Origin of the sequence: Bacillus ndiopicus, assembly GCF_000612805.1 — a bacterium.
GTDB classification, from domain to species: Bacteria; Bacillota; Bacilli; order Bacillales_A; family Planococcaceae; genus Metasolibacillus; species Metasolibacillus ndiopicus.
Window position 1 is genome coordinate 413,663 of sequence record NZ_HG964405.1, and the last position, 115,343, is coordinate 529,005.

The 115,343-nt window shown below is 36.8% G+C and carries 97 protein-coding genes, 1 other RNA gene, 1 pseudogene and 2 riboswitches (2 of these 101 running past the window's edge); of the genes and pseudogenes, 80 read left to right on the forward strand and 19 right to left on the reverse strand.

Translation table 11 applies throughout. The annotated features are described in order from the left end of the window. From dinG to TY13_RS10320, 15 genes are all read left to right on the forward strand, one after another. Positions 1 to 1,825 carry the 3' portion of an ATP-dependent DNA helicase DinG gene (gene dinG / locus TY13_RS10255; RefSeq protein ID WP_042475155.1) on the forward strand. It extends 959 nt beyond the left edge of the window, so 1,825 of the gene's 2,784 nt are visible here — the last part of the coding sequence; the start codon falls outside the window, past its left edge; the stop codon is at positions 1,823 to 1,825. A 19-nt stretch (positions 1,826 to 1,844) separates the two neighbouring features. Beyond that, positions 1,845 to 2,015, forward strand: coding sequence for a YpmA family protein (locus TY13_RS20160; RefSeq protein ID WP_074432957.1), 171 nt, complete (start codon positions 1,845 to 1,847; stop codon positions 2,013 to 2,015). Between the two features lie 9 nt (positions 2,016 to 2,024). Next, positions 2,025 to 2,507, forward strand: a complete 483-nt coding sequence (locus TY13_RS10260; protein WP_042475157.1) for a cell wall elongation regulator TseB-like domain-containing protein — start codon at positions 2,025 to 2,027, stop codon at positions 2,505 to 2,507. Positions 2,508 to 2,522: 15 nt separating this feature from the next. After that, on the forward strand, positions 2,523 to 3,713 hold the full coding sequence (locus TY13_RS10265; protein WP_042475161.1) for a pyridoxal phosphate-dependent aminotransferase: 1,191 nt from the start codon (positions 2,523 to 2,525) through the stop codon (positions 3,711 to 3,713). Between the two features lie 27 nt (positions 3,714 to 3,740). Next, a complete protein-coding gene (gene asnS, locus TY13_RS10270) occupies positions 3,741 to 5,036 on the forward strand; it encodes an asparagine--tRNA ligase (RefSeq protein ID WP_042475163.1) in 1,296 nt (431 codons plus the stop codon). A 248-nt stretch (positions 5,037 to 5,284) separates the two neighbouring features. Then, positions 5,285 to 5,992, forward strand: a complete 708-nt coding sequence (locus TY13_RS10275; protein WP_042475165.1) for a DnaD domain-containing protein — start codon at positions 5,285 to 5,287, stop codon at positions 5,990 to 5,992. Positions 5,993 to 6,004: 12 nt separating this feature from the next. Further along, positions 6,005 to 6,664 carry an endonuclease III gene (gene nth / locus TY13_RS10280; RefSeq protein WP_042475168.1) on the forward strand — a complete coding sequence of 220 codons (660 nt, stop codon included), beginning with the start codon at positions 6,005 to 6,007 and terminating at the stop codon, positions 6,662 to 6,664. Further along, on the forward strand, positions 6,661 to 6,999 hold the full coding sequence (locus TY13_RS10285; protein WP_042475171.1) for a YpoC family protein: 339 nt from the start codon (positions 6,661 to 6,663) through the stop codon (positions 6,997 to 6,999). The genes nth and TY13_RS10285 overlap by 4 nt, the downstream gene beginning before the upstream one ends. A 277-nt stretch (positions 7,000 to 7,276) precedes the next feature. Then, positions 7,277 to 7,999 (forward strand): GntR family transcriptional regulator, encoded by a 723-nt coding sequence (locus TY13_RS10290; RefSeq protein ID WP_042475172.1) that lies wholly within the window; start codon positions 7,277 to 7,279, stop codon positions 7,997 to 7,999. A gap of 18 nt (positions 8,000 to 8,017) precedes the next feature. Further along, positions 8,018 to 9,196 carry a GNAT family N-acetyltransferase gene (locus TY13_RS10295; protein WP_154661581.1) on the forward strand — a complete coding sequence of 393 codons (1,179 nt, stop codon included), beginning with the start codon at positions 8,018 to 8,020 and terminating at the stop codon, positions 9,194 to 9,196. A gap of 254 nt (positions 9,197 to 9,450) precedes the next feature. Next, positions 9,451 to 9,762, forward strand: coding sequence for a PTS sugar transporter subunit IIB (locus TY13_RS10300; RefSeq protein ID WP_042475176.1), 312 nt, complete (start codon positions 9,451 to 9,453; stop codon positions 9,760 to 9,762). A 12-nt stretch (positions 9,763 to 9,774) separates the two neighbouring features. Beyond that, positions 9,775 to 10,095, forward strand: a complete 321-nt coding sequence (locus tag TY13_RS10305) for a PTS lactose/cellobiose transporter subunit IIA (protein WP_042475179.1) — start codon at positions 9,775 to 9,777, stop codon at positions 10,093 to 10,095. A 141-nt stretch (positions 10,096 to 10,236) separates the two neighbouring features. Further along, the gene (locus TY13_RS10310; RefSeq protein ID WP_042475182.1) at positions 10,237 to 11,505 is read left to right on the forward strand and encodes a PTS sugar transporter subunit IIC; all 1,269 of its coding nucleotides are present in this window, start codon (positions 10,237 to 10,239) and stop codon (positions 11,503 to 11,505) included. A gap of 15 nt (positions 11,506 to 11,520) precedes the next feature. Beyond that, a complete protein-coding gene (locus TY13_RS10315) occupies positions 11,521 to 12,603 on the forward strand; it encodes a DUF871 domain-containing protein (protein WP_042475185.1) in 1,083 nt (360 codons plus the stop codon). Positions 12,604 to 12,662: 59 nt separating this feature from the next. After that, entirely contained in the window at positions 12,663 to 13,637 is a 975-nt protein-coding gene (locus TY13_RS10320) for an N-acetylglucosamine kinase (protein ID WP_042475187.1), read from the forward strand. A gap of 377 nt (positions 13,638 to 14,014) precedes the next feature. Here TY13_RS10320 and TY13_RS10325 read toward each other — a convergent pair whose 3' ends face one another. Both TY13_RS10325 and recU read right to left on the reverse strand, forming a co-directional pair. Then, a complete protein-coding gene (locus tag TY13_RS10325) occupies positions 14,015 to 16,624 on the reverse strand; it encodes a PBP1A family penicillin-binding protein (RefSeq protein WP_042475190.1) in 2,610 nt (869 codons plus the stop codon). A 107-nt stretch (positions 16,625 to 16,731) separates the two neighbouring features. Continuing rightward, the gene (gene recU / locus TY13_RS10330; protein WP_042475852.1) at positions 16,732 to 17,349 is read right to left on the reverse strand and encodes a Holliday junction resolvase RecU; all 618 of its coding nucleotides are present in this window, start codon (positions 17,347 to 17,349) and stop codon (positions 16,732 to 16,734) included. 129 nt (positions 17,350 to 17,478) lie between these two features. Here recU and TY13_RS10335 point away from each other — a divergent pair, with 129 nt between their 5' ends. The 3 genes from TY13_RS10335 to TY13_RS10345 all read left to right on the forward strand — a co-directional run bounded on the left by TY13_RS10335 (position 17,479) and on the right by TY13_RS10345 (position 20,469). Then, on the forward strand, positions 17,479 to 17,727 hold the full coding sequence (locus tag TY13_RS10335; RefSeq protein WP_154661582.1) for a hypothetical protein: 249 nt from the start codon (positions 17,479 to 17,481) through the stop codon (positions 17,725 to 17,727). A 107-nt stretch (positions 17,728 to 17,834) separates the two neighbouring features. Continuing rightward, on the forward strand, positions 17,835 to 18,221 hold the full coding sequence (locus TY13_RS10340) for a YppE family protein (RefSeq protein ID WP_042475193.1): 387 nt from the start codon (positions 17,835 to 17,837) through the stop codon (positions 18,219 to 18,221). Then, complete coding sequence (locus TY13_RS10345; RefSeq protein ID WP_042475196.1) at positions 18,193 to 20,469, forward strand: DEAD/DEAH box helicase; 2,277 nt, start codon at positions 18,193 to 18,195, stop codon at positions 20,467 to 20,469. Before TY13_RS10340 ends, TY13_RS10345 begins: the two co-directional genes overlap by 29 nt. A 116-nt stretch (positions 20,470 to 20,585) precedes the next feature. On the opposite strand, the gene TY13_RS10350 is transcribed toward TY13_RS10345, so the two are convergent. Further along, complete coding sequence (locus TY13_RS10350) at positions 20,586 to 21,338, reverse strand: glucose 1-dehydrogenase (protein ID WP_042475199.1); 753 nt, start codon at positions 21,336 to 21,338, stop codon at positions 20,586 to 20,588. A gap of 199 nt (positions 21,339 to 21,537) precedes the next feature. Here TY13_RS10350 and TY13_RS10355 point away from each other — a divergent pair, with 199 nt between their 5' ends. The 8 genes from TY13_RS10355 (at position 21,538) to TY13_RS10385 (ending at position 46,014) form a co-directional block, all read left to right on the forward strand. Next, positions 21,538 to 22,149 (forward strand): TetR/AcrR family transcriptional regulator, encoded by a 612-nt coding sequence (locus TY13_RS10355; protein ID WP_042475204.1) that lies wholly within the window; start codon positions 21,538 to 21,540, stop codon positions 22,147 to 22,149. 231 nt (positions 22,150 to 22,380) lie between these two features. Further along, positions 22,381 to 22,548: a hypothetical protein gene (locus TY13_RS20710; RefSeq protein WP_154661583.1), complete on the forward strand. Its 168-nt coding sequence runs from the start codon at positions 22,381 to 22,383 to the stop codon at positions 22,546 to 22,548. A gap of 536 nt (positions 22,549 to 23,084) precedes the next feature. Further along, entirely contained in the window at positions 23,085 to 24,386 is a 1,302-nt protein-coding gene (locus TY13_RS10360) for an MFS transporter (RefSeq protein WP_042475208.1), read from the forward strand. A 434-nt stretch (positions 24,387 to 24,820) separates the two neighbouring features. Further along, entirely contained in the window at positions 24,821 to 32,644 is a 7,824-nt protein-coding gene (locus TY13_RS10365; RefSeq protein ID WP_042475209.1) for a non-ribosomal peptide synthetase, read from the forward strand. Further along, the gene (locus TY13_RS10370; protein ID WP_042475212.1) at positions 32,641 to 36,009 is read left to right on the forward strand and encodes a non-ribosomal peptide synthetase; all 3,369 of its coding nucleotides are present in this window, start codon (positions 32,641 to 32,643) and stop codon (positions 36,007 to 36,009) included. Before TY13_RS10365 ends, TY13_RS10370 begins: the two co-directional genes overlap by 4 nt. A gap of 26 nt (positions 36,010 to 36,035) precedes the next feature. Beyond that, the gene (locus tag TY13_RS10375) at positions 36,036 to 40,088 is read left to right on the forward strand and encodes a type I polyketide synthase (protein ID WP_042475215.1); all 4,053 of its coding nucleotides are present in this window, start codon (positions 36,036 to 36,038) and stop codon (positions 40,086 to 40,088) included. Positions 40,089 to 40,169: 81 nt separating this feature from the next. Continuing rightward, positions 40,170 to 45,080, forward strand: a complete 4,911-nt coding sequence (locus TY13_RS10380) for a non-ribosomal peptide synthetase (protein ID WP_042475218.1) — start codon at positions 40,170 to 40,172, stop codon at positions 45,078 to 45,080. 214 nt (positions 45,081 to 45,294) lie between these two features. Next, positions 45,295 to 46,014 carry a 4'-phosphopantetheinyl transferase family protein gene (locus tag TY13_RS10385; protein WP_052344300.1) on the forward strand — a complete coding sequence of 240 codons (720 nt, stop codon included), beginning with the start codon at positions 45,295 to 45,297 and terminating at the stop codon, positions 46,012 to 46,014. Between the two features lie 81 nt (positions 46,015 to 46,095). Here TY13_RS10385 and TY13_RS10390 read toward each other — a convergent pair whose 3' ends face one another. Then, complete coding sequence (locus TY13_RS10390) at positions 46,096 to 46,455, reverse strand: DUF3221 domain-containing protein (protein ID WP_042475221.1); 360 nt, start codon at positions 46,453 to 46,455, stop codon at positions 46,096 to 46,098. Positions 46,456 to 47,144: 689 nt separating this feature from the next. On the opposite strand from TY13_RS10390, the gene TY13_RS10395 reads away from it, so the two are divergent. The 18 genes from TY13_RS10395 to TY13_RS21305 all read left to right on the forward strand — a co-directional run bounded on the left by TY13_RS10395 (position 47,145) and on the right by TY13_RS21305 (position 65,388). Next, a complete protein-coding gene (locus TY13_RS10395) occupies positions 47,145 to 48,383 on the forward strand; it encodes a ribonuclease H-like domain-containing protein (protein WP_042475225.1) in 1,239 nt (412 codons plus the stop codon). A 213-nt stretch (positions 48,384 to 48,596) separates the two neighbouring features. After that, positions 48,597 to 48,890, forward strand: coding sequence for a cell division regulator GpsB (gene gpsB / locus TY13_RS10400; RefSeq protein ID WP_042475228.1), 294 nt, complete (start codon positions 48,597 to 48,599; stop codon positions 48,888 to 48,890). Between the two features lie 54 nt (positions 48,891 to 48,944). Continuing rightward, positions 48,945 to 49,323, forward strand: an RNA gene (gene rnpB / locus TY13_RS20165) — RNase P RNA component class B. 502 nt (positions 49,324 to 49,825) lie between these two features. Next, positions 49,826 to 51,562, forward strand: coding sequence for a GGDEF domain-containing phosphodiesterase (locus tag TY13_RS10405; protein WP_052344301.1), 1,737 nt, complete (start codon positions 49,826 to 49,828; stop codon positions 51,560 to 51,562). Positions 51,563 to 51,575: 13 nt separating this feature from the next. Further along, positions 51,576 to 52,712 (forward strand): THUMP domain-containing class I SAM-dependent RNA methyltransferase, encoded by a 1,137-nt coding sequence (locus TY13_RS10410; protein WP_042475230.1) that lies wholly within the window; start codon positions 51,576 to 51,578, stop codon positions 52,710 to 52,712. Positions 52,713 to 52,907: 195 nt separating this feature from the next. Then, complete coding sequence (locus TY13_RS10415; protein ID WP_042475233.1) at positions 52,908 to 54,815, forward strand: ATP-dependent DNA helicase; 1,908 nt, start codon at positions 52,908 to 52,910, stop codon at positions 54,813 to 54,815. 399 nt (positions 54,816 to 55,214) lie between these two features. Beyond that, on the forward strand, positions 55,215 to 55,937 hold the full coding sequence (locus tag TY13_RS10420) for an AAA family ATPase (protein WP_042475235.1): 723 nt from the start codon (positions 55,215 to 55,217) through the stop codon (positions 55,935 to 55,937). Between the two features lie 13 nt (positions 55,938 to 55,950). Beyond that, a complete protein-coding gene (locus TY13_RS10425; protein ID WP_042475238.1) occupies positions 55,951 to 56,343 on the forward strand; it encodes a hypothetical protein in 393 nt (130 codons plus the stop codon). A 15-nt stretch (positions 56,344 to 56,358) separates the two neighbouring features. Further along, entirely contained in the window at positions 56,359 to 56,961 is a 603-nt protein-coding gene (locus tag TY13_RS10430; RefSeq protein WP_042475241.1) for a LysE/ArgO family amino acid transporter, read from the forward strand. A 40-nt stretch (positions 56,962 to 57,001) separates the two neighbouring features. Continuing rightward, positions 57,002 to 58,021, forward strand: a complete 1,020-nt coding sequence (locus TY13_RS20425; RefSeq protein ID WP_052344302.1) for an ArsR/SmtB family transcription factor — start codon at positions 57,002 to 57,004, stop codon at positions 58,019 to 58,021. A 135-nt stretch (positions 58,022 to 58,156) separates the two neighbouring features. Then, the gene (locus TY13_RS10440; protein WP_042475243.1) at positions 58,157 to 58,603 is read left to right on the forward strand and encodes an HIT family protein; all 447 of its coding nucleotides are present in this window, start codon (positions 58,157 to 58,159) and stop codon (positions 58,601 to 58,603) included. Position 58,604: 1 nt separating this feature from the next. Further along, complete coding sequence (locus tag TY13_RS10445) at positions 58,605 to 59,411, forward strand: protein phosphatase 2C domain-containing protein (protein WP_042475246.1); 807 nt, start codon at positions 58,605 to 58,607, stop codon at positions 59,409 to 59,411. Positions 59,412 to 59,469: 58 nt separating this feature from the next. Beyond that, a complete protein-coding gene (locus tag TY13_RS10450; RefSeq protein WP_042475249.1) occupies positions 59,470 to 59,994 on the forward strand; it encodes an NUDIX hydrolase in 525 nt (174 codons plus the stop codon). Further along, positions 59,984 to 60,382 (forward strand): NUDIX hydrolase, encoded by a 399-nt coding sequence (locus tag TY13_RS10455; RefSeq protein ID WP_042475251.1) that lies wholly within the window; start codon positions 59,984 to 59,986, stop codon positions 60,380 to 60,382. Before TY13_RS10450 ends, TY13_RS10455 begins: the two co-directional genes overlap by 11 nt. A gap of 70 nt (positions 60,383 to 60,452) precedes the next feature. Continuing rightward, positions 60,453 to 60,603, forward strand: a riboswitch (cyclic di-AMP (ydaO/yuaA leader). A gap of 147 nt (positions 60,604 to 60,750) precedes the next feature. Further along, a complete protein-coding gene (locus TY13_RS10460) occupies positions 60,751 to 62,574 on the forward strand; it encodes an APC family permease (protein ID WP_042475253.1) in 1,824 nt (607 codons plus the stop codon). 330 nt (positions 62,575 to 62,904) lie between these two features. Then, a riboswitch (cyclic di-GMP riboswitch) is annotated at positions 62,905 to 62,991 on the forward strand. 114 nt (positions 62,992 to 63,105) lie between these two features. Further along, positions 63,106 to 63,474, forward strand: coding sequence for a hypothetical protein (locus TY13_RS10465; RefSeq protein ID WP_042475256.1), 369 nt, complete (start codon positions 63,106 to 63,108; stop codon positions 63,472 to 63,474). A 26-nt stretch (positions 63,475 to 63,500) separates the two neighbouring features. Beyond that, positions 63,501 to 64,211: a hypothetical protein gene (locus tag TY13_RS10470; protein ID WP_042475258.1), complete on the forward strand. Its 711-nt coding sequence runs from the start codon at positions 63,501 to 63,503 to the stop codon at positions 64,209 to 64,211. Between the two features lie 550 nt (positions 64,212 to 64,761). Further along, positions 64,762 to 65,388 carry a methyl-accepting chemotaxis protein gene (locus TY13_RS21305; RefSeq protein ID WP_407637725.1) on the forward strand — a complete coding sequence of 209 codons (627 nt, stop codon included), beginning with the start codon at positions 64,762 to 64,764 and terminating at the stop codon, positions 65,386 to 65,388. Between the two features lie 114 nt (positions 65,389 to 65,502). Here the strand turns inward: TY13_RS21305 and TY13_RS10480 are convergent, their stop codons facing one another. The 5 genes from TY13_RS10480 to TY13_RS10500 all read right to left on the reverse strand — a co-directional run bounded on the left by TY13_RS10480 (position 65,503) and on the right by TY13_RS10500 (position 71,570). Then, positions 65,503 to 66,267 carry an ABC transporter ATP-binding protein gene (locus TY13_RS10480; RefSeq protein ID WP_154661594.1) on the reverse strand — a complete coding sequence of 255 codons (765 nt, stop codon included), beginning with the start codon at positions 66,265 to 66,267 and terminating at the stop codon, positions 65,503 to 65,505. Continuing rightward, complete coding sequence (locus tag TY13_RS10485) at positions 66,264 to 68,606, reverse strand: ABC transporter permease (protein ID WP_042475266.1); 2,343 nt, start codon at positions 68,604 to 68,606, stop codon at positions 66,264 to 66,266. Before TY13_RS10485 ends, TY13_RS10480 begins: the two co-directional genes overlap by 4 nt. Then, positions 68,603 to 69,850 carry an MFS transporter gene (locus TY13_RS10490; RefSeq protein WP_042475268.1) on the reverse strand — a complete coding sequence of 416 codons (1,248 nt, stop codon included), beginning with the start codon at positions 69,848 to 69,850 and terminating at the stop codon, positions 68,603 to 68,605. The genes TY13_RS10485 and TY13_RS10490 overlap by 4 nt, the downstream gene beginning before the upstream one ends. Before the next feature lie 103 nt (positions 69,851 to 69,953). Next, positions 69,954 to 70,583 carry a TetR/AcrR family transcriptional regulator gene (locus TY13_RS10495; protein ID WP_042475270.1) on the reverse strand — a complete coding sequence of 210 codons (630 nt, stop codon included), beginning with the start codon at positions 70,581 to 70,583 and terminating at the stop codon, positions 69,954 to 69,956. Positions 70,584 to 70,697: 114 nt separating this feature from the next. Further along, the gene (locus TY13_RS10500; RefSeq protein ID WP_042475274.1) at positions 70,698 to 71,570 is read right to left on the reverse strand and encodes a LysR family transcriptional regulator; all 873 of its coding nucleotides are present in this window, start codon (positions 71,568 to 71,570) and stop codon (positions 70,698 to 70,700) included. Positions 71,571 to 71,685: 115 nt separating this feature from the next. On the opposite strand from TY13_RS10500, the gene TY13_RS10505 reads away from it, so the two are divergent. Then, positions 71,686 to 72,549: a DMT family transporter gene (locus TY13_RS10505; protein ID WP_042475276.1), complete on the forward strand. Its 864-nt coding sequence runs from the start codon at positions 71,686 to 71,688 to the stop codon at positions 72,547 to 72,549. A gap of 25 nt (positions 72,550 to 72,574) precedes the next feature. Here the strand turns inward: TY13_RS10505 and TY13_RS10510 are convergent, their stop codons facing one another. Beyond that, positions 72,575 to 73,621, reverse strand: a complete 1,047-nt coding sequence (locus TY13_RS10510; protein ID WP_052344303.1) for an AbrB family transcriptional regulator — start codon at positions 73,619 to 73,621, stop codon at positions 72,575 to 72,577. A 174-nt stretch (positions 73,622 to 73,795) separates the two neighbouring features. Here TY13_RS10510 and TY13_RS10515 point away from each other — a divergent pair, with 174 nt between their 5' ends. Both TY13_RS10515 and TY13_RS10520 read left to right on the forward strand, forming a co-directional pair. Beyond that, positions 73,796 to 74,365 (forward strand): GNAT family N-acetyltransferase, encoded by a 570-nt coding sequence (locus tag TY13_RS10515; protein ID WP_042475278.1) that lies wholly within the window; start codon positions 73,796 to 73,798, stop codon positions 74,363 to 74,365. A 158-nt stretch (positions 74,366 to 74,523) separates the two neighbouring features. Further along, positions 74,524 to 74,988, forward strand: a complete 465-nt coding sequence (locus TY13_RS10520; protein ID WP_052344304.1) for an 8-oxo-dGTP diphosphatase — start codon at positions 74,524 to 74,526, stop codon at positions 74,986 to 74,988. A 40-nt stretch (positions 74,989 to 75,028) separates the two neighbouring features. Here the strand turns inward: TY13_RS10520 and TY13_RS10525 are convergent, their stop codons facing one another. Together TY13_RS10525 and TY13_RS10530 are read right to left on the reverse strand one after the other, a co-directional pair. Beyond that, a complete protein-coding gene (locus TY13_RS10525; RefSeq protein WP_042475280.1) occupies positions 75,029 to 76,657 on the reverse strand; it encodes a hypothetical protein in 1,629 nt (542 codons plus the stop codon). Then, positions 76,654 to 77,442 carry an ABC transporter ATP-binding protein gene (locus TY13_RS10530; RefSeq protein WP_042475282.1) on the reverse strand — a complete coding sequence of 263 codons (789 nt, stop codon included), beginning with the start codon at positions 77,440 to 77,442 and terminating at the stop codon, positions 76,654 to 76,656. Before TY13_RS10530 ends, TY13_RS10525 begins: the two co-directional genes overlap by 4 nt. Positions 77,443 to 77,602: 160 nt before the next feature. Between TY13_RS10530 and TY13_RS10535 the strand changes: the two genes are divergently transcribed. Genes TY13_RS10535 through TY13_RS10545 form a run of 3 tightly spaced genes read left to right on the forward strand, consistent with a single transcriptional unit; the run spans position 77,603 to position 79,496 of the window. Then, the gene (locus TY13_RS10535; protein ID WP_042475284.1) at positions 77,603 to 78,040 is read left to right on the forward strand and encodes a helix-turn-helix domain-containing protein; all 438 of its coding nucleotides are present in this window, start codon (positions 77,603 to 77,605) and stop codon (positions 78,038 to 78,040) included. Continuing rightward, positions 78,037 to 78,765 carry an ABC transporter ATP-binding protein gene (locus TY13_RS10540; protein ID WP_042475286.1) on the forward strand — a complete coding sequence of 243 codons (729 nt, stop codon included), beginning with the start codon at positions 78,037 to 78,039 and terminating at the stop codon, positions 78,763 to 78,765. The genes TY13_RS10535 and TY13_RS10540 overlap by 4 nt, the downstream gene beginning before the upstream one ends. After that, positions 78,765 to 79,496 (forward strand): ABC transporter permease, encoded by a 732-nt coding sequence (locus TY13_RS10545; RefSeq protein ID WP_042475288.1) that lies wholly within the window; start codon positions 78,765 to 78,767, stop codon positions 79,494 to 79,496. Before TY13_RS10540 ends, TY13_RS10545 begins: the two co-directional genes overlap by 1 nt. A gap of 212 nt (positions 79,497 to 79,708) precedes the next feature. Here the strand turns inward: TY13_RS10545 and TY13_RS10550 are convergent, their stop codons facing one another. Beyond that, the gene (locus TY13_RS10550) at positions 79,709 to 80,149 is read right to left on the reverse strand and encodes a carboxymuconolactone decarboxylase family protein (protein WP_042475872.1); all 441 of its coding nucleotides are present in this window, start codon (positions 80,147 to 80,149) and stop codon (positions 79,709 to 79,711) included. Between the two features lie 276 nt (positions 80,150 to 80,425). Between TY13_RS10550 and TY13_RS10555 the strand changes: the two genes are divergently transcribed. Then, positions 80,426 to 80,980, forward strand: a complete 555-nt coding sequence (locus TY13_RS10555; RefSeq protein WP_052344305.1) for a TetR/AcrR family transcriptional regulator — start codon at positions 80,426 to 80,428, stop codon at positions 80,978 to 80,980. 47 nt (positions 80,981 to 81,027) lie between these two features. On the opposite strand, the gene yhfH is transcribed toward TY13_RS10555, so the two are convergent. The 3 genes and pseudogenes from yhfH to TY13_RS10560 all read right to left on the reverse strand — a co-directional run bounded on the left by yhfH (position 81,028) and on the right by TY13_RS10560 (position 81,768). After that, positions 81,028 to 81,153, reverse strand: coding sequence for a protein YhfH (gene yhfH, locus TY13_RS20175; RefSeq protein ID WP_074432958.1), 126 nt, complete (start codon positions 81,151 to 81,153; stop codon positions 81,028 to 81,030). A 142-nt stretch (positions 81,154 to 81,295) separates the two neighbouring features. Then, positions 81,296 to 81,436: pseudogene (locus tag TY13_RS21310) on the reverse strand (GNAT family N-acetyltransferase); the annotation flags it as partial. 50 nt (positions 81,437 to 81,486) lie between these two features. Beyond that, positions 81,487 to 81,768, reverse strand: coding sequence for a hypothetical protein (locus TY13_RS10560; RefSeq protein WP_042475290.1), 282 nt, complete (start codon positions 81,766 to 81,768; stop codon positions 81,487 to 81,489). 140 nt (positions 81,769 to 81,908) lie between these two features. Between TY13_RS10560 and TY13_RS10565 the strand changes: the two genes are divergently transcribed. Next, positions 81,909 to 82,421, forward strand: coding sequence for an RNA polymerase sigma factor (locus TY13_RS10565; RefSeq protein WP_042475291.1), 513 nt, complete (start codon positions 81,909 to 81,911; stop codon positions 82,419 to 82,421). Further along, positions 82,418 to 83,350 (forward strand): hypothetical protein, encoded by a 933-nt coding sequence (locus TY13_RS10570; RefSeq protein WP_042475293.1) that lies wholly within the window; start codon positions 82,418 to 82,420, stop codon positions 83,348 to 83,350. Before TY13_RS10565 ends, TY13_RS10570 begins: the two co-directional genes overlap by 4 nt. A gap of 51 nt (positions 83,351 to 83,401) precedes the next feature. Here TY13_RS10570 and TY13_RS10575 read toward each other — a convergent pair whose 3' ends face one another. Next, positions 83,402 to 83,680, reverse strand: coding sequence for a hypothetical protein (locus TY13_RS10575; RefSeq protein WP_042475294.1), 279 nt, complete (start codon positions 83,678 to 83,680; stop codon positions 83,402 to 83,404). Positions 83,681 to 83,939: 259 nt separating this feature from the next. Here TY13_RS10575 and nusB point away from each other — a divergent pair, with 259 nt between their 5' ends. The 13 genes from nusB to TY13_RS10640 all read left to right on the forward strand — a co-directional run bounded on the left by nusB (position 83,940) and on the right by TY13_RS10640 (position 98,234). Then, on the forward strand, positions 83,940 to 84,323 hold the full coding sequence (nusB, locus tag TY13_RS10580) for a transcription antitermination factor NusB (RefSeq protein ID WP_042475296.1): 384 nt from the start codon (positions 83,940 to 83,942) through the stop codon (positions 84,321 to 84,323). Positions 84,324 to 84,367: 44 nt separating this feature from the next. After that, on the forward strand, positions 84,368 to 85,216 hold the full coding sequence (folD, locus tag TY13_RS10585) for a bifunctional methylenetetrahydrofolate dehydrogenase/methenyltetrahydrofolate cyclohydrolase FolD (RefSeq protein ID WP_042475298.1): 849 nt from the start codon (positions 84,368 to 84,370) through the stop codon (positions 85,214 to 85,216). A gap of 165 nt (positions 85,217 to 85,381) precedes the next feature. After that, positions 85,382 to 86,731, forward strand: coding sequence for an exodeoxyribonuclease VII large subunit (gene xseA, locus TY13_RS10590; protein ID WP_042475300.1), 1,350 nt, complete (start codon positions 85,382 to 85,384; stop codon positions 86,729 to 86,731). A 3-nt stretch (positions 86,732 to 86,734) separates the two neighbouring features. After that, positions 86,735 to 86,962: an exodeoxyribonuclease VII small subunit gene (gene xseB / locus TY13_RS10595; protein WP_042475303.1), complete on the forward strand. Its 228-nt coding sequence runs from the start codon at positions 86,735 to 86,737 to the stop codon at positions 86,960 to 86,962. Then, the gene (locus tag TY13_RS10600) at positions 86,963 to 87,841 is read left to right on the forward strand and encodes a polyprenyl synthetase family protein (protein ID WP_081796963.1); all 879 of its coding nucleotides are present in this window, start codon (positions 86,963 to 86,965) and stop codon (positions 87,839 to 87,841) included. Between the two features lie 221 nt (positions 87,842 to 88,062). After that, positions 88,063 to 89,964 carry a 1-deoxy-D-xylulose-5-phosphate synthase gene (dxs, locus tag TY13_RS10605; RefSeq protein ID WP_042475305.1) on the forward strand — a complete coding sequence of 634 codons (1,902 nt, stop codon included), beginning with the start codon at positions 88,063 to 88,065 and terminating at the stop codon, positions 89,962 to 89,964. Further along, positions 89,961 to 90,785 (forward strand): TlyA family RNA methyltransferase, encoded by an 825-nt coding sequence (locus TY13_RS10610; RefSeq protein WP_042475307.1) that lies wholly within the window; start codon positions 89,961 to 89,963, stop codon positions 90,783 to 90,785. The genes dxs and TY13_RS10610 overlap by 4 nt, the downstream gene beginning before the upstream one ends. Before the next feature lie 260 nt (positions 90,786 to 91,045). After that, on the forward strand, positions 91,046 to 91,495 hold the full coding sequence (gene ahrC, locus TY13_RS10615; protein WP_042475309.1) for a transcriptional regulator AhrC/ArgR: 450 nt from the start codon (positions 91,046 to 91,048) through the stop codon (positions 91,493 to 91,495). Between the two features lie 13 nt (positions 91,496 to 91,508). Beyond that, positions 91,509 to 93,200, forward strand: a complete 1,692-nt coding sequence (recN, locus tag TY13_RS10620) for a DNA repair protein RecN (RefSeq protein ID WP_042475312.1) — start codon at positions 91,509 to 91,511, stop codon at positions 93,198 to 93,200. 180 nt (positions 93,201 to 93,380) lie between these two features. Beyond that, positions 93,381 to 94,313, forward strand: coding sequence for a SpoIVB peptidase S55 domain-containing protein (locus TY13_RS10625; RefSeq protein ID WP_154661585.1), 933 nt, complete (start codon positions 93,381 to 93,383; stop codon positions 94,311 to 94,313). Positions 94,314 to 94,629: 316 nt separating this feature from the next. Further along, complete coding sequence (gene spo0A / locus TY13_RS10630) at positions 94,630 to 95,427, forward strand: sporulation transcription factor Spo0A (protein ID WP_042475318.1); 798 nt, start codon at positions 94,630 to 94,632, stop codon at positions 95,425 to 95,427. 530 nt (positions 95,428 to 95,957) lie between these two features. Beyond that, entirely contained in the window at positions 95,958 to 97,529 is a 1,572-nt protein-coding gene (locus TY13_RS10635; RefSeq protein WP_042475322.1) for a FapA family protein, read from the forward strand. After that, positions 97,530 to 98,234: a glycerophosphodiester phosphodiesterase gene (locus tag TY13_RS10640; protein WP_042475327.1), complete on the forward strand. Its 705-nt coding sequence runs from the start codon at positions 97,530 to 97,532 to the stop codon at positions 98,232 to 98,234. It begins immediately after the preceding gene. A gap of 105 nt (positions 98,235 to 98,339) precedes the next feature. Here the strand turns inward: TY13_RS10640 and TY13_RS10645 are convergent, their stop codons facing one another. Beyond that, the gene (locus TY13_RS10645) at positions 98,340 to 98,573 is read right to left on the reverse strand and encodes a DUF2627 domain-containing protein (protein WP_042475330.1); all 234 of its coding nucleotides are present in this window, start codon (positions 98,571 to 98,573) and stop codon (positions 98,340 to 98,342) included. A 291-nt stretch (positions 98,574 to 98,864) separates the two neighbouring features. Here TY13_RS10645 and TY13_RS10650 point away from each other — a divergent pair, with 291 nt between their 5' ends. The 10 genes from TY13_RS10650 (at position 98,865) to TY13_RS10695 (ending at position 111,478) form a co-directional block, all read left to right on the forward strand. Next, a complete protein-coding gene (locus tag TY13_RS10650) occupies positions 98,865 to 99,959 on the forward strand; it encodes a Glu/Leu/Phe/Val family dehydrogenase (RefSeq protein ID WP_042475333.1) in 1,095 nt (364 codons plus the stop codon). A gap of 68 nt (positions 99,960 to 100,027) precedes the next feature. Then, positions 100,028 to 101,449 carry a dihydrolipoyl dehydrogenase gene (gene lpdA / locus TY13_RS10655; RefSeq protein ID WP_042475336.1) on the forward strand — a complete coding sequence of 474 codons (1,422 nt, stop codon included), beginning with the start codon at positions 100,028 to 100,030 and terminating at the stop codon, positions 101,447 to 101,449. A gap of 102 nt (positions 101,450 to 101,551) precedes the next feature. Beyond that, positions 101,552 to 102,550, forward strand: a complete 999-nt coding sequence (locus tag TY13_RS10660) for a thiamine pyrophosphate-dependent dehydrogenase E1 component subunit alpha (protein ID WP_042475881.1) — start codon at positions 101,552 to 101,554, stop codon at positions 102,548 to 102,550. Further along, a complete protein-coding gene (locus tag TY13_RS10665; RefSeq protein ID WP_042475338.1) occupies positions 102,550 to 103,533 on the forward strand; it encodes an alpha-ketoacid dehydrogenase subunit beta in 984 nt (327 codons plus the stop codon). The genes TY13_RS10660 and TY13_RS10665 overlap by 1 nt, the downstream gene beginning before the upstream one ends. Positions 103,534 to 103,545: 12 nt before the next feature. Beyond that, a complete protein-coding gene (locus TY13_RS10670) occupies positions 103,546 to 104,865 on the forward strand; it encodes a dihydrolipoamide acetyltransferase family protein (protein WP_042475341.1) in 1,320 nt (439 codons plus the stop codon). A gap of 119 nt (positions 104,866 to 104,984) precedes the next feature. Then, positions 104,985 to 106,670 carry a methylmalonyl-CoA mutase family protein gene (locus TY13_RS10675; protein WP_042475344.1) on the forward strand — a complete coding sequence of 562 codons (1,686 nt, stop codon included), beginning with the start codon at positions 104,985 to 104,987 and terminating at the stop codon, positions 106,668 to 106,670. Beyond that, positions 106,670 to 108,817 (forward strand): methylmalonyl-CoA mutase, encoded by a 2,148-nt coding sequence (scpA, locus tag TY13_RS10680; RefSeq protein WP_154661595.1) that lies wholly within the window; start codon positions 106,670 to 106,672, stop codon positions 108,815 to 108,817. Before TY13_RS10675 ends, scpA begins: the two co-directional genes overlap by 1 nt. After that, positions 108,817 to 109,896, forward strand: a complete 1,080-nt coding sequence (gene meaB, locus TY13_RS10685) for a methylmalonyl Co-A mutase-associated GTPase MeaB (RefSeq protein ID WP_042475350.1) — start codon at positions 108,817 to 108,819, stop codon at positions 109,894 to 109,896. The genes scpA and meaB overlap by 1 nt, the downstream gene beginning before the upstream one ends. Positions 109,897 to 109,978: 82 nt before the next feature. Next, entirely contained in the window at positions 109,979 to 110,419 is a 441-nt protein-coding gene (locus TY13_RS10690; protein ID WP_042475353.1) for a BrxA/BrxB family bacilliredoxin, read from the forward strand. Positions 110,420 to 110,518: 99 nt separating this feature from the next. Beyond that, positions 110,519 to 111,478 (forward strand): aromatic acid exporter family protein, encoded by a 960-nt coding sequence (locus TY13_RS10695; protein ID WP_042475357.1) that lies wholly within the window; start codon positions 110,519 to 110,521, stop codon positions 111,476 to 111,478. A 25-nt stretch (positions 111,479 to 111,503) separates the two neighbouring features. Here TY13_RS10695 and prli42 read toward each other — a convergent pair whose 3' ends face one another. Further along, positions 111,504 to 111,599, reverse strand: a complete 96-nt coding sequence (gene prli42, locus TY13_RS20715; protein ID WP_154661586.1) for a stressosome-associated protein Prli42 — start codon at positions 111,597 to 111,599, stop codon at positions 111,504 to 111,506. A gap of 91 nt (positions 111,600 to 111,690) precedes the next feature. Between prli42 and mce the strand changes: the two genes are divergently transcribed. The 4 genes from mce to TY13_RS10715 form a co-directional block, all read left to right on the forward strand. Continuing rightward, complete coding sequence (gene mce / locus TY13_RS10700; protein ID WP_042475361.1) at positions 111,691 to 112,101, forward strand: methylmalonyl-CoA epimerase; 411 nt, start codon at positions 111,691 to 111,693, stop codon at positions 112,099 to 112,101. A 14-nt stretch (positions 112,102 to 112,115) separates the two neighbouring features. Further along, positions 112,116 to 113,663, forward strand: coding sequence for an acyl-CoA carboxylase subunit beta (locus tag TY13_RS10705; RefSeq protein WP_042475884.1), 1,548 nt, complete (start codon positions 112,116 to 112,118; stop codon positions 113,661 to 113,663). Between the two features lie 290 nt (positions 113,664 to 113,953). Then, positions 113,954 to 114,928: a hypothetical protein gene (locus TY13_RS10710; protein WP_042475364.1), complete on the forward strand. Its 975-nt coding sequence runs from the start codon at positions 113,954 to 113,956 to the stop codon at positions 114,926 to 114,928. Between the two features lie 69 nt (positions 114,929 to 114,997). Beyond that, on the forward strand, positions 114,998 to 115,343 hold the 5' end (the start) of the coding sequence (locus tag TY13_RS10715; protein ID WP_042475365.1) for a M20/M25/M40 family metallo-hydrolase. It continues 767 nt past the right edge of the window; 346 of the gene's 1,113 nt are visible here — the first part of the coding sequence; the start codon lies at positions 114,998 to 115,000; its stop codon lies off the right edge, out of view.

Consider the following 115,343-nt stretch of genomic DNA (forward strand, 5'->3'; position numbering starts at 1 on the left):
GCTAATGTATGAAGAGATTGCAAAGTTAGAGCAGATTACAGGTGAGCGTGTGCAAGTCGCTTTATTAAAAGGCATGCAAAATTACATTGATATCGGGCGCTTTGCTCAAATTTTAAAGGTTGATGATGAATCATACGATGAAGCTTTGGCAATCGCACAAGTTATTACTTGGTTAGCAAAAACTGAAACGGGCGATTTAAGTGAGCTTAATATGTCAGGTGGCGGTCAGTTATTTTTAGAGAAAATTCGCAAGTTAAAATGGACCGCAGCGCAGCAATTTGATTTTTACAGCTACGCGATTGAACAAAGTAAGCATGCGGATATTATTATGACAAATCATGCTATGTTATTAGCAGATTTAGTGCGTCAAGAGCAGTTGTTTGATAATATTGGTGGCTGGATTATTGATGAAGCACATCAATTTATTCAGGCAGCTATTCAGCAAGATGAGAAAATCTTCTCTTATACAGCGTGGAAATATTTATTTGGACAAATCGGTATGTCAGGGGATAATCAGCTCTTTGATAAAATGCAGCAAATTGCTTTTGATACAGAGCGTATACCAAAGCAGCTATTAAAGCAGACTGAGCAAAATTTTAATCGACTAGTTATCATGTTCGATGATGTGATGCAAATTTTTATTGAGCAACTACAACGTATATTAAAACAAACACATCGCCAAGAAATGAAGCAAGTAGTTATGCTGTCAGAGCTTAATTTCGATGTACAACATTGTGCCAAAATGTCATTATTAATGCAAAATTGGATTGACAGCGCTGAGCAAATATTGCGTATGTTTTATGAGCATTGTGTAGAAATTTCTCCTGCTCAGCAATACATTATAGATGAATGGCAATATTGGATTTACGAATTCAAAATAAAAGTAGCTGAGTGGGATGAAATATTTGTCATGCGACAGGCGGATTATTTTGCATGGTTTGAATTGGATAAACGTAGCATACCAGGCAGCGTTCAATTATTGAAAAAACCTCTTCATGTGACAGCAAGCATTAAACAACTATTTGCACCAATACGACAAGAAGCTGCGATTATTTGGACATCAGGCACTTTAACTGTTCCAAATAATGAGCGCTTTATAGCAGATCAGCTTGGCATTGAGCAAAATGTCCCAATACATCGTTTACAAGCACCATCGAGCTATTATCAAGGTGCTCGCTGTTTTATCGTTACTGATATGCCAGATATTCAAACTGTATCACAAAATGAATACATTGAAGAAATGGCTTATGCGATAACGAGAATCGTGCGGACAACTGAGGGGCGTTGCTTTGTGTTATTTACTTCACAAGATATGCTGCGAAAAACGGTGCTCTTAATTCAAGAAAGTAAATTGCTAGATGATTATATGCTATTCGCACAAGGCGTTACAGTGGGAAGCCGCATGCGCCTATTAAAATCATTTCAAAAATTTAGTCACTCTGTTTTATTTGGTACAAACAGCTTTTGGGAGGGCGTCGATGTGCCAGGCGATGGGCTGGCTGCAGTTATTGTAGTACGTTTACCTTTCTCTGCACCAAATGAACCAGCATTTAAAGCAAAATCACAAATGTTGCAAGCAAACGGATACAATGCCTTTACACAACTTGCTTTACCTGAAGCTGTTTTGCGTTTTAAGCAAGGCTTTGGACGTTTAATCAGATCCTCGCAAGATAGTGGAGCATTTATTATTTTGGATCGCCGAATTGATTCTAAATCATATGGAAAAGAATTTCTTTCTGCATTACCACCAATATCTATTCAAAAACTATCGCTTGAACATATGGTACAAGCGCTTGGAAATTGGTATAATAACAGACATGAGTAAAGAAAGCAGGTTGACAATAATGGAAAGTAAAGTCGAAGTATTATCAGTTGTGAAAATAAACTATCAATCTGATCTGTATAAAGTTGTCGACACGCTCAATCGAACATTAAAAGAGCAAAATTTAATGTTTGGTTTAGCGCTCGACCGTGAAGATCAAGAAAAAGCGATTTTCACAATTTATCGCACTTAAGGTGATTCAATGAAAAAGTGGATAATTTTTAGTACAGTCTTTCTCGTCTCTTTGTCACTTGTAATCTCCATTTTAGTACTCTGGAAAGCCGATGCTCCATTTAATAAAATGGAGAAAAAGGCTGAGCAATTAGCGCTCACATCAAAATCGCTTGCGATTGTTTCGGACTCTTATGCCTATAATGGAAATAAGCCGTATATTACTGTATTCGGGGTAGACGAATATGGTAAGGAAAAAGCAATTTTTGTTCCAATCACTTTAGAAGAAAATGCGATTCAGGAAGTATTTTTGCAGGACGGAATTACGAAAGAACAAGCGCTAGCAGTGTTGCATGATGAAGCGACAGTAAAGAAGATACTTCATACAAAATTAGGCTATGAAGAGCAGGGTGCTGTGTGGGAAATTACCTATTTAAACGACACAGATCAGCTTAATTATGTTTATATTTTGTTTGAAGACGGTAAATGGTGGAAACGTATTTTGAATTTGTAGAGGAGTAGATTTCATTTGAAACAACTGTTAGCAAACCGTGTAAAAACTTTAACGCCTTCTTCGACTCTTGCGATTACAGCAAAGGCGAAGGAATTGAAGGAACAAGGTATTGATGTTATTGGACTCGGCGCAGGTGAGCCTGATTTTAACACGCCGCAAAATATTTTAGATGCTGCTACCAAATCAATGGAGCAAGGCTTAACAAAATATACGCCAGCAGGTGGTTTACCAGCTTTAAAACAGGCGATTATTGCGAAATTACAGCGCGATAATAACCTAGCTTATAAGGCAAACGAAATTATTGTTGGTGTTGGGGCGAAGCATGTGCTTTACACATTGTTCCAAGTTATTTTAAATGAAGGTGACGAGGTCATCATTCCAATTCCATACTGGGTGTCTTACCCTGAGCAAGTTAAACTAGCAGGGGGAGTACCAGTTTATATTGAAGGAACAAGCGCGCAGCAATATAAAATTACAGCACAGCAATTGGCTGCTGCAATTACAGAAAAAACAAAAGCTGTTATTATTAACTCGCCATCAAACCCTTCAGGAATGGTTTATAGCCCTGAAGAGCTAGAAGCATTAGCAGAGGTCGCTGAAAAGCATGATATTTTAATCGTATCAGATGAAATTTATGAGAAGCTTTTATACAATGGGAATAAGCATTTTTCTATTGCGCAAATTTCACCAGCGATTAAAGCGCGCACAATCGTAGTGAATGGCTTAGCAAAATCGCATTCGATGACAGGCTGGCGCATCGGCTATGCTGCGGGGAATGCAGAAATTATTAATGCGATGACAGATTTAGCATCTCACTCTACATCAAATGCTACGACGACTGCCCAATATGCAGCAATTGAAGCTTACAACGGTCCACAGGATGCTGTTGAAGAAATGCGTCAAGCATTTGAATCGCGTTTAGAAAAAATTTACCCGCAAATCGCGGCGATTCCAGGCTTTAAATTGTTAAAGCCAGAAGGTGCTTTTTACTTACTACCAGATGTAGCTGAAGCAATGGAGAGAACAGGTTATGATAATGTTGATGCATTTGCAGAAGGTTTATTAACAGAAGCAAATGTAGCTGTAATACCAGGCTCAGGCTTTGGTACGAATACGACAATTCGCTTATCTTATGCGATTTCTTATGATTTATTAGAAGAAGCAGTGCGTCGTATAGACAAATTTGTAAAATCAAAATGGCAATAAGTATTGCTTTTGTAGTTGGAGGATATTATGAAGAAAATTATGATTAAAGATATGCCACAGCATATTGGAGAAACAGTTAAATTAGGCGCATGGCTTGCAAATAAGCGCTCAAGTGGTAAAATTGCTTTTTTACAATTACGTGATGGCACAGGCTTCGTGCAAGGTGTCGTAGTAAAAGAAGAAGTGGGCGAAGAAATTTTTGCAACAGCAAAAGGCTTAACACAAGAGTCATCAATGTATATTATTGGCGAAGTGAAAGCTGACGAGCGCTCAACATTTGGCTGTGAAATTAATGTAACTGGTATTGAAGTAATTCATGAAGCAGTTGATTTCCCAATTACGCCAAAAGAGCATGGTACTGAATTTTTAATGGATAATCGTCATCTATGGTTACGTTCACGCAGACAGCATGCAATTATGAATGTCCGTAATGAGATTATTCGTTCAACTTATGAGTTTTTCAATAACAATGGCTTCACAAAAATGGACCCACCAATTTTAACTGGCTCTGCACCAGAGGGGACATCTGAGCTATTCGCAACAAAATATTTTGATGAAGATGCATACTTGTCACAATCAGGTCAGCTTTACATGGAAGCTGCAGCGATGGCGTTAGGACGCGTATTCTCATTCGGTCCAACATTCCGTGCTGAAAAATCAAAAACTCGTCGTCACTTAATCGAGTTCTGGATGATTGAGCCAGAGATGGCATTTGTAGAGTTTGAAGAAAACTTAGAAATCCAAGAGCAATATGTTGAGCATATCGTACAATCAGTACTGGCAAATTGTAAGCTTGACTTAGAGCGTCTTGGTCGCGATACATCGAAGCTTGAAAATATTAAAGCACCATTCCCACGCATTTCATATGATGATGCAATTAAGTTTTTACATGAACAAGGCTTTGACGATATTGAGTGGGGCGATGATTTCGGTGCACCACATGAAACTGCGATTGCCAACCATTATGATAAGCCTGTATTTATTACATGCTACCCAGTTGGTATTAAACCATTCTATATGCAGCCACACCCAGAGCGTGACGATGTAGTGCTTTGCGCAGACTTAATCGCACCAGAAGGCTACGGCGAAATTATCGGTGGCTCTGAGCGTATCCATGATTATGATTTATTAAAAGCTCGCTTAGAAGAGCATAATCTAGATATGGGTGCTTATGCTTGGTATTTAGAATTACGTAAATACGGTTCAGTACCACACTCAGGCTTCGGCTTAGGTTTAGAGCGTACAGTTGCATGGATTTCAGGCACGGAGCATATTCGTGAGACAATTCCATTCCCACGTTTATTAAACCGTCTATACCCTTAATTAAAAAGGGCTGTCAAAAAAGTAGGCTAGCGTGCCACTTTTTTGACAGCTACTTGTGATTTTGGAAACAAAGGATTTAAAGCCTTTTTAAATAAACAAGTGAGATTGAATTTTCATTGTTTGGAGGCAGTTTAAGATTTCTGAACAATTTCTAAAACAATGAATAAGTAAAACGTAGGCTGTTTGGAAGTGTATCTTGCTTTCTCGACAGCCTTCTCTTATGAATAAACTAGGAAAGGATGCTAATTATGACAAGCAATGAGCAACTACGCATATGGCTAGAACAAAAAAACGTTACAATACCGCAGCTTTTTTTCCAGTACTATAAAGAGCTTCAAATTAATGATGATGATGCAATGTTGCTTCTACATTTATTGGCATTCCATGATGAAGGTAATGACTTTCCAACACCAGATGATTTGATGGCTAGAACTTTTTTAGCAGCAAATGAAATTTCAATGAAAATACAGCGATTTTTGCAAAAAGGATTTATCGAAATTACACATAATGTAGATGCTGACGGGAAAATTTACGAAAAATATTCTCTGTATCCACTGTGGAAGCGAATTGTTATGCTACTAGAAGCAAATACAATTGCTACAAGTAATGAGCAGCAAAAAAAAGAAGAAGGTGCTATTTTTTCAATATTTGAGCAAGAATTTGGTCGCCTTTTATCGCCAATGGAGCTAGAAAATATTAATGCATGGCTCGATGTTGATAAGCATTCTCCAGAGTTAATACGAGCAGCTTTAAAGGAAGCTGTCTTAGCAGGAAAGCTTTCACTACGCTATATTGATCGTATATTATTTGAATGGAAAAAGAAAAATTTTACGACAGTGAAGCAAGTAGAGCAGCATGCGGAGCAATTCCGCAAACGTACGATTACACAGCCACAAGCACAGGCTGAAAAAAAGCCAAAACGAACATTTTATAATTGGCTTGAAGAAAAGGAATAGTGGGGTGGAAAGATGCTAACCAAAAAGCAATGGGCACATTTTTTAGACGAGATGGATACAATGTTTCCAGACGCACATTGTGAACTTGTACACGACAATCCATTTGAGCTAACAATCGCAACATTATTATCCGCACAATGTACGGATGTGCTTGTCAATAAAGTAACAAAAGATTTATTTCAAAAATATAAAACACCAGAAGACTATTTAGCTGTATCTATTGAAGAACTGCAAAATGATATTCGCTCCATCGGTCTTTATCGCAATAAAGCTAAAAATATTCAATTATTATGTGAGCGTTTAATTACTGAATATCATGGTGAAGTACCTGCAAACCGTGAGGAGCTTGTCACATTGCCAGGTGTTGGGCGTAAAACGGCAAACGTTGTATTATCAGTTGCGTTCGATATACCAGCAATGGCAGTCGATACACATGTAGAGCGTATTACAAAGCGCTTAGGTCTTTGTCGCTGGAAAGATAATGTGCTTGAAGTGGAACAAACAATTATGAAGAAAACACCGATTGAAAAATGGTCAAAAGCACATCATCAAATGATTTTCTTCGGCCGTTATCATTGTAAAGCACAAAATCCAAGCTGTCATACATGTCCATTATTAGATGATTGTCGAGAAGGGCAAAAGCGCTTGAAAAAAGGACTTGTTAAACAATGATTGCTGCCAAAAAGCAATATATTTCACAGGAAGCGGTTGATAACTGGTATACAAAATGGGACGAGCTACGATTGCAAATTCATGCGGCACATGCGGCTAGAAATGGGCAAGCAAAACAATGGATGTTACAAGGAATTGCACATTTTACTGAATTTTTAACAGCAGCATCTGATGTAAGTAGCTATGACGCACAAGCGAGCTATGAGCTACTACCGTTAAATGGTGCTGAGCGACTAGCCTTTGTCCAAGCAAATCCAGCACAATACGCTAGCTATCGGCAGTTAGATGAACTGTATAAAGAAACAAAAAAACGCTGTGCGAGATTGCGGGTGTGAAAGGGTGGTAGAGAAGGTTATGCTTTCACTACCACCTATTTGTTTGCTTTTCTAGGGGGAAAGCTTAGTTGTTTTGACTATACTCAAGCAATATATACAATTTGTGTATACCCCCAGTTTTTTCAAGCCACTCTAAACTGATTGAAGCAAAGCTGGCTCTTGCTTCATAAATTCTCCTTTTTATTTTCAGAACATTAGCATATAATTAGTATAGACAACTATACCTTATAAATTTGGCTGTCGTGTATTTTATAAATAAAGTAAGGGGGGGTAAAATTTGTTAGATAAAACTTCATATATACCAATCTATATACAAATCGAGGAAATTATTAAACAACGTATACTTTCGGAGGAGTACAAAATCGGTGATGCAATACCGTCTGAGAGGGAGCTTTCTGTCCAATTTGATGTTAGCCGTATGACTGTTAGGCAATCCATTACGAATTTAGTAAACGATGGCTTACTTTACCGTGAAAAAGGTAGAGGAACATTTGTAGCGAACCCAAAACTCGAGCAACCTCTTCAAGGGTTAACAAGCTTTACGGAAGATATGCGTGCAAGAAACATGGAACCAAGCAGTAAAGTAATGCGTTTTGAAAAGATTATTCCATCTGTTGATGTAGCAAGAGATTTGCAATTAGAGCTAGGTGAGGAAGTATTTTTTGTGATAAGAATCCGTAATGCTGATGGAACGCCTATGGCAATTGAGCGGACGTATATTCCGGTAAAAATTTACCCTGAACTAGATGCAAGTAAATTGACAGGCTCTTTGTACTCATTAATTGAAACCGCTTACCATCAAAAAATTGGTAACGCAATTCAACAAATGGAGGCTGCCATCGTCTCAAAAGAGGACAGTAAATTTTTGCAAATCAATCAAAGTGCACCAGTTCTTATTATTAAACGGATAAGTTATTTATCAAATGGTATGCCTTTTGAGCTTGTACGAAGTGTTTACCGAGCAGATCGTTATAAATTTATTAGTCAAATTACAAGATAAACGATTGGGGCTGAGAAAATGATACACATTCAAAATGTGCAAGAAAAAGACTATTGGCAAATTCATCGCTTAAGGGACTATTGTTTTCCTAATAAATATACAGAAGCGCGTAGGAAAGATTTTCATCATTGGGTTCGGCATAGTACAACTTTAGGGGCATATGATGGTAGTAAAGTCGTTGGTCAAGTGCTTGTTTTACCACTAAATATGACGATTCATAATAAAAACTATAAAATGGGCGGTATTGCCTTCGTCGCTTCTTATCCCGAATATCGTCAACAGGGAATTGTAAAAAAGCTAATGATTGAATCCCTTAATCAAATGAGAGCTAATGGGCAAACTGTTTCGGTTTTAGCACCTTTCTCAGTGTCATTTTATCGCTATTTTGGATGGGAACTGTTTTTTGAGAAGTTAAATTATACGATCCCACCTGAAAAATTTCCTGCACTAGGGAAGAAGCTGGATGTTATCAAGCGTATGAGCTTTGAATGGCTTGATGAAGAGCTATTTCAGCAGCTGAAAGCATTCCATAATGCAAGGGCTTTAGTGACAAATGGCAGTATGTTAAGAGAAGATGCTTGGTGGAATCGCTTAGCAAGTAGGCAGCCGAATAGTCATTTTGCAATGTATTATGAAGAGGACGAGGTTGCTGCATATATTCGTTATGAAATTGCGGGGACAACATTTTTAATTCATGATTTTGTTGCAAAAGATATTGCAGCTGAGCAGGCCATTTGGCGTTATGTGACAGCCCATGCAGCAAGCATTACTGAAATAAAAGGCGTAACAGCAAATCACACTCATTTTGGTTATTATTTCGGAGAACCGCAATTTGAGCGTGAGGTTGTGCAAGATGTGATGGTTCGAATCGTAGATGCACAGGCATTTATGCAGCAATATGCATGGAAAACAATCTCAAATTCATTATACGTTCGTCTGGAAGATCAATTTTGTGCATGGAATGAGCAAGTATTTGAGATTAATGGTAATGGGGAAGTTACAGTTGTAGAAAAAAACTCTATTGGTAATAACAAGATTCTTACATTACCTATTCATTTATTTTCAGCCATGATGGTCGGGTATTTATCTGTGCAGGATGCAGTAATTTTTGCTGGGCAATTTTTAGAGCAAGAAATTCTGGAGCAATGGAAGCAGGCACTGCCAATAGGGAAGCCTGCATTTTATGAGTATTTTTAGGAAAAAGGTGTGCCAAAAGTATTGGCGAGAAAATTTTTTTAAATTTTTTTCTGGACTATACCAGTACTTTGGATGCTAGATTGCTAGTGTGAATGGCATATAGTCCAGTATGTTTTCTCTATTTCGAAAAGAGAAAAAATTAAAAAAAGGGTATTGTGGTATATACCAATGGATGATATTCTTCTTTTTAAGAAAGCGATTTCAAAAGATGAAATAGCCAGAAAATACTTAATATAGTAAAAGGGGTGCTTATTATGAAAAATATAATGTTAGTATGTGTAGCGGGTATGAGTACTAGCTTGCTTGTATCAAAAATGAAGCAGGCCGCACAAGATCAAAATTTAGAGGCAGATATTTTCGCAATTGCTGAAGGTGAAGTAGATAAAGTATTGGCAGAAAAATCTGTGGATGTACTGTTACTTGGACCACAAGTACGTTACTTAAAAGGGTCATTTGAAGCGAAGTATAAGGATAAAAATCTTCCGATTGATGTTATTAATATGCAGGACTACGGCATGATGAACGGCGAAAATGTTTTAAAGCATGCGCTTGATTTAATAGGATAAGAGGTGCTAGAAATGGAACAAGAAGCTTTATTACAATCCATTATGGGATTAATTATGCATAGCGGAAATGCTAAAAGCGAATGTATGGAGGCAATCCAGTTTGCAAAAGTAGGAAATTTTGATGCAGCAAAAGACAAAATGATGCTAGCAAATGAGGCTATCATTGAGGCACATCATGCACAAACAGGTTTGTTACAACAGGAAGCACAAGGACAAAATGTTGAAGTTTCATTATTGCTAATTCACGCTCAAGATCATTTAATGAATGCTATTACATTCCGCGATTTAGCACAGGAAGTAGTAGAAATTCATGAGCAAATAAAGGGGAAATAACCTTACTTAAGTAAGGTGATGTATGATTGGTTTTTATTCAATGGGTGTGTGAGCGCCCATTGAATTAAGATAAAGCCTTTGGTAAATAAATGCCAAGGCGCAATTCACTACAAAGAACATAAAAAGGGGAGTGTATTAAAAATGTTCAAATTTTTAGAGGAGAAATTTGTTCCTGTCGCATCAAGAATAGGAAATCAACGTCATTTAGTTGCAATTCGTGATGGCTTCATTGCTATTATGCCATTAATAATTTTTGGATCATTAGCCGTTTTAGTAAACAATTTACCAATTAACGCGTACAAAAATTTCATGAATTCGATTTTCGGTGAGGGGATTTGGACACAGTGGGGGGGGAATGTATGGGGTGCTACATTCGCCATTGTATCGCTATTAATTTCGTTTACAATCGCCTACAATTTGACGAAAAGTTACGGTAAAGATGCGTTAGCAGGAGGGGTGATTGGTCTTGCGAGTTATATGACATTCGCAACTTATGGCGACGGAGGTTTAACTGGTTTAACGACAGGAACAGGCGGTATCTTTTTAGCTATTATTTTAAGTCTTGTATCCGCAGAAATGTTTTCTCGTTTATCTGGCAATCCGAAGTTATTAATCAAAATGCCAGCAGGTGTACCAGATGCAGTAGCGAAATCGTTCGCATCATTATTCCCAGCGATTATTACAGTTGGCCTTTTAGCGTTAATCCGTACATTAATTTCAGTATTATTTGACGCACCAGATGTTATTGGGCAATTCTATACATTAGTTCAAGAGCCGTTCATGGGCTTAACAAATTCTTGGACAGCAGCGCTTATTATAGCCTTTGTTCCAGCATTCGTTTGGACATTCGGTATTCATGGGGCAAACATCATTGAACCATTCATGCAAACAATTAACTTAGACGCAATCGCGAAAAATGTAGAAGCACTTGAAGCAGGTCAAGTAGCACCATACATCATTAACAAACCATTCTTTGATGCATTCGTTAATATGGGTGGATCAGGTACAACAATCGCATTAATTATCGCAATTTTCATTGTTTCGCGTAAAAACAAACAATACAGCACAGTTGGTAAATTATCGGCTGCGCCAGGTTTATTCAATATTAATGAGCCGTTAATATTTGGTTTACCAATCGTATTAAATCCAATTTTATTCTTCCCGTTCATTTTAACGCCAATGGTCAACGTATCAATCGCGTATTTCGTAACAAAAGCAGGATGGGTACCAGCAGCAACAGTAGCAGCGCCATGGACGACACCACCAATTATCAATGGTTGGTTAGTTACACAATCGTTTTCAGGGGCAATCCTAAGTATCGTTTTAATTGTTGTAGCTGTTCTGATTTACACGCCATTCTTACTTGCAGCAAATCGAGCTGCGGCGAAGCAAGCGGGGCAACAAAAGTAATAGGAGGTATGAAATTTGAGAAGACTAGGTATTTCACTATATCCCGGACATAGTAGTCTGGAAGAAATGAAGCAATATGTGCAGTTAGCTCATGACAATGGCTTTGATCGTATCTTTACATGTTTAATGTCTTTAAACAATGAGCAAGAACGTGAAAAGCTAAAACAAATTAACGCTTTTGCGAAAGGCTTAGGCTTCGATATTTCAGCCGATATTGCACCAAATATTTTTGAAGAATTAAACTTAACGTATCGTGATATTGGCTTTTTAAAGGAACAATATCATTTAGCAGCACTGCGCTTAGATATGGGCTTTTCAGGTCAAGAGGAAGCCTTTATGTCACTTGATGCGAGCAATTTAAAGGTTGAACTAAATATGAGTAATGGCACAAAATATGTCGACAATATTTTGTCCTATCAGGCAAATAAAGCCAATATTATCGGCTGCCATAACTTTTATCCAAGACGCTATACAGGCTTATCGCGTCAACATTTTTTAAAGACATCACAGCAATTTAAAGATCATCATATTCGCACCGCTGCGATGATTTCGTCGCAGCACGGCAAATTTGGTCCGTGGGAACAAACTGAATATGGGCTACCAACCCTAGAAGAACATAGATTTTTGCCGATTACAGTGCAAGCAAAAGATATGTGGAGCACAGGTCTTATCGACGATTGTATAATCGGTAACATGTATGCGTCAGAGGAGGAGCTTCGCGCGTTAGGGCAATTAAATCGCTACAAGCTTGAATTGCAAGTGGAGTTTTTACCTGAAACGACCGCTTTAGAGGAAAAAATCGTATTAGGGGAGCCCCATTTTAATCGCGGAGATGTATCTGATTATGTTATTCGCAGTACGCAATCTCGTGTAAAATATAAGGCAGAGAATTTTCCTGAGCATAATACAGAACCTTTAGCATTAGGAGATGTTACAATTGATAATAATCTCGATGTACGCTATAAAGGGGAGCTACAAATTGTGCTGCAAAATATTCCAAATGCAGGCTCAAGCAATGTTGTGGCACGTGTTAAGGAAGAAGAACGCTTTTTATTAAAGCATATCCAGCCTTGGGCGTCATTCGGTTTTACAAAATAAGAATTTGAGGGTTAGGCGCAAGCTTAACCCTCTTTTCGCATAAAGAAAGGGGTAAAGATATGTATGTTTTAGCAATCGATGGTGGTGGCACAAAAACTTCTGCCGTTATTTGTGATGAAATGGGGCAAATTTATGCAAAGGTGATTACAACACGTAGCAACCCAACTGCTATGAATGCACAATTTTTTGAAATGACATTACATGAGTTAATGCAACAATTACGACTACAAAATGAACAAATCTTTCAAGAAGTAAGCAGCTGCTTTGTTGGGATGGCTGGTGTAATGGAGCTACAGGCTGAGCCTATCGTAGAAAAAATTATTCGTCAATATGTTCAGCAAACAGCGCTAATTACAATCGAAAATGACGCACTTGTCGCTTTATATTCAGGAACACTTGGGCAACCTGGAATTGTCCAAATTGCTGGTACAGGTGCTATTACAATGGGATATGATGAAAAAGCGATATTACATAGAGTTGGTGGATGGGGCTATTTATTCGATGATAAGGGGAGCGGCTATTATTTAGGCATGAAAGCTTTAGAAGCTGTGTTTCAATGCTATGACGGTCGAATGCAGGATACTTCATTGACAGCGCCAATACTAAAGCATTTTATGGTAGACGATGTGGAAAAACTTATTGCATGTATATATAATGATGAGCATCCCCGTACAAACATTGCCCCACTAAGTAAATATGTGATGCAAGCAGCAGAAAATGGAGATGAAGTGGCAACTCGTATTATGAAAGAGGCTTGTGAGGATTTTTATAAGGCGATCAAAGTATGCTTTTATAAAATGGCTTGGAGTAAACAGACGATACCAGTAGTGCTAGCAGGGGGAGTTTTCACAAATGTTGACTACTTCATTAAACATCTGCAAAAACTAGTAAGTAACGAATCAGTAACTTTTGAATTTAGCAAAGCAGCCCTAGAACCGATTGGTGGAGCAGTTGTAGGAGCGTTTAAGCAGATGGATATTCAGCTTGATGAAGATTTTATACAATCATTTAATCGTTATTGGAAAGTATTATAGAGATTTTAAGTATGAGATGATAGGCTAGTGTGAGGGGAAATACACACAATATTTTGATTTAAAAAGCGCATGAAATCAAGATTTTTAATTTGATTTCATGCGCTTTATTTGCTTGGTAGGGAACGCCTATAGAGCTACTAAAAATAAGATAGGGCCGTTGGAAAATTGTTTTCCCGACAGCCCTGTCTTGTTATTTATCCCGTATTAACAGGCTGTACTTTTGCGACGAGTTACCGCAAGAGCACCAGACCCTCTACTTCAAAACATATAGTGAAACGAAGATATTTAAGTGGGGATCAACAGCCTGTAAAAACCCGATTGGTGAAACTACCAATCAGTGGGGGATAAGGAAAACCCCCACTAATTGAAGGTTCACTTTATTCCCCATTTTGAATTTCTTCTTCATCTGTACCAGGTTCCGTTGGATTTGTTGGATCCGTCGGGTTCGTAGGAGGTTCTACTTGTTCGTTGTCATTGTCCTCACCTGTATTATCACCTGTACTATCATCTGGATTTGTCGGATCTACTGGTTCGGTAGGTTCCTCAGTTCCAGAGTCAATTTCGTTATTTTCCTCAGGCTCCTCTGGTAAGCCCTCAATATAAATTGAAACTGAGCCCGGTTCACTACGCACTTCATCTGATAGGGCCGTTACTGTAAATACATAGTTATGCCCTACTTCAATTGATGGGATTGTTACATAGTTTGCTCCTGATACCGAAATTATTGAAGGCTCAGCATCATCAATCGACATTGTTACTTCAAAGGAAATCGGTACAGCATTTGGATCGAAATCTTCTTCCAATGCACCAGGCGCTTGATGCTCCCAAGTCAAATCAATTGAGTTTGAGGCTTCGTTGTAGTTAGCTTGTAAATTAAACGGTGCATCTAACTCAATTTGCTCAAATGTATCAGATACTTCCTGCGGCTCTGTTCCTTTCACAAATAGCTCTGTCATACGTAAATTATCAGGTGTAAATTCACTTGCTAATTTTAGCGGTGATGTACCTACTTCGACCGTTGCTGATACGACGGAGCCTGGCTGTGTAAAGCGAGCTGTTTCGATAGATGCTGACAGCTGTGACATGATTGCTTTAAATAAATTTTGTGGTAAGCGGCGTTCCTCCCAAGTTGTAATTGCATCAGAACGTAGTCTATAACCACTCCAAACGGCAATTGAATAATTCGTTGTATAGCCTGCAAACCATGAATCAGGTACAGCCGAGCTTGGTAAATTATATTTTGAAAACTCTTCAGCTGAATAGTTTGTTGTTCCTGTTTTACCTGCAATATCAAGACCTGGTACGTTGGCCGCAGTACCTGATGCGTTTGGTTTGTTCCCAACAACATCGCGTAGCATATCTGTTACCATATAGGCTGTGTAATCGCTCATTGCAATTGTTTCTTCAGGTTTATATTCTTTAGATGTTGTTCCATCGCGATAAACAATTTTCGTGATAGAGTGTGGTGCTATATAAACGCCATTATTCCCGAATGCCGCATAAGCGCCTGCCATTTGGACAGGGGAAATATTAATGCGTCCACCACCAATTGCATCTGATTCAACAACATAGTCTACGTCAATACCTAAGCGCGAAACAAAGTTTTTTGCTTTATCTAATCCAACTGCTTGTAATGTTTTAACAGCAGGAATATTACGTGATGTGTATAGAGCTTGACGAGCTGTCATTGTCCCTAAATATTTATTATCCCAGTTTGTAATCGTTTGATTTGTACCAGAATATTTCATTGGTTCATCCACTAATGTTTCACCAGTCGACCATTTTAAATATTCGATAGCAGGTGCGTAATCAATGATTGGTTTCATCGTTGAGCCAGGTGCTCGCGTTACTAAATCGTAGGCGAAGTTATAGCCACGCTCTACGCCGTAATCACGTCCACCACCGATTGCTCGAATTTCCCCTGTTTTTGTATCAATGACAGATACACCTGATTCAATTTTTTCTGTCATAAAGTTAGCATCGTTGTTCATTACTGATTCAACAATTTTTTGTGCATTTGGATCAAGAGTCGTATAAACTTTTATACCTTCTGCTAATGCATCGTTGTCACCGTTACGCTCTAGCTCTGATAAGACAACATCCAAAAATGCAGGGTAGTTTGTAACAGTTGCAGGTTTACGCTCATCCTCTGGCAATACGCGGTCTGCAACAGTTAGTTTTTTCGCTTCATCAGCTTGTGCTTGTGTAATTTTTTTATGCTGAACCATCAAGCCTAATACAGTATTACGTCTTTTTTCTGCAAGCTCTGGGTTTTTAAATGGATTATAATTATTCGGACTTTGTGGCATACCAGCAAGTGTAGCCATTTGGTCTAATGATAATTCATTTAATGGCTTGCCATAAAAATATTCCGATGCTTGCCCAAAGCCATATACACGGCCAGACATTAAAATTTTATTAAAGTACATTTCAAAAATTTCTTCTTTAGAATATTGGCGTTCAAGCTGTATAGAAAGCCAAGCTTCCTGCGCTTTTCGCTTTAGCTTTTTATCATTTTTTAAAAATGAATTTTTCACAACCTGCTGTGTAATAGTACTACCACCTTGTGAGCCAAAGCCATGTTTGAAGTTTGCAATAACTGCACCACCAAGTCGCCATAAATCGATACCGAAATGATCAAAGAAGCGTGCATCCTCTGTTGCTAAAATTGCGGAAACCATATCATCTGGAATATCCTCGAATTTTACATATTTCCGACTTTCTTGGCCTAGCGTTGCAAACACTTCTCCATTAATATCATAAAACTCTGATGAAACAGGATATTTTAATAGCTCTTCATCTAAATCTGGTGCGGTACTTGCATAATAGGCAAATAATCCAGCGCCGCCTAAAAAGCCTAGCACGCCAAGTAAAACGATTGTTAAAACAATGCGCTTTAACCAAATTTTAAATGGGGTCTGCTTTTTTTTCTTTTGTTGTTGACGCTGCTTTTTTATATCTTCGCGTGTTAATTTACGTTCAGTCACGTTCTATCTCCTCACTTTGAGTGTTTTCCATAGTAATGAAGCTTATGAATTCCATTTAATCAGCTTTCATTAATCGGACATTAATAGGCATTTATTTGACTTGCCTGTTAATGTAGAACCAATTGCTGTACAGCCTGTAAATAATCAATACGTGGCTGATAGCTTGGTTTAATTTCAATTGTCTTTGCTTCAAATTGCTGAAGTGGTATCGATTTGCGCCCACCTTGCTCCATTTGCTGCCAGGCGTTTTCGACAACAGAAAAGGGCGTAATAAAATAGCGATTTAATGATGAAAAACGAATAATAAAAAAGGCAATGCCTTTTTGCAGTATAACATTTTTCATATGCTCTATTTGATGTGCGTGAATATTTTTTAAAGGAAAGGATGTTTTATTTTCTGTTTCCTTCGCTTCAAAATCTAAATAATAGCCATTCCATACGCCATTGTAATCTGTTGTAGAAGGCGTGCGAAAGTAAGCCTCCCTGATAACAGCTGCACTTCTCGATGGGTACTCTACTTTGACGATTTGAATTGGAACAGGTTTCTTATGAATATTGGCAATTTGTCTCTGCAAATAATAAGCATTTGTTTCGTTTAAATCATCTTCTAATGTTTTTCCACGATTACCAAAATTAACATCTTTTATCGCTTGCTGTTTTTTAGGCTTTTGCACTTCTTCTGTACCCGTTTTATAAGGCTTCCCATTTGGATAGCGAATCATCATTTTCACCCTTTCGAAATGCACCTTTTTGTATTTTAACACAACTTTTATCATTTACTGTCTAGTTTTGCGATTGACAAGGATTTTCTTAGGTCTTCTTGAAAAAGTATCAATAGCAATGAGAGGAGGCATATGATGACAAGACTTCAATCGCTTATTTTAAGTATTGAACAGGTAACGCAATTATTAGATGCCGCATTAGAGCAGCAACGCGCTGCGCTCACTCTACAATTTTCACAAAAAATCACAGTAGCCTATCAAAAAGTAAGCTTAGCAGAAAAACGAATACAAGTAAAGAATACACGTTCCCATAGTGAGGCGACCAACAAACAGGCTAGCACACCACTTGTTCGCCACCCAATTGATTTTAGATTGGAGTGATAGCCTTTTAGAAAAAAGGTTACTTTTTTTAAAAAGAGGTAGCTGTCGCGCAATTGGTGAAAAGATTTGGTACACTGTATTTAATAAAGTGAAACTTGAGGTGTACCATGCAATTAATTGAACTAACAACCTATTTAATAGCGCAATGTGAGGAAGCGAAAACACGCTTCTTTCACATGCGTGAATTTGATTTGCAGCCTGACTTTTTTTCGGAGGTCAAGCCACATGCTGACCATATACATGAACAATTGCTCGTATGGCGTCAGCTCACTAAGGAATGGCGCGTAAGCTATCAGCCAAAATATATGCACAATCAACAGATCGACCAAGTAGTGGATGCAATGGAGCAATTTATCGTTCAATCTTTTTACAAGGAAACGAGCAAAAAGAGATTTTTACAATCTATACATTCAGTTCATTATACACTTTCCACATTACTGCGCTATTTAGAGGAGGGAGAAGCGAATGTACAGCAAAAAGAAGACGATTTCTGAATTATTACAAGCATGGCAATATGATGAAGAATTAAAGGAAAATATAACCCATTGGCATACATTGGAGGCACAGCCCCCTCGCTACGCAGATTTTCCAGCGGCGCTTCACCCTTCAATAAAAAAAGCGCTACATGCAAGGGGAATCAAGCAGCTTTATACACACCAGCGTGAAGCCTTTGATTTCGCTATGCAGGGGCAGTCTTTCACAGCCATTACACCAACTGCTTCAGGTAAATCATATTGCTACCATCTACCAGTATTGCAAACGATTTTACATAATAAATCAGCACGAGCCATTTATTTATTCCCGACAAAAGCTTTGGCGCAAGATCAAAAATCCGATTTAAATGAGCTTATCGAGCTGATGGGAGAGGAGATTTTAAGCTACACGTATGACGGTGATACGGCTCCAGGTATTCGCCAAAAAATTCGTAAAGCTGGGCATATTGTTATGACAAATCCAGATATGCTGCATTCAGGAATCTTGCCGCATCATACGAAGTGGGTATCCCTTTTTGAAAACCTACAATATATCGTCATTGATGAGTTGCATACCTATAAAGGCGTATTTGGTAGCCATGTAGCGCATGTAATTCGCCGTTTGCAACGAATTTGTGCCTTCTATGGAAGCAATCCTATTATTATTTGTACATCCGCAACAATTCGCAATCCGCGTGAGCTAGCGGAAAATTTAACGAATACAAAGCATGCACTTATTGAAAAATCTGGTGCACCTGTTGGTAAAAAGACATTTATTTTTTATAATCCACCGATTATTCATCCAACATTCGGTGTACGTAGGAGCTCTGTGTTAGAGGTGCGCGATTTATCAACCCGGCTGTTTGAAGCAGGCATTCAAACGATTATCTTTGCCAAATCAAGAGTGCGTGTAGAAATGCTCGTTACCTATTTAAAATCATTGACGGCGAAAAAAATCGCTGACCATTCAATTCAAGGCTATCGAGGCGGCTATTTGCCGAGTGAGCGTAGGCAAATAGAAAAGGGCTTGCGCGACGGCTCAATTCAAATGGTCGTAAGCACGAATGCGTTAGAGCTCGGTGTAGACATTGGACAGCTACAGGCATGTATTATGACGGGCTATCCTGGTAATATTGCGAGCGCATGGCAGCAAGCAGGTCGCGCGGGTAGAAGACAGGATGAGGCATTAATCATTTACGTCGCACAGTCAACCGCGCTAGACCAATATGTTGTCAATCATCCGACTTATTTATTAGGTAGTGAGCCTGAGCAAGCAAATATAAATCCAGAAAATATTTTAATATTAATGTCACATTTGAAATGTGCAGCATTTGAGCTACCATTCTCAATAAACGATACATACGGCGAATTTGAAGTGCAAGAATTGCTAGCATATTTAGCGGAGGAGGGCGTACTCGTTCAAACTTCAACACAATGGCATTGGATGAGCGACCGCTTTCCAGCACATGATATTAGCTTACGTTCAGCAGCACAGGAAAATGTCGTTATTATCGATAAAACAGTCCCTACCCAAACAAGAGTTATCGGTGAAATGGATACATACAGCGCTATGACCTTGCTACATGAGGAAGCAATTTATATTCATCAAGGTACACAATTCCAAGTAGAGGAGCTTGATTGGGAAGAGAAAAAAGCCTATGTAACAGAAGTCGATGTCGATTATTTTACAGATGCCAATTTAGCGGTGGAGTTGAAGGTGTTAGAGGAAGATAAAGTGGCTAATTTAGGTGAAGCGACAGTTAGCTATGGTGATGTTAGTCTGCTAGCTATTCCGACGATTTTTAAGAAAATCCGCTTCGGCACCCACGACAACATAGGCTCAGGACCTATAACATTACCCCCAATGGAAATGCATACAAATGCAACATGGATGTCCTTTGATTTACCTAAAGATTGGTCAGAGGAAATGATGACAGATGCTTTGAATGGTGTTGCGTATGCAATGCATTCCTTTATATCACTCTTTATCCAATGCGATCGCAGTGATGTATCTGTTGTACCGCAGGTGAAAGCAGTGCATAACGAGCGCCCAACAATATTTATTTATGATAGTTACCCAGGGGGGATTGGGCTAAGTGAAAAAGTTTATGATTTAATTTTACCACTCCTTGAACGTACTATTGAACATGTAGAAAGCTGTCCATGCAAAGCGGGCTGTCCATCCTGCATTGGGGCACAAGACAACTTAAACGACGGCAAGAAGCGTGTGTTAAAAGTATTGGAAATTTTATGCGCAGAAATGATGTAAAGTTGCTTTTGTATGACAAAATAGGCAATACACACTGAACTTCAAATTAAGATAAACGAAGCAACCATCTGACACCAACGTCAAATGGTTGCTTCGTTTTTATAACAATTTTTCAATTAAATAGCTGTCCAACCGCCATCGATTACTAGCTCAGCGCCTGTCATAAAGCGAGACTCATCAGATGCTAGGAAGACAACTCCGTAGGCAACATCTTCAGGCTCACCGAAGTATGGCAATTGCGTATATGTTTGATAATAAGGCAATGCGCCACCTTCTTGCATCGTTGGTGCTGTCATTGGTGTGACAATAATTCCTGGGTGAACTGAATTCACACGAATTTTATCTTTGCCATATTCGATGGCAGCAGATTTAGATAGCACACGAAGCGCTCCTTTTGCTGCTGTATATGGGCTAGTACCAGCCATCCCAACAATACCACCGATAGAAGAAATGTTGATAATAGAACCGCCACCAGCCCTTTGCATTTCAGGGATTACATATTTCATGCCAATAATGCAACCATTAAGGTTGATATCCATAATTTTATTCCATTCATCCATTTCCATGTTGGCGATTGTTTTTGGTGATGAAACGCCGGCATTATTTACAAGGATATCTACTTTACCATATGCTTTTACAGCTTCCGCAATCACTGATTTCCACGCATCTTCAGATGTTACATCGTGTTGGATACCAATAATATCTCCGCCGTTTTCTTTAATTTCTTTGACTAAGTTAGTTAATGACTCAATTTGTACATCAGTTGCAATAACTTTTGCGCCTTCTTGGGCAAATAGTTTTGCTTCAGATGCCCCCATACCCATTGCTGCACCAGTAATAATTGCTACTTTCCCATTTAAACGACCCATATTAAAACTTCCCTTCAATATAAATGAATAATCTATGAACAGATTAACAACTAGTTGTATTATCGACACTGTGTCGTTAATATAATTATAAATCTTCTACTTAAAAAGACAAACGACAATTATGTCGATTGTGCTGTTTTGACAACATTCTTCGTTAGTATGTTGTCAAAGTGATGAATTTAATACAAGGAGCTTGAAAATGTCGAAAAAATTGGACCCCCGGGTAATAAGAACACGCCAACTATTAAGAGATGCGCTTGTAGAATTAATTGATGAGCAAGGTTATGAGAAAATCACTGTACAAGATATTACACAGCGTGCGACCTTGAACCGTGCTACTTTTTATTTACACTATCGCGATAAGTTAGATTTGCTTTATCAAAGCTCAGAGGAAATTTTACATGAGCTAGTAAGCAGTATTCGTCCGCCATTTAAAGAGAAGACGGATTTTGATTTATTACGAAGCTATGATCAACCTCATAGGGAATTTGTCTATTTATTTGATCAAGTTGCTATTAATAGTAAGTTGTACAAGGTATACCTTACGGAAAAGAATATTCCTTATTTTGCAACAGGCTTGAAAAAAATAATTATAGATTTTGTCTCAAGTGGCATTCATTTTATGGAACCTGATGATGGGAAGCTGACAGTGCCACGTGATATGGCTATCCGTTTTTATGCGGCAGCCTTTCTTGAAGTGATTGTCTGGTGGTTGGAAAATGATATGCCCTATACGTCCAAATTTATGGCGACTCAATTAATGCGTATTACCATTAAAGGGCCGTATATCGATAATCCATTTTTTAAATAATGGAAAGCAAATCTATGAATTCATGATTATAGCCTTTACAAGATATGAAGTATATTAATTTTAAATATTCAACAAAAATCAAAGAAGATTAATAAAATGATTGATAAAAAGGGTATTTTTTATGATATCTATATAGATTAAATATAAAAATAAAAAGTATTTTAATTTTTTGATTGTTTGGATATTTTGCATATGGTAATATATTCTTAATCTACGTAAGGGGGTATTTTTATGAAAAAGAAGAAAAGATTATGGTCAATGGTTACTGCGGCTGTGCTGCTAACAAGTCTATCTTTTGGTTCAGGTGCAAGTGCTGCGAATGATCAAGGAGCTGGCGGAGGTGTTGGTTTCCCACCACCTAAGTGTACTCCTACAAATCAATGCCCAATACAGAGTTAAATCGAATACAAAAATCATCATAAGAGCCAGTTGCATCTCAACATGGCTTTTTTCATTATTTAACTTGATTCAGAAAAATTTTACTGCTGGGAAGACATAGTGACAGCAACAATATATTTTTTGGACAAAAACAACGCGACAGGTAAAAAAACGCCCGCCTTCATAGGCGGGAAGGCGCATTTTAGTTCCACCGAATCAGAGGAACTTAGCCTAAGAGCACAATCTCCTTGTAAAAACTTCAGAGCGATTAATATTTAAACTTCCAAAAAAACCAGTTGATGTCATGGATTTTGAAGAGGGTCTGCGCGATGTCGGTTAGTGAATGTTGGTGCGCATAGAAACAGTTTTATGTTAATTTACGCTAGCTAGCACAAAGAAATCTAGACTAGAGTAGGCTTTGGCATAAGCTATATTTAGCATTTTATTCAAAATAATCTATTTTCTTGTCGGATGATGTCGGAAAAAAATGTAACATTTTACATAAAATTTGTGATATAGTAAAAATGTGACGATTAATTATTTTTGAGGGGATAACTATGAAACTAGTATATGGATATTTTGTTGACGTTTTTAAAGAAAAGATTAATCGACAAATTATTGTTGGAGCACTTACTTCACGAATAGGTACCTTGGCATTCACGGCAGCACTCTCTTTATATGTTCTTAAATTAACAGGAAGTCCAAGTGCCCTTGGATTAACATTACTTATGGGTACACTTCCTTACTTTGTTTTAGGAATTTTAACTGGTATTATTTGTGACCGTTTTGACAAAAAGAAAATAATAGTTATATGTGATGGTGCCAGAGTAATTATCGGAGCCCTATTCCTTTTAAGTTTATTTATTGTTGAGCCAGAGTATCAGATAAATATTATTTATGCTGTTGTAATACTATTTGCTATCTTTGAATCTTTTTTATCAACTAGTTTTTCGAGTATTCTACCTGAGTTGGTGGAAAAAGATAAGTTAGTAGATTTAAATACTTCACTGAGTGGGTTGGGGGAGGTTGCAAGATTAATTGGCCCTATATTAGGAACCGTACTTTATTCGTTTTTCGGTATATACATTGTGGCGGTATTTATTGTTCTATGTTTTGCCATTTCGATTTTATATGAGATTGGTATACCATACCAAATGAAAAAGAAGGAATCAGAATTAAAGGGATTAGGAAATATTATTAAGACAGAATTAATTGGATTTAAAGACTTGTTTACTGTAGACATGAGAATTACTTCTCTTTTTGTAAATGGATTTACTACACATCTTTTTCTACTACCATTTATTTTAATTGGTACACCATATTTAATAAATACTGTTTTAGGTGGACATCCCACAGAGTATGGTGTTGTAGAAATGGTTGCCTCTATTGGTGGTCTGGTTTCAGTGTTATTTGTTCCTTATTTTAAAAAGCTAGGTGTGGCAAAAAACTTGTTGGTTGGAATGATCGGGATGATCATGGGGGCACTCTTATTTTCGTTCTTATTAAGCGCTAATACCTTATCGATTCTAGAAAACCACTCACTTTTAAGAGTCGGGTTCTTTGCTAGCTGTATGTTTATAATCTACTTATGTTTTGGCTATTATGGCGTTTATTTCAGCAGCTTCTTACAACAGAATATTAGTACAAGTAATATGAGTAAGGGGATGTCAATGGTAATGATGTTTAATAGTTTAGGCAGAATGCTGGGATTTTCGCTATTCGGCTATCTTTTTAATAGTTCTATAACCCTAGCGGTTTTAACACTTATTGGCGGAATGATATTAAAGGTAATTATTCACATTCCTTTCTTAATTGTTGATAAGGCAAAGATACAAGAAGTTAATTCTTTAAAGACATAATATTTTTTGGAGGACTAACTAAATGAAAAATCTTTCTAAACCAATCGTTCAAGATAATTGTGTAACAAAAAGCCTCAGAAGGATAAAGCTTTAAGTAACCTATGGGTTTAATAATATCTGTGATGTGATAAAACATAGCAAAACCTTCTTTCGAAGAGATAGGATTGGTTGCAACCCTACAAAAAAGTATCGCTAGCTTTTTTAGATACAGCGGGCAAATTATAAAGTTTTCACATTCGTAAACAACTAAATAGGGAGAGGTTCTAGTTTTCGGCTACAAGCTTAGAAACTAAAGAAGAAAACGTCACAACCTCTCCCGTTATTTATCCAAGTATCTTAAAATATTTGAGTTAATACCAATAGGTTTATAAGGTAATCCTACAAAAAATCGGAAGATAAAAACCTTAAATGTAATATATAAGGAGAATCATTAAGTGGATTACATTAAAGACTTTATTAATGATTTAGAAAATAAAGGCGTATACCTTTTTACTTCTGAAGGTAGACTGAAAACCTATTCAAAAGCCTATAAACTTTCGGAAAATGAGCGGTCTTTTATCAAGTCCAATAAGCTAAAAATAATCGCTTCTATATTTAAGGGGCATCAAAAAATTGAAGCACCTGAAGCGAATAATACCAATATTCCGCTTTCCTTCCAGCAAGAGAGGCTTTGGCTTGCTGATAAAATTTCTAGTGCTGGTCAAGAGTACAATTCCGTTGCCATTTTCCACTTTCAAGGTTTACTTAACATAGAAGCATTTCAGGAGAGTTTTAAAAAAGTATTAATTCGTCATGAAGTTTTGAGAACTATTTATAAGGAAGATTCTAATGGTATTAGCCAAATTGTACTCGATAATTTAGAAGGCGAACTTCCTATAATTCATTTTGAGGGAAATGACACTGAAGGATTTGTAAGAAAGGAAGCCCAAAAGGAAGGTACTTGGAAATTTGATTTGTCATCAGAAATTCCAGTACGTGCAACTTTAATAAAAGGAGTAAAAGAAAACTACTATTTTATATTAAATGTACATCATATCGTATGGGACGGCTGGTCTATTGGTGTCTTCATGGCTGATTTAGGTGAATATTATAATGCGACAATTGAAGGTAGAAAAACCACTCTAAAACCTTTGAATCTTCAATATAAAGAATATTCAAAATGGCAAAGAGATTTTATCTCAAATGATGTACTGGAATCTTTATTAAATTACTGGGAAGAGTATTTAGAAAATATTCCTACACATCACAGCCTACCATTTGATTATGATGATACACATAAAGATTCTAAAGAATGTGACTCAATATCATTTAGAATTCCTTCAGAAAAGGTAAATAAATTTAAAGAACTTTGCTATAAACATGGCACCACTCCCTTTGTAGGTCTACACACCATTTTAGCTGTTCTCTGGCATAAATTATCAAGTGAAGAGGATATAGTGATTGGTAGCCCAGTTGCAAACAGAGAGCAAGAAGAGATTGCAAATTTAGTAGGCTTTTTTGTAAATATGATTACTGTTAGATCCTCAATTGAAAACAATGCAACGCTTGAAGAATTACTTGGGCAGATGAAGCAAAATGTGAATTCTTGTTTAGAATATCAGCAAGCTCCTTTTGAAAAAATTGTTGAAAAGCTTGCACCTGAAAGAAAAAAATCTGTTAATCCTCTATTCCAGACGGTACTTGCATATCAAAATAACTCAGGACCAGATCCAAAGCTTAAAAATATTCAAAGTACATTAATGTATGAAGGTCAACCTTTTGGGAGATTTGAAATTGAAATCCATGTTTTTGAAGGAACCGACTTCAATATTGAATGGATATATTCTCTTAATCATTTTGAACGATTAACAATGGAATTGTGGATAGCCTATTTTGAAAAAATCTTGGATTATTTCTTGCTAAATATTAATACAAAAATATGCGATTTACAACTTACATCTGAAAAATTAGTGATTGGTGATTTTAAAGAACCGGAATTAACTGATTTTTCCGTTAACGATATTTGTTCATATATAGGTAAGCTAGCTATAAATAATAAGCATATAGCTGTTGAAAAAGGAGAAGAAACATTAAGCTACGACACTCTCATTCGAGATTCAAGAGACCTTGCTGAGCGGTTGAGGGGACTTATCCTAGAAAAAGAAGCAACTATTGCTATTAATTATCCAATCTCAAGTGATGCAGTAATTGCAATGATGGCAGTATTAACTGCAGGCTTTACTTATACATTTATAGATGGGGATATTCCAATGCCTCGTTTAAAACATATGCTCCATTCAGCAAATGTTACATGGTTATTGACACCAACTTCTATAGAAGGTCTTCAAGATATGGGAATCAAACAAGCTTCTTTGGTTGAATTATTCTCAATTTTAAAAACAGATGTAGTACTTCCTGAACCTAATCCAGAGTCCATTGCGTATGTTATGTTTACTTCTGGAACAACAGGGCTTCCAAAAGGAGTAAAAATTAGTAGAAAAAATATTTCACATTACGTTTCTACATTAATAAATAAGCATTCACTTAAAAATGGAATGAGATTTTCTTGGCATTCTAACATGCTTACTGACTTTGTAAATACAACTCTTTATTTATCTCTTTGCACAGGTGGAACTTTGGTCATCCCTAATGATGATTATGTAAAACTAGATAAGATTTCTTTTTCGTCCTTTTTATCGGACAAGCAAATTGACTTCCTAAAGATTACTCCAAGCCATTTTAGAGCACTTATTGAAGACTATTCAGTGGAACCATTACTGCCAAAAAGTTTACTTGTTTTTGGCGGAGAGAAACTGGAAAAAGATTTATTAAAACAAGTTCAGCAAAGTTGTAAATCGAATGGAGTTAGGTTAATCAATCATTACGGACCTACTGAGGTCACTATTGGTTGTTTATCTATTGACATAACTGAACACAATTCGAAGTTTCCGGTCCCAATAGGGTCACCTTTTGCTGGACACAAATACTTTGTTCTTGATAACAATAAAAAAATTGTTCCACCAAGTGTTTTTGGTGAACTCCATATTGCAGGTAATCAGGTTGCGAGTGGCTATCTAAATGAAGATTCTAAAAATCGTGATAGATTTGGGACTATTAAAGTTTTAGAAGAAGAGTATAGAGTCTATAATACTGGTGATTTAGTTCGTTGGACAAATAAAGGATATTTTGAATACAAAGGAAGGAAGGATAACCAGGTTAAAGTTAGAGGTTTCCGTATTGAATTAGGTGAAATTGAAACACACACAAATTCATTACCATTTATTTCGGATTCAAGGGCTCTGATTAACTCTATGTCTACAACAGATGAACTGATTCTATTTTATACCAAAATCCAAAATGATGAGCAGCAGGGTGATGGCCAAGAATTTGTACAGCTATGGAAAGATTTCTATAACTATAGCTATACCGAAAAAGCAGAGCTTTCCACATTTAATATAAGTGGATGGTTAAGTTCATATGATGGGAAACAAATTCCACAAACTGAAATGAAGTCTTGGTTAAATGATATTGTTGATATTATTATGTCAAATAATCCCTCTTCTATTTTAGAAATTGGTTGTGGGTTTGGCATTTTTGCTTTTACTTTAAATGAGTTATGTGACAAATATATTGGAATTGATTTCTCAGAAAAAATTATCGAACATAACAACGAAATTAAAAATCATTTTGGTTTCAATAATTTAAAATTCTTATGTGAGGAAGCGGATGGAATATCCAAGCATATGGATTTGTTTGAAGCAGAAAATGTCGACACAGTTGTAATTAATTCGGTTATTCAGTACTTTCCTTCTATGGAGTACCTAGAGCGAGTTATTTCAAGTATTTTAGAAATTAAGACTGTTAAACAAATCATTATTGGTGATGTCAGAAATTACGACTTAATAGAAGCATTCCATACTTCTGTTGAATTGCATCGATTAAATGAGATGCAAGATCAATTGAGTGAGGAAGATTTATTTTTACTAACTGAAAAAGTAAAGGCTAGGATTAAGGGAGAAAACGAACTTTTACTTTCACCTCAGGTATTTTTTGTATTAAAAAATAAATTTTCACAAATAGCGAACATCGAGATAATCCCTAGAAAGAGTATGTATTCAAACGAGCTAGTGAGATTCAGATATGATGTTAAGATTTCATTGAATACGGATAAAGATTTTTTAAGCGATCATACAGTACATGATGGAGAAATAAATACCTTAACATATGAAGACTATAAAGCTGAGTTTGGATTATTAACTGATTTTAATATGTTTGAACATTTTTTGACTACATTATCAAAAGTTACAGTAATACAGAAAATTCCCTATTTAAAAGAATCATGGATTTATGAAAAACTTAATAATCATCAGTTTGGTCAGGCACTTACCTTTATTGAGAGTAAAAATGTGCTTGAAACTTCAGATATTTATATGATTAATTCTTTTGCAGAGCAGCATGGATTCAATTTAATGATTCAGCACGATACGGAAGACAAAAAGTTTATTGAATTAATCATTGTCAATAGAGATGAAGATAAAGCATTAATAGATAGTTACCTTAGAAGTAAGACTACAAAAAATTATGAACAAAAAGCGTTAAAGGAATTTGCTAATAATCCTCTTCTTGAAAAAGGAGAAGGTTCTCTATCTGATACAAGCTTTATTCAAAAGCATTTGAATACAATTTTACCTGAACATATGATACCAACAAAATACATTCAGGTTGAAAATTTCCCCTTAAATAGTACGGGGAAACTTGATACAAAAAAATTACTTGCCCTATCTATGAATCAAGAATCTTCTGAGATTAACTTACCAGAAGGTCCTACTGAAATAGCGTTATCAAAACTTTTCTCTAAAGTTATTGGGAAAGAAGCTGCCATTGATCGTAATATTAGTTTTTTTGAAATCGGTGGAAATTCCTTAATGGCAACTAGACTTTCTTATCTCATTAAGAAAGAAATCTCCGTTGATATAAATGTTGGAGATATTTTTGATGCTCCCTCCATTAAAGAGTTAGCAAAAGTTATAGATGGTAGCTCTAAGAGCATCAGCCATCAAACTAACGATATTATTGAAAAACGAGCTGTAACAACGCCTGTTCTTGCTTCCTGGTCACAGGAAAGGCTATGGATTTTAGAGCAGATAATTGTAGATTCAAATCCTTATAATATTGGACATTTATTTAGGTTAGAAGGGTCCTTTGATTTAATAAGCTTTAAACAATCAATTCAATATTTAATAAATCGTCACGAAATACTAAGAACGAGTTTCTACTTGTCTAATTCACAAGTTTTTCAAGATATCAAAGATGAGGTGGAGCTAACTATAAATGAGTTATTCATTGCGGAAAATCATGAGGATAAAGATTTAAAAGAACTAATTTATGAGCATTATAACCATCCATTTGATTTAAGTAGAAATTGTTTTAGAGTAACAATTGTTCATGTTGAGAATAGTAGTACTTATTACTTGCTATTTACATTCCATCACATCATCTTTGATGGTTCATCAGAATCTATTTTCTTTAATGAATTATCAGAGGTATATAATAAGTTGAGTAATGGCTTAGAAGTGAATTTAGAACCACTTTCAATTCAATTTGCAGATTATGCACTATGGGATCGTTCTCAAGCGGCACAAAAAAGTCTTACTGATTCCAAGGAATATTGGAATCAGCAATTAAGTGGAATATCTGAACTTCACAAGCTCCCACTTGATTTTCAAAGACCAGACATCCCTAGTTATCAAGGTGGATATATTACAAAGTCAATTAGTAAGACCAAAATTGATGATTTTAAGGGAATTTGTAATGAACATCGAATTTCTTTATTTATGGGGCTTCACGCAATATTTACTCTGCTAGTTGCGAGAAAAAGTAATCAAAATGATGTATCGGTAGGGACACCGACAGCCGGTAGGTATACGCCACAGTTGGACATGCTTATTGGATTTTTTGTAAATACACTTGTACTTCGTACCAAGCTTAATAATGAATTTACTTTCAAAGATCTTTTTAAACATGTCAAAGAAACTGATATTGCTGCTTTCTCTAACCAAGCAGTAGGCTTTGATTATCTGGTAAATAAGTATGCTCCAAATAGAAATTTAAGTTATTCTCCATTATTTCAACTTATGTTCATCCTGCAGAATACGGATGAATCAACGTTTATGCTAGAAGGAAGCACAGTTGATCCAATGCCATTATGGTATGATTCAGCGAAGTTTGATATAACGTTAAACAGCAAAGAAATTGATGGAGAATTGCACATGATCTGGGAATATGCAACTGACCTATTTAAACCAGAAACAATTCAGAATCTAGCAGATTCTTTTGAAACCTTATTAGATGAGTGCATAAAAGATATTTCTAAAAATATTTTTGAAGTACCACTAGAAAGGTATGAGATTAAAAACAAAGGGAATGAGTGCGAAATGACGAATAGTACCAAATTAATTAATCAATTACCACTAATTAATAAAGTGGAAGAGAGTATTCAAAATATTTCCATGAATAATGCTCTATTATTTAAAGACGAGCAAGTTACCTTTGATGAACTTAATCGATTAGCATCAAAAGTTGCTTTTGCCATGCTACAAAAAGGCGTACAAGAGAATTCTTTAGTTGCTATAAATCTAGATATTTCGATAAAACAAATTGTAAGCGTTTTGGCGACATTAAAATTAGGGGCTTCATTTGTACCACTTGACTCGGAATATTTAAAGATGCGTTCAAAGGAAACATTTGAGGATACAAAGATTGATTTAATTGTTGGGGATAGTATCGATTTCAGCTTATCTTCAACTTTGCAAATAACTAATACGGAGCTAGATGAAATTTTTGCTGGAAAAGGGCCAAGCATTTCAGGATATGTTCCAAGTATGGATAATATCGCATATATAATCTTTACTTCAGGTACAACGGGAAAACCAAAAGGAGTTCAAATTTCTCAGCGGGCATTACTCAATTATTTAGAATGGTGTAAGGATGTTTATATGCAAAATGACTTTGAAATAGCAGTAATGCATAGTCCATTGTCCTTTGATGCGACTATAACTTCTTCACTTTTCCCTTTATTTATAGGGAAGCCAATAATTATTATTCCTAGAGAAGACACACTAGGAAACCTTGAAGAGCTTATTAAGACAAGTGATAAGAGATTGCTTATTAAAATTACACCTGCTCATTTAGATGCACTACACACACTAGGATGTACAGAAAAAGTTAGTAATGTAAAACATACCTTTGTAATAGGTGGGGATGCATTAACTAGTAAGACTTTAGCACCCTGGATGGAGGCATTTCCTAACTCTTTATTCTTTAACGAATATGGACCAACTGAAGCAACAGTAGGCTGCTGTGTGAAGCAAGTTTGCGCTAATGATCTCAAGAAAACGAATATCTCCATAGGAACACCAATTTACAATATTGAGTTATTTATAATGGATAATGATTGCTTGCTAACAGGTGATGCAACAGGAGAACTCTGTATCGCTGGGGAGAGCTTAAGTGAAGGTTATGTTAACTCTATTGAAGAAACAAATCAAAAATTTATTAAAATAGGCCCTGAAAATAAACGAATTTATAAAACTGGGGATATAGTGACTAGAGATTCAGAGGGATTCACATATGTTGGACGTATGGTTGACGAGTTCAAAATAAATGGTTATAGGATAAATACAGGTGAAATTGAGGAAGCACTAAATCAGGATGACAGAATAGAAAATACTTTAGTACTAATTGATAAAAAACAATCGAAAATAATAGGTTTTGTTACTGGTGAGGAGTCTTTGAAATTAAAGGAAACACAAGATGATTTAATTAGTAAGCTTTCACAAAAATTTCCTAACTATATGATGCCTAATAGAATAGCCTGGGTGGAATCGTTCCCGCTCACTTCAAATGGGAAAATAGATAAAAAAATATTACTGTCTCAAAGCGATACTTTCACTCAGATTGAGCCTGGCAAGGATACAAGAACACTTAATCCTACGGAAGCCATTGTATATGAAATATGGAGCGATATTTTGGAACTGAAAAATATACCGAAAGATACTGATACATTTTTCTCAATGGGTGGCTCCTCTATGCTTGCAACCCAAGTTGTTAGTGATCTTGCATCGCAATATAGAATTAAAATTAAGATTCGTGATGTTTTTGTCCATAGTAGCTTTAAACAATTCACTGAATTTATTGATAACAATTTTAAGACAGAAATTTTACTATCAAGTATTTATAAAAATAATCAGGATGAGATTGCAGAGGAGGAAACTGTATGAGCCTTACAATCTTGCTTGAAAAACTAAAAAGTAATAGTATGTTTCTGGAAATTCAACATGGTCAATTAAAGTTGAAAAGCAAGGACAAAATACCTGCTGATATTCTCAGTGAAGTTAGGGCAAATAAAGAGGCCCTAATGGAACTATTACAAGAGGGGACACAACGCTCAGAAATAGTGAACAATGAGGAGGCGACCGGGTTGATTCCGGTTACCTCTGCTCAAAGTAGAATGTGTTTGATGGATAGTTTTGGTGAAAACCAAAATCTATACAATTTAGGATCGGTATACAAGTTACACGGGAAAATTGAGCCGCAAATATTAAAACAGGCATTTGAACTACTCGTAAATCGACATGAAGCTTTTAGAACAAATTTTGTAGAAAAAGATAATGAATTTTATCAGAAGATTCATAATCAAGTCAAAGTTAATTTTGAGATTGTATACAAAGAGAATATGCAAGAAGTAAATCAATATTTATTAAAATCATATAAGGCTACATTTGATATTTTTCAGGATTCTTTATTAAGAATTCGCTTAGTAAAACATACAGATACTATCTCATTTCTTTTAATATCACTTCATCATATTATTTTTGATGGCTGGTCTGAAAACATCCTTATGAAAGAGCTTATAGAAGCATATAATGGTCTGAAAAAAAATCATGACTTCACTTTTTTAAGCCCTGCTACTCAGTATTCGAAATACGCAAAAATTGAGTATGAATCTATCCATCGAGGAGAATTTGACAAATATAAAAATTACTGGATAAACAAGCTTGGAGGGATACCATTTTATCATAATCTCCCAGAGAATAATTGCCGAAAGTCTATACCAACATATAAAGGTGGAGTTGTTGAATCAGAGATTGAAGGTCGTTTATTAAAAAATTTCGAGACTTTCTGTAGAAATCGTGGTGCAACATTACTGCAAGGTGTTTATTCAGCATTCTCTGCGTTATTAATAAGGTATAGTGGCGAAGAAGATGTGGTTATTGGGGTACCAGTCATGAATCGTGATGATGCTGAATTTTTAAATTGTATTGGATTGTTTGTAAATACTTTAGTATTAAGAACTAAAGTGGATGAGCAAACAACATTTGAAGATTTATTTTATCAGTGTCGTCAAAATTTCATAGAAGCAATAGAGCATCAAGCATATCCGTTTGAAAAGTTAGTAGAAGCATTAAATCCCCCTAGAGATTCGTCACGTAATCCTATTTTTCAAGTTATGTTATCTGTTCAAAATGAAACAGACTTCGAACATGGCTTTGAAAATGTGAGTATAGAAAGATACTCACTCGAACACAATACATCTAAATTTGACTTAACATTAAATTGCTATATAAGTAAGTCGGGAATAAAACTTTATTGGGAATACAGTGAAGATATTTTTTCAAAAGAGTTCATTGAAAGAATGGCAACGGCCTTTCAAACAATTTTATGGAATCTAGTTGAGTTACCACAAGCGAATGTATTAAGTTTCTCGTTTCCATTGAAGACAACCAATTTAGTAACAGACTCGATTGTACCAATTGATTTTTTAAGCAGGTTTCGAGATAAAATAAGAAACAATCCAGAACAGCCCGCGCTGGAAATGGATGGACTAAGAATAACCTATGCTGAATTAGATTTAAAATCAGAACAATACGTAATCGCTTTAAAGGAAATAGGGGCAGGAAAAGGATCTGTTATAGCCCTATTGCTTAATAAGGGACCAAATCTATTTTCACTATTAATTGCAATAATGAAAATAGAGGCCTGCTTTGTCACTCTTGACCCAAATTATCCAGAAAATCGATTGGGTCATATGATTGAAGATTCAGGTGCATCTGTTTTAATTATGGATTCAGAGAATTTCCTATTAGAAAAATCTAAAAAATTAATACAACTAAGAATATTTTCCGATGGACAACTCCGCCTAGTAAACAAGGGGTCTTATCTCGCTGAAAAACTTGCGGGGGTCTCATATATTATGTATACATCTGGATCTACTGGTAATCCAAAAGGTGTAAAAATCACTAAAGAAGCACTTTCATCATATGCAAGTGAAATTGAGGTCGCTTATAAATTGGATAAACCTGCTCGTATACTCAGTTTCTCTAATATTTCCTTTGACATTTTTATTGAAGAACTAATTTCCTGGCTGATTACTGGTTCCACAATGGTTATAATGCCTGAACATCTAAAAGCAGATCCAGACCGCTTTATCAATTTTTTGAATGAACAAAAAATAAGCTTCGTTACCTTACCCACAGCATTTTGGCACTTTATTGTTACGGAAGCTTCTATTAACTTGTTAGAGACACTGAATTTTCTCGAAATGATTGTAATAGGAGGAGAAGACTATAGATTAGATATTCTGAATAAGTGGCAAACAAATACTCGTGAGGGTATTAGGTTACTAAATACTTATGGACCTACAGAAAATTGTCCAGTTTCTACTTATAAAGATATCAGTCATGTTAAGGTCCAGTCTAATATTGGTAAGCCACTAGTTAATATTGATATTGAAATAGTCAATAATTATGGAGGACAAGTTCCAGCAGGTGCAATAGGGGAATTAGTGTTAAAAGGACCTCAATTATTTAGTGGCTATCGAGGAGCTAGTGTGGAATTATCCAAATATCGTACAGGTGACTTGGTTCGTGAAACGGTTGAGGGAGATCTCCAATACATCGGAAGAAAAGATAGTCAAGTTAAAATAAGTGGATTTCGTGTTGAACCAAAAGAATATGAAAATATATTAAGAAAAATTTCTGGCATTGAAAACTATTGTTTATTATCCAAAAAAGATTTTAGTAACTCTATAGAAGAGCTTCATTGTAGTGCGTATGACTTTTTTATCTTCATTGTTCCTGAGACTGAAGAAGAGATAGATTTAATAAATGATGAAATCAAACGTTTATTTTTATCAGAACTACCCCCTTTTATGAGACGGGTAGCCGTGAAGTATATTCATAAGATTCCGATGAATAATAACGGGAAAATTGACAAAAATAATCTTTTTAATTACGAAATTAATAGAAGTAAGAATGAAAAAAGTATGACAAGTAATCCAGTGGCAAATGCTGTTTATACAGTATGGGAGGAAATTCTTGGTCATTCGAATTTTGATAACGATACAAATTTCTTTGATGCAGGTGGTTCGTCGTTAGCGGTTCTAAGCCTTTCAAAGAAGATTGAATTGCAATTTGGAAAGAAATTAACAGTGATTGACCTCTACAGATTTACAACTGTTAATGAAATCGTATCATTTTTACAAAACAATACATCTAATGATAAAAAAAGTGATGACCATAAAAAAAGGGTTAGAAAAAATATTATGAGAGACATTAAAAGTAAAAAAATAAGCGAGATTCATTAAACCTTTAAGAAATCGAGGGGATACTAATGCCAATTAGAAAAGAATCCGACGTTGCCATTATAGGAATGTCTTTAAGATTACCAAATAATGTTTCATCACCTGATGAACTTTGGGAAAATTTAATTAATGGAAAAGACTTTTTTGTACGAAGGGAAAAAGATGATAATTATTTAAATGTTTATTCAAAACTTGAAAATATAGATCAATTTGCTGCTTCTTATTTTGGAATACCAAGGGCAGAGGCTGAATTAATGGATCCGCAGCAAAGGATTTTGCTTGAGCTTGCAAAAGAATGTCTAGATAATTCAGGGGTTGAAATGGATTCTGACAATAGAGTTGGTGTATTCACATCATCCTCTATTTCGAGTTATCTATTAGAAATTTTATCTAGCAATACTGCGTTGTTTGAACAGTCTAGTAATCAAATTATGAATGGCAATCAACCTGATAATATACCAACACGTATATCTTATAAGCTCGGCTTACATGGTCCTTCTATGCATATTGGCTCTGGTTGCTCCTCATCACTTTCAGCTGTTGTACAAGGTGTTCAATCATTGTTAAGTTATCAAACAGATTTAGTTCTTGTTGGTGGAGTCAGTGTGAGATCCCCTCAGGAACAAGGTTACTTCTATACAGAGGGGGGAATTAATAGTCGTGATGGTTTCTGTAGACCATATTCTAATGATGCATCAGGAACAACGCCTGGTGAAGGGGCAGGTATGGTTTTACTAAAACGGCTTGATGAAGCCATTAAAGACGGTGACCATATATACTCAGTTATTTCGGCTAGTGCTATGAATAATGATGGTAGCAGAAAGGCAGGCTTTTCTACTCCAAGTATTGAAGGACAAAAAGAAGTCCTAAAAGAAGCCTATGACACATTTGAAATCGACCCTAATAAAATTCAATATATAGAGGGGCATGGAACAGGAACTTTAGTTGGAGATCCGATTGAACTGGTTGCTTTATCCGAAGTGCTTAGTAGCTATAATCAAAATACTAATCAACCAGTATATATTGGCTCAATAAAATCAAATATTGGGCATACTGATAGTGCTGCAGGTATTCTTGGATTAATTAAAGCAGCCTTATCAACATATTACGGCATTATTCCACCTTCTATTAACTTTTCCTCTGAAAATGAAAGATTTGATTGGAAGAATTCACGTTTATGTGTAAATACAAATTCAAAACCTTGGAATCCTAATTTGTGGTATGCAGGTATAACTTCTTTAGGTGTAGGTGGAACGAATGTTCATGTTGTTTTAAGAAGACCTTTTGAAATGCTAAATAAAAAAGGGAGAGTAACTGCTGAAAATACGGCGATTAATGTCATACCTGTAAGCTCTAAGGAACCTGAAAAAGTTTCCTTGTGCATCAAAGACTTAATTAAAAGAATTGAAGCTAGTGGTTATTCACATGAAAAAATAAATGACCTTGCAATAACATACAGAACAATAGGCAAACATGAACATTATAGAGGTTGTTTAATTGTTTCACAGGATCAGCAAAGAGGGGTTATTAAGGATTTTTCTGAGCTGAGAGGTAGAAAGCCAGTTTTCATTTTTTCAGGTCAAGGAAAAGTACCTAATATTTCCGACTTATACTATTCGAACCCTTTATATCAAAATGAAATAGATAGGTTGCTCGGTAAACTTGAAGCTCTTAATAATAATACAGCTATTTTAGTGCGTAAGGCAATGTTTGAAGAGGGGAAAAATACGAATAATACTCAAATAGATCAATTAGCTATTTTTATTTCTGAGCTAGCATATGGTAATATTTTGATTTCACTTTCTGTCGAACCACAAGCTATTATTGGTCATAGTTTAGGTGAAATAGTTGGTGCTACTTTAGCGCAAGTTTTTAATGAAGAAGATGCAATTAAACTGGTGTTTTTACGTGGAAAGGCCATGCAAGAATTAGCGCCAACAGGAAAAATGGTGGCTATTAGAGCCGAATTTTCAACTATTGAACACTTGGCACAAAAGTTTAAAGTATCGATGGCCTCCCTAAATTCACCAGTGGATATTGTGGTGAGTGGAAATGATCAAAATATAGATGATTTAATGATTTACCTAAAACAAAACGAAATACAGTTTACACAACTCAATACTAATCGTGCTTTTCATTCTTCTGATATGGAAAAGGCAGCATTAGAGTTTGAACAGAGTATATCAGATATTTCATGTAGCAAACCACGCTTCAAATTGTACTCATGTGTAACGGGAAAGTTACATGATGAAACAGCTATTATTGGAAAAGACTACTGGAGAAAACATATCATAGAACCAGTTTTATTCTATAAATGCTTGGAAGAAGTGATTAATAATCAGTCTATTGCATTACTAGAATTAGGGTACCCTATAATAACATCAACAGTTACTAATAAACATAAAGAAATCAAAACGGGGCTAGTACGAGGAAGTTCAAATGGTAATTTCACTCAACAATCCTATATGGCTGTTGTCAGTTCTTTATGGTCAATAAATGAAATAGAGTGGAGTCAAATCTATCAAGATCCAATGCTTGGAAAATTGGAAGGTCTTTGTTTCGAAAGGCTAGAAAAACAGTCTTACTGGTATCCATCTAATACCACACCAGTTTTTAAAAGAACCTCCAAAATAGCCATGCAGGAGCAATCAGTACCTAAGCAAGAGTTTAGTGACCCTAAAGAAATAATCGGCTCTATCTTTAGTAAATATGTTGTTGATCAAGGTCTATTAGAACAAGGTAATTACTTTGAGCTAGGCGGGGATTCATTAAATTTAATATCGTTGGTTGCTGATTTAAACAAAGAATTTGGAAATTTCATTACTATTAGAGATTTCTTAAAAGATCCATCTATTATTGGGGTGCTTTCTTATCTAAATAAAGAAGAATCTATATCTCCATTTGAAACTACAAATAATCTGATTCAGGGCATCCTTAAAGATGCTGAAAGAATTGGGAAAGAATGGCCTACCTTACGAAAAACTGAGGAATTTAGGAGAGTTAAATCAGTATTTTTAACCGGTTCTACTGGGTTTTTAGGTGCCCATCTATTAAAATCTTTGATAGATAAGGGGATGTATGTATATTGCCTAGTACGAAATGGTGGCAAGGACAGAATAGTTGAAGTATTAAAGCATTATTCTTTATGGGATGTGAGCCTAAGCGAATACTTTGAAGCAATTGATGGAGATTTAGCCAAAGAAAACTTCGGATTATCAGACCATAATTTTGATCAACTTTCTAGCACAGTAGATATGGTCATACATTCAGGTGCTAGAGTAAATCATGCTTACCCGTTAGAACAACTTGTTGACATTAATACCTATTCAATAAAGACGCTAATAAATTTAGCCTTTAAGAATAAATTGTCTTCGTTGAATTTTATATCTACAACAGATGTCTACACTTTGGAGAATCACGAAAATGAAGGGAAATTATTGAGCCTTCCTTCTCCAGAAAACGGATATGGAATGTCAAAGAGTCTTGCTGAACAATACCTATATCCATTGATGGAAAAAGGGTATCCTATCAATATTCTTCGTCCAGGGAATATTGGAGGAAGTATGGAGTCATATATAAATAATAAGAAAGATGCTTTGTGGAATTGGATTAAGGCTGTAATTTTAACAAATAAATATCCAAAAAGTTTTGTTGAGAGCATTGTACCACTCTATTATATAACCCCTGTTGATGAGCTAGTTCAAGCTATGCTTCATATTGCTATCTATACACCTAATAGACAGGAGATTGCAAATTTAGTACCAGACAGACCCTTTACATCTAGAGAACTGTTAAAAGCATTAGATTATGCTGGTTATACTAATTTAACTCCTATTGATGATGAAGCGTGGTTTGTAGAAGCAAACAAGTATAGAGAACAAGGTATTTGGGTTGTTGATAATATGAAATTAAGTAATGATACACAAAGCAGTACGCAGGAGTCGGAGTTTTTATGGTTGCCAAACAAGCAACATAAGCTTTTACTTGCAGAAAACGCCTATTTACCGTCTTGTGATGAGATGATGTTCTCAAAATATATCAAAAAATTTGATGGTATGAATTATTTTGCTTTGCAACCTTAGTACTAATTGACAATCTATAAACTAACAAAAGAGGGTCTTTAACTAATGACCCTCTTTTGAGAGATATAAGGTGGAGGGAATATGGAAAAGTTCGATTTATTTAAAAAATTATCCGAGGCTAACCCTAGTAATGTTGCCATAGAGCATGATGGAATAAAATATACCTATAAAGAGCTCCATCAGAAGGTTGAGCTATTAGCGAATAGATTAAAGGCAAACGGTGTTACTAATGGTAGTTTGGTAGGGGTATTCTTAGACCGCTCTGTCTACACGATTGTGTCTATTTTGTCTATTTGGAAAGCTGGTGGAGTCTATGTGCCATTAAATAAATTACTTCCAGAAAAACATAACAGAAATATCATAGATGATTCTGGAATTGAATTTCTTTTAGTAAATAAAGAAGTTCCATATCACTTAAACAATGGATTAATTTCTATTATTAATATTGGAATAGATAAAGAGGAAGAGGTAGAACAACAACTATTTACTAATTCAATAAGCAAAGAAGTTATTGGGGAACAGCCTGCCTATATTATTCATACTTCAGGAACTACTGGCAAACCCAAGGGGATAATGGTTTCTCATAATAATATAAGTAATTACTTAGAATGGTGCTATGAATACTTTCAACCAAATGAACTAAACAGATGCTTATTTTCGGGCGCAGTTTCGTTTGATATATCATTAATGGAAATGCTTGCAACATTATATCATCATGGCACATTAGTCATAGTAGAATCAGTTTTAGATGTTATAAATACAGACGAGCATTCGCCTACTTCCATGTTCGTAACTCCAAGTGGATTTGGAGAATTATTGTTACAAGATCGAGTACCTTCTAGTTTGCAGACACTTATCTTAGGAGGAGAGATTTTACCAAAAAACATGGCAGCCAGGATAATAGATAAAGGTATTCGCCTTATTAATGCCTATGGTCCATCTGAAACAACTATATTGGCAACCTCTCATATCGTTACAAGTGACTCTTTGAAAGAAAAAAGTATACCAATAGGTACACCAATCTCCAATACGTCCATAAAGATTTTTAATCAGGAAAATGAATTATGCCAAAATGAAGAAATAGGAGAGCTTGTTATTTATGGCAAAAGTGTATCACTAGGATATATAAATGCAGAAAGTAATAACAATCCATTTGGCTATGATAAAACAACTGGTCAACCGTTTTACAGAAGTGGGGATTTGGGCTTCTATAATAAAAATGGGTTAATTGAGATATGTGGTAGGAAAGATACGCAGGTTAAATTAAGGGGATTTCGAATTGATTTACATGGGCTAGAAGCCATTTTAGAAAAGCAAGAAGCTGTTGAAAAATGCTGCTTTTTAATAGATAAAAATGAAAAAGTAGATGTTTTACATGCATTTATCCAAATAAAACATAACATAAATGTAAATAAAGAAGAAATTTTAAAAACTTATAAAGATGAGGTACCAGGATATTGTGTACCAAATCAAATTCATATAGTTGACTCGTTTCCACTGAATCATAATGGCAAACTGGATACGGGTTATTTATTATCGAAAATGCGTCAAACGCTTTCTGAAGAACATATAGAAAAAGATTTAGATGAGAATAACCTTAATGATTTTATTGTGTTATTTTTAAGAAATGAGCTTAATAACCCAACCGTAAAAGAGGATGACAATTTCTATTATGTAGGTTGCAATTCCCTTCTTGGAATGAGATTGTCTATGGAAATTCAAAAAAGATTTGGTTGCTTTATTCCTTCAACGGATTTACTTGAGTTAAAAACACCAAAAAATGTTGCTGCTGAATATAATCAAAATCGATGGAATAAAACGATTGAAAAAATAGGTAGCGATATTAAATATGATGAAATGCAGCTCTGTTCCTCTAATCAAAATCGACTTCTATATTTGAATCAAAAATTAAATTCAAATGATTCATTCTTTAATGAATATTATATATTTGAGATTAAAGGCTCATTTTTATTAGAAAAACTAGAAGAAGCATTACGGATTGTCATAAGAAGACATATCCCATTAAATATTAAATATTCAATTGTAAATGGGGATTTATATCAAGAATATATAGAGAATGATAATTTTGAAATTAATGTAGAAGAGCTTACAGACCCTCTAGCTCTAGATACACGTATTATTTCTGAAATCAATAAAGGCTTTAATTTATTAGAGGAGCGATCCATTCGATGTACAGTGTTTAAGCAGCAAGCTACTTATACATGCATAATTAACATACACCATATTGCTTTTGATGGTATTTCAGAAGACATTTTCTTCTCGGAGCTAAATGTGGCATATCAGAGTCTCTTGCTAAACAGACCTCCTACATTGGAGCCATTGCCAACTTCCTTTTACAATTATTGTGATTCTGAGAAAAATTGGATTAATACACCTGAGTATCAGACTAGTCTCGAATATTGGAAAAAAGCTTTAGATATAGCTCCTCATGTTCATTCCATTCCTTTGGATTTTAGACGTGAGAAGATTTCGAAATTTTCAGGATTAAGATATAGTTCTAAATTGTCATTAGAGTCAGTTTCAAGGCTGAATGCTATTTGTCAAGAAAATAATACTACTTTATTTTCGGGATTATACTCTATTTTATGTTTAGCAATTGAAAAGTATAGCTTTGAGAAAGAAATTTGTATTGGAACACCCGTGGCGAATCGAAATACTGCTGAATTTAGTAATTTGATAGGCTTTTTTGTCAATACAGTGCCTTTGTTTGTAGATTTAAACCAAACAAAAACATTTCAAGATGTCCTTGAAAAATGTTCAAATATAGTTATAGGCGCCCTTAAACATCAACGTATGCCGTTAACTGATATCATAGATGCACTTGATGTCGATAGGGATACTTCCTATTCCCCTCTTCTCCAAATTTTGTTAGTTTATGAAGATGAAAAAGAAGAATTGCTTGAAATTCCTGGATGTACTATTGTTAGAAAAGATTACTATAATAATAAAACGCAATTTGATTTGACATTTATAATCAGACAAAAAAAGAATGAAGTGGAATTGGTTATCGAATACGATGATAGTATTTTTGATGAATCAACAATAACGGCGCTGAGCTCACTATACACACTAATCCTAGATTATTTCTCTTTATCACCAGCAGAGCCGGCATTTGATGTGCCACTTTTAAAATCAGTAAAACTTCCTGAATTAGAAGTGACACAACAAAATAACTTACAGTTTTCTACAGTTACAGAATGGTTTGAGGAAATTGCTGCAAGGCAACCAAATGCAATTGCTTTAAGTAAAGGCAATGTTTATTTGACCTATCGTGAACTTAATGAAAAAGCGAATAAACTCTCACATTATTTATCTAAAATTGGTATTAAGCGAGGAATGGTCGTATGTGTATTATTTGATAGGTCAGTCAACGCAATTATTTCCATCCTTGCAGTGATGAAAATAGGTGCAGCATATTTACCGCTTGAAAATAATGTTCCAAAGAAAAGACTAGAATATATCATTAACACAACTAAATTAGAGTTTATATTAACGGATGGTAATCTTGAAGAAATAAATGAGAAGTTTCAAACAATAAATCTAAATGCTGCTTTTATAGAAGAAGAAATAAATAAATGTCCAAGTACAAACTTGCAAAAAGTACATCAAACTGATTTAGCGTACGTACTTTTTACATCAGGGACTACTGGTCAACCAAAAGGTGCGAAAATATCGCATCAAGCTATAGTGTCACATCTGCAATCAGCTCATCACCAATACAAGATGAATTCTTTAACCGTAACATTACAGTATTCATCTCTTAATTTCGATGTAGCATCAAGTGATATTCTTTGCAGTTTGACATGTGGTGGAAGGCTTCATTTAATTGATAAGGAGATTTTATATTCATCAAAAAGGCTAAGTGATGAAATAGAAAAAGAAGAGATTACACATATAAACATCGCTTCTTCCTCATTATCAACAATTGAAATAAGAAAAAACTATTCACTCAAGACAATCAATATTGGTGGCGAAGTTTGTCCTGAAGACCTAATAGAAAAATGGAAAGGTAATTGTGAAATTTATATTTCCTATGGGCCTACAGAATGTGCTGTATGCTCAAGCTCTATTTCTATACAGGATCGAAAAGAAAAAAACTCTATTGGAAAGCCCATTGGAGAAAATGTTTACTTAGTTTGTGACTCATATGGGAATATAGTTCCGAATGGTGTTCCTGGATATTTGTATATTGCAGGTCCTCAAGTAATGGATGGTTATGTAGATAGTAGAAATGGTGGAATCTCATATTTAACATATGGTTCCAATTCAATTAAAGCCTATAACTCAAATGATATAGTTAGAAAAATGCCAAGCGGTGAGTATCAATTCTTAGGGAGGAAAGATGGCTTAGTCAAAATTAATGGTCATCGAATATCCTTGTCCGAAATATCTAATGCTGCAGGTAAAAAGGAATATATCAGAAATGCAACGGTAATGGTTCATAATCTGGGGAACCTGTCTTCTATAATTGTATTGTTTGTTCAGATGGAAACAAATGTGGATGAAAAAGAGCAAATCCATATTCTAAAAAATGATCTTGCAGACGAATTGCCTACGTATATGATTCCATCTAGAATTATACCAATTAACGAGATGCCAATTACAGATAATGGGAAAATGGATTTTAATAAGCTTAAAAGCATCTTAGAAAGTAGTAGTGAACATATTGAACCTATGTTTGTCGAATCTTTCACAGAGCTTGAATCTGGAGTTTTAGATTTATGGATTGAATTATTAGGTGAGGGAATTCCTAAAGAGATTGATCGAAGTTTCTTTTCTGTTGGGGGGAACTCATTATTATATATAAAGCTCTTAAATAATATTCGAGTGACTTATGGTAGAGATTTCACTCTTGAAGAGATGGGTCACCTACAAACAGTGAGAGAAATGGCCAAAGAAATTGAACATAAAAAACAACTTATACCTTCAGACTTTAATATTAAAGATGAATCTTTTGTTGAGGAATGGTAGTGACGAAAAGTACTCACTCTCCAAAAAACAAAGGCTTATCTACACAAATTGTTTCGTTAGTTAGTATAGAGTTGGTAGTTGCTGATAATTAAGGTAGGACAAGAAATAAGTTAGTAAGTTAAAAGCGTATCAAGCTTTTAACTTACTAATGGGCTTATCCAGTAGATTGAGCTTGTTTCAATTGAAACAAATAAGAATATGGAGGGAGTTTGGTTTGAAAACGTCAACTAGCCAAATAGAAATTATTGCAATTCAACATAAAAATAAGTTAAATCCAATAACGAAACAACATCTATTACTTACTCTAACACCTCAGGAACTTCAAAAAAATGAGCGGTTTATTCGATGGCAAGATTGCGAAAACCACCTGTTGGGACGGGTAATTATCAGGAGTATGATCCTTGAACGTTTTGATATAAAGCCAAACGATATTTATTTTTCCGCAGATAAGTATGGAAAACCTTATGCAGAGGGACTTAAAGATTTTCATTTTAATATCACACACTCAAACGAATGGGTGGTAGTAGTTTGTAATAATAGCCCTATTGGGATTGATATTGAGGAAATTCGGGAAATAGATTTGGAGATTGCTAAACAATTCTTTTCTACGAAAGAAAATGAGTTATTAGTAAAGCTACCTTTAATTCAAAGGAAAACTTTTTTTTATGATTTATGGACACTTAAAGAAAGTTTTATCAAAGCAGATGGGCGTGGATTATATATTCCATTAAATTCGTTCTCAATAGTAAATATCGACAACAATTTTCACGTTATCGGATCTCAAGAAAACTACCATTTTAAACAATATAGTATAGATAAGAGTTATAAATTATCTGTTTGTGCCCTAACAAATGAATTCCCAGAAAGAGTACGTGTAATGGAAGTTCAACCTTTTATAAAAAAGTATTTAACTCAGTTAAATGAAAATACATAAATCTTTAATAAAAGCAGGCTAGGGGGTAAACCCCTAACCTGCTTTTGAATGAGGACAGATAAACTCATCCTCACTCTCGCTTTATTTTTTAATTTTAATAGACTTTACCTCAGCAATAATAGGTGGAGATGAAGTAAAAAGTAGCCCTGTATGTTTAACTACTAATTGATCTCCCAATACAACCTTTTCATACATATTTTTATCAGTTGGAACCCAATATATTCCTTTTTGTTCTATTATTTCTGATAAATCATTCACATCTAATTGGTGAAGATTTTGATTTGGTAGCTGTGTACTTAGCAAAATCCGATTATCATCCATGTTTTGTTTTGAAATAACATATCCCTCTAATGTAATAAGGTTTGATTGATTCATGTTCATAATAAATAATATGCAGAGAATACATATTATAAGAAACCCAATAACAAATTTTTTTTTCATTAATAATCCTCCTCGTTGATATGATATTTGAATAGATATAACAGGTGTGTTGATTAACTAAAATTATACAGCGTTTAACTGATTCAGCTCTCAGTGAAATGCAAGTCTTGTTTTTGGCACGAAAGTGAAGCAGCAAAGCACTTTAACTGTTGCAAAAGCGTTAGCGCCAACAACATGTACTATTTCGTCAACTAGTAGTAGTTTGAGCCCCACCAAATAGATGAAACGGAGCCTCCTTGTATGGTACACTCGTACAAAAGAAATAATAAGAGGGGCATATCGAAAAGAATCCTATACATATCCCCTGATCCTATTATTAATTGTATAACTATAGGTACTTTAGGGAAAAGGTTAAACGTTAGCAGAATGATTTACAATGCCTGTCTAGGGAAAGTTTGGTGCAAATATTATTACATCTCGAGTGTCTCAAAGTACTATGCTATCTGAATGAAGAAAACACAACTCATACGTAACATTTGAAAGCGCAAAAGGGTGTTCAGGCATGTAGCCTCAGTAAGTAAAGGGACGTAATTTTAAACAACATATCGACTCACAAATGATCCAAAGCATTGTCAAGCGAGCATTTGCAGTTAAAAAGGATGTAATGTACATAAATGGTGAAAGATACATTTTGGTCCGTTTGTACATTTCATTCATTGGAACGATTTTGAACAAATGAGGTGACCAACATGTCCTACGAAAATAAAATATTACAAATGAAAAAAATGCTAGGGAAAAAAACGGAGGAGCGCGCGGAGCAGCCGAAATTTGTGAAGCCAGAAGTACCTTTTTACACAGAAGAGTGGCAGCAGGCAGGTTTAACGCTTGTCAACAATGATTTTGGTGTTTTGTTTCAGCGTGAAGTTCGCTATCCCTTCGATTATAAGCATGGGCATTACAGAGTAGGAGAGCTCCAAACAGCGATTGATGCATGGGAAAATGCAAATGTAGAGCACCCGTATGCACTGACTTCGGAGAACCGCATCATTTTTTGGGATACCGAAACAACAGGCTTAAAGGGTACAGGCACGCATATTTTTTTACTCGGCTTTTTACAGCAGGAGGAAGATGAATTTGTGCTCACACAATATGTGTTAGCAGATCCAGCAAACGAGGCGGCACTATTATTTGAATCAAAGCTTTGGCAGCAAAGTGCTACACTTGTTTCTTATAACGGCAAGAGCTTTGACTGGCCACAGCTTGAAACGCGTTGGACATTGAATCGTCAAACGATGCCACCATTAAAAATGCAAAAGCATATCGATTTACTACATAGTGCGAAACGCTTATGGAAAAATGATTTAGAAAAGATGAAGCTTGTGCAAGTCGAGGAAGAGAAGCTTGGCTTTAAAAGGCAAGGTGATATCCCAGGCCATTTGGCACCAATCATTTACTTTGATGCGGTGAAAAGCGGGCGAGCTGATACCTTAATGAAGGTGCTTCAACATAACGAGTGGGATTTACTATCGCTTATCACGCTGTATATTCATCAAACAAAGCTACTCTTTACAAGCGAGCAGGAATCAGCCATTACATATACAAATATAGGGAAATGGTATGGAGACTTAAAACAGCAAGTGGCAAGCGAATATGTTTTAACAAATGTAACAGAAAATTATCGTGATAATGAAGCTGCGTTAGCGCATTTTTATTTAGCGTTTCAGCATAAACGGAGCGCACGCTACCATGAAGCGATTCAATCTTTTGAAGCAGCTATTGTTAGTATCCCACATAGACAAAAGCTGCAAGCCTATGAGCAGTTATCAATGTTACATGAGCATCAACTCAAAGAATATAATCAAGCGCTTTTTTATGCAGAAAAAGGGCTTGAGCTCGTTGCTAAAAGCCAGCTTACGTTAGAGCAAAAAGAAAAGCAAATATTTAAATGGCAAAAACGTCGCGAACGTCTTCAAAATAAACAACAATAGCCGATGATACTCGTATAGTAGGCGTGTCATATGCTATAATGAACATGTCGAATTATCAATTACGCCGTGGTTAACTCTAACTTAGATTTTTGGGGGAAGTTAATCTAAAAACGAGCGTCTATTACAATGTAATATAGTGGGAAGGAGAACGTTATTAGAAAACTTGTGTGGTTAAAATTTTTTAAAGAGCGTTTTCTATAGCGGACGATACGAATGATTAAATTAAACACAAAAATTATTTTAGAAAAAGAATTTAAAAAGAGCATGAAAGGCTACAGTATTGAACAGGTTGACCAATTTTTAGATCAAATTATGGAAGACTATGATGTTTTTGAGAAGCAGTTAAATGAGCTACGTGCAGAAAATGAGCGTTTAAAAGCTGAGCTAGAAAATAGTACGCGCAGACAGCCAACTGTACAAACAGCTACACCGAATACAAACTTTGATATTTTGAAACGTTTGTCTAATTTAGAAAAGCATGTTTTCGGTAGTAAGCTATCTGAATAGAAGAAGCAGTTGCTTTTCTTAAACGTGTCAAGTATAATATAGTTCGACATCAAGAAATTCGAGTAATCGCTGCATCTCTCAGATGTAGAGGAAAGTCCATGCTCACACGGCTCTGAGATGACCGTAGTGTTCGTGCTTACCGAAAAAATAAGGTAAGGCAAGCATTTGCTTGACGGCGAAAGGAATACCTAAGTCTTTATGATATGGTAGAAACTTTCTGAAGGTGCCACAGTGACGGAGCTTGCTTGGAAACATGCAAGGTGGAACGAGGTAAACCCCGCGAGTGAGAAACCCAAATTATGGTAGGGGCACTCTCCAAAAGGAAATGAACCGATGGAGGGACAGGTGAATACCTGTAGATAGATGATTACTACCTGAGAGTACGAGGCTTTTAGCCGTTTGAGTACGCAGGAACAAAACATGGCTTACGGAATAGTATTGATGCAATTTTTTAGATTTTTGCTGCCCTAATTTACGAGGCAGCGTAATATTTCAAATACTCTACATCATGAGGCGTTCGGTTTAATTGCTGTACCTTTCGATGCAGATGGAGCTGTCACAATTTTTGGTGGACGGCTCCTTTTCTTTGACAACAATTACGCCTTGGCTAACTCTAGTCCAGATTTTTTAGAGCTGAGAGGAAGTTAACCTAAAACCGTCACATTCTGCGACAACGGTTAACTGACCTGCGTCATGCAGGCCTCCCTTCAAAAATCTGTGACATCCGCCGGGGCATTTATCTTGATTCAGTGAGTGTTTGTGCACCCGCTGAATCAGAGAAAAACAAAATAGACATTCATCTCACTGCCTTTAGAGGTGGGAATTTTCTGTATTTGTTGTCTCGCTTTTGATGCAAAAGCAAATTGCTCCTGCGAATATACATCGCAGTAAAACACTACTGAATCAAGATAAATATTATTAAGGGTGGAATAAAAATGAGTAATAAAGACTTTACTCACAATAACATGAGTATTGAACATTCTTCCGCTTACGAAACTAGCTTAGTAAAAGTCATTTTTGAAAATGTAGAGGAAGGTATTATGGTTACAAACGAGAAAAAGCGTATTACCGCAGTAAACCCTACTTTTGAGTTTGTAACAGGCTATGCAAGCGGAGAAGTTATAGGGCAAACACCAGCAATTTTACAATCCGGCATGCATGATACTTTGTTTTATAAAAAAATGTGGGCAAAAATTGAAAAAGATGGCATGTGGCAAGGGGAAATTTGGAATCGCCGCAAAACGGGTGATATTTATCCAGAATGGTTAATGGTTATCGCTGTTAAAGATGAAAATAATGATATTGTTAACTATTGCGGTATTTTTACAGATTTGTCTGAACGCAAAAGTGTTGAAAGTGAATTGAAAAAGCGTACGCTGACAGACTTATTAACAAAAGCAAACAATCGCTTTGCTTACTTAGAGAGAATGAAGGCGTTGCTTTTAACAAGCTCTGCTGCAACTACACCGATGCGACATGCCGTATATTTTTTAGATATTGATCGATTTAAGCAAGTAAATGAAGTGTTTGGTCATGTAGTTGGTGATAAGCTGCTAATTGCAGCAGCAAAACGTATTCGAAAACTATTAAAGAATAAAGATATTTTAGCACGCTATGGAGATGATGAGTTTGCAATTACGTTAACAAACATTGTACATCCTCGCGAGGCTGCAAAATTTGCTCAGCAAGTAATACATGTCATGGAGCAACCTTTTATAATAGATAATCAAGAAATTTTTGTTTCTGCAAGTATTGGGATTAGTTTATATCCGTTAGACGGAACAACAACGGATGAATTAGTGCAGCGCGCAGATAAGGCAATGTACTTTTCTAGACAAACGGGTCCAGGCAATTTTGCCTTTTTTATAGATGATTTAGAAATTGATGCGAAGCGTGTTTCATTATTAGATACAGAGCTGCGTAGAGCGATAGAGAACAATGATTTTCAATTATATTTTCAACCTAAAATATCTTTAAAAACAAAGCAAGTAATTGGGGTAGAAGCATTAGTACGCTGGACAAATGAAAAGCTTGGCCAAGTATCGCCGGGTGAATTTATTCCGTATTCAGAAGAAACAGGTTTAATAATCCCATTAAGTGAAATGATTATAGAAATGGCATGTGATACTGTCCATGTCTTACAGGCTAACGGCTATGCAAATGTGCCAATTGCTTTAAACATATCAAGCATCCATTTCCAACAACCAAATTTCTTAGAAACAATCCAAAGAATATTGGAAAAAAATAATACTTCAGCGCATAATTTTGAAATCGAGGTAACGGAGCGAACGGTGTTAGATAACTCCTTGGAGGCAATCACTAAATTTGATCGTTTAAAGCAGCTAGGTTTTACGCTTTCTATCGATGATTTCGGCACAGGATATTCGTCGTTAAGCTATTTAATACGCTTTCCATTTGATGTGTTAAAAATAGATCGCAGCTTTGTGCAACATATATGCTCATCAGAGGAAAAGCAAGGTGTTGTCGATGCAATTATTCAAATGGCACATCGCTTAAAGATGCAAGTTGTAGCAGAAGGCGTTGAAAGTACACAGCAAGTAGAATTATTACAAGAAATCGACTGTGATTTCGCACAGGGCTTCCATTATGGCAAGCCGATGCCATTAGGTGAATTGCTACAGTTTTTAGCCTATTGGGAGCATATACAGTGAGGAAGGTAAAAGTATGACAAAATTTCAATTAGTTGCAACAGCAGCAATGGGCTTAGAAGCAATCGTTGCGCAGGAAGTACAAGATTTAGGATACGAAACGCGTGTTGATAATGGCAAAGTATATTTTGAAGGGGACGAGACAGCTATCGCGCGCTGTAATTTGTGGTTGCGTGTAGCAGACCGTGTAAAAATCGTGGTAGGCCAATTTCCAGCGCATACATTCGATCAATTATTTGAATCGACTAAGGCGCTTGATTGGGAGCGTTATTTATCTGTAGACGCAGCATTTCCTGTGTCAGGAAAATCAGTAAAATCAAAGCTGTTTAGCGTACCAGATTGCCAAGCGATTGTTAAAAAGGCGATTGTTGAGCGAATGAAATCACATTATAAACGACTAGGATTTTTAGACGAATCAGGTGCTACATTTAAAATAGAAGTGTCCATTTTAAAGGATGTAGCAACATTAACAATTGATACATCAGGTGCAGGGCTTCATAAGCGTGGTTATCGCCAAGTACAAGGGGAAGCGCCATTAAAAGAAACATTAGCAGCAGCACTAGTTAAAATTTCAAAGTGGAATCCAAATCGCCCATTTGTTGATTTGTTCTGCGGCTCTGGCACAATTCCTTTAGAAGCAGCAATGATTGGCCAAAATATTGCACCAGGCTATAACCGTGAATTTATTTCAGAAGAATGGTCTTGGATGAAGGCGAAGATTTGGGATGAAGTACGTGACGAGGCTGAATCGCTTGCCAACTACGACCAACCATTACAAATTATCGGCTCTGATATTGACCACCGTATGGTAAGCATTGCACAGGAAAATGCTTTAGAGGCTGGTTTTGGTGAGCTTTTAACATTTAAACAAATGCAGGCAACAGACTTTACGACACGTTTAACAGATGGTGTTATTATTTCCAATCCACCATACGGTGAGCGTATTGGTGATAAAGAAGCAATTGAAGGTGTTGTAAAATCGCTAGGTGAAGTGATGAAAAATTACCCAACTTGGTCAGTTTATATGTTATCTTCAATGGAAAACTTTGAACAATGCTATGGTCGTCAAGCAACGAAAAAACGCAAGCTATTCAATGGTTTTATTCGTACAGACCTTTACCAATACTGGGGCCAAAAATCAAAGCGTGATTAATGCGCTTTGTTTCAAATTTCATTTAAGCCCTTTATTTCAATGTTTTGAGATCTTCGGCAATAATGTGCAAGTTTTTTGAGATCACGTAACGATTGATAAAATAGCTAAAGGGCTGTAGGAATATTGGATTTTCATCCAATATTCCTGGCAGCCCCTTCATTGTCTACATACTTACATATTTAGAGGAGAATTTATATGAGACAATCATTACCGTTTGAATTATCTAAAGAAAAATCCTTCTTTGATTCGCTTGGCGATTGGATGGGAGACGTTTTATACGACGAGTTGCCGGAAAAAGGATTTGAATGTCGTGATGAACAAATTTTTATGGCATATCAAATTGAGCAAGCGTTAAAAGAGAAAAATGTCCTTTTTGCAGAGGCCGGTGTTGGTACAGGAAAAACAATTGCTTATTTATTACCTGCTGTTTCTTATGCACGTTATACAGGTAAGCCAGCATTAATTGCTTGTGCTGACGAAACATTAATCGACCAGCTTGTGAAAGAGGGCGGTGATGTGCACAAACTACGCGACCATTTAGGCTTGAACATCGATGTTCGATTAGCGAAATCTCGTGATCAATATTTATGTATCAAACGCTTTGAAGAGGCAGATAGACAGCTAGAGGCTGAGTGGATTGAAGAAATTGCCGATTCAATTCCAGATGGTGTATATGCCCATGGCTCAATGATTGCATTACAGCCATATGGCGAACGCAGTGATTATCCAATGGTGAGCGATGATGAATGGCAAATGGTGAATTACAATGCACTTATGCAATGCGCAGTTTGTGATGTGCGCAACCGCTGCGGGCAAACATTACACCGAGCACATTATCGCAAATCAACAGATTTAATTATTTGTTCACAAGATTTTTTAATGGAACATTTAGCAACGAAGGAATCACGTGAACGTGAAGGTCAGCTTCCTTTATTACCAGAAGTATCGATGATTGTACTTGATGAAGGGCATTTATTAGAATATGCTGCGCAAAAAGCGATGACATATAAAATACAGGCACATACGATTGTTGATTTATTAGAGCGCTTAATGGTCGATGGTGTTCGTGAGCGTACACTATACGCAATGGAAAGATTACAGGATGACCATGAGCTATTTTTTGATCAGCTACGCGATGATTTAGTACCATCAGAGGAAGATCGTAAACGTATTGAAAAATCGGAACGCTTACTAGCACTTGGCAAGCGCCTAGTTGCAGATGTAGAGCAACTGTTAGAAGAATTCGTATTTGAATCAGAGCTTTATATGATTCCAGAATATGAACTTAATATGGCAGAGGAATTTTTAGAGCATTATGCAGCATCTTTACGCATTTTTGTTGCACAAGGTGACGCAGTGGACTGGCTTGAGGAAACAGATGGTGAGGAAACGCTCGTTATTATGCCACGTTTAATTACTGAAGTGCTTGAAGAAACGCTATTTTCTAAAAAAACACCGATTGTCTTTTCTTCTGCAACATTATCAGTAAAAAAGGACTTCTCTTATATTGCATCAAGCTTAGGTATTAATAAATATCAATCATTTAGTGTGCCATCCCCGTTCGATTATGAGGATGTAATGAAAATCTATGTGCACGAGCTAGAACAAAATGATAAAGTAACGAAGGTAGAAGAGCTCTTGCGTGATGGTGAGAAAACATTAATTTTATTCAAATCGAAGCAAGCGATGAATGCCTTTAAATCGAAGCTTGGCATGATGGCTCGTTTGAAGATTGCCTTTGAAGGCGATCGTGAGCTTTCGGCAATTGTTCGCGATTTCCAAGAGGGTACAGTGCAAACATTCTGCTCATACCATTTGTGGGAGGGTCTTGATTTACCAGAGGAAGCATTGACACGTGTCATTATTTTCGATTTACCATTCCCGCCACACGATCCATTATTTGATGCAAAACGTGCCTTTGCTACGGATGCTTTTGCAGAAGTAGAGCTACCATTTATGCTATTACGTCTACAACAAGGGATGGGGCGCCTAATCCGTACATCCAATGATTACGGCGATATTCATATTCTTGTAAATGAAAAAGAAAGCCAAATGCAAAAGCATTTTGAGGATATTTTAGCTGTTGAGCCGATTGTAGGCTAAAGTAGTGTGTTTTATTGGGGAAATTAAGAGGAACGCAGATAAGTCGTGAGAAAACGCAGATAAATTCCAAAAAGCGCAGATAAGTCATGAGAAAACGCAGATAAATCTCAAAAAGCGCAGATAAGTTGTAAGAATCCGCAGATAACATATAAATTGTGGTTAATAACTCGAAAATTAGCAGCTCCTTTCAAACTAAGGGGCTGCTAATTTTTACTTAGAATCCTAACTAATAGTTTTTCTTACTATTTTATTTTGATTGTAGTAGATGCATATTAGACTGCAAAGTTATTTATACGAAATAATAGACTTATGAAAATGCAATTTTCAAGTAGGAAGTTGTTTGACGGCTATTTTGCTATTTCTTCAGCCATTCGTTACAATAAAATAGGGGTGAGGACGATGTATTTAAAAACGGTACGTTATTTACAGGAACAAGTACCTTCTAAACAAGAATACCCATTCAATATCTCTGCATTCCAGCATTTAGATGAGCTTCATTTACCAACAAATATTACATTTTTTGTTGGGGAAAACGGTTCGGGTAAATCGACATTGTTAGAGGCAATTGCTTATGAATGTGGCTTTCATACAGCGGGTGGCAGTCGCAATCATTTGTACGATGTGCATGAATCTCATTCTGCACTTGGAGAATACATACGATTAATTTGGTCGCGGAAAGTGACGCGCGGCTTTTTCCTGCGTGCCGAAACCTTTTACCAATTTGCTAGTCATCTTGATTTAATGTTTGACCCAGAAGGTAAGAAATATGACTCCTATGGTGGAAAATCATTGCATCATCAATCACATGGTGAGTCCTTTTTGTCATTGTTTAAAAATGCTTTTGGGAATAAATCCATTTACTTACTGGATGAACCGGAGGCTGCGCTCTCTCCTACACGACAGCTTAGTTTAATGCGTATTATAAAAGAACTAGAACACGATGCACAATTTATTATTGCGACGCATTCACCGATTTTACTTGGTTATCCAAATGCGACGATTTATGATTTTGATCAGCAAGTAAGCAAAGTACGATATGAAGAAACGTTGCATTATATTTTAACGAAACGCTTTTTAGATGCGAAAGATAAAGTTTTAGATGAGTTATTTTTAGATTTATAAAAGAGGTGAAACCATGAATGCATACTTATACGAAATTCGAATTCATGAGCAGCAACAAGGTGATAAAACAAGCTATAGCATTACTTTTCATGGCGAAAAAAGCTTGTTGGAAAAAATGATTGAGCTTGCTGCAAAAGATACAGCCTTTCTTGTTTATAAAGAAGCAACAAAATGGAAAAAACTTTTGTTTCGACAAGAGTATTTGTTCTCTATACAGGAAGTTCCTTCAAATGATAGTCTATATCCAGATTGGAACTTAGCCAAAGTGTTAAAGGGGCAGGAAGTTGTAGAAATACCGAAAAATATAAATACAGATAATACAGCAAAGATATTGCAAGAGGAATTAATGGGCTTTGCAGCAAAAACTGCATCGAGGCAAGGGAGCTTGTTTAGAGAGAAAAAATAGAATAGGGGAAAATGTGTGCAAGCGATAATTCATGGATTAATTTTAGCCTTTGGTCTTATTTTGCCTTTAGGGGTACAAAATGTTTTCGTTTTCTCACAAGGAGCGATGCAGCCAACGAGATTACGAGCACTGCCAGCCGTATTAACAGCGGCACTATGTGATACGTTGTTAATTTTACTTGCCGTGCTTGGTTTGTCAGTTATTGTTTATCAATTTGAATGGCTACGTCTCGGTTTAATTATTGGTGGTATTTTGTTTTTAATTTATATGGGGAAAGTACTTTGGACAACGAAGGTAGAAGCCACACAGCAAGGGGAGGCGCTGCCAGCAAAAAAGCAAATCTTGTTCGCTTTATCAGTTTCTCTACTAAACCCACACGCTATTTTAGATACAGTTGGTGTTATTGGAACGAGCGCATTAAATTATGTTGACACAGATAAAATGTTATTCACTGTTACGTGTATTGTTGTGTCATGGCTATGGTTTATTAGCTTAATGTTCGCGGGTTCTATGTTGAAAAAAATAGATGCCTCAGGCAAAGTAATGTACATATTTAATAAATGCTCGGCTGTTTTTATATGGGGTACAGCTCTTTATTTATTAATCGGTTTATTTTAAATTATAATGTTAGATATTTATCTTATAAGGAGGTGGAAACATGGGGCGTGAATTAGAGCTAGATGAACAGCCATTAGAGCAAGTGATTTATATGTCTTCACCAGTCGTGGAAGGACTTGCTGTCATCTGTGCTATGACAACAGGAAAACAGAATTATTTCACAATAGAGCTACCCTATTTTCAACAGCTCTTCCCTGACCATTTAGTTATAAAGCAGCTTCAGCAATTTCAAAATGATTCAGTCTACGATCTATTTAACCTGTTAATTCCGATACCATATTTAGATTCTGTAGAGCAGTTTACTGAAAAGCTTCAGCATATGAAACTTGATTATTTTTTATATTATTTTTGGGGCGAGGAAGTAGCATTTGATATAGTGCAACGATTATTACAGGATCCTACAACAATTTTTAGTATGGAGGACAACTATTACTGGCAAACAGAAGCTGAGCGGCAATTATATGCTGAGTGGCTGTCACAGCTAGCAACATTTAAAGAGGAATTTACTCAACTTTTACTAAATATTGCACAAACCTCTATATTCGAAACGATGCTCACAAACAAGGGGCCATTGATGCAAGAGTCGATTGAATCGCTGCAACAATTATCTTTAGAGCCACTTGCATTAGCGCAATATGTGATGGGCAAGACATTTAGACGAGTTAGCTTATATAAATTGTATTATTTTATTCCAAGCTATAGCCTATCGCCTACGAGAATGCGAATTTTTAATGAAACTGTATGTTTTGTACTTTATGGCTGTGCGAATCCATTATCAGATGAGCGTGAAAAAAGTGAACAATTATCTCAGCAACTGAAGGCAATCGCAGACCCCAATCGTCTCTTAATGCTACGAATGCTGACAACTAAAAAGGAATATGGTGCAAAGCTAGCAGAGTATTTAGGTATTACGACAGCAACCGTGTCACATCATTTAGAGATTTTGAAAAAAGCGGGTCTTGTTACAGAAGAAAAGATTGGTACAAGTAAATATTTTTCAGTCGACAGATCCGAAATAACGAAGATGCTAGCATCATTGCAGCGATTTACAAAAGCTTAATCAATTGATTAAGCTTTTTTATTTGTTCAAATAGTTGAAATTATTATTTTTTATAATATAATCATAATATTAGATAATTGTCTAATATAAGGGGATTCGTGTGAGCAACCAAGTATTCAACAAAGGAGAATATTGATGAGTGAAAAATGTTTTATTTGTGATAAGCATAGAGGCAAAATTAATACATCGGGAATCACGATTTATGAAGATGATTATGTATATGTAGGGCATATTGATAGCAACGACCAATTGAAATATATAGGTCATATTATGATTGATTTGAAGAGACATGTTCCAACACTAGGAGATATGACGATGGAGGAAGCAAGTGCATTTGGCATAATCATGGCTAAAATTAGTGCGGCTTTGATGAAATTAGACGGAGTGGAACATGTCTATGCACTCGTTTCAGGTAACTCGGTCCCGCACCTTCATATGCATTTAGTAGCACGCTACATCAACACGCCGAAAAAGTACTGGGGACCAATGGCAGTTTACGATTGGGAAGATGCTCCAAGGGGAGATGAAAATGAAGTGATTGAGCTATGTAATCGTCTGAAAATATATTTGGAGGGTCACTAGGATGGGGAATTTTGTGAATGAGTTTAGTTGGTGTGGTGACCAAGAAAATTTTGTAGATAACATAAATATAAAGCGCATTGGTTATATACAAATAGGTCGATTTGGTGGAAATTCATCGGCAGGACAATATAAAAATGAAGATGGTTGTTTAGTCTGGGTAGATAAAGAAAAGAATTGGGAATTTGCAGTTATTTTAGATGCACACAATTCTGCTGAAAGTGTTCATGTAATTTTAAAACATTTTTCAATGAAGAAAACTGAGTTGCACAATCTATTTTATTTAACGTGTGAACAAGTATTCGAAAAAATAGAAGAAACAATATTAAGCCTGTTCAAGGATGAAAGCTTTCTTGCGGATTGTCGAAATATCCAAGGAGAAACGGCTTGCTTAATTATTTTTAGAAAAGACAAATATATTTGGTGGTTTTCGGTAGGCGATTGCCTGTCATTTCTATTTCACTCGGAGCTAGCACAGCTTACCCAATATCAACTCAATCAAAGGCAATTTTACGAATGGATTGGTCAAGTGAATACATTTGAGCAAACAGTTCCGTGCTATAGCAGTGGTAGAAGAGAGCTAAGAGTGGGCGTAAATCGCATATTTTTAACAACGGATGGACTGATTGAATGCCCTAATAAAACATTCTCTGCTCAAGAAATTTATACTATCATGACAAGCAATGCAATGGAAAAAGGCATCGAAATATTGCTGCAAACCATTAAAGAAAACAATGTAAGAGATAGCACAACAATTATTTCTTGGGATGTGGATGTATCAAAAGCGGTGACAAGGCCAAGCAATGAATAAATGTCCAACTAACCAATACTTAATAGAAAAATCATTTTGTTAAAACGGAGGAATCGGAATGCGAAGTATCTACGAAAATTGGGGCGATAGCGTTGTTAAATTAACTTGGATACCTAAAATGAATTTAGATGATATAAGAGCAAAGATTACGAGTGTACACAGTGTATGCGTTCAAAATAATAAAATACTATTAAGCTTAATTGACAAAAGAGGATTTAGCATACCTGGTGGTCATATTGATGAAGGAGAATCAGTTGAAGATGCCATGCACAGAGAGGCTTTAGAAGAGGCTTATGTAAAAGGGGAGATAACTTATCTTGGGTGTATAGAAGTTAGTCATGAAGAAAATCCAAACTTCAATCCTAATGGGAAGTATCCCAAGATTGGTTATCAAGCTTTTTTTAGAATGGATATTCACGAATGCTTGCCCTTTGCGAGAGAATATGAATCGAAGACTCGAATTTGGGTAGAGCCTTCAGAAATTATCTATGTTATTGATGATCATGAATTGATTATAGACATCGTGAGGGAAGCTTTTCGGTCAATGTATAAGAATGAAAGGCATGAGCTAAATGAACTATAAAATTTGGAATGGTGCCGCAGCAATTATAATTAAAGATGAGAAAATATTGATGGTTCGGGCGAAAAATACAAATAGTTGGAGTGTCCCTTCAGGTGAAATTGAGGATGGTGAGACATCAAAGGAAGCATGTATTCGCGAAGTGTGGGAAGAAACCGGCTATTATATAGCGATATTGAAGGAATTACATAAGAAAAAAATAATTATTGAAGACTATAAAGTAACAACTACTTATTTCTTGGGCAAAGTTATTGGTGGCCAGATGAGCTATCATGACCCCGACGATAATATTGAAGAAATTTCTTGGAAGACGAGAGACGAGGTATTAGGTTTAATACATAATTACCCAGAGGATAAACAAATGATTGAAGGCTTACTGCTAGGTCAGTAAAGAAATAAAAAAATTTCCCTTTACTTTTTTTTGAAGTAGGCGTAATATGACATCATTATAAAAGTTTCAAATTTCTAAATCGCTGAAGCAACTAGACGCGGGGGACCCAAAGATAGTGGATTGTCTAAGCAATCCTTGGGGTGAATCTCTTCTTAAATGAAGGGTAGGGCTACTCAGGCCCGAATCCGACAGCTAACCTCGTAAGCGTTAAGAGCAGAAACATTGAAGCTTGCAGACAAATGGATGTCTACAAGTCGTATTTGGTGATGACTTGTAGACATTTTTTATTTATCTAAAGAGCCAATTGCTTTGGAGCGATAGAATTAGAAAGGTGAAACACATTCTAAGAAAATAGAAGGTGTCATAAAATGAAATCCTCATTAAAACGTTATCTTATTGGAAAGCCGCTAAAATCAGATGCATTAGGGGAACAAAAATTAAGTAAAACAAAGGCACTTGCTATTTTATCATCTGATGCCTTGTCCTCAGTAGCATATGGACCTGAGCAAATATTGCTTGTACTGATAACGGTTAGCACTGTGGCATTGTGGTACTCCTTGCCAATTGCAGTAGGGGTTATTGTGCTGCTTGTTGCGTTGATTTTATCGTATCGACAAGTTATTTTTGCTTACCCACATGGTGGGGGAGCGTATGTTGTATCGAGGGAAAATTTAGGTGTCAATGCGGGGCTTGTTGCAGGTGGGTCCTTACTTGTTGATTATATTTTAACAGTTGCTGTAAGTGTATCTGCTGGAACGGATGCAATTACATCTGCCTTTCCAAGTTTGCATTCGTATAACGTGATGATTGCCATATTTTTTGTTATTTGTTTGACACTATTAAATTTGCGTGGTGTTACAGAATCAGCATCGATTTTAGCGTATCCAGTATATTTATTTGTAGTAGTTATGCTAGTGTTAATAGGAGTAGGTGTTTATAACATTATCACAGGGCAAGTACCAGAAACACTACACTCGCCAGTCGGTACTCCTGTTGCAGGTATTAGCTTATTTATTTTATTAAAGGCTTTTGCATCAGGGAGCTCGGCTTTAACAGGGGTAGAGGCAATTTCCAATGCCATCCCAAACTTCAAAGATCCAGCGCCGAAAAATGCTGCTAAAACATTGCTGGCAATGGGCGTCATTTTAGCTGCTTTATTTGTAGGTATCATAATTCTAGCTTACTTTTATGGTATAGTACCGAATAATCATGCGACAGTTGTATCGCAAATTGCGGAGGCAAGTGTAGGTCGTAATGTTTTTTATTATATTGTGCAAGGCACAACGGCAATGATTTTAGTGTTAGCTGCTAATACAGGTTATTCTGCTTTCCCATTGCTAGCGGTCAATTTATCGAAGGATGGCTTTATACCAAGAATATTTCAAATTAGAGGGGACCGTCTTGGTTATTCCAACGGTATTGTAATGTTAGGTGTCGCAGCTATTGTATTAATTATTTTATTTGAGGGGGCTACAGAACATTTAATTCCACTTTATGCGGTAGGTGTTTTTATTCCTTTTACACTTGCGCAAGTTGGAATGGTGCGGAAATGGTTGCGTGAGAAATCAAGTGGCTGGATAGGGAAATTGATAATAAATGCGATAGGTGCTGTTATTTCCTTTGTTGTGGCGATGATGTTCCTAGTGACAAAATTACCACAAGTATGGCCTGTGTTTATTTTTTTACCAATGATTATTGTTGTATTCCATCGTATTAAGCAGCATTATCAAGATGTTGGAGAACAGCTCCGATTAGAGGAACGAGAATTACCGAATATTGAAGGGAATATTTTTATTATCCCAGTGGCAGGTATGACAAAAGTTGTTGAAAATTCTTTACATTATGTAAAATCATTAAACGTCGAAAAAATTGTCGCATTTTATGTTGCCTTTGATCAAGCAGATGCTAAAGCCTTTGAAGAGAAGTGGCATAAATGGCAGCCAAATATAAGACTAGTGACATACTATTCACCATATAGAAGTGTTACACAGCCATTGATGAAATTTATTGATAAGGTTGAGCATCAATATGGTAAATCAGGCTATCAAATAACTGTTGTAATTCCGCAGTTTCTACCAAAAAGGGGCTGGCATCATGCATTGCACAATCAATCGAGTATATTAATTCGTGCAGCACTTCTATTTCATAAAAATGTTATCATCATGACAGTGCCATACCATTTAAAAAAATAGCGAGTAGCTTCTGTAATGGTTTAGAGCTTCAGTTAAAAAGCTAATGAGTTTTTATCGATGGACCAAAATGAATTGATTATAGGAATACTTTTAAATCCATTGCTGGGAATATAGCAATGGATTTAATTTGTTTAGATAAAAAAAGAAAAATTTATTGCAATATAATATTTTGTCCTTATTAAGCTAATCAATAACATCATCTAGAAAAAAATAATTTATTCGATAGTCCTATATGGTGATTAAATATAGAGATAAAAATACTAGTTCGACAAATCAAAAAATGTGATTTATACTATACGATAGTAATGTGAGGTTGTGAAATTAGTTCTGAAATTGTAAAGGCAAACTTATCGAAAGGTAAGGACGCAAAGCTACGAGTCTAAAATCCTTTTGGATAATGATAGTCGGGTTTCCAATTATACAATTAAGAGGTTATTTGGCTATCCCTAATTATACTTGGATAGCTTTTTTGAGTTTAGATAAATGAAGCAATGCCATATTATGAACTATTAAGTAAAAAGGAGCTCAAATATGATAGTCGTAGATAAGAAGAAATATAAAATGGCGATTAATCAAGGATCGAAGGAAGTTCATGTGCAAGTAAATGGACTAATTAGAGCGGAAGATGCAGAAGGTTATTTGATAGATTTGCAGGATACGATTAATAAAATATCAAAACGTGATTATACATTTGTTATTGATGCGACTCACCAAACACCTACCCCGTCAAAAGTTGTACCACAGATGGAGCAAACGATGCTCTTTTATTCTTCTTTAGGCTTTAAGGATATTATCGTAGTAAAACCTTCATCAAAAATTGCCCAAGTACAAATTAGAAATGTACTTGAAAGAATTGAATTCCCAGGTACATTTATCGATAGCGTCAATCACGCTATGTAATTAAAAATTTGAAAGGAAGTTAACAAGTGAACACAACAGTAGAATTATATACATTTGAAATTATTACTGAGGAGCAAACCAATTTAATTCAAAAAGCAGCTGAATGCTTGGCACGTACATTTGTTGGAGTAGATGTTGCTGGAAAATGGGTACAGGAGCCAATGGTAGGTCAACTGAATTTAAATTATGAGGAATTCAGTGAATTTACCAAAGACTATTTGCATTCAATAGTAGGACAAGGCTATTGTGCAGTTGCCTTAGATGAAAATAACAATGTCGTGGGCGTGCTTGCTGGTGATACAAATGCGCCAGAGGTTATAGGAGAAGATTTATTTTCAGGACCTCTTGCTGATATGAATGTCATTATGCGTGTTTTGGATGATGTGACAGGTCGATTTATTGCTGATTACGAAGAGCGTAAAGGAAAAAAGGTCCAAGACGGACAGCTGCTACATTTATTCATGCTAGGAGTAATTGCTGAACATAACCGTCAGGAAGTGGTTCAGCAACTAGGTGAGAAGTTGTTAATGAAGGCTGCATTACAAGGTATCGAAGCTGTTGTTGGTGAAGCAACAAACCCAAAATCTATGCGTCTTTTAGAAAAGTTTTATGATATGAAAAAATATGAGAATTTAGATGGAAATTATATTTGTCATAAATATCAAAATAACGAGAGACTAAAAGGGATTCCGTTAAGTATAGCTGCTGGAACATATATCGTTGTAAGAGAATTTTGAGATTATTAGATAACCAACTAAATAGGAAGGAGTATTTATTGTGGAAATTATATTGCTAAGTATAATTGTTATTTTAATAGGAATATCTGCATATTTTGCCTATCGCTATTTTTCATTAAAACATCATTTTCATGTAAATAAAGAAATAATAAAAGGGATAGAAGAATTATCCAAAGGCCATATAACGAGCAAAATAGAGGAGACAAGCGCAAATCACACTGCATACAATCAGTTAATTGATTACTTTAGTCGTGTCAAGGACGGTTTTCTTTCTTTTTCTACAAACGTTCATCATATTGGCGGAAGCCTTACTGAAAATGGTGAAATGTCCTCTGAAAAAGCAGATATTGTAAGGGCGGCTATTGATGAAGTGGGAAGAGGTTTACAGAAACAACTAGTAGCGATTGAAGAAAGTACGGTGTCAATGGAAGATATGGCACATGCGATTGACGATTTATCTCAAAGATCCAATCAAATTTCTGAGCAATCAACAAGCACGTTAGATTTAACAAAAGAAGGAAATGAAAAGCTCAAGAACTCTTTAGAGAAAATGGAGAAGTTTAGCCATACTATTAATGCAACGCTAGAAGCGATTAATAAGCTTGGAGAAAAATCTCATGAAATTGGCTCTATTGTACAAGTAATTACAGGCATTACGGAACAAATCAATTTATTAGCATTGAATGCGGCTATTGAAGCAGCTCGTGCAGGTGAGCATGGTAAAGGATTCGCGGTTGTTGCGGATGAGGTACGAAAACTGGCCGAGCAATCACGCCTGTCTTCCTCTGAAGTATCAGATATTGTGAAAAATATTCAAGAAGAAACAGGAAATGTTGTAAAATCCATAAAGCAAGGTACAGATGAATTTACAGATGCGAATTTAACGATAGTTGCAGCTGGTAGCATGTTTGAACAAATTCTATCTACTACAGAAGTTATTGCTGAAAATAATATAAATTCTTCAGCGAGTGCAGAGGAATTGTCTTCTAGCTCTCAGCAAATCATGTCAACAATTAATCAAATTGCCCTTATTTCTCGTGAATCTGTTGAGATGTTTGAGGAGCTAGTAGAAATTAGTGACGACGAGCTAAATACAATACAAAAGCTAGTAGAAGAAGCTAAAAATCTTGTTTTGTTAAAAGAAGATGTAGAAAAATTGCTATCAAAATATGCATAAGCAAGGAAAAGCCCATTTTCGTCAAATAGACAGGAGGGGCTTTTCTTATTTCAAGCTACCAAAATAATTATCAATGGGGCTTAGGCACTTTTTAAACAAAAAGTGCCTAATATACTAAAACCCCAACCCAGCAAGCCAATGATTTAGCTGTTGCTCACGTTCCAATAAATCGTTATTTGTAGCAGTGTATTTCCCTAAAGTAGTTTCGGCGATAATCTCGCCATCGAGCATAAATAATACACGCTCAGTTTGGGCGGCAACTTTCGCATCATGGGTGGCTAGTAAAATCGTTGTGCCTTCCTGGTTAATCGTTGCTAATACATCCATGACCTCTGCGGTAGCGGCTGTATTTAAAGCACCTGTTGGTTCATCCCCGAATAAAATTGTTGGCTTATTAATCAGTGCGCGGCAAATAGCAATTCTTTGTAATTGCCCCCCCGATGCCTGTGTGATGTCGTGCTTAGCTAATTCAGCAACACCCATTTTAACCATTAATTGTGTGGCGCGCATATTGATTTTTTGTCGGCTTTCTTTTTTGGCTAAATAAGCAGATAAAATGACATTATCAAATAAATTTAAGTTTTTTAATAAATGATGCTGCTGAAAAATAAAGCCCATTGCTTCAAGGCGTAATTTGGCAAGCTGTGGTTCAGACATTGCTTGCATATTTTGCTGTAGGAAGGTGATCTGACCTGATGTTGCCTGATCCATGCCGCTCACTGTATAAAGTAAAGTAGATTTACCACTTCCTGACGGTCCCATAATCGAGACAAATTGTCCTTCCTTAATGGATAGCTGAATATTTTTCAATACATGCTGCTCAGTATTGCCAACAATGTAGGCTTTCTGTAAATCCTTTACTTCTAAAATTGTCATTATTCGTTTCCTCCCAACTTTGTCATAGAGGACTGCTGTTGAAGCTTTACTGTCGCTAGTAAAACAGTCCATGTAACTGCGCAAATAAATAGTAATGGATAGAAGAAATATGTCTGTAAAGGATGACTAGTAAACGTAATATGTGATGCCCCAATAAGTGTAGCAAGCTGGTTAATTAAATATTGACCTAGAGTATTTGCTAAAATTGTGCCTATTACGATAGCTATAATTAAAATCGTTATCGCACGTGTTATATACTGTGTACGAATCGCTTGCATTGAAAAGCCTAAACTTTGCAAAATCGCTATTTGTCTCGCATCTTTAGCAAGCAGCATATTCATAAACATAGCTGTAATACATATTGCAATCGATAATGACATGATGATAGCAAGCAGTGTTACCTTTTTAAGCTGTTCAATGTTTGAACCAAGTGTTTGGGTAATATAATGTGCCAAATTAGTAATTTTGGCTGTTTCAAAAATGCTACGATATGCTTCAATTTTTGGTTCAATGGCAACCCCATCAGCGACATCTAAACTAATAACGTGCCAAAGAATCGGTGTAGTTGAGCCAACTAGTAGCTGTGCCTTTGCTGTTTTCCCGCCGTTCGTAATATCTTGATAAATACCTGAAACCGTTAATTGCTTTGGTCCCTTACTTGTGATAACAGTCAATAAATCACCTATATCAACTACGAGTTCACGTGCCTGTAAAACAGAAAGTGCAATAGAGTTTTTTTGTGTTGGGGCTGTTCCTTCTACATAACGTAATGGAAATATTGTAAAATCACCAATCTCAATCTGTAAGCTTTTATATTGTCCGTCTTTTGTTTCCACCATAAATTTCGCCGTTGTTAATGTCGAATATTTTTCTATTTCTTTATCCTGCGAAAGGGTAGATTGAATATGCTTCAAGTGCTTGGCGGCATTGTCGTTATAAGGAAGGTCAATCCGTATATCGCTTTTGCCAGCCCCCATATACGTAATAAAGTCGGGGGATTTAATTGTTTGTAGCAAATTTAATGGAACAAGCATCATAAAGCAGGCAATAATAAAGACAGCGCCAATTAGTCGATACATAGGAAAGCGTGCCATAATATCTTTTATGCCAAGTAATAAATTGATAGATGGTAATTTACTGCTAGCAATTGTTATCCTTCCTTTGTTCTCTACAATACCTTGTCGTAAAGCTTCTACAACGGAAATGCGTTCATATCTTTTTAATATCAGTTGGCAATATAAAATGACCAATAAATAAACAAACATGACGCTTCCAAACGAAAGTATATAGTGGGATGGTGTCATTTGTAATTTCCCCATATAACGTGCAATATTTGCTGTAAATTTTTGTATAAGAATAAATGATAGTAAGTAACCAGTTGTGCAAGCAAGCATCGTAATCGCCATATATTTCCCTAAATAAAGCTGACGAATCTGCTTATTGGCAATGCCAATTCCTTTCATTACGGCAATTTCACGTATATCCTCCTCCAATGTTGTCAGAGCTGTTAAACGAATACAGAGCATAGCAATGGTCATTAAGAGGACGCTAATAAAGAGTAGTATAAGCACATTCAGACCATCCGTTAGCATATTTAACATCTTGAAAAGTGGGTACGTAATCGCAGGTCCTTGTTGTGGTAAATCGGATGCTTGATATAATTGCTCCAGCTGCGCTATTTGTTTCTGTTGCGTCACTAAAAATTCAATTAAATATTCATGCTGTGCTATAGATTGGGCTAAAGTATCCCAATCCTTCTTATGAATAACAAAGCGCTTAGAGCTGACAATCGATGGATTCATTTGCACATCATGTGTAAATGAAGAAATTGTAAATTCCATCTCGAGTTGCTCTTTTATAAACCAGATTTGGTCACCAATCCGTAAATTGTATTTTTCCATGTAATAAATAGGTATAGCGATTTCACCTTGTGCAACTTGTAGAGGTTGATTTGCTTCGTCTAGTAGAAAATCGAACAGCTGATTTTGAGTGACAAAGCTTATATCCATAACACTGCCATTCTTCGCTTCACTATTTGTGCGACTTTCAAGAAAAAGCTCTGTTTGGTCAATTGTTAGCATATCAACTGTTTGCTGAGCTTTAATAAAAGGATGCTCTTTGACAAATGCATCAATTTGCTGCTGATTGATTGGACCTGCATGCATTTGAACAAAGTGTGGCGCTTTTGCCTGTTGGAAAAATTGTTCTACAGATGTAAATAAGTGCACAATCATAGTTGTAGCGCTCGCCATTAAAATAGAAGATAACAAAATAAAGGCGGCTAAAGTTAATGTCATTATACGATTGCGCGCAATATCTCGTTTTATAATACGAAAAATCATAGAGCTTCCTCACTTTCTGCATGTTGCCACATTTTTTTTGCTAAAAAGGCTAACAATAATACTGCTAAGCTCATAAGTAATACAGACCAATACATAGTATTCTGCGTTGCTTCAAAGATAATGCCATATAAAATTTGACCAAAGGGTGCGATGCATTGTGCACTAGCAGTAATAATAGCCATCACTTTTCCAAGATGTTCATTTGGTGTTTGCTTTTGTACAGCCGTTATTACGAAAATTGAAAGTACCGTAATAAGCATAGCAATCGCGATACTACAGCCTGTAAAAATTAAAAACGATAGAGTAAAACTTTGCTGCAACACAAAAGGAGTTACTGTAAAAGCAATTGGAAGAGCAAATAGGGCAATAACGAGTAGCCATTTATAAAGAAGATTCATTCGTAAGCGCTTTGCAAAAAGGCCAATGGACAATGCTCCAATAATTGTTGCTAAATCAATAACTCCCATCGCAATTCCATAGAGGACATCACTAGTTTGCATTGCCATTCGCAAAATAATGGGTACGCCGATAATAAAGAATGGTGTTAATAAAAAATTTAAGCTTGCTGCGAGTACAATGCTCTTTAAAATAAATGTATGCTGTCCAACATACTGAAAGCCTACTTGTAAATCTTTTATGATGGGCTGTTGTTGAGCTTGCTTTTCAAAAGGAATGGTGATAAACATTTCTAATATTGCTGAGCAGAAAAATAAAATTGCACTGACAATAACAAGTGTTTTTAAAGGAAGCATACTGTAGAGCACACCACCTAACACTGGGGCAGCTACTTGTGATAATGCCTGTATGCCTTGGACGATGCCATTCGCTTGTTCTAGCTTACTGTCTATTACTAGAAGAGGAATGCTTGCAAGTACAGCCGGTGTATACAACGCACTAATTAGCGCTAATAAAGTCATCGCAACACCGATTACAATAATAGAAGGCTCTTGAATAGATAGGAACAAAAATAAGCAGCTTATTACTAATCCACTGATAATATCAAATAGCACCATCAAATTCCTTCGGTTAAAGCGATCAGCAAGCGCTCCTCCTATAGGAGATAAAAGGAGGGGAATACTTGATACAGCGAGTAGCCCTGCAAATAAGTCAGCTCTCCCAGTTAGATCTAATACATAAAGCGATAAAGCAAAGCGCAATAAAGCTGCCCCTAGAATGGAAATAATTTGCCCCAATACAACAAGTACAAAATCTTTTGAAAAAGTAGACTGTTGAATAGATTTCATAATCGTCCTCCTTATAGACCGACTGTCGGTCTAATGTATTGAAAAATAGAAAGCGAATCATTATTTGAGTCGCTTTACATATAGATATTGCGCTAGATTAAGATTACTTTAATAAAATATCTTGCATTTTTTTGAAGCTTCCTGCTTTAGCACCTAATGCACGTTCCATTAATTGGACAAAGGCTGTGGCTCTTTGCAGCATTTCCTCTGGTTGCCATTGAAAGAAGCCATCGTCGAAAATAACCTGTGCAGAAACGAGCAAAAACTCCACTGTTTCCTGTGGGTAGTCTGTTTGAAAAATGTTTTCCTCAATGCCTTGTTGAATGACCTCTGTTAGAATAGGGGATAAATGAATAACTGCTTGCACTAAGCTTTTTTGATGCATTTCTGCATTGTCTGGCTGATGGAAATGTTCAATTAGCTGCTCCTTGTGATCACCTTGTTGTGGTGCTTGTGCTAGTAATATAGCAAATAATTTCTCCATTGCTGACATTTTGGGATCTGAGGCAATATGCTGAGCTTTTGCCACATCGGTTTGTATAATACGCTCAATAATAGCATCTAGTACTTCCTCTTTTGATTTGAAATAATGATAAAAAGTACCCTTAGCAATGCCGATTGCACGTAAAATATCATTGATTGTTGTTTTCGTATAGCCCTTTGTTACGAAAAGTGTTTGTGCCGTATTTAATATTTCATTGCGTCGTTCCTCATGCTCTTTTACAATCCTCATTATAAATGCCTCCCGATAAAGACCGACTGTCGGTCTATTTGTATTATATGCATGCTTTTTTTAAAAATGCAAGATATATTTCTTCTATTCCCTATAAATCCACAAGAAACGTTGTTACTCTTTTTTCTTTCTAAAGGATAAATATTTTAAAAAACTACTAGCTGCAAGTGAAAGTGATTTTTGATTTCGCATGGCAATGCCAATGTTTCGAAAGGCGGGAACTTCAAGCTCTTTTGCAATAACCTTGTAGGGAATACGTTGTAAAATCAATTCTGGCAATATGCTGATACCTAGACCGTTTTCTACCATAGACATAATGGCATAGTCATCCCATGTTGTAAAATTAACTACAGGTGAAATTTGATGCTTCTCGAAAATTTCGGAGATTTCTGCTTTTGCCCCTTTTTCTAAAAGCATAAATGGATTATTGCATAATTCGCTAATTGGAAATTTATCGCAATCCGTGAAAGGGTGATCCTGAGGAATAACAACTAATAGTCGATCCAATTCTAAAAAAATCGTTTCCATTTCTGTTTTTGTTGGAAGTCGTAAAAAGCCAAAATCAACTCTTCCTTCCATTATCCAGTTTTCAATTTCTGTATAGTCACCTAATAGCAATTCAAAATCAATATGAGGGTAATCCTTTTTAAAAAATTTAATCATATTCGGCAGCCAGTGAGTGGCTACACTTGAAAATGTGCCAATACGAATTATGCCAGATTGTAATCCATGTAGCTCATCGATTTGTGACAGCAATATTTCATGCTCATTGCAGATTCGCTGTAATTGGGGCAATAATTTTAATCCATCAGAGGTTAAACTGATACCGGCACGTCCTCTTTCAAAAAGAGAAATTCCCCATTCTGCTTCCAAATCCTGAATCATACGGCTAATACCAGATTGAGTATAATTTAATGCATCTGCAGCTTTTGTAAAGCTCCCATATTCCGCTGATTTGACAAATGCCATATATTTTTGAATATTCATAGTCTGGCCTCCAATACATTCCTTTTTATCATGTAAGGTATGATAAACATTCAATTCTGTAATACATATTAGTATGCTATGCTACAGCTATCGAAAAATCAAGTGGGGGATGAAAATGAAAAATGCCTATACTAAATATGTGCTTGCATTGCTGCTCTTTGGCTCTAATGGAATTGTGGCAAGCTACATTATAATGAATAGCTATGAAATCGTTTATTTGCGAACTTTAATAGGTAGTGTATTCTTGATTATTGTATTTGTATTGTCCAAGCAGAAGCTGCAGTTTTGGAAAAATAAAGCGCACTTTTTTTATTTAGTCGTTTCGGGTATAGCAATGGGAACAAGCTGGATATTTTTATTTGAGGCGTATGCACAAATCGGTGTAAGCATAGCCGTTCTTGCCTATTACTGCGGTCCAGTAATCGTTATGATGCTCTCGCCATTTATATTTAAAGAGAAAATGACAAGTGCTAAATTTATTGGATTTTTGGCTGTCATTATTGGAATGCTCTGTGTTAATGGTCAAGCTTTTACAGAAGGGCGAATATCTTTAGGATTGATTTTTGGAATATTATCTGCCATCACATATGCAGTTATGGTTATTTTCAATAAAATGGCTTCAAGTATAAAGGGCCTTGAAAATGCCATGTGTCAACTAGTTATTAGCTTTATAACAGTAGCTATTTTTGTCAGTTTGAAGCAAGGCTTTATCGTGCATATTAAAGAGGGAAGTTTACTGCCTATTCTACTATTGGGTGTTGTCAATACGGGAATGGGCTGCTACTTCTATTTTTCTTCTATTGGTCGTTTACCTGTTCAATCTGTTTCAATTCTTGGCTATTTAGAACCTCTCTCTGCATTAATTTTTTCAGTAGTTATTTTAAAGGAAATGTTAAGCCCGTTACAAATGCTAGGTGCTCTATTGATTTTAGGTGGCGCAGCATATGGGGAATTGTTTCGAGCAAAACGAATGGTATGAATAAACGGCTTGCCCCTAATTATATTTAGGGTTCAAGCCGTTTCGCGTCCACTGAAGCACTATATTTTTTCAATAACGGAATAATAATGAAGGATAAAAAGAGCATGCGTGCAAGCTGAAAAACAGTGACGATATCTGCATCAGCATGGATGGATGTTGCGATTAGTGCCATTTGATCCATACCACCGGGTGCAGTGCTTAAAAAGCTTGTTGCAAATGTATAATTTAGCATCGCCATCACAAGTCTGGCACATAAAAAGCTAACAAACATAAGCAAAACAACATTCATTAAGCCAAATAACAGCGTTCGTTTTGGTAAACGCAGTGCACCGGGTTTTAAAAGCAAGCCAATATGTGCACCAACTGCAATTTGTGCTAAATGTAATATATCCTGGGAAATAATAGGGACATCGATTTGCACAACATTAAGCAGTATACCTAAAAGTACAGGTCCTAGAAAAAACGGTGTTGGCATATGGAGTTTACCTACAATTAAAGAGAAAATAAAACTTACCGCAATTAAAATAAGTACAGCCCATAATGGAGAAGCTATAGTGGCAACGTTTTTTTGCACAATATGCCCCGAGACTAGAAATGGTATAACGCTAACAACTGCTATCACACGAATTAAATGAAAATATGTTACGGCAGCAAGATTGACACCTTTTTGTTCAGAGGAAAAGACGATAATTTGTCCAAGTGCACCAGGTACACTAGCCAATATTGCAGTATGCAGTGACATATTTGTATATTTTGCTGTTATAAAGGCGAGTAGCAAGCAGAGTAAAATGAAAGTAACATTAATCGCTAGCATATACCAAAACATTGTTCCCATCGTTTGTAAAATGCTTAAAGAAAAGTTTTCACCAATCGTAACGCCGATAATGACAAGTCCGATATTGCGAAAAAGTGCAGGCCATTTCAACTGTGTACGAATGAAAAACTGCGCAATTAATACAGTAAAAAGAGGCCCAATCATCCATGGAATTGGCAAGGATAGTAGCGCAAAGAGCCATCCTCCAATGCACGCAATAATAGCAACATATAGTATTGGTAGCGTACGCTCCCTCATAAAAAAACCTTCTTTCCATTAATCCATATGTATATCGTAACAAAAAATGTCTACTTTGTTTACGCTTTTCTTAATATTCCATTTACCGTTCGTGTATAATAAAGGATAAAATAAAATTTCAACTAGTGAGAGCCACGTTGCCTGTTAATGCAAGATAAAATTGGAGGGATACAAATGGAAATTTTGCACAATGAAGTTGTACGTTTGGAGCCTATTGAGCGTGAGCATATTGATGGGCTTTACGAAGCCGCGCACGATGAGCGAATTTGGGCTCATACGTCATTATATCTTATGACAAGGTCTGCTGTAGAAAATTATGTTGAATCCGCAATACAACAGCGTCAAGCTGGTACAGCGATTACCTTTGTTATTATCAATAAAGCAGCCGAAAAAATTGTCGGCTCAACGACATTATTTGAGATTGATCCTTCCCATAAGCGATTAGAGATTGGTTATACATGGATAACTCCAGCATGCTGGGGAACCTCGATAAATACAAATTGTAAATATGTTTTGCTAACTTATTGTTTTGAACAGCTTGGAATGAACCGTGTACAGCTAAAAACAGATAATGAAAACATACGCTCTCAGCAGGCAATCGAACGCATTGGTGCTAAAAAAGAAGGAATTTTACGCAATCATATGGTGCGTAACAACGGAACGCTGCGCGATACCCATTTGTATAGCATTACAAAAGAAGAGTGGCCTGAAGTTAAAAGCCATTTTGAACAAAAATTATTATAAGAGGCGTAGGCAAATCAGCTACGGCTATAAAATGCGAATGGGTGTCAAGAAATGCATGTGTTAACCTACTTTCTTTGATACCCATTTGGATTATATAGGGGATTTTTGTAAAGAATGAAACGTGTAAAATTAAAAAGTTGTAGTGAAAAGGTGATAAAATGGTGCATTATAAAATGTGGACTTTATGTATGGTGCAACGTGGGGATGAAGTGCTGTTATTAGATAGGCAGCATGATCATTTTAAAGGCTTTATCCCTCCTGGCGGAAAGGTAGAGTTTCCTGAAAGCATTGCTGATAGTGCGATACGTGAAGTAGAAGAAGAAACTGGTTTACAAATACATACGCTTACTTATAAGGGGTTATATGAATATGTTAATCCTACAAAAGGTGATAGGTATATGATTTTTAATTATTTAGCAACTGATTTTAGTGGCACATTAATTGAAAATTCTCCAGAAGGAAAGGCGATGTGGGTGAAAATTGCGGATGTTGATAAATTGCCAATGCAAACCTCTATTCGAAGAAGGTTTCCGCTGTTTTTCGAGGAGGGCACATTTGAATTTCAAGTGGAGTGGAATGAGCAAGAAAACTGCGAAGGAGCTGTTCATATTCGACGTACATAAAGACAAAATGGCTGGCAAAATGAATGCCAGCTATTTTTTGTCAACTAGCTTTTTCTCTAAACAGCATTTTCCAAAGCGCGATATTAACAATAACTAATAGTATTAAATAAATGAAAATCCAATTGGCATTTATTTTGGCAATGATAAAATGAATAATGACAAATGGTATAAGTGGCAGTAGCAATCCAAGTGTTTTCCAGCCTTGTGACTCATTTGTTTGTGTAGATGGTTCCGAAAAGGGGATAGTTAGCCTTGCCCCTAAATAGCAAATAATGCTATAAATACAACCTACAATAAACACTGCAAGTAAATCTGGTAAAACACGAACGCCATAAATAATACAGAAAATCGCTCCCAATACAATATAAAGCGGCATATATAGTTGTACAAGAAAGGCTTTCAACGTTCCTTTCTTATATGCTGAAAAGCTTGTCAGCGGTAATGCTTTAAAAATCCAAGCTCCTTTATATTTGCTTGAAAATTGCAGCATCAACACAGCTGTTGGGATAATAAGCATCGAAAAATATATTGTTAAATAGCTATTGCTTGTAGCGAAATCTACGGTTTCATTGCGCATCGTATTGAACATAAAAATAAACGGAATAACGATGGCAAATCCGAGAGAAGGATAAACCTTCAATTTAAAATCGCGCTCCTTCTTCATCATTAAAGAAGCGAAGCGATAAAAAGTTCTCTCTTCATGTGTCGGGCAAAGCAGGCGTAGGAAAAACGCTTTGATCGGATTGGCTTTGACCTTTTTTGATTTACTTGTTGCTAATAGTTTTTGTAAATTGCTTTCAAAGACAGGAATTAATTTAATATAGAGCCATAAAGACAATAAAGGCACAATAACGGAAAGTAAGCTAAGCATAATCATTAAAAAGTCTGTATTGTCATTTAATATAAGCTCATAAGGTGCAGCAAACCACATTGGAATTAGAAATATACTCCACCAATCTAGCTCAACAGCGACGCTTAAATTGACAAGCTCGAAAGAACGAGCAACAAATTGATAACCAACCATCATAGCGAGCGAGAGACCGATTTGTACATAATTAATCATATCTTTTAATTTTTCACCATCAAAAAATCTTAAAATCGCAATATATAAAATGGCTGTTAAAACGACGATGAAAATATTAATAAAAACAAGCTGAACGGCTGTAATCACAAAAAATAATATCCCGTGTCTAAAGAAACCAACAATAAGGGGAATAGCTGTAAAGGCAATCGTTAAATAGCTTAAATAAATAATAATATGCACTAATTTTGCTGCGTTTAGCGTTTTGGATGAAATAGGTTTTGTTCCTAGAATATTGCGGTCCCGTAAATCAAGTAGTACAGATGAAAAATCTGAGATCATCGATGTCATAATAACGAAAAGTATCATTGAATAGGCGATACTCATTTGGAATAAAAACTGTGTACCGAAGCCGATAAACGGAATCAACATTAACCCCATAAATGTATAAATCCACAATGATTTAATATAACTGTATTTAGTCTCTTCCTTTTTCTTTGCTGTCTGATTAAATAAAGTAGGTACTTTACGTTCATCCATCGTAAGCTTTATCTGCAAAATGTGGCGCATAATCGTATAATCAATGCCCATTTTAATGAAAATAAAGCGCATCTTATCAAGAAGCCGCAACGTTTTGAAATCTGTCATAGCTGTCCTCCGCCTACAACAGCAACGAATTGCTCCCCAATTTCCTGATGGCGATCGAAGCCTGTTAATTGATTGAAAATACGCTCTAGTGTACCCTCTGTATTTGTCGCCTGTAACTCTGCAAATGTACCGTCAGCAGCTACTTTGCCGTCATGTAGCAAAATGATGCGACTGCTAATTTTCTCGACGACATCCATAATATGAGACGAGTAGAAAATCGTTTTTCCTTGCGCGGCTAATTGCGTTAAAATTTCCTTAAAAATCATAACACTATTTGCATCTAAGCCATTAATCGGTTCATCTAAAAATAAAATATCTGGATTATGTAAAACACTTGAAATAATTAATAGCTTTTGACGCATTCCCTTTGAATAAGAGGAAATACGAGAATGGTATGCTTCGCCGACACCGAACAATTCCATTAAGGCTTGCGATTTATGGGCCGCTTCTTCTAAAGACAAGCCATAAAGCTGCCCAATAAATGTTAAATATTCATAGCCTGTTAAATTATCATAAACATCTGCAATTTCAGGGACATAGCCAATTCTATGTTTATAGTCAATCGGGTTATTTTTTATATTTTCACCAAATAAGTGAATTTCACCACCATAACCACTCTCAATGCCTAAAATCAGCTTCACTGTTGTACTTTTACCAGCACCATTGGGCCCAATATAGCCGATAATTTCCCCTTTATGTACTCGTAAATTAACGCCTTTTAAAACTTCTTTGTTGCCATAACTTTTCGTTAAATTCGTCATTGTTAAAATTTCCTGCTGTTCCATTTTTGTCACTCCTTTCCTCTTATTATATACGGTAATCTATTCGAAAAGTTTCGCGAATTAGGAAAAAAATGAAAGCAACTAAAAATAACATCTATGTTACAGTCGGTTGATAGACGATATCGTAATGATAGGGAATAATAAAAATAAGGAGATGAAAAGTATGATAAGTATGAATTTAAAACAATTAAGAAAGAAGCATCAATATACACAAGAAGAAGTAGCAGAAAAAGTCAATGTATCGAGACAAGCTGTGGCGAAATGGGAAAAGGGCGAATCAACTCCTGATATAACTATCTGTATTGAGTTAGCGAAATTATATGATGTGACACTCGATGATTTAGTGAATTATCAAGATGAGGTCGGGCTAGGTATTGCGCCAAAGGGAAAGCATTTATTTGGTGTAGCTGTCGTTGGAGAAAGAGGGCAAATTGTTATTCCGAAGAAGGCAAGAGATGTATTTAAAATAGAGGTAGGCGATGCACTCATTATTGTTGGAGATGAGGAGCGTGGGTTAGCTATTATACCAGAAAGCTATACACAAAAATTTTTTAGTGAAGCCTTAAGAATTAATGAATTAGAAAGGGAGGATAGCAAATGACAGTCGCCATTGATGTTCAAGAGTTATGTAAAAAATACGGACCGAAAACAGCGGTACATCCATTGTCGTTAACCGTTCAACAAGGGGAAATTTTTGCTTTGCTTGGCGTTAATGGTGCTGGGAAAACGACACTTATTAATATGTTATCTTCTTTGACAAAGCCTACAGAAGGCGAGGCATTTTTGTTAGGGAATAGCGTAATTACTGACAAGCAAAAAGTCAAACAATGCATTGCTGTTTCACCACAGGAAACAGCAATTGCACCAAATTTATCTGTACGCGAAAATTTGCTATTGATGGCAGGAGTGCATGGCTTTAATAAAGAAACAGCGAAGCTTAAAGTGAATGAAATGCTTGCGCTATTTTCCCTTAGCCCTGTAGAAAAGCAGCGCAGCAAAACATTATCTGGAGGCTGGCAGCGTCGATTGAGCATCGCAATGGCCTTAATAAGTGAGCCTGAAATTCTGTTTCTCGATGAACCAACATTAGGCTTAGATATTTTAGCAAGGCGTGAGCTATGGGCAATTATTCAAAACTTAAAAGGTAGAGTCACGCTTATTTTAACGACGCATTATTTAGAGGAGGCAGAGGCTTTAGCAGACCATATATGTATTATGAAAAATGGGCGTATTGAAGCATTAGGGACTATCGAGGAATTAAAGGAACAAACAGCCACAGAGAGATTTGAAGAGGCATTTGTCCAAATTGTAGGGGGAATGATGTAATGAGAGCGCTTGTATTTGCCAGTCGTACAGCAAAAGAGATTTTACGTGATCCATTAACATTAATATTCGGTATTGGCTTCCCAGTCATAATATTATTATTGCTAACTGCAATTGGTAAAAACATACCAAACGATTTATTTCAAATTGAGCAATTAACACCAGGCATTGCCGTGTTTAGTTTATCGTTTATGTCACTATTTTCAGCACAATTGATTGCAAAGGATAGAGCTAGCTCAATGTTAGCAAGATTATTTACAACGCCGATGACAGCGGCTGATTATATAATTGGCTATACGCTTCCGTTAATTCCGATGGCACTGGTACAGGGAAGTATTTGTTATATTGTCGCAATTTTACTAGGGATGGACATATCATCGAATATTCTTGTCGCATGGTTTCTGTTACTTCCTATTGCACTTGTTTTTATCGGTATCGGTCTATTGTGTGGCAGTGTTTTCAATGAAAAGGCAGTCGCAGGTATTTGTGGCGCACTCCTGACAAATGTAGTTGCTTGGCTATCAGGCACATGGTTTAGTCTTGATTTAGTAGGAAAAACCTTTAAAACAATTGCTTATAAATTACCATTTGTGCATGCTGTTGATATGGGAAAGTCAATTATAGACGGTACTAAAAATGGAGTTTTGATAAATTTGAGCTGGGTATTAGGCTATAGTATTTTACTATTAATAATTGCGATTTTTATGTTCAAAAGAAGAATGCAGATTGATTGATATATAGGCTAGGACTAACTATGAAAGACAAATAATTTTTTATATGAATAATGCAATATTAACAAGAAGCCTGAGCTATGTTGAAACACAAAATGGTCTTACAGCTCAGGCTTTTTTATTGCTTGAAAAAATACTGTTTATCCTAAAAAAATATTGTAAGCTAATGTAGAAATAAGCTGTAAGTTCAAAGAAGTCAACGAGTATTTTGTCGGTTACTTATTTACTTGATTTCCCATAGAAATTGACAACCTATTCCACATATTAATCTGGTTAATAATCATAATTAAATCAATATATTCTTTTTCATCGTAATGCTCTCTTACTTGATGATACAGCTCATCACTAACCCCTTTCTCTGAAATTAGTGTTATATTTTCTGCTAATTCTAATGCTATTTGTTCTTTTGGGCTATAAATGTTCGTCTCTTTCCAAGCTTTTAATTGTTCAATTTGTTCATTGGATATTTTTAATTTTTGCGCTGCTTTTGTATGCATATTTAAGCAGTAAGAGCAGCCATTAATTTGTGATACTCTTAATTTAATTAATTCGGCTAACTTTTTATCAACTAACGCTTTTCTTACGTATTTTTCTAATTCCATCACTTTTTCTAAAGCTTTTGGTGCGACCTTGAAATAGTTTATTCTATTTTTCATGTTCATAAACCCTGCTGCTTTTACAATTCCCTTACTAATAAATTTACTCATCTTATCCCTCATTTCCTATAATTCGGTTGAAAATATACGGTGTAGGTAATAACTAATAATTTAAATTTATCTTGATCCATCAGAAAATGCCCCAGCGGATATAAGTGCAACACTTGTTGCAGTTATAGGTGTATCGTATAGTAGTGGTAGATAATTATCAATAGAATGTAAGCAAAAACTACAGACTACTATGATATGTTGCACTTAGAGGAGGTCATATGATTGATGTATTCAACTAACAATCCTATCGCGATACAATCTCAGAAATGGTTAGTAACTGCTTTATTAGATTTAATGAAAGAAAAACCTTTTGACGCCATCACAGTCAAAGAAGTTGCTAAAAAAGCTGACTTAGACAGGAGTACTTTTTATAGAAATTTTAAAACAAAAGAGGATATCCTAAATCTATATCTCAACAAGTTAGCTGAGGAATATACAAATAGACTCGTTACAGCTGGTGAAATTGATATGAGGAAAGTATCAAAAATATTTTTAGAATTTATGAATGAACATATTGATTTAATCTGTTCTCTTAGGAAAAATGGATTATCTAGTTTTTTATTAGATGCTTTTAACAGGTGTTTACCTACTATTCATGCGTTAACCCAAGATAAATTTCCTCACACAATTAGTGAAGAAAATCTAGAATTTGCGTTAGCATTTAATGCAGGGGGGATGTGGAATATTCTGATGAAGTGGATTGATGAAGATTTTATACATTCTACTACAGATTTAATAAGAGCTTTTGATGAAATAAGCTACTTTAATTATAAACAGTAAGTACGATTAAAAGACCATCAACTTCAAAGCTGATGGTCTTTTAATCATTATAGAGAATCGCAGTTTTCACAGCTATGATCATAGCATTCGCTTTGCTCTTCCATTTTTTTGCCGCATTGTACACACGTTTTCTCTGGTAAGTTTCTAAAAAATTCCACTACGTTTTCTAACATTTTAAATTCCTCCTAATCGATATCTGTTATATATCGTTCATTTAATATTTACATTGTATTATAACAGATATCGACAGTCAACAGAATAATTAGAAAATTCGATTATATTTTATGGCTATTTTGTGTCAAATAAAAAAGCCCGTCATTTGACGAGCTTTTGATTGTTCCAATCCTTTGATAATAAGCTGTAGGTAGCTAAGTCTTCATAGTGGTCATATAGCCACTGCCCATCTCTTTTGATACCTTCATTAAGAAAGCCCAATCTTTCAGGGATGGCTTTGCTTTATAGATTATAACTTTCAACTCAATGATACCTAACAAGAGGGGATTATTTTAAGAAGCTTCTAAACGTTCTCCAACTTGCTGTAAATACAATGTATATTTAACTAGTACAATAGGAATAGCGGTAAAAATGCAGGTAATAAGAAGGATAGGTACTGTGAAGTATGCTGCGTCATATAATCGTGTGTAGCCAAAGCTAATGATGGCAAAGAGCGCAATGAAAACGATAGATGGGACACGAGGAAATAGGAAGCTTACAAGTCCCCCGATTATCATTAATAGCATAACTAAAATAAAAAATGTCCAATGGTTAATTAAAAAAAGCAATAACATAAACGGCAGTCCTCCTTTACTTATTGTTTAATATATTCATAAAAAGGACAGGCCATACAAAAGAAAAAACACTTCTTTTCCAAAAAGATGTCACATTTCATTCCAGTTAATTGTCTTATTTAGTAGAAAGGTGGGGGCATATGTATTCGAAAATGATGATGTATCGAGGAGAAGCACAAGAAGTGGATGTAAGAGAGCAGCTACTAGAGCAATATTATATGGAAATTTTTCGCTATTGTTACGGCATTTTACGAAATCGCCAAGATGCTGAGGATGCGACACAGGAAGTGTTTTTAAAGGCATTGGAAAGTCCACAGCTTGCAGAAATCGACCATAAAAGTGCATGGCTTTATAAAATTGCCTATCGCCATTGTATCAATCGCGCGAAAAGGAACAAGTTACTACAATTTATCCCATTTATAGAATCGGCGAAAGAAGATACTACATCTATCGAAGAAGATTTCGAGTTGCAAACAATCTTACAACAATTAAAGGTGGAGGAGCGCGCATTAATCGTTTTGCGCATTGTGGAGGATAAAAGTTTTGATGAAATTGCAATCATTTTATCAATTACTGCAGCAACAGCGAGGAAGCGTTATGAGAGATTAAAGGGAAAAGTGCAGAAAATTATAAAAAGAGGTGCTTTTGAATGAAAGAAAAAATAACATCCTTTGAAGATTTTGCGCAGCGTTTGAAAGAGGAGTCAATGCAAATTGAGCCTTGGAAAGGTATTGTAGTACAACAGAAAAAATCCTGCTTCATTAAAATAAAAATCGCACCATCGCTCGTGATGCTATTTACCTTCTTATTTGTAACAAGCACAGTCGTTGCGGCATTTAGTTTAACTAATTTGCAATTTTTCGGTAAGGACGAGCAACCAATGCTCAATATGTATGAAATGACGGAAGAGGAGGCAAAGCCCCATTTTGATTATGATGAGTTTATGGGGAAACATCGTGGATTGCTCAAAAGGCTACGAGAAGATTTGGCAAATGATCAATATTTGGCTTTCTTAGATGTGGAAGCATATGAGGCGCTTGGTGAAAGCGCTCTGACATACACGCAAAGACCGAAAAAGTTTGAAGATTTCTCACAAATTCCTGCCGATTTTTCTCCACCTTTTTTGCTTAAGGAAAAATTGTTAGGAGAAATCCAATTTGAAGAATTGACTTATATGTATAATTACGAAACACGTGTAGATAATCTGGCGCAAAGTATGTATCAAGAAGCATTACGTTTGAATGTACCTTATATTACAACAGAGCATAAATTAAATACCACAAAAATTGATTATATTAGTTTGATGTATGGTGGTTTTGATTTTGAATATGGCTTCCAAATCACCATACAACCAGTTAGTGATACACTCCATACAACAGAAAATCTATCACACTATACGAAAGTGGTGCATGAGGGGGAGGAATTTTATTATAGTGAGTCAGATCAAACCTTGCTCTATGTGCATCAAACACAAACGGAGCAATATCTTCTCGAAATACGCCAAACAATTGTAATGGCTGATGCAAAAGATAAAATCCCATTAGAAAAGCTATTAGCAATAGCGGAGGAATTGATTCCATAGATTAAAAGTAGTGATTCGACTAACTAAGCAGTCCAAAAAACATGCCGGCAATTAATTAAAGGGCATGTTTTTTGTTGCTCTAAACTTTTGAAAAAAGATATTCATATAGCATTGAATCTCGCGCGCGGATTGGATGGCACAGTCCTTTTTGTATGCGTAATCAGGAGGTAGCTCATTATAAGCAATAATTGCTTCAACGACAGCTTGTTGCCATGGCTGCTTTAATGATATTTGTGTGGATTGTAAGTGGTCGCCCTGTAAAGCATGAAGCATTAGCGAATATTGTCCTAAAACGACTACAAACAATATCAGAAAAACTGTATACGACATAATGCGCCACCTTCTTCTCAATACTATTTTATCAAATAAATCCAATCCTTAACAACGTTGAAAAGTGAACTATACAATGAAAGCGTTTTAATTTTTAAAATTTGCAACAAGCTGTGCTATGACAGGGAAATTATGCTATGATAAGACTTGATATTATCTTGAGTGTCTTACTAAAAAATGCATTCAGTGGATGCCCGCTGAATCAAGATAAAGCCTCTATTTTGCTGAGGTGGAATTGAATAATGAAGGAGTTTTTATCATGAAGCGACATGATGCACGTCAAAAGGCTTTGCAAGTGCTATTTCAACTAGATAGTACGGACTTACCACTTGAGGAAGCGATGGAACATGTTTTAGAGGAGCAGCCATCAGATGCTTTTTTTGAGCAAGTAGTTCGAGGAACAGTTGAACACAAAGAGGAAATTGATAAAGCGCTTAGCGATAAGCTAGAAAATTGGTCATTAACGCGTTTGCCAAAAATTGAACGAACAGTACTACGTTTAGCTGTTTATGAATTATTATTTATGCCAGATACGCCGAACCGTGTTGTATTAAACGAAGCAATTGAACTTTGTAAAGTATTTGGCGATGAAAAATCAAGCAAATTTGTCAATGGTGTACTATCAAAATTTACCGAGCAATAATCATTGATGAGTGAAAATAAGCATAAATCAGGAGGAATTGTAGGATGTCAAGTGCCATTATTAACGGAAAAGAAATTGGTCAAGAAATTAGAGGTTCTGTAGCGAAACAAGTAGAGGAACTAAAAGCAAAAGGTGTTACGCCTGGTTTAGCTGTAGTATTAGTAGGAGATAACCCCGCTTCAAAAACATATGTTGCGAATAAGCAAAAATCCTGTGAAGCAATCGGTATGTATTCAGAGCTTATCGCTTTGCCAGAAACAATTTCGGAGCAACAATTACTTGAACATATTCGTGAGTTAAACGATCGCAATGATATTCATGGTATTCTTGTACAACTACCATTACCAAAGCACATTAATGAAGATTCTGTCATTGCAACAATTTCTCCCGTAAAAGATGTTGATGGCTTTGCGCCAGTTAGCGTTGGGAAAATGATGCTTGGACAAGAAACATATTTACCATGTACGCCTTATGGGGTAATGAAATTATTAGAGCACAGCGGAATCGAAGTTGCAGGTAAGCATGCGGTTATCGTTGGACGTAGCCATATTGTAGGGAAACCAATGGGGCAGCTATTATTACAAAAAGATGCAACAGTTACGTATACACACTCTAAAACACCTGATTTACCATCGTTTACAAAGCAGGCGGATATTTTAATCGCCGCTGTTGGCCGTGCAAACTTTATTACAGCAGAGCATGTTAAGGAAGGCGCTGTTGTGATTGACGTAGGTATTAACCGTGATGAGAACAATCGTCTATGTGGAGATGTTGATTTTGCAGCAGTAGACGGCATTGCCTCACATATTACACCAGTACCAGGTGGCGTTGGTCCAATGACAATTACGATGCTATTAGCAAACACAGCCCAAGCAGCAGCAAAAACACTTTAATAAACAGTTTAAGCTATTACTTAAAATTTTGAAGAGAAAAACATACTGCATATGAATGCGGGATAAAATAGTATGCTAACAATTTGCCTAGCATACTATTTTTTTGGCATGTTTCAGGTTAAACTGTACAAGATACGTGAATAAATAAGAAAGGGGAGATGTAGTTTGAGCAACTCTTCTTATTTAACTGTCAAAGCATTGACTAAATATATTAAAAGAAAATTTGATGCGGATCCTCATTTGCGCGAAGTTTACGTAAAAGGAGAACTATCAAATGTGAAAATTCATAGCTCTGGTCATATATATTTTACGTTAAAAGATGATACAGCGCGCATTCAAGCGACAATGTTTCGAGCGGCAGCTGCAAAACTAGCTTTTAAACCCGAAGAAGGTATGATGGTTTATATTCGTGGCGATGTTAACGTTTATGAAACAGCGGGTATTTATCAGCTTTACGTACAAACAATGGAACCGGATGGTGTTGGTGGGCTCTTTATAGCATTCCAACAACTAAAGGAAGCTTTGCAAAAAGAAGGCTTATTTAATCCAAGCTTTAAGCAAGCGTTACCGCCATTTCCAAAAGCGATTGGTGTTGTGACCGCGACAACAGGCGCGGCTATTCGCGATATTTGCACTACACTTCAACGACGGTATCCACAGGCGGAAATATGTATTTATCCAACGCTTGTACAAGGTGCAGGAGCAGCTGCCAATATCGCCAACAATATTCAGCTAGCGAACAAGCAGGCGCAATGTGATATTTTAATTGTTGGTCGTGGTGGGGGATCGATTGAAGATTTATGGGCTTTTAATGAGGAAATTGTTGCACGCGCTATTTTTGAAAGTCGTATTCCGATTATTAGTGCTGTTGGGCATGAAACAGACACGACGATTGCGGACTTTGTGGCAGACTTACGTGCGCCAACACCAACAGCAGCGGCGGAACTTGCCGTACCAAATCAGCATGAGCTAAAAGAACGCATCGTAGCGAATGTAGCAAGGCTTCAGCATATGGTTACAGCGCAACTTCGCTTTGAAAGAAATCGTCTACAGAAGTATCAACAATCGTACCCATTAGCAACACCCGAAAAATTATATCGACCTTTTATTGAGCGTTTGGCACAAAATGATATGAAGCTACAGCAATCAATGAATGTTTATATGCTGAAAAAACGCAATGAAGCAGAGAAGGTTTTTACTAAAATGCAGTTTTTCTCGCCACAAAAAGCGTTACAGATAGAGCAGCAAAAATTGTTGCAATTAGGCGGGGAGCTCAGTCGAACAATGCAGCATAGATTAAATGAGGATAAATCGAAGTTGCATGCTTCTATTCGCACACTGGCCGCTTTAAATCCTTTATCTATTATGGAAAAAGGCTTTAATGTGACATATCATGAGGCGCAAATTATTAAGCAGGCGTCACAGCTAACAGTGGATGATGCTATTCAAATTCATTACCAAGACGGAATTGTTCATGCGAAAGTGACAAACGTCGAGCTACAAAAGGGGGAATGACGGATGGAAAATTTAACATTTGCACAAGCAATGACGGAATTAGAAGAGATTGTACGGAAATTAGAGCAAGGTGAAGTGCCTTTAGAGGAAGCAATTGATTTATATAAAAAGGGAATGGAATATTCCAAGTTTTGTAATGATAAATTACAGCATGCAGAGCAGCAATTAATATCAATCGTTGATGAAAATGGCAATAAGCAGCCGTTTCAAGCGGGGAATGGGGAAAATTAAATGATGCAATTAACAACATTTATTGAAACACATACACCAGCTATTGAGAAAGAAATGTATCATTTAGTTGAAGAAATTGTCGCACCTGCACAATTAAAGGAATCGATGCTTTATTCATTAAAAGCGGGTGGAAAAAGAGTTCGTCCATTATTTGTAGCAGCCGTTTGCGATTATTTTAAATCGGATTTTGCATCTGCCTATACAGTTGGCTCTTGCCTAGAAATGATTCATACCTATTCGTTAATTCATGATGATTTACCATGTATGGATGATGATGATATGCGTCGTGGAAAACCGACAAATCACGTTGTTTATGGAGAAGCATTAGCAACTTTGGCTGGAGATGCATTGAACACTTTGAGCTTCGGTATTTTAGCGCGCATGCCAATTGCAGCAGAGGTGAAAATTGAATTAATTCATTTGCTAAGTGTGGCGGCTGGTGCAGAAGGCATGGTTGGTGGTCAAGTATTAGATATGGATGGCGAAAAGCGTCAACTAAATTTACAAGAGCTTGAACAAGTTCATATTAATAAAACGGGAGCACTACTACGCTTTAGTATTGAATCAGGAGCGGTTTTAGCTGGTGCTACAACAGAAGAAAGAGCAGCGCTAGTAGAGTATGCACATCATATTGGCTTAGCATTCCAAATTCAAGATGACATTTTAGACATAGAAGGTACAACTGAGCAGCTTGGAAAAACAGCAGGTAAAGATATGGCAAGCGAGAAAAGCACATATCCTGCACTGTTAACTTTAGAAGGTGCGAAGGAAAAATTAAATGATCATTTTATGTTAGCCATTGCAGCATTAGATCGTTTAACAGGAGATAGTAGTGTATTACGAGAATTAGCAACTTATATTGTCAAACGTAATAAATAAACAATTAAGCGAAACTTCAATAAGTGGGAGGTTTTTCATCCTTGTTGATTGTTAGCTTCTGCCAATCGATTGTTTATTGAGGCTATCTTCGTGGTTTTAAAGAAATATTACTACCTGTTCTGCGGGAAAAACAGCATTTTTTATGACATCGAAAGAGGACGCTGTTATAATAGAGAAATCACAATACGGTGAATATATAAATGTAAAGGTGTGTGGATGAGGTGGATTTAACTAAAATAACTAATCCAACCTTTTTGAAAAATTTAAATCAGCAGCAGCTTGAGGCGTTAGCTTCAGATATTCGTTCATTTTTAATAGAAAAATGCTCTGTAACAGGAGGGCATATTGGGCCGAACTTAGGTGTTGTAGAGCTGACAATTGCGTTGCATAAGACGTTTAATAGCCCAAAAGATAAATTTTTATGGGATGTAGGACATCAAGCGTACGTTCATAAAATATTAACGGGACGTGCTGGAGAGTTTGATACATTACGTCAATTTAAAGGTTTATGTGGGTTCCCAAAGCGTATTGAAAGTGAACATGATGAGTGGGAAACTGGCCATAGTTCAACTTCTTTATCAGCTGCGATGGGTATGGCTGCTGCGCGAGATATTAAAAAGGATAAGAACTATGTCATTCCAATTATCGGTGATGGTGCATTAACAGGTGGTATGGCATTAGAGGCATTGAATCATATTGGTCATGAAAAAACAAATATGATTGTTATTTTAAACGATAACGAAATGTCGATTGCCCCAAATGTCGGAGCATTGCATAATGTGTTAGGTCGTTTACGTACTGCAAAGGAATATTCAAAAGCAAAGGAAGAGCTTGAAGCTTTAATGAATAAAATTCCTGTTGTTGGCGGTAAGCTAGCACAAACAGCTGAGAAAGTGAAAGATAGCTTAAAATATTTAGTTGTATCAGGTGTCTTTTTTGAAGAACTGGGCTTTAAATATTTAGGACCGATTGACGGGCATGATTTTGATGCACTTGAAAAAACGTTAGAATATGCGAAAAAAGTAAAAGGTCCTGTACTAGTACATGTTATTACGAAAAAAGGTAAAGGCTATAAACCAGCAGAGGATGATACAGTTGGCACTTGGCATGGAACTGGTCCGTATAAAATGGAAACAGGTGCTTTTGTAAAATCTGCTACAGCAGGTCCAGCATGGAGTAGCTTAATCGCAGAATCTGTTCGCAAATGTATGCAAACTGATAAACGAATTGTAACAATTACACCAGCAATGCCTGTTGGTTCTAAACTAGAAGGTATTCAGCGCGATTTCCCAGAGCGTTTCTTTGACGTTGGGATTGCAGAGCAACATGCAGCAACAATGGCAGCAGGTCTTGCGACACAAGAAATGAAGCCGTTTTTAGCCATTTACTCAACGTTTTTACAACGTGCGTATGACCAAGTATTGCATGATATTGCTCGTCCAAACTTAAATGTCTTTATTGGTATTGACCGTGCAGGCTTAGTAGGGGCGGATGGCGAAACGCATCAAGGTGTATTTGATATTGCCTTTTTACGCCATATCCCGAACATCGTGCTTATGATGCCAAAAGATGAAAATGAAGGGCAGCATATGGTGAAAACAGCTCTTGAATATAATGATGGTCCAATTGCGTTACGTTATCCACGTGGTAATGGCATTGGTGTGCCGCTTGATGAGGAAATGGTAGCGATTCCAATCGGTTCATGGGAAGTGCTACGAGAAGGAACGGACGCAACGATTTTAACATTCGGTACAACAATTTCAATGGCCTTTGAGGCAGCAGAAGCTATGGAGCAGCAAGGAATTAGTGTCAAAGTGGTTAATGCACGCTTTATTAAACCGTTAGATACTGAAATGTTACACGAGCTAATGCAAGAAAATATGCCAATATTAACGATTGAAGAAGCAGTATTACAAGGTGGCTTTGGCAGCGCCGTTTTAGAATTTGCTGCTGACCATCGCTATAATACATTCATTGATCGTATCGGTATACCAGATGAATTTATTGAGCATGGTAATGTTGACGAATTGTTAGCTGAAATCCATGTGACAGCTGAAGAAGCAGTGAAGCGTCTGCAAAAGCTTGTCCAATTAAAAAAACAAGAAAGCTTGAAAACTGTATGACGAAGCAACCGAAAGAACGCGTAGATATTTTATTAGTCGAGCGCGGACTTTGCGAAACGCGTGAAAAGGCAAAGCGCTCGATTATGGCAGGGCTCGTTTACTCGAATGAGGAGCGCATCGACAAAGCAGGAGAAAAAATTACTATTGATGCGCCGCTACAAGTAAAAGGCTCACAATTAAAATATGTGAGCCGAGGTGGACTAAAGCTTGAAAAAGCACTTGAAATATTCGAAATGTCGGTTGAAGGAAAACTAATGCTAGATATCGGCTCATCAACTGGTGGCTTTACAGACTGCGCTCTGCAAAATGGAGCACGACATTGTTATGCACTAGATGTTGGCTCCAATCAGTTAGCATGGAAGATTCGTTCAGACGAGCGTGTAACGGTAATGGAAAAAACGAATTTCCGATATACAAAGCCAGAAGATTTAATAGAAGGTTTACCTAATTTTGCAACAATCGATGTATCCTTTATTTCTTTATCACTTATTTTACCTGTGCTGAAAACGGTATTATTACCAGGTGGCGATGTCATGGCATTAGTAAAGCCGCAGTTTGAAGCGGGTAAAGAAAATGTCGGCAAAAAAGGAATTGTGCGCGATCCGAAAGTTCATTTAGAAGTGCTACAAACTACTGCTAGCATGGCTACTGAGATTGGCTTTGTTGTAAAAGACGCTTCCTATTCACCAATTACAGGTGGTGAAGGGAATATTGAATTTTTATTCCATCTTGTTAATCCAAGAGAGGGAGAAATGATCGAGCCTTTTACTAATTTTGAGCAAATTGTTGAGCAAGCACATAGTGAATTGAAGGGAAAATAAAGTGAACCGCAGGGAGGTTTATACGCCCTTCACTAGAGACATACAAGCTAAGAACTTCACACGCTCATGTAACCAACATCGTGTGGGCCTCAAATAAGGCTTTTACAGCCTGTTAATACAAGAGAAAATTGAAAATAGGTAGAGACATCAATATGTTCTAGCATAATTGATTTGTCGATGCCTATTTTTCTTGTACTTTTATGAATGAAATGGTAGTGTTATTAATACAAATACATAATTATTCATAAGAGGTGAGGAGATTGAATAAAGGTCAACGCCATATTCGAATTCGTGACATTATTACTAATAATGAAATTGAAACACAGGATGATTTAGTAGTGCATTTAAAAAATGCGGGCTATAATGTAACACAGGCGACAGTGTCACGCGATATTAAAGAGCTGCATTTAGTAAAAGTACCGATGCAGGATGGTCGCTATAAATATAGTTTGCCTGCGGATCAACGCTTTAATCCTATTCAAAAGCTACGCCGTGCGTTAGCTGATGCATTTGTTAGTATTGAAGGCGCGTCCCATTTTTTAGTAGTTAAAGCGCTTCCAGGGAATGCCAATGCGATCGCTTCCTTACTTGACCATTTAGATTGGGACGAGCTATTAGGCACAATTTCAGGTGACGATACGATTTTACTTATTTGTCGTACAGAACCAGAACGAGAAGTTGTAAAAAATCGTTTATTAGACATGCTGTAAGAGGTGGATTTTTTTGTTAAGAGAGCTAAGTATTCGAAACTTTGCGATTATAGATGATTTAACAGTAAGCTTTGCTGATGGTTTAACCGTTTTAACAGGTGAAACTGGAGCTGGTAAATCCATTATTATCGATGCGGTTCATTTGCTAGCTGGTGGACGTAGTTCTCATGAATTTATTCGTCATGGTGCTAGAAAAGCTGAGCTAGGTGGTTTGTTTCATATTATGGATGATGATCACCCAGTGTTTGCGAAATTAGATGAAGCAGGTATTGAATTTGAGGACGGCACAATTATTTTGCGCCGTGATATTAATGATAACGGTAAAAGTGTTTGTCGTATAAATGGTAAGCTCGTACCAACTAATGTGTTACGTGAGATTGGTGGCAGCTTAATTGATATACATGGTCAGCATGAAAATCAAGAGTTAATGGATGAAAAGCAGCATATCCATTTATTGGATCACTTCGCAGATGAAGAGTTATCACCGTTTTTAGCTACATACAATGAAAAGTATGAAGCCTACCGTGAATTGAAGCGTGAAGTAGCTGAGCTGAGCTTAGATGAGCAAAGAATGGCACAACGCATCGATTTATATCAATTTCAAATGAACGAGCTTGAGGAAGCTGCACTGAAGCTTGGAGAAGAAGATGCATTAATTGAGGAAAGACTGCGATTAATGAACTTCCATAAAATTTTTGAACGTGCAAATATTGCATATGAAGCTATTTCAGGTGAATTGCATGGTTTGGACTTTATTGGTAATGCGATGTCAGCGCTTGATGATATCGCTTCATTGGATGAACAATTTAAAGAGCCATCTGAGGCGGTGACAGCGAGTTTTTATGCATTGCAGGATGCGAGCTATCAAATCAAAAACGTTTTGGATGAATTGGAGTTTGATGCAGGTCGCTTAAATGAAGTCGAGCAACGTTTAGCACAATATCAAACAATGAAGCGTAAATATGGTACAACAGTTGAGGAAATTTTAGCATACTACGACAAAATTTCTGAAGAGCTTATGCAATTGATGAATCGCGATGAAACAATACAAAAAAATGAATTGCGTTTACGCCAAATGGAAGAAGAATTAGAACAGCTAGCCATGAAATTAACAGAAATCCGTAAAAAGCATGCACTATTATTAAGCGCGGCAATTATGGATCAGCTTCGTGTTTTACATATGGAGAAGGCAGAGTTTATTGTTAATTTTGAGTCGCTTGATAGATTTGACGCTTACGGTAAAGATTATGTCGCATTTTATATTGCGACCAATGTTGGTGAGCCACCAAAATCATTACCAAAGATTGCATCAGGTGGTGAATTATCGCGCATGATGCTAGCATTAAAAACAATCTTCTCTTCAACAAATGGCATTACGTCGATTATTTTTGATGAGGTGGATACAGGTGTGAGTGGACGTGTAGCTCAAGCTATTGCTGAAAAGATTTCGGCAATTTCCATTCACTCACAAGTGCTCTGTATATCGCATTTACCACAAGTAGCGGCTATGGCAGATCAGCATTATTTAATTAAAAAGCAAGTAGAGCATGATCGTACATTTACAACGGTAGCAGAAATAAAAAGTCGTGCGCGCGTTGAAGAAGTAAGTCGTATGATGAGCGGTGCAGAAATTACCGACCTAACATTGCAACATGCACAGGAGTTAATTGAAATAGCAGAAGCAAGAAAACAAACAATGCAATAGCGTGAGCTGTAGGAATTTCCTGCAGCTTTTTTTGTCATTATCCTAAATATCCAAAAAGTATATTGGATAATAATGGCGAAACTTATTTGTCACCTTTCTTAGTGTAACCGACAAATATTTACCGTTCATAACTCATTAAAAGTCCGCACATAGTATCGGTAAGATGAAAAAGGAGGTGACATGAAAATGTGCCATTTGCGTAATCTTTTGTTAATTGTTTTTTTCATTTTAATACCTATAAATGTGTCGGCTAAAGAACTGATACCTATGGGGCAATCTATTGGTATTCATTTAAAATTACCCTTTGTTTATGTAGCACATGATATACTTTTACCAAATGGCGAATGGCTTAAACAAGGAGATAAAGTACTTGCGATTGATGGGAAAGAAGTCAGTCATATTAAGCAAATTGGCGAAGTAAAGGAAAAATCAGAACTACGTATTGAACGTGCGAACAAAGAGAAAATTTTAAACTTATCAAGTGATGAAATACACAATATGATGCCCTTTTTAAAAGATGAAACAGATGGCATTGGAACACTTACATTTCTTGATCCAGCAACTAATGAATATGGAGCACTTGGCCATCAAATTGTAGATAGTGCTCTTACAATGCCACCTCCATTTATTGACGGAGCCATTTTTTTAGCCTCCATTACCCAAGTGAAAAAAAGTGAACCAGGTCAGCCTGGTTATAAAATTTCGGTTGTCGATAAAGAACAAAAACGCTTAGGCAATGTTTTATTTAACAATGTATATGGTGTCTTTGGTGTATGGGAGCAAGGTTTACCACAAAGTTTGCGACAACCGATTGAAATTATGCGTGATTCGGAAATAAAACGTGGTGAAGCACAATTGCTTACTGCCATTGAAGGAGAAAAGGTTGAAGCTTTTACCATTACAATTGATAAAATTGACGGAGCAAATATTGTGTTTCGTGTGACAGACCCTAAATTATTGCGTAAAACTGGAGGTATTTTACAAGGGATGAGTGGTAGCCCTATAATTCAAAATGATCGTTTTGTAGGTGCAGTAACGCATATGTTTGTCGAACATCCTGCAAAAGGTGCTGCATTATCTATTGGCGAAATGCTAAAAAAATCACCGAAATAAGGTCTAAAAGACTATACCGATACTTCAGGTATAGTCTTTTACGAATATTTCGGGTAAAATAGTAAAAGATGGGTTAAATATTTTGGGGAAAAAAGTGTTTTTATGTCAATATATAAGGAATCTCTATACCCAAGTATTTATTTTTAGTACATAATAAAGGGTTTTAATTAGTTATGTCGAAAACACAAAAGCGGTGCTCCATAATCAAATCAACATGATAGTAGCAGTTTTCGAGTAAAAAATAGCATATTGATTACGTATGGGGTGAAATTATAGGGGAAACTGTGGAAATAAAATATTTAAGGGGGTTTTATGAATGTCAAAAGTAAAAATTGCAATTGCAGATGATAATCGAGATTTGTTGAAAGCGATGGAAACATATTTCACAAATCATTCTAATATCGAATTAATCGCGACTGCACAAAATGGTAAAGTGTGTATTAAAATGCTTGAAGAAGAGCAACCAGATGTATTGTTACTCGATATCATTATGCCACATCTGGATGGTTTAGCGGTGCTAGAGACATTGTATAATGATGAGCGCTTAGCGGATATGCAAGTTATTATGCTTACTGCCTTTGGACAAGAAGACGTGATGAAGCAAGCTGTTAATTATGGTGCGTCATATTTTATGCTAAAGCCGTTTGAATTTGAGCAGCTAGAGCAAAAAATACTACAATGCGCGAAGCATACACCTGAACCAACAAAACAACAGCGTACGAGTGTGTTACAGCCTAAAGCGGCACAAAAAGTGGACCAACGTCAGCTAGATACGACAATTACTGCAATCATTAAAGAAATTGGTGTACCAGCGCATATTAAAGGCTACGTTTATTTACGTGAAGCAATTCAGATGGTTTATTACGATATTGAGTTACTTAGCTCTGTAACAAAAGTTTTGTATCCAGATATAGCAGAAAAGTTTAATACAACACCTTCACGAGTAGAACGTGCAATTCGCCATGCAATTGAAGTTGCTTGGAATAGAGGGAACTATGAATCTATCTCTGAAATGTTTGGTTACACTGTCCACCATTTAAAATCAAAACCAACAAATTCTGAATTTATCGCGATGATTGCAGATAAAATTCGCATTGAGATTGTGGCGAGCTAATAATTACGGAAAGTGGGTGTGGGAAAGAGAATTTTTATCTATTCCCACACCCTTTTAGTTTTGATTTCAAATATGCACTAAAAGCTGTATGATAAGTACAGAAAATCTAATGCTTGGCATATAATAAGATGAGTGTGTGTTTACGTTTTCATACAGAAGTTAACTTAAAACAATTACTACATGTCGGTTTCTTTTCAAATACTATAATCTTCGCTGAAGTGAGAAACGTGTCGTAGAATCGATGTGAGTCTTTTTACCTGAATTAAAATATCCATATGAAAATTAACTGAAGTATAATTGATAAAAGTCCAAATGTAGGATAAATAGAATGAAAGTAGATTCTAAATACCTATATAATTTTTAGTTTTAATTCAGGTCTTTTTAGGATTATATTTGTCTAATTAGTAGTTAATACAGTCCACGCGCAACATAATTAACAAATTTCTAGTTTTTTTGAGTATTTTACAAAACAAACTAAACAAATTGTTGTTTATTGTATATACTTAATAAGAGAGGAAAGGGGGAGTTATGTGACTATTTTTACTAATGACTTTTTTGAAATGACAGAGCAAAATGGAAAGGTATTTATACGTACGATAAAATCAGGTTTTCCTTTAAAGGACTTTGATACTATTTTAAGATTACATCCCCGTGTCAAGCTTACTAATTTTGCTGTATTAAAAAATGTACTAACGGCAGAAAATAATAATACAACTGAAATTGGCATATGGTTACCTAGTATTGAAATCGAAGTTGCTCGTGACAATATGTCTGCCTCACTTTTTATTTATGAAACAGTGGAAGAATTACGTCAAAATAGCGACCGTTTTGTGGAGGAAATCGAAAGGCTTTTACAGCAAAAAAGGATTGTACACGGAATTCAACCTATTCAAATTGATGAAATAGTTCCAGCGAAAGCATATTTAATCGCACAAGGTACGCCGCCAATTAAAGGTGAGGATGCAAAGGTTACATATTTGGAAATACCTGAGCGTAAGCCGATTATTAAGGAAGATGGAAAAGCCGATTATTATGAGATGAATTTTATTTTCGAAATACATGAAGATAGTTGGCTAGGCGAAAAGACACCAGCGCAAGTAGGTATTGATGGGAGTACAATTTTTGGTGAAGTAGTGGCAGCAGCACCAGGCAAGGATGTATCTTTAAAATATGACCGTAAATCTGCCTATGAAGTGGAAGAGGACGGAAAAATTGTTTTACGCTCTAAATATGCAGGTGCATTAGGGCAAGTACAAGGCCAACTAACGATTAGTCATCATTTACCAATTAACGGTGATGTTGGTGTTGAAACAGGTAACATAGACTTTCAAGGCTCATTAACAATCCGAGGTACAGTGCAAAGTGGCTTTTCTGTTATAGCAAAAGGGGATATTTCCATTGACTCATCTGAGGGAATATCTGGTGCTAAGCTTATTCGCTCACTAGAAGGGGATATATATATTCGCGGCGGAGTTTTTGGACTGGGAGAAACAGAAATAGAAGCGGCGGGTAATATATATATCAAGCATGTGAATGAAGCAAACTTAAGAGCAAATGGCGATATCCATATAGGTTTTTACGCGCTTGGCTCTAATTTATCGGCAAACTCCATTTTTTTAGATGAGCGTAAAGGTAAAATTATCGGTGGTACAGCAACGGCAAAGGACCTTATTGTGTCCGCTATTTCTGGTAATCGCTTAGAGCGTCGAACGGAGCTTATTATTAATACTTTTAATAAAAAAGAGCTTCAAGCCATTATTCAGGAAAAAGCAAAATTGTTAAAAAATGAGCAAGATGATCTAATAAAATACGAAACTCAATTAAAAAAGATATTGTCATCACAAAGCACATTAAATAGTCAACAATCTGCGGTTGTGGAACAAGTGAAACAAAAAATTGTATCATTAAGAAAATATGTGGCAAGTCTAGATAATGAAATAAAAGTGAGCATTAACGATTTACACAATGCGGGGAAAGAAGAAATTAAAATTACGAAGGAAGCATATCCAGGCACGTATATTCAAATCGGTAAAAAATCATCACTTTTAACGAAAATGACGAATGGTACATTTTTATTGGAATCAGGGGAGTTGAACGTATAAATGAACATTCCAATCTACGCGCATCGTGGTGCTTCTGCGTATGAGCTTGAAAATACGATGGGGGCGTTCCGAAGAGCGTTAAAGCTTGGAGCAAATGGTATTGAATTGGATGTTCAATGCTCTAAAGATGGGCAATTAATAGTTTTTCACGATAATAATATAAAGCGTTTAACAGGCGTTAATCGATTTGTACAGGATTGTACATTAGCAGAGCTGCAAAGCTATCGCTTAGGCAGGCGTTTTTCGCGTATTTTTTCTAAGAAGCGAATACCATTATTACGTGATGTTATTAAGTGGGCAATCGTAGAAAAAATCTCGCTTAATATTGAGCTAAAAGAGTCGTTAATGACTAATTATGATGCTTTAATTCAATTGCTGAAAATAATTGAGCTTCCAAAAAATAGTCATTTTTCATCATTTCATGAGCAATTACTTGTTATAGTAAAAAAATATCGACCTGATATTGAAACAGCACTTATCATAACCAAAAAATTTGATTGGGGAAAGCTAGATAGCCTTCCACATGTCGATGCAATTCATGCACATAAAAAATATTATAAACGCAGTTATTTAAAAGCATGCGAATATGCAGGGAAAAGCATGCGTTTTTATGGTGTAACTGGCAAGGAATCTTTCATTACACAGCCACATCCTGTTGTTGTAGGCTGGATTACGGATTACCCCGATATTGTAAGGAAGAGATAAAATCTAAAAGGGTGTGGGAAAGCAGAGTTAAATCCGCTCTCCCACACCCTTTGCACATTATTAATTTTTTGTAAAATTCCCATTCACAATATAGCGAAATAATTTTTATTTTTGCCAGCGTTCAGATACTTTTCCTTTTTTACGATCACGGTGTAGTAAGAAGCCTGCAAAAAAGCCGAAGCCCATTAAAAATAAAGCAACACCAATTACAAACTGGAGCCAAATCCAAGGAATTGGAGAAATTAATACGCCGAATAATGTGTCACGCATCAATTTAATGCCAGCAGCTGCCATTAATCCGGGAATTAGTAGCACAATAAATGCAGCCATTCGAGCCATTTTCCTACCTCCTAACTCTATCTTTCTAATTGTACAATCGTAGGTGGGAATGTCAAGAAAACAGGCGTTATTGTACTGTTTTCGCCATGTTCTAGTGACGTTTGAATAATTAGAAAATTCTTAATTATTATAGATTGCATAATAATTGTTGCTTAAAAGTGAATTTGAACGTATTGTAAAAATAAGCAATGAAAATATATGTTTTTTTCATGGCGAATTTGTGACAATTTAGAAAAAAGTATAGTATACGAGAAAGTAAACGCTTTCTTTTAGTTGAAAGGGGAATATGCAATGGAAATCTTTAAGTACATGGAAAAGTATGATTATGAACAACTCGTTTTTTGCCAAGACAAGGAATCGGGCTTAAAGGCAATTATTGCAATTCATGATACGACGCTAGGACCAGCACTTGGTGGGTCACGTATGTGGACATATGCGTCTGAAGCAGATGCAATTGAAGATGCATTACGACTAGCACGAGGTATGACGTATAAAAATGCAGCAGCAGGCTTGAATTTAGGTGGAGGAAAAACTGTTATTATCGGCGATCCATTCAAAGATAAAAATGAAGAAATGTTCCGCGCATTAGGTCGCTTTATTCAAGGCTTAAACGGTCGCTATATTACAGCAGAGGATGTAGGTACTACAGTAACTGACATGGATTTAATTCATGAAGAAACGAATTATGTAACAGGTATCTCGCCAGCATTTGGTTCTTCTGGTAACCCATCTCCGGTTACAGCTTATGGCGTATATTTAGGTATTAAGGCAGCTGCGAAGGAAGCTTTTGGAGTTGATGTACTTGAAGGACGTACAATTGCAGTACAAGGGCTAGGAAACGTAGCGTACACGTTATGTGAGTACTTACATAAAGATGGCGCCAAACTAGTTGTAACAGATATTAATAAAGCTGCTGTTGAACGTGTTGTAGAAGCTTTTGGTGCTACAGCAGTTGATCCAGCAGATATTTATAAACAAGATGTAGATATTTTCTCACCATGTGCACTTGGTGCAATTATTAACGATGAAACGATTCCACAACTTAAAGCAAAAGTTATCGCTGGCTCAGCGAACAATCAGCTTCAGGAATCCCGTCACGGACAAATTTTACACGAAAAAGGTATTATTTATGCGCCTGACTATGTAATTAATGCAGGTGGAGTAATCAATGTAGCAGACGAGCTATATGGTTATAATCGTGATCGTGCAATGAAGCGTGTGGAAACAATTTATGATAGCATCGAGAAAATTTTAACAATTTCAAAAGAACAAGATGTGCCAACATATTTAGCTGCTAATAAGCTAGCAGAAGATCGTATCGCACGCGTTGCGAAATCTCGTAGTCAGTTTTTACGCAATGAAAAAAACATTTTAAATGGTCGTTAAGCATTTAAAGGTGAAAAGGAGGTAAAGACAATCTTTGCTTCCTTTTTTGTAAAAAGGGGGATGTTTTTATGGCACATGAATATGATGTAGTCATTTTAGGTGGCGGAACAGGCGGCTATGTTGCAGCGATTCGTGCAGCACAGCTAGGTTTGAAAACAGCTATTGTTGAACAGGCAAAGCTTGGAGGTACATGCTTACATAAAGGATGTATTCCAAGTAAGGCCCTGCTAAGAAGCGCAGAAGTTTATCGCACTGCAAAGGACAGTGAAACCTTTGGTGTTGAAGTAGAAGGCGTAAAATTGCAATTTGATAAAGTGCAAAATCGTAAAAATACGATTATTAAAACTTTACAATCTGGTATTGAAGGCTTAATGAAAAAAGGAAAAATAGATGTTTATTACGGTACAGGTCGTATATTAGGTCCTTCTATATTTTCTCCGATGCCTGGAACAATTTCGGTCGAGTTAGCTGACGGTGGCGAAAATGAAATGCTTGTGCCAACAAATGTTATTATCGCGACTGGCTCAAAGCCAGCAACATTGGAAGGGATTCCTGTTGACGGAGAGCGTATATTAAATTCTGACCATGCACTTGAGCTTAAAGAGCTACCTTCTTCTATATTAATTGTAGGCGGTGGTGTAATCGGTATCGAATGGGCATCAATGCTTTGTGACTTTGGTGTTGAGGTAACAGTTTTAGAGTATGGTGACCGAATTTTACCAACAGAAGATGCTGATATTGCAAAAGAAATGACGAAGACGTTAACAAAACGTGGCGTTCGAATCATTGTAAATGCTCGTATGCAGACAGATACGTTAAAAGTTAGCGAGCAAGTATCCATTACAGCAACTTCTGGCGATACGACGGAAACGTACAATGCGGAAAAAATGCTTGTCAGCGTAGGTCGTACGGCGAACACAGAAGGCATTGGTCTCGAAAATACAGAAATTGTTGTAGAGCGCTCTTATATTCAAGTAAATGATAACTATCAAACGAAGGAAAGTCATATTTATGCAATCGGCGATGTCATCGGTGGTATGCAGCTAGCACACGTTGCTTCACATGAAGGAATTGTTGCTGTAGAGCATATTGCAGGGCACAAAACAGCGGCGATTCACTACCCAAATGTCGCTCGTTGTATTTATTCTTACCCAGAAGCATCAAGTGTCGGCCTAACAGAAGCACAAGCTAAAGAGCAAGGCTTCGATGTAAAAGTGGCAAAATTCCCATTTAAAGCTATCGGTAAAGCGTTAGTACATGGGGATGCTGAAGGATTTGTCAAAATGATTGCAGACAGCAAAACAAATGATTTATTAGGTGTTCATATGATTGGACCACATGTGACAGATATGATTTCAGAATCTGCGCTAGCTTTATTACTTGATGCAAGCCCTTGGGAAATTTCTCAAACGATTCACCCGCACCCATCATTAAGCGAAGTAATAGGTGAAGCTGCATTAGCTATAGAAGGCCGTGCGATTCACTTTTAAATCATAGGAAATCAAAGTGTTCATATAATAATGCTGTAAATCGTGATGCTTTTCTTATTGCAAAAGCATATTAAAAATGAAGCTACGAAAGGGGATGTTCGTATGTTAAAACACGAAGACCTTGGATTAACGAATGAAGATGTACTAAAAATGTATGAAACGATGCTTATGGCAAGACGTATTGATGAGCGTATGTGGCTATTAAACCGCGCTGGAAAAATACCTTTTGTTATTTCTTGTCAAGGACAAGAAGCGGCGCAAGTTGGGGCTGCATTTGCATTAGATAATACGAAAGATTATATTGCACCATATTATCGCGATATGGGCGTTGTATTACATTTTGGTATGACAGCGAAAGATTTAATGCTATCAGCTTTTGCGAAGGCTGAAGATCCAAACTCTGGTGGGCGTCAAATGCCAGGGCACTTTGGACAAAAGAAAAATCGTATTCTAACAGGCTCTTCACCTGTAACGACGCAAGTTCCACACGCAGTAGGAGTAGCGCTTGCGGGGAAAATTCAGCAAAAGGACTTTATTACATTCGTTACGCTAGGGGAAGGCTCATCAAACCAAGGTGACTTCCATGAAGGAGCGAACTTTGCAGGAGTGCATAAGCTACCAGTTATTATTATGGTGGAAAATAATCAATATGCCATTTCAGTACCTGTTGAACGTCAGCTAGGCTGTGCAAAAGTATCAGACCGTGGTATTGGCTACGGTATGCCAGGTGTTACAGTTGATGGGAAAAATCCGCTTGAAGTGTATAAAGTAGTGAAAGAAGCGGCAGATCGTGCAAGACGTGGCGAAGGCGCAAGCTTAATTGAAGCGGTAACGTATCGTTTAACTGCGCACTCTTCGGATGATGATGATCGTCAATATCGAACAGCAGAAGATATTGCGGAAGGTAAAGCAAACGATCCATTATTATTGTTTGAAAACTACTTACTAGAAGCAGGCGTGGCGACAGCTGAAATATTTGAGGAGCTAAACGCAAAAGTTGCAGCTATTGTAAATGAAGCAACTGATTATGCGGAAGCAGCACCATATGCGCAGCCAGAGCACGCATTGAAATATGTTTATGCTGAGGAGAGTGGCGAATAATGGCAGTTATTTCTTATATTGATGCAATTAATTTAGCGATGAAAGAAGAAATGGAACGAGACGAGCGCGTCTTTATTTTAGGAGAGGACGTAGGGCGTAAAGGTGGCGTATTTAAAGCGACAACAGGGTTATACAACCAATTTGGCGAGTACCGTGTCTTGGATACACCATTGGCAGAAAGTGCGATTGCAGGTGTGGCAATTGGTGCCGCAATGTATGGTATGCGTCCAATTGCTGAAATGCAATTTGCTGATTTCATTATGCCAGCAGTAAACCAAATTGTATCGGAAGCTGCTAAAATTCGTTACCGCTCTAATAATGACTGGACATGTCCTTTAGTAGTGCGTGCGCCATTTGGTGGGGGAATCCACGGTGCGCTCTACCACTCACAATCAGTAGAAGCATTATTCGCGGGTACACCAGGTTTAAAAATCGTTATCCCTTCTACGCCATACGATGCGAAGGGCTTATTAAAGGCAGCGATTCGTGATGAAGATCCTGTACTATTTTTCGAGCATAAACGAGCGTATCGTTTAATTAAAGGCGAAGTACCGACAGATGATTATACACTGCCTATCGGAAAAGCGGACGTAAAACGTGAGGGCGATGATATCACAGTTATCACTTACGGCTTAGCTGTCCATTTTGCATTGCAAGCGGCTGAGCGCTTAGCAGCTGATGGCATTCAGGCGCATATTTTAGATTTGCGTACAGTGTACCCATTAGACAAAGAAGCGATTATCGAAGCGGCAAGTAAAACAGGTAAAGTGTTACTTGTTACAGAAGATAATAAAGAAGGCAGCATTATGAGCGAAGTTGCAGCGATTATTGCAGAGCACTGCTTATTCGAGCTAGATGCACCGATTAAGCGCTTAGCAGGACCAGATGTGCCTGCAATGCCTTACGCACCGACAATGGAAAAGTATTTCATGATTAATCCTGATAAAGTTGAGCAAGCAATGCGTGAGCTTGCTGCATTTTAAGGAGGGGTAATAATGGCTATTCAAAATATTGTAATGCCTCAATTAGGTGAGAGTGTAACAGAGGGAACAATCGAACGCTGGCTAGTAAAACCAGGCGATAAAGTGAATAAATATGATCCGTTAGCAGAAGTAAATACAGATAAAGTCAATGCAGAAATTCCATCCTCATTTGCTGGTATCGTTCGCGAGCTAATTGCTGGTGAGGGAGAGACTTTACCTGTAGGAGCAATCGTTTGTACAATCGAGGTAGAAGGTGAAGCAAGTGAGCCACCAGCAGAAAAAACATCGAATGTTAGCGCAGCAATTTTAAACGCAGGTGTACAGCGTAAGGAGGAGCCGCAATCTCAGCCTGTAGCGCAGCAAGCGGAGGCGAAAGCACCACGCGATAAAGCGCGCTATTCACCAGCTGTTTTAACGCTTGCAGCAGAGCATAATATTGACTTATCGTTAGTTGAAGGTAGCGGTGTAGGCGGACGCATTACACGTAAAGATTTACAAGCAATTATTGCGTCTGGTCAAATTCCAACTGCACAATCACAACCCGTACCAGCAGTGGAGCAAGCACCTGCTCAACAAGCTGCTCAGCAGCAAGCACCAGCTCCTGCGGCACCATCAATTCCAACAGCGGTTGGTGATGTAGAAATTCCAGTGACAGCAGTGCGCCGTGCTATTGCGAACAATATGCTACGCAGCAAGCATGAAGTACCACATGCATGGATGATGATGGAAGTGGATGTGACAAATTTAGTTGCTTACCGCGATTCTATTAAAAATGAATTTAAGCGCAATGAAGGCTTTAATTTAACATATTTTGCTTTCTTTATGAAAGCAGTGAGCCAAGCATTAAAAGAATTCCCAATGATGAATTCAATGTGGGCTGGAGATAAAATTATACAGAAAAAAGATATCAATTTATCGATTGCTGTAGCTACAGAGGATGCATTATTTGTGCCAGTTATTAAAAATGTCGATGAAAAATCGATTAAAGGTATTGCGCGCGAAATTCATGAATTGTCTCAGCTAGTACGCACAGGCAAGCTACGCTCTGAGCATATGCAAGGTGGAACATTCACGGTGAATAATACGGGTTCATTTGGCTCTGTTCAGTCGATGGGCATTATCAATTACCCACAAGCGGCGATTTTACAAGTAGAAGCAATTGTCAAACGACCTGTCATTATGGAAGGAAATATGTTCGCAGCTCGTGATATGGTGAATTTATGTTTATCATTAGACCACCGAGTTTTAGATGGACTTGTTTGCGGAAAATTTCTAAATAGAGTAAAAGAATTACTCGAAAATGTAAATAAAGAGACGATGTCAGTCTACTGACATCTACAAGAAAGCCCGTCATAACGGGCTTTCTTTAATTTTTACTCTTTATTGTCAGTAGTTTCTCATGTAAAATATAAAGTAGTAAAAGGTAAAGGGGGAAGCTGATTAGCGACCACATGACAACATATATGAAAGATATAGAGTTTGCATCAGCTAGTTATAAAGAATGGCAAGAACAGGCAACAAAAGCGCTGAAGGGGAAGCCGTTTGAATCTTTATTCACGAAAACGGTGGAAGGCATTACACTAGAACCACTTTATACAGAAGCTACTTTAATTGAAAAATTGGGAAATCAACTAGAAAAACAAGTTGCAACAATTCGTACAATGAAGGCTTCTGAGACATTTGAAATTGCACAACAAATATATGGTGATACAGCTGAGCAATTTTTAAATAATTTACAGGATAGCTTAGCGCGCGGTAATGAAGTAATAACAATTGATAGCCGTGTTCCTTTTGCGTGGGATGAAGCCATTTTAGCGAGCATAGCGGATTATATTACTGAATATACATTTAAATTTATCGTACAAAATAGCAACGATCCTTTATTAAGTGTATTGACAAAAATCGATGGAAAGAAAAAGCACAATGTGACTGGCTTTATTATTTCAAAGGAAGCGCTTGCATTGTCTGATTTCCCAAATATCCGTACAATGCATAGCAATACAGTCCAATACCATAATGAAGGTGCAAGTGCTGTCCAAGAGCTAGCGATTGCACTTGCAGAAGCAAGTCGTTTAGCACAGCAAGCTGAAAGCTATGAGGAATTTGTACAAAAATTCTTTGTTAGCTTTGCGATTGATACACAGTTCTTTATGGAAATTGCTAAAATACGTGCATTTAAAGTTTTATGGAAAGCGTTTTCGAAAGGACTGGGTGCAGAGGCGATTGCTGTACCAGTCGTAGCTGAAACATCAGTTCGCAGCTTTTCTAAGCTGGATGTATACGTCAACTTATTGCGCGCGGGCAACGCAGCGTTTGCTGGTATAATTGGCGGTGTTGATGTTTTCACAGTACATCCACACGACGTATTAACAAAGCCAACTGAGCAATCGATTCGCATCGCGCGCAACGTCTTACTTGTAGCTGTTGAAGAGTCAAATGTATTGAATGTTGTCGATCCATCAGGAGGTTCCTACTTTGTAGAATCATTAACAGCAGATTTAGTAAATGAAGCATGGCAGCTATTTTTACAAATTGAGGACGCTGGTGGACTTGAAGCATTTAATATGCAAGCAAAAATTGAGGACGTGTACAAAACGCGCATTCAACAAGTTGAAACACGAAAAGCTTCTTTAATTGGAACGAATATATATGCAAACCCAGTTGATGAAATCGCTTCTGAAATAAATGAGCAATTTAGCGATGTAAAACGTCTAGCGCTACCATTTGAAAAAGTGCGTGAAAACTATGCGCAATTAAATGCCAAGATGGCTATTTTAACATTTGGTGAATTGAAAAATTTCAAAGCACGTGCAGATTTTGTCGCAGGCTTTTTCGCAACAGCAGGTGTTACGCTAGAACAATCTAGTGCAATCACAACGATTGAAGAGGCTGAACGTTGGCTAGCAGCTACTGATTATGATTATATTGTCGTTGCAGCGACAGATGATGATACAAAGCAACTAATACCAGCTTTATTACAGACGAAACAAGAAAAACAACTGCTAGATGTAGCTGGGAAATTTAAAGATGAAGAACAGGTATGGCTAGCAGATGGATTAAATGGCTTTATTTTTGCTGGTCAGAATATTATTGAAAAGCTGAATACAGTGATGGCAAGCTTAAAGGAGGTACAATGATGAATGCTAACTTTAAAGAGGTTGTCATCGAGGATGTACTAGTAGAAGAAGGGCTACAAGCTACAAGTACATTTATGACAAATGAAGGCATTGAAGTGAAAAATGTTTATACGAAAAAAGATACGCAAGACGCTAAGCATTTACAGGATGTAGCAGGTATTGCGCCGAATACGCGCGGCCCTTATCCAACGATGTATGTTGCGCGCCCATGGACAGTTCGTCAATATGCAGGTTTCTCGACAGCGGAAGAATCGAACGCTTTTTATCGACGCAATTTAGCGATGGGGCAAAAGGGGCTATCAGTTGCCTTCGATTTAGCGACACATCGTGGCTACGATTCTGACCACCCTCGTGTAACAGGTGATGTCGGAAAAGCAGGTGTAGCAATTGATTCTGTAGAGGATGCGAAAATTTTGTTCGACGGCATTCCACTGGATCAAATGTCCGTATCCATGACGATGAACGGGGCAGTATTACCTGTATTAGCGTTTTATATCGTTGCGGCGGAAGAACAGGGCGTTAAGCCAGAGCAGCTTGCAGGAACGATTCAAAACGATATTTTAAAGGAATATATGGTGCGTAATACGTATATTTATCCACCAGCAATGTCAATGAAAATTATCGCTGATATTTTTGAATACACAGCGAAATTTATGCCCAAATTTAACTCGATTTCGATTTCTGGCTACCATATTCAAGAAGCGGGTGCAACAAATGATATCGAGCTTGCATACACTTTGGCAGATGGCTTGGAATATGTGCGCACAGGCTTGAAGGCTGGGATTGATATTGATGCCTTTGCACCGCGTCTATCCTTCTTCTGGGCGATTGGTATGAACTACTATATGGAAATTGCTAAAATGCGAGCAGCACGCCGTATTTGGGCTCAAATGATGTCGACTTTCAATCCAAAAAACGAGAAATCATTAGCACTTCGTACGCACTCACAAACATCAGGCTGGTCACTAACTGAGCAAGACCCGTTCAACAATGTGACGCGTACTTTAATAGAAGCGAACGCAGCGGCAATGGGGCATACACAGTCCTTGCATACAAATGCGCTTGATGAGGCGATTGCATTGCCAACAGACTTCTCGGCACGTATCGCACGTAATACACAGCTATTTTTACAGGAAGAAACAGGTATGACGAAAGTAATTGACCCATGGGGTGGCTCATATTATGTTGAGAAGCTAACTGAGGAGTTAACGGAAAAAGCCTGGGCTTTAATTGAGGAAATTGAAGAGCTTGGTGGTATGGCGAAAGCAATCGATACAGGCTTGCCAAAAATGAAGGTGGAGGAAGCTGCGGCAAAGCGTCAAGCGAAAATTGACTCGAAGACAGAAACGATTGTTGGTGTGAATAAATATCGTTTAGCAGAGGAAGAGCCGATTGATATTTTAGATATTGATAATGAAGTTGTGCGTCAGCAGCAAATCGAGCGTTTAGAAAAAATAAAGGCAAATCGTAATGAAGAGGAAGTACAAAAGCATTTAGCACGACTTACAAAAGCAGCGCAAACAGGTGAAGAAAACTTGTTAGCAGTTGCAGTAGACGCTGCGCGTGCACGAGCATCACTTGGAGAAATTTCGGATGCTATTGAAAAGGTATCGGGTCGCCATAAAGCGATTATCCGCTCAATTTCAGGCGTTTACTCATCAAACTTCTCAGATGAGGAACAAATTAATGAAGTGAAGCAAATGACGGAGGAATTCCTTGAAAACGAAGGACGTCGACCACGTATTTTAGTAGCGAAAATGGGGCAGGATGGTCATGATCGCGGCGCTAAAGTTGTAGCGACTGGCTATGCTGATTTAGGCTTTGATGTCGATATTTCACCATTATTTATGACACCGCAGGAAACAGCGCAAATGGCTGTCGAAAACGATGTACACTGTGTAGGCGTATCATCTTTAGCAGCCGGTCATAAAACGCTTGTCCCTGAACTGGTAGGTGAGCTGAAAAAACTAGGTCGTGAAGATATTATCGTTATTTGTGGTGGTGTTATCCCAGCACAGGATTACGAGTTCCTATATGAGGCAGGTGCCGTTGCAATATTTGGGCCTGGTACAGTCATTCCTGTTTCAGCGCAAAAAATTATTGAGGAAATTTATAAGCGTCTAGGCTACGAGGAAGTGGCGGAGTAATGAAAAAAAGCTCGGAGCAACAAAGTGCGCTTTTTGTAATGGATGGTGTGAAAGGTGGTCATGATGGCATGAGTTATGGCACGCCCAAAAAATTCCGTAAAAAACAGCAAGATACACTTGATGTTGTTGCGTTGTCCCAAGAGGTGCGAGCTGGAAATCGCACCTCCTTGTCAAAGGCGATTACGCTTATTGAAAGCTCCAATGCTACGCATAAGCAGCAGGCACAAAGCTTATTACAGGAGCTGCTTCCTTATACAGGAAATAGCATTCGTATCGGCATTACAGGTGTACCTGGTGCTGGGAAAAGCTCCTTTATCGAAGCGTTTGGCTCTATGTTATGTGAGATGGGCAAAAAGGTAGCGGTTTTAGCAATTGATCCGAGCTCCTCTATTTCAGGTGGCAGCATTCTGGGTGATAAAACAAGGATGGAGGAGCTTGTGCGCAAGCCAAACGCCTTCGTTCGACCTTCACCAAGTGCTGGCACATTAGGTGGCGTTCATAAAAAAACACGTGAAACGATGCTTGTTTGTGAGGCAGCAGGCTATGACGTCATTTTAATTGAAACAGTAGGGGTTGGGCAAAGCGAAACGTACGTGCGTGGCATGGTTGATTTCTTTTTATTACTTGTTTTGACAGGCGCAGGCGATGAGCTACAAGGAATGAAAAAGGGCATTATGGAGCTAGCAGACGGTATTATTGTTCATAAAAGCGATGGTGATAATATTCGCCCGGCACGTAAAACAGTGCAGGAATATAAGCAAATACTACACTTTTTACAGCCTGCCACACCTGGCTGGCTGAGTACAGCGCTTGCCGTTTCCTCGCATGCAAAAACAGGTCTACAGGAAACGTGGCAAATGATCCGAGAATTTCAGGAAAAGGTACATGCTTCAAATTATTGGATGGTTCGCCGCCATGAGCAAACACGCGATTGGTTCCATGCAATGATTATGGACCATTTACACGATTCCTTTTATCAAAATGCCGACAACAAAATGCAGGTAAACAAGCTTGAGGAAGCGATTTTGCAAGGCAAATTAACCGTTACACAAGGTGTCAACAAACTATTTGAAAAATAAATAGGCAGATAGAAAATCAGTTCTTTGCATAACGCTAACTGTCTTGCTATTATGAAATAGTATGAAAGGAGCGAATACAATTATGAACATGGATTACGATTTATTTATGCAACAAATTACAACAACAGCTCGCGCTGAAATGGAAGCGGCAGGCTATGAACAATTACGTACACCTGAAGAGGTAGAGTCAGCATTTGCTCGCCAAGGTACGACATTAGTGATGGTGAACTCAGTGTGTGGCTGTGCAGGCGGTATTGCACGTCCAGCAGCAACACAGGCAGTTCATTATGATAAACGTCCCGACTATTTAGTAACGGTTTTTGCAGGCCAAGATAAAGAGGCAACTGCAGCAGCTCGTTATCACTTTGGTGAAGACCATCTGCCATCATCTCCATCATTTGTATTATTGAAAGATGGACAGGTTGTCGCAGAAGTTGGACGCTATGAAATCGAAGGGCATGACCCAATGTCTGTTGTATTGAACTTACAAGGTAATTTCGAAGAGTACTGCGAAGAAGTATAAGCTCGTAAAATAGTGATTTTACGAACGATTTACTGAGGTGAAAATAGGCTGTTCTGCATGAGCAGCCTCCCTTTTCATGCATAAGAGGAGCTTAGGGCGATGAAGAAATTTTCCATTGGCTACCGTACGTTAAAAACGGCGGTTGGCGCTGCACTTGCTATTGCTATCGCACATTTTTTCGATTTACAATTTTATACGTCAGCAGGTATTTTAACGATTTTATGTATCCAACCAACAAAAAGAAAATCTGTTCATGCTGTTTACACAAGATTTGTTGCTAGTATAGTGGGGATGCTCTTGGCATGGCTATGCTTTGATCTTATTAGCTATCACCCAGTTATGCTAGGACTAATGTTCATTGTTTTTATTCCTTTGCTCGTATCATTTCACGTTACAGCAGGCTTTGTGTCAAGTGCTGTAATCGTTTTGCATATTTATTCAGTCGGGCATTTTTCAATGGCTCTTTTACAAAATGAAATAAGCTTAATGCTTATTGGCTATGGCGTAGGGCTAGCAGTAAATATGTATATGCCAGATATTCAGCCAAAGCTAGATCAATATCGTCTACAAATTGAGGCGTATTACCAAAAAATATTTTCTGAAATTGCGCAATATTTAAGGAATGGGGACACATTATGGGATGGGAATGAGCTGATTGAAGCAGCGACTGTTATTAATAAAGCTAAAGCACTTGCTTTCCAGGATGTCGAAAACCACTTAACGCGTAAAAGTAATTCATATTATGTATATTTTGATATGCGAGAGCAGCAGCTTGAAATTATTGAGCGAATTTTACCGAAGATTACTGCTTTGCCTGTTATAGTACAACAAGCGGAAGTGGTTGCTGTTTTTATGGAGGATTTAAGTGAGCACGTTCATTCAGGAAATACAGCTAGCCATTTTATTGAAAAGCTAGATGCAGTAAAGGTGAAATTTGCACAGATGCCTTTACCAACAGACCATCAAAATTTTCTAGCAATGGCGGCACTCTATCAATGTATCGAGGAAATGGAGAAATATTTAGCCATTAAACAGTCTTTTGCGGGCTTGCGAAAATAAAAAGGGTGCTATAAAAGCAACCCTTTTACATAATAGCAGCAATACCCATTGCGATTGTTGAAACTAACATAATCACAACCATTGAGTAAACTACGATTTTTTGAAATTTTTTATTGCTCATTTCTAATCGCTCCTTAAATATGTCTGTATTTAGTTTATCAAATCTTTCAAATTTCTCAAGCACAATTGATAGTAGAGGGGATATTAATTCGATGAAAAAAGTAGATCATATTGGAATTGCTGTGAAAAATATAGAGGAGCGCATTACATACTACACCGAAACACTAGGCTTAACTTTATTAAAAATAGAAGAGGTTGCTTCTCAGCAAGTGAAAGTCGCTTTTATTGATGCTGGCAATGTCAAGCTAGAGCTTTTAGCACCAATGAGTGAAAAGAGTACGATTCATAGCTTTATAGAAAAGCGTGGAGAAGGCATTCATCATATCGCGTTTGGTGTAACGGATATTCGTGAGCGCATGGCAGAGCTGCGCGAAAAAGGCGTTCGACTGCTGTCAGAGGAGCCTGGGCCAGGTGCTGGCGGGGCAGAAGTTGCATTTTTGCATCCGAAAGATTCATTCGGTGTGCTTTATGAGTTATGCGATAAAAGTGGAAAAGGGGAATAATGATGACGACAACAATTGATATGTTTGATAAAATTCATGAGCTTTATGATCGTAAAAGTGTTATTGAATTAGGAGGTGGCGATGCGCGTATTGAGAAGCAGCATGAAAAGGGGAAATTGACTGCTCGCGAACGCATCAGCCTGCTGTTAGACGAAGGAACATTCGTGGAAATCAATCCATTTATTACGCATCGTACAATCGACTTTGGTATGGCAGATTTAGAGGGACCTGGCGATGGGGTTGTTACAGGTTTCGGAAAAATTAATGGACGTAACGTTTATTTATTCGCACAAGATTTTACGGTATTTGGTGGAGCACTTGGTGAAATGCATGCGAAAAAAATCGCAGCGGTAATGGACTTAGCGGCGAAAAATGGTACACCTTTTATCGGAATTAATGATTCAGGCGGTGCACGTATTCAAGAAGGCGTACTTTCATTAGATGGCTACGGTCACATTTTCTATCGCAACTCTATTTATTCAGGTGTCATCCCGCAAATCTCTGTTATTATGGGACCTTGTGCGGGTGGAGCTGTATATTCACCAGCAATTACTGACTTTATTTTAATGGTTGATAAAACGTCACAAATGTTTATTACAGGGCCCAAAGTTATTGAAACGGTAACAGGTGAGAAGATTTCATCTGAAGGCTTAGGCGGCTCAAAGGTGCATAATACAATTAGCGGTAACGCTCATTTCCGCGCGCCGAATGAAGAAGAGGCAATACAACAAATTCAGCAGCTTTTAAGCTATTTACCACAAAATAATAAGGAAAAGGCACCGAAAGTAGCATACACAGCAGGCGACGAATACCGCTCAGAGCTAGTGGATGTTGTGCCAATCGACCAAACGAAATCCTATGATGTGCGCAAAGTAGTTGAGCTTGTTGTTGACGAAGGATCTTTTATGGAAGTGCAGAAGGAGTTTGCAAAAAACGTCGTAGTCGGCTTTGCACGCATTGCAGGCGAATCTGTAGGCTTAGTGTGTAATCAACCGAAGTTTTTAGCTGGAGGTCTGGACATCGACTCATCAGATAAACTAGCTCGCTTTGTTCGTACTTGTGACGCTTACAACGTACCTGTTATTACATTTGAGGACGTATCAGGCTTCTTCCCAGGTGTTAAGCAGGAACACGGTGGTATTATTCGTCATGGTGCGAAAATTTTATACGCATACTCAGAAGCGACAGTACCGAAAATTACGGTGATTTTACGTAAAGCGTACGGTGGTGCATATGTTGCACTTAACTCCAAAGCGATTGGGGCAGACCTTGTATTCGCTTGGCCAAACGCAGAAATCGCAGTAATGGGGGCAGCAGGCGCAGCAAACATTATTCATGCGGGCGAAATCGCCAAATCAAGTGACCCGGAAGCTACACGTGCAGCGAAAATCGAAGAGTACAAAGAAAAATTCGCCAACCCATACGTAGCAGCATCTCGCGGTATGGTAGACGATGTTATCGACCCACGCGAAACACGTATTAAGCTAATTCAAGCATTAGATATGCTATCAACAAAGCATGAAGACCGCCCATATAAAAAGCATGGGAATATTCCATTATAATGAAACAGAGCTATCTCAATTTGGGATAGCTTTTTTGTGTGAAAATATCAGCGGGTTAAGTAAAGAAATCAGCGACTTTTCAAATATATCAGCGGGTTAAGCTAGGATATCGGCGACTTTTCAAATATATCAGCGGGTTAAGTAAACGAAGGGTTAAGCTAGGATATCAGCGACTTTTCAAATATATCAGCGGGTTAAGCTAAGATATCAGCGACTTTCACGATTCTATTAGCAACTTCCTCACAAAAGCACGATATAAGTATGGTAAAATTAAGGAAGGAGGGATGGAAATGGAGTGGAAAGAATTACAGCAACAATATACAGATTATCAATTGGACTTATTAGCAATTGAAAAATTAACGAAGCAAAAACAAGCGATTGAGCAGCAAATCCGCCGCGTGAAGCGAGAGATTGAGAGCTATGAAGCCCAATTATTCGAGGCTAGAAAGCGGTTAAATAAGCTTGATCATTTTTCTTTTATACAGTTATTTCGAAAATGGACAGGGAAATACGATGAAACGCTCGAGGAACAATTTGGTGTCGTTGCAACAAAGGAATTGAAATTAATTGAAAGCCAGCTTATGCAGGAGGATTTACAGCAGGATTTAGATGCATTAAGCGAGAAATTAAAGGTTACAGATAAGTCGAAGATTTTACAGAAATTAGAACAATTGACTAGAAAAAAAGAGCTTTGGCTCATGCAGCATGCACCGAAGCTGGCAGAAAAATTAAACGATATACTTGAGCAGGAACTATACGTAAAACAATTGAAAACAGAAATTGTTGAAGCGCAAGAAGCGGGCAAAGAGGCGATGCGCGCTTTAATGGATGCAGTTGAATGCTTATTAAAAGCTAAAAACTACTCAACATGGGATACGTTTTTAGGCGGTGGTCTGATTGCAACAGCAATGAAGCATGAAAAGCTAAGCCATTCAGAGGCTTATATTCATAAAGCACAAATGGCGCTACAGCGTTATCATAACGAACTGCTTGATGTGCAAAATATGCAGCATAAAGCATTTACAGTGGAAATGGATGGCTTTGTTAAGTTTGCGGATTATTTCTTTGATGATATTTTTTCTGCTTGGTCGATTCATTCCAAAATCGCTACTTCAATTGAGCAGCTATCGCGTGTACAGGATGATGTCGCAAACACACAGCTAATGCTTGAAAATAAGCTAGAATATTTATTGGAAAAAGAAAAGGCTCTTGCACTGCAACGTGAAAATATTTTTTTGATAAACGACGAATCATTGTTTTTCTAATCTTCGAGGCGTACAATAGCATTAGTGTGAATTTTCAATTACAACCTACATAACAAGGAGTTTTCAACTATGAACAGTCGTTTAGTAAATGAATTTTTAGAACTAGTGCAAATCGATTCTGAAACAAAGCATGAGGAGAAGATTGCACCCGTTTTAGTAGCAAAATTACAAGAATTAGGCTTTGATGTATTGCAAGATGATGCACATACGCGAAACGGTCACGCAGCAGGCAATATTATTGCGACATTGCAAGGGACTGCGGACGTAGAGCCTATTTATTTTACATGTCATATGGATACGGTAGTGCCTGGTGTGGGCATTCGACCTGAAGTGCGCGAAGATGGCTATATTTATTCGGACGGTACGACGATTTTAGGTGCAGATGATAAAGCAGGCATTGCAGCACTATTTGAAA

Excerpts from the sequence above, each read along its gene's own strand:
- TY13_RS20160 (WP_074432957.1), top strand. The coding sequence starts at position 1,845 with ATGGAAAGTAAAGTCGAAGTATTATCAGTTGTGAAAATAAACTATCAA.
- TY13_RS10260 (WP_042475157.1), top strand. The coding sequence starts at position 2,025 with ATGAAAAAGTGGATAATTTTTAGTACAGTCTTTCTCGTCTCTTTGTCA.
- asnS (WP_042475163.1), top strand. The coding sequence starts at position 3,741 with ATGAAGAAAATTATGATTAAAGATATGCCACAGCATATTGGAGAAACA.
- TY13_RS10275 (WP_042475165.1), top strand. The coding sequence starts at position 5,285 with ATGACAAGCAATGAGCAACTACGCATATGGCTAGAACAAAAAAACGTT.
- nth (WP_042475168.1), top strand. The coding sequence starts at position 6,005 with ATGCTAACCAAAAAGCAATGGGCACATTTTTTAGACGAGATGGATACA.
- TY13_RS10285 (WP_042475171.1), top strand. The coding sequence starts at position 6,661 with ATGATTGCTGCCAAAAAGCAATATATTTCACAGGAAGCGGTTGATAAC.
- TY13_RS10295 (WP_154661581.1), top strand. The coding sequence starts at position 8,018 with ATGATACACATTCAAAATGTGCAAGAAAAAGACTATTGGCAAATTCAT.
- TY13_RS10300 (WP_042475176.1), top strand. The coding sequence starts at position 9,451 with ATGAAAAATATAATGTTAGTATGTGTAGCGGGTATGAGTACTAGCTTG.
- TY13_RS10305 (WP_042475179.1), top strand. The coding sequence starts at position 9,775 with ATGGAACAAGAAGCTTTATTACAATCCATTATGGGATTAATTATGCAT.
- TY13_RS10310 (WP_042475182.1), top strand. The coding sequence starts at position 10,237 with ATGTTCAAATTTTTAGAGGAGAAATTTGTTCCTGTCGCATCAAGAATA.
- TY13_RS10320 (WP_042475187.1), top strand. The coding sequence starts at position 12,663 with ATGTATGTTTTAGCAATCGATGGTGGTGGCACAAAAACTTCTGCCGTT.
- recU (WP_042475852.1), bottom strand. The coding sequence starts at position 17,349 with ATGATGATTCGCTATCCAAATGGGAAGCCTTATAAAACGGGTACAGAA.
- TY13_RS10335 (WP_154661582.1), top strand. The coding sequence starts at position 17,479 with ATGATGACAAGACTTCAATCGCTTATTTTAAGTATTGAACAGGTAACG.
- TY13_RS10340 (WP_042475193.1), top strand. The coding sequence starts at position 17,835 with ATGCAATTAATTGAACTAACAACCTATTTAATAGCGCAATGTGAGGAA.
- TY13_RS10345 (WP_042475196.1), top strand. The coding sequence starts at position 18,193 with ATGTACAGCAAAAAGAAGACGATTTCTGAATTATTACAAGCATGGCAA.
- TY13_RS10350 (WP_042475199.1), bottom strand. The coding sequence starts at position 21,338 with ATGGGTCGTTTAAATGGGAAAGTAGCAATTATTACTGGTGCAGCAATG.
- TY13_RS10355 (WP_042475204.1), top strand. The coding sequence starts at position 21,538 with ATGTCGAAAAAATTGGACCCCCGGGTAATAAGAACACGCCAACTATTA.
- TY13_RS20710 (WP_154661583.1), top strand. The coding sequence starts at position 22,381 with ATGAAAAAGAAGAAAAGATTATGGTCAATGGTTACTGCGGCTGTGCTG.
- TY13_RS10360 (WP_042475208.1), top strand. The coding sequence starts at position 23,085 with ATGAAACTAGTATATGGATATTTTGTTGACGTTTTTAAAGAAAAGATT.
- TY13_RS10370 (WP_042475212.1), top strand. The coding sequence starts at position 32,641 with ATGAGCCTTACAATCTTGCTTGAAAAACTAAAAAGTAATAGTATGTTT.
- TY13_RS10375 (WP_042475215.1), top strand. The coding sequence starts at position 36,036 with ATGCCAATTAGAAAAGAATCCGACGTTGCCATTATAGGAATGTCTTTA.
- TY13_RS10380 (WP_042475218.1), top strand. The coding sequence starts at position 40,170 with ATGGAAAAGTTCGATTTATTTAAAAAATTATCCGAGGCTAACCCTAGT.
- TY13_RS10390 (WP_042475221.1), bottom strand. The coding sequence starts at position 46,455 with ATGAAAAAAAAATTTGTTATTGGGTTTCTTATAATATGTATTCTCTGC.
- TY13_RS10395 (WP_042475225.1), top strand. The coding sequence starts at position 47,145 with ATGTCCTACGAAAATAAAATATTACAAATGAAAAAAATGCTAGGGAAA.
- gpsB (WP_042475228.1), top strand. The coding sequence starts at position 48,597 with ATGATTAAATTAAACACAAAAATTATTTTAGAAAAAGAATTTAAAAAG.
- TY13_RS10405 (WP_052344301.1), top strand. The coding sequence starts at position 49,826 with ATGAGTAATAAAGACTTTACTCACAATAACATGAGTATTGAACATTCT.
- TY13_RS10410 (WP_042475230.1), top strand. The coding sequence starts at position 51,576 with ATGACAAAATTTCAATTAGTTGCAACAGCAGCAATGGGCTTAGAAGCA.
- TY13_RS10415 (WP_042475233.1), top strand. The coding sequence starts at position 52,908 with ATGAGACAATCATTACCGTTTGAATTATCTAAAGAAAAATCCTTCTTT.
- TY13_RS10420 (WP_042475235.1), top strand. The coding sequence starts at position 55,215 with ATGTATTTAAAAACGGTACGTTATTTACAGGAACAAGTACCTTCTAAA.
- TY13_RS10425 (WP_042475238.1), top strand. The coding sequence starts at position 55,951 with ATGAATGCATACTTATACGAAATTCGAATTCATGAGCAGCAACAAGGT.
- TY13_RS20425 (WP_052344302.1), top strand. The coding sequence starts at position 57,002 with ATGGGGCGTGAATTAGAGCTAGATGAACAGCCATTAGAGCAAGTGATT.
- TY13_RS10440 (WP_042475243.1), top strand. The coding sequence starts at position 58,157 with ATGAGTGAAAAATGTTTTATTTGTGATAAGCATAGAGGCAAAATTAAT.
- TY13_RS10445 (WP_042475246.1), top strand. The coding sequence starts at position 58,605 with ATGGGGAATTTTGTGAATGAGTTTAGTTGGTGTGGTGACCAAGAAAAT.
- TY13_RS10450 (WP_042475249.1), top strand. The coding sequence starts at position 59,470 with ATGCGAAGTATCTACGAAAATTGGGGCGATAGCGTTGTTAAATTAACT.
- TY13_RS10455 (WP_042475251.1), top strand. The coding sequence starts at position 59,984 with ATGAACTATAAAATTTGGAATGGTGCCGCAGCAATTATAATTAAAGAT.
- TY13_RS10460 (WP_042475253.1), top strand. The coding sequence starts at position 60,751 with ATGAAATCCTCATTAAAACGTTATCTTATTGGAAAGCCGCTAAAATCA.
- TY13_RS10465 (WP_042475256.1), top strand. The coding sequence starts at position 63,106 with ATGATAGTCGTAGATAAGAAGAAATATAAAATGGCGATTAATCAAGGA.
- TY13_RS21305 (WP_407637725.1), top strand. The coding sequence starts at position 64,762 with ATGGAGAAGTTTAGCCATACTATTAATGCAACGCTAGAAGCGATTAAT.
- TY13_RS10485 (WP_042475266.1), bottom strand. The coding sequence starts at position 68,606 with ATGATTTTTCGTATTATAAAACGAGATATTGCGCGCAATCGTATAATG.
- TY13_RS10490 (WP_042475268.1), bottom strand. The coding sequence starts at position 69,850 with ATGAAATCTATTCAACAGTCTACTTTTTCAAAAGATTTTGTACTTGTT.
- TY13_RS10495 (WP_042475270.1), bottom strand. The coding sequence starts at position 70,583 with ATGAGGATTGTAAAAGAGCATGAGGAACGACGCAATGAAATATTAAAT.
- TY13_RS10500 (WP_042475274.1), bottom strand. The coding sequence starts at position 71,570 with ATGAATATTCAAAAATATATGGCATTTGTCAAATCAGCGGAATATGGG.
- TY13_RS10505 (WP_042475276.1), top strand. The coding sequence starts at position 71,686 with ATGAAAAATGCCTATACTAAATATGTGCTTGCATTGCTGCTCTTTGGC.
- TY13_RS10510 (WP_052344303.1), bottom strand. The coding sequence starts at position 73,621 with ATGAGGGAGCGTACGCTACCAATACTATATGTTGCTATTATTGCGTGC.
- TY13_RS10515 (WP_042475278.1), top strand. The coding sequence starts at position 73,796 with ATGGAAATTTTGCACAATGAAGTTGTACGTTTGGAGCCTATTGAGCGT.
- TY13_RS10520 (WP_052344304.1), top strand. The coding sequence starts at position 74,524 with ATGGTGCATTATAAAATGTGGACTTTATGTATGGTGCAACGTGGGGAT.
- TY13_RS10525 (WP_042475280.1), bottom strand. The coding sequence starts at position 76,657 with ATGACAGATTTCAAAACGTTGCGGCTTCTTGATAAGATGCGCTTTATT.
- TY13_RS10530 (WP_042475282.1), bottom strand. The coding sequence starts at position 77,442 with ATGGAACAGCAGGAAATTTTAACAATGACGAATTTAACGAAAAGTTAT.
- TY13_RS10535 (WP_042475284.1), top strand. The coding sequence starts at position 77,603 with ATGATAAGTATGAATTTAAAACAATTAAGAAAGAAGCATCAATATACA.
- TY13_RS10540 (WP_042475286.1), top strand. The coding sequence starts at position 78,037 with ATGACAGTCGCCATTGATGTTCAAGAGTTATGTAAAAAATACGGACCG.
- TY13_RS10545 (WP_042475288.1), top strand. The coding sequence starts at position 78,765 with ATGAGAGCGCTTGTATTTGCCAGTCGTACAGCAAAAGAGATTTTACGT.
- TY13_RS10550 (WP_042475872.1), bottom strand. The coding sequence starts at position 80,149 with ATGAAAAATAGAATAAACTATTTCAAGGTCGCACCAAAAGCTTTAGAA.
- TY13_RS10555 (WP_052344305.1), top strand. The coding sequence starts at position 80,426 with ATGTATTCAACTAACAATCCTATCGCGATACAATCTCAGAAATGGTTA.
- yhfH (WP_074432958.1), bottom strand. The coding sequence starts at position 81,153 with ATGTTAGAAAACGTAGTGGAATTTTTTAGAAACTTACCAGAGAAAACG.
- TY13_RS10560 (WP_042475290.1), bottom strand. The coding sequence starts at position 81,768 with ATGTTATTGCTTTTTTTAATTAACCATTGGACATTTTTTATTTTAGTT.
- TY13_RS10565 (WP_042475291.1), top strand. The coding sequence starts at position 81,909 with ATGTATTCGAAAATGATGATGTATCGAGGAGAAGCACAAGAAGTGGAT.
- TY13_RS10570 (WP_042475293.1), top strand. The coding sequence starts at position 82,418 with ATGAAAGAAAAAATAACATCCTTTGAAGATTTTGCGCAGCGTTTGAAA.
- TY13_RS10575 (WP_042475294.1), bottom strand. The coding sequence starts at position 83,680 with ATGTCGTATACAGTTTTTCTGATATTGTTTGTAGTCGTTTTAGGACAA.
- nusB (WP_042475296.1), top strand. The coding sequence starts at position 83,940 with ATGAAGCGACATGATGCACGTCAAAAGGCTTTGCAAGTGCTATTTCAA.
- folD (WP_042475298.1), top strand. The coding sequence starts at position 84,368 with ATGTCAAGTGCCATTATTAACGGAAAAGAAATTGGTCAAGAAATTAGA.
- xseB (WP_042475303.1), top strand. The coding sequence starts at position 86,735 with ATGGAAAATTTAACATTTGCACAAGCAATGACGGAATTAGAAGAGATT.
- TY13_RS10600 (WP_081796963.1), top strand. The coding sequence starts at position 86,963 with ATGATGCAATTAACAACATTTATTGAAACACATACACCAGCTATTGAG.
- TY13_RS10610 (WP_042475307.1), top strand. The coding sequence starts at position 89,961 with ATGACGAAGCAACCGAAAGAACGCGTAGATATTTTATTAGTCGAGCGC.
- TY13_RS10625 (WP_154661585.1), top strand. The coding sequence starts at position 93,381 with ATGAAAATGTGCCATTTGCGTAATCTTTTGTTAATTGTTTTTTTCATT.
- spo0A (WP_042475318.1), top strand. The coding sequence starts at position 94,630 with ATGTCAAAAGTAAAAATTGCAATTGCAGATGATAATCGAGATTTGTTG.
- TY13_RS10640 (WP_042475327.1), top strand. The coding sequence starts at position 97,530 with ATGAACATTCCAATCTACGCGCATCGTGGTGCTTCTGCGTATGAGCTT.
- TY13_RS10645 (WP_042475330.1), bottom strand. The coding sequence starts at position 98,573 with ATGGCTCGAATGGCTGCATTTATTGTGCTACTAATTCCCGGATTAATG.
- TY13_RS10650 (WP_042475333.1), top strand. The coding sequence starts at position 98,865 with ATGGAAATCTTTAAGTACATGGAAAAGTATGATTATGAACAACTCGTT.
- lpdA (WP_042475336.1), top strand. The coding sequence starts at position 100,028 with ATGGCACATGAATATGATGTAGTCATTTTAGGTGGCGGAACAGGCGGC.
- TY13_RS10660 (WP_042475881.1), top strand. The coding sequence starts at position 101,552 with ATGTTAAAACACGAAGACCTTGGATTAACGAATGAAGATGTACTAAAA.
- TY13_RS10665 (WP_042475338.1), top strand. The coding sequence starts at position 102,550 with ATGGCAGTTATTTCTTATATTGATGCAATTAATTTAGCGATGAAAGAA.
- TY13_RS10670 (WP_042475341.1), top strand. The coding sequence starts at position 103,546 with ATGGCTATTCAAAATATTGTAATGCCTCAATTAGGTGAGAGTGTAACA.
- TY13_RS10675 (WP_042475344.1), top strand. The coding sequence starts at position 104,985 with ATGACAACATATATGAAAGATATAGAGTTTGCATCAGCTAGTTATAAA.
- scpA (WP_154661595.1), top strand. The coding sequence starts at position 106,670 with ATGAATGCTAACTTTAAAGAGGTTGTCATCGAGGATGTACTAGTAGAA.
- meaB (WP_042475350.1), top strand. The coding sequence starts at position 108,817 with ATGAAAAAAAGCTCGGAGCAACAAAGTGCGCTTTTTGTAATGGATGGT.
- TY13_RS10690 (WP_042475353.1), top strand. The coding sequence starts at position 109,979 with ATGAACATGGATTACGATTTATTTATGCAACAAATTACAACAACAGCT.
- TY13_RS10695 (WP_042475357.1), top strand. The coding sequence starts at position 110,519 with ATGAAGAAATTTTCCATTGGCTACCGTACGTTAAAAACGGCGGTTGGC.
- prli42 (WP_154661586.1), bottom strand. The coding sequence starts at position 111,599 with ATGAGCAATAAAAAATTTCAAAAAATCGTAGTTTACTCAATGGTTGTG.
- mce (WP_042475361.1), top strand. The coding sequence starts at position 111,691 with ATGAAAAAAGTAGATCATATTGGAATTGCTGTGAAAAATATAGAGGAG.
- TY13_RS10710 (WP_042475364.1), top strand. The coding sequence starts at position 113,954 with ATGGAGTGGAAAGAATTACAGCAACAATATACAGATTATCAATTGGAC.